Origin of the sequence: Anaerobacillus sp., assembly GCF_046314235.1 — a bacterium.
GTDB lineage: Bacteria > Bacillota > Bacilli > Bacillales > Anaerobacillaceae > Anaerobacillus.
The window spans coordinates 230,687-346,029 of the sequence record NZ_JBKBWN010000004.1 but is presented as its reverse complement, the minus strand read 5'-3'; the positions used below and the strand labels follow the sequence as shown (position 1 = coordinate 346,029).

Here is a 115,343-nt window from a genome sequence, read left to right as displayed (position 1 = left end):
TGAACTGGACTAGCTTCTAACATGTCTAATGCTTTCCCTTTTGTAGGGTTATCCATTTGCGGAATGTCAACTAAAACTACATCTCCTAACTCCTTTTGAGCAACCATCAATGCAGTTGTCGCTCCAGTGAACCCCCCACCAATAACTGAAATTTTTCTCCTCTTAATTGCCATTTGTATCGCCCCAATCCTTTTATTTTCGCAACCAAACTAGAAAAACATCTCAAAATATAAAAGAGAAGGATGACTCAAAAGGAGGAGTTTCTCCACATATAACAAATGTTCTTTGCCATGGAAGTAAGCCTTATTTCTTTTGAGTCAACCTATCTAATTTCTTGTTATTAGTCCATGTTATTAATTAATGCATTAGCAAACTCAGAGCATTTTACTTCTGTTGCACCTTCCATTAGACGAGCGAAATCATAAGTTACAACCTTTTCGCTAATTGTCTTATCCATTGATGCCATAATTAAATCTGCCGCTTCGTTCCAACCTAAATGACGAAGCATTAATTCCCCTGATAATAAAACAGAAGATGGATTTACTTTATCTAAACCTGCATATTTAGGAGCAGTACCATGTGTCGCTTCGAAAATTGCATGGCCAGTTTCATAATTAATGTTTGCTCCAGGAGCAATACCGATCCCTCCAACTTGAGCAGCAAGTGCGTCAGAAATATAATCTCCGTTTAAGTTCATTGTAGCAACTACATCAAACTCTTTTGGACGAGTAAGAATTTGTTGTAAGAAAATATCTGCAATCGTATCTTTAATAATAATCTTCCCTGCAGCTTCTGCATCTGCTTGAGCTTTGTTTGCAGCTTGTTGACCTTCCTTTTCAACGATTTCATCGTACTGAGCCCATGTAAATACTTTATCACCAAACTCTTTTTCTGCTAATTCATAACCCCAGTTTTTGAAAGCACCTTCAGTGAACTTCATAATGTTCCCTTTATGAACAAGAGTTACACTCTTACGGCCTTCTTTCAATGCATATTCAATCGCACCACGTACTAAGCGGAATGTTCCTTCCTCAGAAACTGGCTTAACGCCAATACCAGAAGTTTCAGGGAAACGGATGTTTTTTACACCCATTTCGTTTCTTAAGAAGTCAATAACCTTTTGTGCTTCTGGAGAACCCTTTTGCCACTCAATACCAGCATAAATATCTTCAGTATTTTCACGGAAGATAACCATATCTGTATCTTCTGGTCGTTTAACAGGAGATGGAACACCATTGAAATAACGAACAGGTCGTAAGCACGTATATAAATCTAATTCCTGACGAAGTGCTACGTTAAGTGAACGGAAGCCTCCACCAATTGGAGTTGTTAACGGACCTTTAATTGCAATAATGTATTCACGAACAGCTTCTAACGTTTCGTTTGGTAGCCAATTCCCAGTTTGATCAAACGCCTTTTCCCCAGCTAAGATTTCTTTCCAGACAATTTTCTTTTCGCCATTATATGCTTTCTCAACAGCAGCGTCTAAAACACGAGAAGCCGCAGCCCAAATATCAGGACCGATCCCATCCCCTTCAATATAAGGAATTACCGGATTATTAGGTACGTTTAAAACTCCATCTTTTACAGTAATTTTTTCGCCATTTACCATTACTATTACCTCCTATTTGATATCATGTTCTAGAAATTATGTAATGGGAGATATGAGTACGTCATCATTGATGGTAGAAACATGAACATTTACGTGCCAAAACTACCTTCAATGTGTAGCTCATATTTTGTAATCTTTCATTTCCTTTGAAAGATTACCGTGTCTCCCGAACACATCAGATTAACGTTGTTCCATTGGAATGTAGACTTGCTTGTCTGGACCAATGTACTCCGCGCGTGGTCGGATTAAACGATTATTACTAAACTGCTCTAATATGTGAGCAATCCAGCCCGACATTCTACTAATAGCGAAGATAGGTGTAAACAAGTCATGTTTTATACCTAGGCTATGATAAACACTAGCAGAATAAAAATCTACGTTAGGTAAAAGCCCCTTTTCGCGAGTAACAATTTCATTGATTTTAGAAGACATTTCATACCATTTTGTTTCACCAGTGATAGTTGTTAATTTTTTCGACATTTCTTTTAAGTGTCTTGCGCGAGGGTCTCCATCTTTGTATACTCGATGCCCAAAGCCCATAATCTTCACTTTATTATTTAAAGCATTCATTATATATGGTTCTACATTGTCAACATCGTCTATTTCCATGAGCATAGCCATTACTCTTTCATTTGCTCCACCATGTAACGGTCCTTTTAAGGCACCAATGGCTGCTGTAATTCCTGAGTACATGTCAGAGAGTGTAGCAACACATACACGTGCTGTAAAAGTTGAGGCATTTAATTCATGATCAGCATGAAGAACTAGTGCTTTATTGAAGACATCAATTGATAATTCATCTGGCTCTTCTCCGTTAAGCATGTATAAAAAGTTGGCTGCAAATCCTAAATCTTTTCGAGGGGCAACAGGCTCTTTTCCTTCACGAATACGTGAAAACGCTGTCACGATTGTTTGTACTTGAGCTTGTAATTTAAGTGCTTTTCGTCTATTTGCTTCGTCGGATTGGTCATCAGCTTCTGTGTCGTACAATCCTAAAATTGAAATGGCTGTTCTTAATGCGGCCATTGGATGAACTTGATCAACAGGATACATTTTCATTTGATCAATAACACCTTGTGGAAGTTCTGCATACCCTGCTAAATCCTCTGTAAGTTGTCTCAATTCCTCTTCGTTAGGTAGACGTCCGTTCCAAAGTAGAAAGATAACTTCCTCAAAGCTTGCATTATCTGCTAAATCGTCAATACCAAAACCATGATACGTTAATACACCATCAATAATTGAACTTACGCTCGACGTTGTTGCAACAACACCTTCAAGACCACGAGTTGTACTCATTTTCTCAACCTCTCCTTTACAAATAGAATGTTTCTTTAACTTTAACAAAGACGGCCTTTCAAAAATCCCTAAATGCAGTTGTTGCCGACAGTTTTAAATGTCTATTAATCTTTTATCCAAAAGCGTAAGATTTCTATTGTAAAATATTATCTTGTTCCTTTTTGAACATATTGTTCCAAAACGTCAGCATTGATAAAGTGGTGTTGTTAGGTCTTTTTGAAATTACTCTTCTTTTTTAGAATAGCACTATGTACAAAAAGAGTTTTTCTAACCAATTTCAATTATAAACATATTTCACAGTTTTGTGAACTTTAATTTGAAAATAAATTCCGACTATTTTAATTCTTGTGAAAACTTTCACGGACGTTTGCTCTACGAACCTAACGAGGAAATAAAGGCAACTATCCTCATTGCCATATAAGCAATTCCAGCACCTATTAATGGCCCGACCGCAACTCCATTAAAGAGAGCAACCGCAAGAATGGTACCTAAAACTAAAGCGGCAGTAATATGTGGATCTGTTTGCAACAGTTCAACACCACTAGCTGCAATGACAGCAACAAAGATGCCCGCACCTAAGGCAATCCAGGCATAAGATGATTTCGTTGAGTCAATGAGTTCCTTAAAGCCAATTTGACCAGTCATAATTGGGACAAGGACCGCAATCGTAATAATAGTGACGCCGACCTGTATTCCCTTCTGTTGAATGAACGGAAAGGCTTTGTCACCTAATCCTACCCATTTTAAAAGAAGGAGAACAACTACTGCAATAATTAAAGATTGATTTTTTGCAATAATTCCAATTACTAATAAAATCAGCATAAAAAACGTTGCTTGTGATATCAAGAGTGATGCATCCTTCCTTGGTAGGCCTAACTAATTTTATCTTAACATATAATTCTAACTTTCGCCAAGATTCAAGTCTTTATTGTGTCAAATTTTCGAATTTAATGAATTTCATAATTCTATATTATCGCCATTTAGATACTATATGCAGTTGCGTAAAACCACTCGCAACTACATATAGTTTGATATGGCTCGTTTTTGTTAAATTATGAAATTCACTCAAATAAGAAACTATCAAAACCTCTCTTCTAAATAAATAAAACAAGCCATACATATATACTATAGTTATTTTTTTATAAGGAGGTTGGAAATTGACTTCTGATTACTTCCGTACTATATTTAGACTCCTTTTCGTCTTACTAATCATTTGTTGTATGATCCTAGTTCTATTTTTCGCTTTTAAAACGGCATACCCTTTTATTTTTGGACTTGCAATTGCTTTCTTTATAAATCCGCTTGTGAACTTTTTCCAGGAAAAAGCGCGCTTATCAAGATGGCTATCAGTTGCAATCGTGCTCATTTGCCTACTTGCAATTGCAATTGCGATAATTACAATATTAATTTCTGAAATCATCATGGGGACTAATTACTTGTCACAATCGGTTCCAATTCACTTTCAAACACTAATTTTTAAGTTTCAGGATTTATTCACTGGGAAAATAATGCCTCTTTATGATCAAATATCAACTATATTTTATTCTTTAGATAGTGATCATCAAGCAACTATTTTAGCTTATATTGAAACTATCACTATTCAAATTACTTCTAACGTAAGTTCATTAATTCAATCTGTTCTGACTGGGGTCTCAGAATTTTTACTAAGCTTACCTAATCTTGCTTCTGTTATTATTTTTTCTTTATTAGCAACATTCTTTATTAGTAAAGATTGGTACAAATTAGTATTCATCTTTCGAAGACGGCTTCCTACTGTTATTGTTGATAGAACAAAAGATGTTATGATTAATTTAAAAAAGGCCTTTGTTGGGTATTTATTTGCCCAACTAACTCTTATCTCCATTACATGTTTTATCGTTTTATTTGGTTTAATAATCTTAAAAGTAGATTATCCAATTACCGTGGCTATGATCATTGCCATAGTCGACTTACTTCCATACTTAGGGACTGGCTTAATCTTTATTCCATGGATTTTTTATACTTTTTTTTCTGGTCAATTACCACTAACAATAGGTTTATCAATATTGTATGCGATCATCGTTGTACAAAGGCAGATTATGGAACCGAAAATTTTGTCTTCAAGTATAGGTGTTGATCCATTAGCTACGTTAGTTTCACTTTTTGTTGGATATAAGATTTTTGGGTTTTTAGGATTAATAATAGGACCGATTACTCTCATCTTCGTTCAAACGTTACACAAAGCCAATGTTTTTCGCGATTTACGAAACTATATATTAAAAAACGGTTGAGAGACGTTGTTTGTCTTTCAACCGTTTTTTCTATTACTTACGATTAATGAAAATAATTGAACCATTTTGCAACATTCGATCAAATAATCTTTGGAAAAACCCCTTAGCAATTGCTCTAGTATTAGGAATAAGAAGAAAAAAACCAAGAGCATCTGTAAGAAATCCAGGTGTCAGTAAAACAACGCCACCAACTAAAATACATAATCCGTCTAGAATAACTCCACTAGGAATTTGTCCTTGCTGCAATTGAAGTTGCGCCAGGCGAATTGTATTTATTCCCTCTTTCTTAGCTAACCATGCTCCTAGAATTCCTGTAAAAATGATTAAGATAATTGTCAAAGGAATTCCTATTGTATTACTCGAAAGTACTAAAATTCCAATTTCTAATGCTGGGACAACAATTAATAATAAAATAAATAATTTTAGCATAAGAGTACTCCTTTACAAGAAAAGCTCTTTATATTATATGCTAGTCCATAACAATATGCTAATTATTTTAGAAAAGGAGACTATCCCAAATGAAATATCAGTCACCTCTCCTACTATAAATAGATTTTGTATAAACATACTCTTCTATCTATAGTATGACTTCGCGGTGCTCTGACACTAATGGGACAGCCTCCACTTTCTTTAAAGTTCTTATAAAATACTTGTTTGTCCTTTGTAAATATTACCTCTAGTAGCGTCTACAGTAATTTGATCTCCGTCTTCAAACTGATCAGTAGCGCGGTTAACCCCTACAACAACTGGGATACCTAAATTAATACCAACAACAGCTGCGTGACTAGTTAAGCCACCTTCTTCAGTAATGACTGCTGCCGCTTTCTCAAAAGCTTCCATCATGTCTTTGTCAGTCCCCATCGTAACAAGGATAGCCCCTTCTTCCATTTTGGCTATAGCGTCACTAGCAGTTTTAGCAACAACAACTTTTCCTGTTGCAGTTTTACGACCAATTCCTTGTCCTTTAGCAACCACTTCTCCAATAACGTGAACTTTCATTAAGTTCGTAGTACCAGTTTCACCAACTGGTACTCCAGCAGTAATAACAATTAAGTCACCGTGTTTGATAAACTCTGTTTTTACTGCCTCTTGAACAGCGATTTCAAGCATTTCATCAGTTGAACTAGCTTTTGTACCTAAGTGTGGATGAACTCCCCAAGCAAGTGCTAGCTTACGGCATACAGCTTCGGAATGTGTTACTGCAACAATTGGTGATTTCGGACGGTACTTAGAGATCATTCTTGCCGTATGACCACTCTCAGTAGCTGTAACAACAGCTGCAGCTTCTAAATTTAAAGCTGTGTGGGCTACAGATTGGCTGATAGAATCTGTAATTGTTTTTTGGCTTTCTCTACCTTTTCTTTTCAATAGCTCTTCATACTTTAATGCTGACTCAGCTCGAAGCGCAATTTTGTTCATTGTTTGTACAGATTCAACAGGATAAACACCCGCCGCCGTTTCCCCTGAAAGCATAATTGCATCAGTGCCATCAAAGATTGCATTCGCAACATCACTTGCTTCTGCACGCGTTGGGCGTGGGTTACGTTGCATTGAATCTAACATTTGTGTAGCTGTGATAACAGGCTTTCCAAGTGAGTTACATTTTTTGATTAAATTCTTTTGAACTAATGGTACTTCTTCTGCTGGAATTTCCACACCTAGATCACCACGAGCTACCATTAACCCATCAGATACTTCTAATATTTCATCAATATTATCGACACCCTCTTGGTTCTCTATTTTCGGGATGATGTGAAGATGGCTTGCATTATTAGTTTCAAGAAGCTCACGAATTTCTAAAACGTCTGATGCGCGACGAACGAATGATGCTGCGATAAAGTCTACACCTTGCTCAATTCCAAAACGGATATCATTAGCATCTTTTTCAGTAATTCCAGGAAGCTTAACACTAACATTAGGAACATTAACACCTTTTTTATTTTTGATTGTTCCACTATTTAAAATCTTTGTTCTTAATTCATTTGATCCAATTTCAATGACTTCAAGCTCGATCAAGCCATCGTCTAATAAAATTTTTGAACCAACCTCTACGTCGTCAACTAAACCTGAATACGTAATTGAAAATTTCTCTGCAGTACCTAGTACTTCTTCCATTGAGACGGTAACTTCATTTCCTGCTACTAGTTCCGCTACACCATCAACAAAGTTGTTTGTACGAATTTCTGGTCCTTTCGTATCAAGTAAAATAGCCACATATTTACCTGCTTGGGCAGCAGCCTCTCGAATTGTCTTAATTCTTGCACCATGCTCTTCGTAATCACCATGAGAGAAGTTTAAACGAGCAACGTTCATACCAGCATCGATGAGTTGTGTTAATTTTTCTAAACTTTCACTTGCGGGACCAATTGTACATACTATTTTTGTCTTTCTCATTATGAAAAACCTCCTGCTTTCGTAAATAACTTAAATAAAAGTTTTATTTTAATCTATTTCGTTATACTATAAGGTTGCTAATTGATATAAAGTATGTCATAATTTAAGCATAATTAATTTAAATGGATAATTCCTTTGATAATTGGTACATTTCTTGATCAACTGCATGTTTCTTTGCTAGTGCTTCTTCAATATCATGTGAAACAAGTACGTTTTTCTCGATCCCAACCATTTTTCCTGCTTGACCTTCTAGTAATAATTCGACAGCCTTCGCACCTAGTCGACTTGCTAACACACGATCTGCTGCGGTAGGAGAGCCACCACGTTGAATGTGACCTAATACAGTTACTCTTGTTTCTAGGTTTGTTTGTTCTTGGATCATTTTACCAATATCCATTCCACTGCCAACACCTTCAGCGACTACAATAATACTATGTTTTTTTCCACGAGCATGTCCACGCTTTAAACGCGTAACCACTTCATTCATATCATAGTCTTCTTCTGGTATTAAGATCGTTTCAGCTCCATCCGCAAGACCTGACCAAAGAGCAAGATCACCTGCATCACGACCCATTACCTCAATAACATATGTACGTTCATGCGACGTTGCTGTATCACGAATTTTATCAATTGCCTCAATGACTGTATTTAAAGCCGTATCAAATCCAATTGTAAAGTCTGTTCCAGGTATATCATTGTCAATAGTTCCAGGAACACCAATACATGGGAAGCCATGTTCTGTTAATTTTTTTGCACCTTGGAAAGAGCCATCGCCCCCGATAACAACCAACGCTTCAATACCAAATTTCTTTAATTGCTCAATGCCCTTCATTTGACCTTCTAGTGTTTTAAACTCTTCACAACGAGCCGTGTAAAGCATTGTACCACCACGTTGAATAATATCTCCTACCGATCCAATTTCTAATTTCTCAATTTGACCAGAAATAAGACCTGCATAGCCGTAATAAACTCCATAAACCTCTAAATCGTGGAAAATCGCTTTCCGAACAACTGCTCGAATTGCTGCATTCATTCCTGGAGAATCTCCACCGCTTGTTAAAACTCCAATTCGCTTCATGCATATTCACCTCTCTACATTTTAAAAATAATTCTAGTATTAGTTAATGTACTAAAAGTACGTAAACCATTCATTGATTATAAAATAGTTTTTAACACTAGTTATTTTCTTTACGAATTTAAAATAACACTTCTAAACCATTATGACAATAGACTATAAACGCAAACAAAAAGCCTTCTCTATACTTAGAGAAAGCCCAATCCTTATTTGATGCTAATGATATCGTTTACATTGCCATATTCGCCGATTTTGTTAAATTTTTCGTAACGATGCTCAATTAGCTCTTTTTCTGTCAAATCTGCTAACTCAGTTAGGGATTTTTCAATCATTTTCTCGATCTGACTAGCCTGTTCTTTTATATTACGATGGGCACCGCCTCTTACTTCAGGTATGATCTCATCAATAACATTAAGAGCTTTTAGATCAGGGGCTGTAATCTTCATCGTTTCGGCAGCTCTTTGAGCTAGGCTAGCATCCTTCCAAAGAAGAGCTGCTGCCCCTTCTGGCGAGATAACAGAGTATGTAGAGTTTTCTAGCATATGAACATGGTTTCCTACACCTAATGCTAAAGCGCCACCACTACCACCTTCTCCAATAACGATACAAATGATTGGAACTGCAAGTCCTGCCATTTCTAACAAGTTTCTAGCAATTGCTTCACTTTGACCTCGTTCCTCAGCTGCTATTCCAGGATAAGCACCTTTTGTATCAATAAAACATATAATTGGCCGCTTAAATTTTTCTGCTTGTTTCATTAGTCTTAGTGCTTTGCGATACCCCTCTGGATGCGGCATACCAAAGTTACGGCGTAAATTTTCTTTCGTGTCTTTCCCACGCTGATGTCCAATAACAGTGACAGCTTTCCCATGAAATTTGGCAATTCCAGCAACTATTGCTTCGTCATCGCCATATAGACGGTCTCCATGTAGCTCAATAAAGTCTGTAAACATATAAGATATATAGTCCAATGTAGTTGGTCTTTCACTATGACGAGCAATTTGTACTCGATCCCAAGGCTTCATATTTCCATAAATATCGTTTTCTAGCTGTTCTAGTCTTTCCTCAAGCTTCAAAATTTCTCCGGATAAGTCAATCCCTTTATCAACGGTGAATTTTTTTAATTCTTCGATTTTCGTTTTAAGTTCTGTTACTGGTTTTTCAAAAGGTAATTCATTAGCCATGTTCTACACCTCCTTTTTTATGATTTTTTAACTATGAATATCTATGATTGTTGTTAGCATTTGCTTCATTTCTAAACGGGAAACAACTCTATCTAACTGACCATGTTTCAGTAAAAATTCTGCCGTTTGAAAGTCATCCGGTAATTCTTGTCTTATGGTTTGCTCAATAATTCTTCGACCAGCAAAACCTATTAAAGCACCTGGTTCCGCAAAGTTATAGTCTCCAAGAGAAGCAAAGCTAGCCGATACACCACCAGTTGTAGGATGTGTCATAATTGAAATAAAAAGGCCACCTTCATTATCAAGCTTTTTTAAAGCCGCACTCGTTTTCGCCATTTGCATAAGGCTTAGAACACCCTCTTGCATTCTAGCACCTCCCGATGCTGAGAAAAGTATAAATGGTGCTTTTATTTCAATGGCTTTTTCAATCGCTCTAGTAATTTTCTCACCAACAACTGACCCCATACTCCCCATTCGAAAACGAGCATCCATGACTGCGATGACAACATTCATGTTTGCTATTGATCCTTGACCAGAAACGATCGCTTCGTTTAAACCAGTTTTTTCACGATCAGCATTTGTTTTTTCAGGATAGGTAGGAAATGATAACGGATCTTTTGAGACCATATCCCGATCCAATTCAACAAAAGTTCCCTCATCCACTAGGCTATCAATTCTATCATAGGCTGTCATACGATGGTGATAGCCACAAGAATCACATACATATAGATTTTTTTTCAATTCCTTCGTATACATAATTGTTTTACACTTTGGACATTTCGTCATAATCCCCTCTGGAATATCCATTTTTACTTGGTCCGAAGGAATGGTAGCATACTTCTTTTTCTTAGAAAATAAGTCTCTTAACACAGTTACACCTCTCTTATGGACAATCCTTTGAAATTTTCATAAATCATATCATATAAAATTCACGGGTTTCAAGGTAAACAATCCTACGAATATCCGCAAATTGTGCTTAGAAACGACTGTTTTCGAGATGAGTTTTTAATGCAATGATGGCCTGCTTTTCATCTCTATTCTTTATTGCAGCATAAATTTGTTCATGCTCGAGGATTGATTGTTCAGGTCTGCCTTCCCTAGACAATGATTCCCGTAAAGCGACCTTGCTATACTCTACAAGTGAAATCCAAATGTTAAGAAGTAAACGATTGTGACATGCTTCTACAATTGTTTTATGAAATAGATAGTCTTCCTCAACTGGAAATTCCCCATTTTCCCAGCTTATTTTGGACTGGACGATTAGAAATGCTAATTTGTCCAATTTCGTTTGATCGATTCTTTCACAAGCAAGGCGCAGTCCTTCTATTTCAACAATCTTCCTCGTTTCAGCAAGATCATTTCTAGCTTTCTTCTCTCGTAAAAAAAAACTCGCTAGCACTTCGACTAGACGATGCCCACCTATACTTTTAATAAAAGTCCCTTCGCCACGACGAGTTTCTATTAAGTCCAATAGTTCTAGCGATCTTAGAGCCTCTCGCACCGAAGATCTACCAACATTTAACCGTTCTGAAAGCTCTCTTTCAGATGGTAGTTTATCCCCATTTGTCAATTCATCCTCTTGGATAATATGGTTTAACTCTCGAATAATCTCGATATAAACCTTATCTTGCTGTGATGACATTTTGTATCACCACCTTTTTCTGTGTGATTTTTTGTCAGTCAATTTATTGAACAAGCCTGCTATACACGGACTAGATACCACGCTACAAAAAATCGACTGACATGTTCATAGTCAAATATAAACCTTATTTAATACTTGCAAGTTTTTTTGTTTTCGCTTCTACGTCCTCTGGATTTACCTTCCGTCTCGCTACCCCTGTCTCCATTGCAGCAATTGCAACAGCTTTTGCAACTGCTGGAGCAACACGCGGATCAAAAGGAGCTGGAATGACATAATCAGCATGAAGTTCGGCATCAGATACTAGACTAGCAATCGCGTGAACTGCCGCAATTTTCATTTCTTCGTTAATGTTAGTCGCATGAACGTCTAATGCACCACGGAATATACCAGGGAAGGCAAGAACATTGTTTATTTGATTTGGGAAATCAGATCGTCCTGTGCCAATTACACTTGCACCAGCAGCTTTTGCATCTTCAGGCATAATTTCAGGTACTGGATTTGCCATTGGAAAAATAATTGGATCAGGATTCATGCTTTGCACCATTTCTTTGGTCAAGGCACCTTCGACAGATACACCAACAAATACATCCGTCCCTTTAATTACTTCCTCTAAGGAACCTTGGACCCTTTCACGATTTGTTACTTTTGCAATCTCATCCTTCACTGGATTCATCCCAACAGAACGTCCTTCATAAATGGCACCTTTCGTGTCACAAAGAATGACATCTTTAACACCCATGCGTTGCATTAATTTCACACATGCGATCCCAGCGGCCCCCGCTCCATTAGCAACTACTTTCACTTCAGATATAGATTTCCCTGTCAGTTTAAGTGCATTTATTAATCCAGCAGCCGTAACAATTGCCGTACCGTGCTGATCATCATGAAAAATTGGAATGTTACATTCTTTTTTTAATCTTTCCTCAATTACAAAACAGTTAGGTGCAGCAATATCTTCAAGGTTAACTCCCCCGAATGTAGGTTCAAGGAGCTTAACCGTTTCAATTATCTTCTCAACATCTGTTGTCGCTAAACAAATTGGAAAAGCATCTACACCTGCAAACGACTTAAATAGTAAGGCCTTTCCTTCCATCACTGGAAGTGCTGCTTCTGGACCAATGTTTCCTAAACCTAACACTGCCGTACCATCAGAAACAACTGCTACCATATTACCTTTCATTGTGTATTCATATACATTGCTTACATCATTATGAATTTCCTTACAAGGCTCTGCTACTCCTGGTGAGTATGCCAAACTTAAGTCTTTTGCATTTTGAACTGGGATTTTGGAAACCGTCTCTAATTTCCCTTTATTTACCCGATGCATATGTAATGCTTCTTCCCTTAATGTTGCCATAAACCTTCACTCTCCCCTAAATAGTGGTTTAGAACCAGGTATAAAAGTGGTCTGACCACCTATCCCTTTTCCATTATAACAGATGATTTTCTTCTGTACATACCCCTTAGTGCCTAACAGCGACATTCGCTTTCCCTAACATTTGAAAAAGTGCTTCTATACATTGGGTTGATGCAGATATTTTGAAGTCATCAGATAACTGGACAGACTGTTTTTTTTGCTCATAATAAAGAATTACTTGCACATCTCCAGGGTACTTTTTTAGCGTTTCTTTTAATTTTATAAGCTGTGTTTGGTTAGCATGATTATGATCAATTTTTAAATACAATATACTAGTTTCGATATTGTTCTTCTTAAGTGTTTTGACAGCCATTGCCTTTGAAACAATCATTTGAATTCTTTCTGTTGCAACTTCTAATCTCCCTTCAAAAAGTAGGAGTTGGCCCACCTGAAATAAATGAAAAAATTCACGATATTGTTTTGGAAAAACTGTAACTTCAAGCTCACCAGTCTCATCACTAAATTTAAGAAATGCCATTTGCTCTCCTTTTTTTGTTTTAATTACCCGAACAGCCTCAATGAGACCAGCTACTTTTGTTACATTAGTTTCGGTTTTTAATAACGCAGAAGCAATTGAAGTACGGTTATAACTGTTTACAACTTCGAGAAATTCTTCAATCGGATGACTAGATAAATAAAAACCTAATACTTCTTTTTCGAAATATAGCTTTTCTGCGTCTTTAAACGGAGGTACTTGAACGAAATCAGGCTTTTTTACTTCTTCCGGAAAAAGTGCCGTTTGGCTATTTTCTAGCTGCCTTTTTATTTGCTCAGCATATTCAATCGCATAATCTAGCGTAGCTAGCAGACTTGCTCGGTGGTGGCCAAACTCGTCAAAACACCCTGCAGCAGTTAATGCTTCTAATGCTCTTCGATTAATATATTTCGTACTGAGCCTGGCACAAAAGTCAAAAATATCTTTAAACGGTCCCCGATCTCGACGTTCAATCTCCATTTCTTCAATCGCTCTAACTCCTACATTTTTTATAGCAGCAAGTCCAAAGTGAATTTGTTTAGTACTGGCGATCGTAAAACCTGCACTGCTTTTGTTAATAGAAGGAGCGATTACCGAAATACCTTTCTTCTTCGCATCGAGAATATACTGATTTATTTTCTCCTGCTGACCTATGGCACTAGTCAGTAATGCTGCAAAAAATGCCGAAGGATAATTGGCTTTTAAGAACGCCAATTGATAAGAAATGACACTGTAAGCAACTGAGTGACTACGATTAAAGCCGTAGTTAGCAAACCTAACGATTAAATCATAAACATCATTGGCGACTAATCTGTCGTACCCAAGTGACAAGCAACCTTCAACAAATCGTTGCCGCTGTTCCTCAAGAGTTTCTAACTTCTTTTTACTAACTGCTCTTCTCAAGATATCCGCTTCTCCAAGGCTGAAGCCGGCTAATTTAGAAGCAATTTGCATAATTTGCTCTTGATATACGATGACACCGTAGGTTTTTTCTAGTATTGGTTTTAAATCTGGGTGAGGATAACTCACTTCCCGCCTTTGATGTTTCCCTGCGATATATACTGGTATATTTTCCATCGGTCCAGGTCGATATAAGGCATTGACTGCAACAATATCCTCAAATTCCGTTGGCTTTAAATTTGATAAGACTCGTCTCATCCCTGGTGACTCTAACTGAAAAATCCCTGTCGTGTCACCTTTACCTAATAATTCAAACGTCTTTTCGTCTGTAAAAGGAATTTGAGCTAATTTGATTTTTTTTCCTTCCATCTGATAAATGTGAATTAGTATCTCTTCAATAAATGAAAGATTTCTTAAGCCGAGAAAGTCCATTTTTAATAAACCAATCTCTTCTAAAATCGTCATCGGGTATTGTGTTAACAACACATCATAGTGACCTTTTTGCACTGGGACTTTATCAGTTAAAGGGTCTCTACTAATAACAATACCAGCAGCATGCGTTGAAGCATGACGCGGAATCCCTTCAACACGTTTTGCTAGTTCAAACCATTCTTTTAATTCTACGCTTTCATCAAGCTGACGTTGTAAAAAAGGAGTTTCATTTATTGCATCATCAATCGTAAAGTTAGGTCTTGAAGAAATTTGTTTTGCAATACTATCAATTTGTTTTATCGGAATACCAATAACCTTTCCAATATCTCTAAGAGCCGCCTTTGCTGCGAGTGTTCCAAATGTAATAATTTGCGCTACATGATTTTCACCGTATTTTTGATAGACATAGTTAATAACCTCTTCACGTCTTGTATCAGGAAAATCAATATCAATATCGGGCATTGAGATTCGTTCTGGGTTAAGAAAACGTTCAAACAATAACTCAAATTTTATTGGATCAACGTTTGTAATTTTTAATACATAAGCTACTAACGAACCAGCTGCAGAGCCTCTACCTGGTCCAGTTATCATCCCTTTTTCATGGGCAAACTTCATAAAGTCCCAAACAATTAAAAAATAGTCATTAAACTGCATTTGATCAATAATTTTAAGTTCGTAGGACAAGCGTGCTTCAAGTTCTTCATTTAAATCACTATATCGATTTTTTAGACCTTCATAACATAGCTTTGCCAAGTAGTCTTTCGGATTTTGCCCTGCCGCTAATGGGTACTTCGGTAATGCCGGTTCTCCAAAGCTTAATTCAACGTCACACTTGTCAGCAATTAATTTTGTCTCGGCTAATGCTTCAGGAATTTGTAAAAATAATTGTTCCATCTCTTGAAGCGATTTCAAATAATAGTCATCCGATTTAAAATCGCTAGTAAGTTCCTGTAAAGTTGTTCCTTGCTCAATCGCAAGTAGGCATTTATGCGCCAGAGAATCTTCTTTTTCAATATACAACACCTGATTAGTAGCAACTAACCTAAACAATCCCTTTTTTGAGAGTTGGATCAATTGTAAATTTAGTTGTTTTTCAGAAGCTAAGTAATGATCATGGATACCTATGTAAAAATCGTCACCGAAATAATGCTTATACTCATTAATTTTACGAAGAGCAAGTTCACTTGCCCCTTCACTCAACAAAAGTTGAATTTCTCCTTTATATGGGGAGCTTAGCGCAATCAAATCAGCACTATATGCAAATAAATGCTTTTTTTCAACTTGTTTAAGATTACTAGTTCCGATGACCTGGGCAATGCTAGAAAGCTTCATTAGGTTTTGATAGCCTTTTAGCGTTTTAGCCAAAAGAATTAATCTGAATTCACTATTTTTTTCGCCAGCTACTGATAGTTCAAGGCCAATAATCGGCTTAATGTTTGCCTGTTTACAAGCTTTATAAAAAGGAATTACACCGTACATTACATTTTGATCAGTGATCGCCAGTGCTGAAAACCTTAATTCCTTGGCTTTGTTAACGAGAGACTCAATCTTAGCGGCACTCTTTAAAAGACTATATTCAGTATTTACATGTAAATGAACAAATTCCACAGGTCCCCCCCCTTTTTTTCAACATGATAGATTTATCATTAAATCCACTATAAATAGAACATACGATCTTTTTTATTTTATTATATTACTACATTCATCTAACTACAAATCATATCCTGTTAGTAAGTATTTGTTTGGTAAAAGCAAAATAGTACAATTTCAAATTCAGTACGCCTAAATCGTTAACAATTAGTATATATATTAGCTTTGTCCCATAAGTATTAGTAATCGAATGATTTGTATAATAAATCATTAAAACTCTTTGTAGTTCTTCACTCTACATTTTACATGAAAAAGGGAGAGGCTAGCTTATGGACAAGGAATTTATCTCAACTTTAATTATGGACTTTTTTGTCGCCTTTGGAGTAGTGATTGGCGGTGCAATTGTAGGAGGCATTGGCGCCTTCCTTATCGGAAAACCACCTTTGTCTACAATCAATGATCTTGCAACAGGACTGAAAATTTGGGCTATGGTCGCTGCTATTGGTGGTACATTTGATGCGATATACAGCATAGAAAGAGGGATTTACGATGGTTCTCACATTGACATTGCGAAAACTTTGTTTATGATTTTTGCTGCACTATCAGGTGCACACTCTGGCGGCGTTATTATTCAATGGATTACCCAGGAGGCGTAATTTCTAATGATGCGTATTCCTCCATACTATAGACAAGCCGGGTGGCAACGATTTTTCTCAGGGATCATTATCGGCATGATCATCGGTTGGTTTTTTTTCATCTATCAATTTGGTTCTATCCAGGAAAAACTTGTAACTGAAATTAAAATGCAACAGGCAATCATTAAAGACCAAAAAAGGGACATTGAAGTTTTAAGAAGTGATAAGGATGAATTGAATAAAGAAAATCAAAAGAAATTAACGGTCCAAGAAGTAAAAGTCTATTTTAAAAATGATAAAGAGTTAAAATTAAGTGAGTTATCACTATACGAACTGCGTAGTCAAATCGAAAACGAACTCACACCTGTTAAAAATAAAAATATCGAAGCAGTCGCCAATGCTAGAGAACTACTCTATCAAACAATTCAAAATAAAACCTATACAGTAAATGAAAAAAGATACCATGTCATTGTAAAAGAGCTTCATTTGTATACAACTTTAGAAATATTCGTCGAAATTCGCCTAGCTGATTAAGGATTTTGCGGCTCCCTCCTACTTTCAAAAATTTTCTGAATTTTTAAAAAGACAAACACTTTTTTTAAAAAAATCATGTATAATGAACATGTAATTAATTGTTTGGGGAGGGTTTCCATTGATAATTAGTCGCAAAAGAATTGCACGGTCAAAAGTTGAACAAATTAAAGCTGGATACTCTGCTTTCACTGAATCCAAAGAGATTGCCCTCTACATGAAGAAAGAATTAGAGAAGCTTGGGATTCCAGTGTATGAAGATTCCACTGATATTGGTTTTTGGTTTATACCACAAAAAAAAGTAATGTAGCCTAGGTCTACATTACTCTTTTTCTTTTTGTCCTGTCTTTTTTAAGCATTGCGACATATTTCTTGTAACTTCGCTAACACATCTTCAGTCTCTTTCCAAGAATGAACCGAAGCTCCTGCAGCCAATGGGTGACCACCACCATTGAATTGTTGGGCTAGCCCATTTATCGTTGGCCCTTTTGATCGTAGGCGAACTCTAATAAGTTGATCTGGTTCTTCTACAAAGAAAACCCAAGCTTTTAAACCTTCTACATTCGCAAATGTGTTCACAAGCCTAGAAGCATCACTTGGACTTACTTCATATTCCTGAAGTAGTGCGTGTGTTAAATTAATGGCTCCTACACCATGTTCTAAAAATTGGAAATTATTTAAAATATAGCCTTGAAGTCTTGCGTCTTGTAAGCTTTTTCGTTCCATCGGTTCATAAAGCTCAATTGGCGAGAACGGTTGTTTAATCAGTTCACTGACATAGCGAAATGTACGCTCAGTTGTGTTGGGATAACGAAATCTACCTGTGTCACCAACAATACCAGCAAATAAGCACCTCGCAGCATCAACTGTCATTTCCATGCCTTTGAGGTCATGCCATTCTTCATAGAGCTCATAGATCATTTCACTAACAGAGCTGGCACGAGTGTCAACCCAGAGGATATCACCGTAAGGATCTTCGTTGGGATGATGATCAATTTTAATAATTTTGTGCCCAGTTATATACCTATCATCACTAATCCGTTCTACATTTGCTGTATCACAGATAATTATTAAGGCATCTTTAAATATATCGTCAGTCACCTCATCCATCTTAACGATAAACTGAAGTGATGGTTCTTCATCACCAACCACATAAATATCCTTATCAGGATAATGTTCTTTTATTAAATAAGCCAAACCAGCTTGTGATCCTAGAGCATCCGGGTCAGGTCGAACATGGCGATGGATAATAATTTTTTGGTAGTTCTCAACGGTTTCTATTATTTTCGTCTTCATTAATTTTCTCTCCTTACCGTCACCATCTATTAAGTAATTGGTTACCGCGCTTCTTTCTCTTCGCTGTGAGCTTTTATCAAATCTCAGAGGCTCGTTCAAGAACCACGGTCACCAAATTTATCTTCTATACAAAGAATATGCGTTTTTAGTACTTGATGTCTAGCTTCAGGCGCCTTGTGCTTTTCTTATCTATCTATAATTTGCGCCATTAGTAAAGCTTTTCCAGCAATTGTTCCTTCATGGAAAATCTCAACATCCACCTTACCAAACTTTCTTCCGATCTCCAAAACTCGTGGGAAAATCTCAATCGTACTATCAATTTGCACTGGTTTAATAAAATACAATGTGATATTTTCAACAACTAAATCACCTTTTTTATGGAAACGTAAAGCTCTGCTTCCAGCTTCAGTAACGATTGTTGTAAATACTCCATACGATATCGTCCCTAAATGGTTGGTCATTTGTGGTGTTACTTCGCAACGATAACATACTTCGTTACCAATCGAAGCATCTTCAAAACGACTAGTTACTAAGTCTTCGATCGTTTCACCGACATGGGGCTGACGTTGATTCATTTGCAATGCTTTCAAAACATCTTGACGACTAATGACACCTACTAATTTTTTATAATTATCAACGACTGGAAGCTGTTCTATACCTTCCCAAACCATTAAGTGTGCTGCAGAAGCAACTGACGTCTGCCCGTTAACCGAAAGAGGACTTTTTGTCATTACTTTTTCAATTTCTAAATGTTTATCGACCCCCATTACATCTTTAGATGTAACCATTCCTTGGATCTTCATGTTGTCATCGACAACTGGGTAACGACTATGACCTGTGTCATTATTAAAAGCAAACCAACGCTCTACCTTGTCAGTCGTTCTTAAAAAGTATGTATCCTCTAGCTTAATATATATATCATCTACAAGAATGATCTCTTTTTTTATTAATTGGTCATAAATGGCTCTGTTAATCATTGTTGCAACTGTAAATGTATCGTAAGAAGTCGAAATGATTGGTAAATTAAGCTCATCAGCCAACCGCTTCACTTCTTCTGATGTATCAAAGCCTCCAGTAAGAAGAACTGCCGCGCCAGCTTGCAACGCCATTTTATGGACTTGATTTCTGTTACCGACGATGAGTAAATTTCCTGCCTCAACATAACGCATCATTGCCTCTGCTTTCATCGCACCAATGACAAATTTACTTAACGTTTTATGTAACCCATCTCTCCCACCTAATACTTGTCCATCAACAATATTAACAACTTCAGCAAAAGTAATTTTTTCGAAATTTTCCTTTTGCTTCTTTTCAATGCGGATTGTTCCAACACGTTCAATTGTACTTACTAACCCTTGATTTTCAGCATCCTTAATTGCTCGATAGGCCGTACCTTCACTAACAGATAGTGCTTTAGCAATTTGCCTTACTGATATTTTATAGCCAACTTCAAGAGATTGAATATGTTGTAATATTTGTTCATGCTTAGTCACCAAGCTCCCCACTTTCATTCTGTATTTATACTTTATCTTTACTGTACTAATACAAGTATATAGATGAGAGAGCTTGATTTCAAGGCAATTAACTATATTGTCGTACTTTTTGTTTTCTTTGTGACACCAGTTTTTTGTTCATTGTTGCACTTCGGTTAACTCTTTTTCCATACATCAACGCAACCATATTTCCACTAATAGCCAGTAGTGCAAAAAAGATCCACGCCCCTGAAAAAAGCATTGCTTTCAGATCACTTTGGAAGTTCAAATAAGGAACTCCATAAAAAACAATAGCTATCCCTAATAAAAAACAAAGCAATAGTCGGTTTCTACGCATCATACTACCTCCAAAATAGGTTGTCTTATTGCAGTATATGCGACAATTTAAGAATGATGAATTTTGATAGCATTTAAGTTAAAATTTCGTACTCCCCCTAAAGTCATCTTCCTATACTTAAACAAAGAAAAAGGACAATTCAAAGTATGACATTATCACTTTGAACAGTCCTCAAATTAAAAATTATAGTTCTAGCACTTCACCAGAACCAAGTACCTTCCCTTCGGTTTCCTTTGATAACATTGAAACGAAGGCATGTGGGTCTTGCTCAATTACAGGGAAAGTATTGTAATGAATTGGAATTACAACCTTAGCCTTTAACCAGGATGCAGCGACTACTGCATCATTAGGGCCCATAGTAAAATTATCACCGATTGGCAAAAACGCTACATCAATCTTCTCCCTCTCCCCGAATAGCTTCATATCAGAGAACAAGCCCGTATCACCAGCGTGATAGATCGTTTTTCCTTCAGCTGTAAAAAGAATGCCTGCTGGCATACCAGTATAGACAATTTTCTTTGCATCCTCATCTACATAGGCAGAACCATGAATAGCTTGTGTTAGTTTTACTCTCCCAATGTCAAATTGAAAAGCCCCACCAATATGCATGGCGTGAGTATTAACACCTTGCCAACTTAAATAGGTAGCAAGCTCAAAAGGTGCTATAACAGTTGCATTATTTTGTTTTGCTAAGTGGACAGTATCACCTACATGATCGTTATGGCCATGTGTTAAAAGGATATAGTCAACATTTAACTCATCCGCCTTTATCTTCGTTTGTCCGTTTCCAGTCAGAAAGGGGTCAATAATAAGGCTTTTTCCGTTTGACTCAATTAAAACTACAGAATGACCATGATAAGTTACCTTCATAAAAAATCACCTCTAAATGATATTTTTATAACATATATTCACCATTCTATTACGACTTAAAACATTAAATCCCCTGTATTTCTAAGTATTTGACTGAAACAAAGAAGCTTTCTTCACTCCAGCAGTTTCAGATACATAGGAAGCTTCAAGTACTGCACTTGGATCAATTGTTAAAACAACATCTTTTAATTTAGGATACATAAAACGGTTTGTTATACAGTAAATAAGTTTTCTTTCCTCTTTCGTAAACCCACCTTGCCCATATAAAAATGTAATTTGCGCATCTAAATCACTCATTAGACTAGCTGCTACTTCCTCTGGTTTGTCAGATATGATCATTACTGATTTCCCTTGGTTTATTCCATCTAGGATAAAGTCAATAAGCTTTGAAACGATGTAAAAAATGGCGATTGAAAACATTGCTTTTTCTAAAGTAAACACAAAAGCTGCTCCGGCTAAAATAACAGCATTAATTGCCAACAGAAAAGTACTAATCGGAATGTTGTAACGCTTATTCACAAAAATCGCCAGCATTTCTGTTCCGTCGACTGCTCCACCAGCTTTTACAACAAGTCCGACACCTGTTCCAAGTAAAAGACCACCATAAAGGACAATTAATACTTCAGATGATGTAATGGCAGGCATAGGGGCTAGCAAAATTAATGCTATTGATGTGACAATATTTGCGTAGATTGTGCGAATGACGAACTTTTTCCCCATATACTTTGCCGAAAAAATAAGGGTAGGGAAATTTAGTAGCATGAATATTGCCCATATAGGAACCTCCCACAGCCGATTTGCCATAATAGACAGAGCCGTGACACCACCATCAACAAGGCCATTAGGCGCCAAAATTAATTCTAAGCCAACTGCAACGATAATAGAGCCCATTGTTAGCATAATATAATCAAAGAATTGTTTCATGTCCCACTCCCACAATTATTAGTTTATGAAATAATTTTATCATACCTACTTGTTTTTATATGAACAAAAGGCTTGAACATAACTATCATTTAACAAATGAAATGGAAAATGGTAAAGTGAACACATACTATTTTTAAAATTAGGAAGTGATGTAATGAATAAGAGGTTAACAGGATTAATGAACTGGCTAGATGAAAAGAACTATGATTTTGCCTTTATCCAAACAAAAGCCAATGTCTTTTATTTATCACAATTCTATACAGAACCGCACGAGCGTTTAGTAGGGATTATTGTGTTTCCAACATCTGAACCCATTATGATATGCCCCAATATGGAACGAGCTCAAGCGAAACAAGCTGGCTGGGAGTATGAAATCATTAGCTACAATGATTCTGAAAATCCTTGGATATTGCTAGAAGAACGCCTAAAAAAGCAGTTATCAGTTGCCAACTCGATAGCAATTGAGAAAGAGCATATCTCCTATACGAGGGCAAATGCCTTGTCAAACATGTACCAAGAAGTAACATTAACATCTGTTGAAGAAAAATTATATTCCTTACGTCTAATAAAAGATGACAATGAATTAGCGATTTTAAAGCAAGCAGCAGAACTAGCAGACTTTGGTGTTGAAGTTGGAGTTCATGCAATTAAAGCTGGTAAAACCGAAATGGATGTTTTAGCTTTAATTGAATATGAGCTAAAACGAAAAGGTATTCGAGAAATGTCATTTTCAACGATGGTACTAACAGGTACAAAAACCGCTGACCCTCACGGAAACCCAGGGCTTAGAGAAATTAGTCGTGGTGACTTTGTATTATTTGACCTTGGTGTTGTTTTAGAAGGATATTGTTCTGATATTACTAGAACTGTCGCTTATCAGGAAGTAAGTGAAAAACAACGAGAAATATACGAGACGGTTTTCAAAGCACAGCTTCAAGCATTAGCAGTCTGTAAAATTGGCACAAGAATTGGTGACATTGATTTAGCGGCGAGGAATTTCATTACGAATGCCGGTTTTGGACAATATTTCCCACACAGAATCGGACACGGTCTTGGAATTGAGGTTCATGAATTTCCATCAATGAGTGAAAACAACAATGATGTACTTCAAGAAGGGGCAGTATTTACTGTAGAACCAGGTATTTATGTACCTAGTATTGGCGGAGTTCGTATTGAGGATGATATTGTTATTACGAAACAAGGTTATAGAAGTTTAACGAATTATCCTAAAGAACTAATGATTGTCTAATCTTAATGCTTACGAATAAAAAACATGTTAATGGTGGAGGCATACTAGATGCCTCCACCATTAACATTGATTTTTCCATTACTTTTCTTTATCCCAAACCCAAGTGTATAGTTTGTTATCCCCAGTCATCCAACGGATATCTAGCCGCTCTAATTGTGGGAAACGTTCTTGCTTTAATCTTTCTACCATTTCTTCAACTTTTGCTTCTTTAGACAACTCTAATTGTTTAACAATGGTAAGCATCTCTTGTTTTGCTTCCTCGGTTTTTATCACTTTTTCCCCTTTTTCATACTCATAGTCACCAGGACTTGAATATTCCCATTGATACTCAATATTATTTTCATGGACTGTAATCTTTAAAAAGAAGCTCTCCATTAAGTTTAGAGCATGACTTTGTGACGGTATTAACAGCAAACTAAAAATCAACACTATCGGCACGAAGCATTTTTTTGTCATAGTTATCACCTCATTAATTACTATTAGTAAATAATGGATGTTTTATACTTTAACCGAACATTTAGAGGGAATAGTGAATGATACTAATTATTTATTTATAATTAACGGAAACGATGCAATACATCGACGCCTCCAGTGACCTCGATGACTGTGCCAGTAATCATATCGGAATCTTCATGGCAAAGGAACCTTACAACACGGCCAATATCTTCCCCTGTACCAGATCTTCCAACAGGGGTGTTCTTATCGTAAAATTGTCTTGCCATCGAAATTGAAGCCTCTTTCATCTCGCCGACAATATTACCGGGACAAACCATATTAGCAGTCACACCATTTTCCGCTTCTTCGATGGCAATCGTTTTTGTAAGAGATACTAGACCAACTTTCGCTGCCGCAAAAGCTGAACGATAAAGCCAACCTGGGCTCCCTTCTGCGCCTTGGAACCCAAAGGTGACGATTCGTCCAAATTTCTCCTCGCGCATCATTGGAATGATTTTCTTTGCTAAGTGAAAGACACTGCTTAAATTACCTTCTAACATTTCATACCATTCATTTTCGCTATAATCTAGTAACTTTTTCCGTTGAAAAACATAGGGACCTGCATTGTTTATTAAGATGTGAATGTTTCCGAACGACTTTACAGCACAATCAACAAGATCATTAAGATCAGCCTTCCTGGTCACATCTGCACGAATAAATTGAAACAACCCATGATACTTTTCCCATTCTAACGCCAATTGTTTAACGGCATCCTCGTCGCTACGGTAACTAATCGAAACCTTGTAACCATCTTCTAATAAGCCTTCGGTAACTTTTTTTCCTAACCCCTTCGTTCCCGCCGTTATTAAAACATGACGCATAGAAAATTTCTCCTTCCCAATAGAAGGCGCAACAACGCCTTAATCCACATCCTTTTACCCACTATTATAGTGTTATGTAAATTCAAAGTAAAAAAGAATGCTTATAAAATAATTCTATTCTATTTTATGAGTTTCATAATTCTTATTTTCGCTACTAAGTTCTAAATGTAATTGCGTAGAAACCATTCGCAACTACATTTATATTGGTATAGCTCGATTAAGGTAATTATGAAATTCACTCTATTGAAAAAGAAAAAATGAAAAAACCTTGGTAAGAAAATACCAAGGAAGGCAGTGGTCTAGTGAGTGTCTTGACGTTCATTTTCATCATTTTTATTCGTATCAGTTGTACCTTCGTAATAAGAATCCAACAATTGTTGTCTAACAATTGCATCGCCATCTTCATCGAAAATTGTATTATGAAAATTTTCTTTTTTCATCGTAACACCTCCATTCATATCATGCAGATATTTTTCATCATTCATTCACTATTTATGAAATCTTCTTTAAACTTTACAATATATTCATGATATACTTAATTTGTAAGGGCTTACTTATTATGATATGAGGAGTGGATCTCATGGAAAAAAACTACTCAAATATTTTAGTAGCAGTTGATGGTTCAAACGAATCAAAAAAGGCATTAGTAAAAGCAATTGATGTTGCCAAAAAAGATCATGCGAGAATTTTTATCACTCATATTGTTGATACAAGAACTTTTGCAACAGTAGAACAATACGACAGAGCTATCGTGACGCGCGCAGAGGAATACGCAAAGGACATGCTTTCTGAATACAAAGCTGAAGTAGAAAAAGCGGGGGTTGAAGCTATTTGTGTCTTAGATTTTGGCTCTCCGAAAGTAAAAGTATCAAAGGATATAGCCAAGAAATATGCTGTAGATTTGATTATTACAGGTGCTACTGGCCTAAACGCTGTAGAACGCCTTCTGATTGGAAGTGTCTCGGAGTATATTGCAAGAAGCGCCAAATGTGATGTACTTATCGTCCGCAATTAATAAGACGCTTCTATAGAAGTAAGAACTACCTTGATCAATCGCTTAACATAAAAATTGAGACTGCCCCAAACATAAGTATCATCACCTCGCCAACTATAAATAGATTTTGTACAAACATACACTTCTATCTATAGTATGACTCAAGGTACACTGACACTTAGGGACAGCCTCAATTTTTTCTTTATTCTTTTGTAATGATACTCTCTGCTTTCTTAATTGCTGCTTTTACTTGCATAAAGCCAGTTCCACCTGAACTATTACGTCTGTCAACAACCGTTTTTGGCTTAAGTACATCATAAATGTCATCCCCAAATAAGGTGCTTGCAGCTATAAATTCCTCCATTGTTACGTCTAACAAAAACTTACCATTTTCTATGCAATGAAGAACTAACTTTCCAACTACTTCATGAGCAGCACGGAATGGCATCCCTTTTGTTGCAAGGTAATCTGCAAGTTCAGTAGCATTTGAGAAATCTTCATTAGTGGCTTTTTCCATATTCCCACCTAAAACTTTCATTGTTTCAATCATTCCAGCAAAAATCTGCAAACTTCCTTTTACTGTATGAACTGTATCAAACATACCTTCTTTATCTTCTTGCATGTCTTTGTTATAAGCTAACGGTAATCCTTTTAGTACTGTTAGTAACGAGAAAAGGTTACCATATACACGACCCGTTTTCCCACGAATTAATTCAGCCATATCTGGATTTTTCTTTTGTGGCATAATGCTACTTCCTGTAGCAAAAGCATCATCAATTTCTACAAATTGAAATTCTTGGCTAGACCATAAAATAAGTTCTTCACAAAAACGCGATAAGTGCATCATCACCATCGCAGAATTGCTTAGAAATTCTACAATAAAGTCACGATCACTAACGGCATCCATACTGTTTTCATAAATACCGTCGAAGCCTAGTAATTCTGCTGTATAATCACGATCAATTGGGAATGTAGTCCCTGCCAATGCACCTGCACCTAGTGGGGAAATATTAATCCGCTTTAAACTATCAGAATAACGCTCATAGTCTCGTTCTAGCATCCAGAAATAGGTCATTAAATGATGAGCAAAAGAAACTGGTTGAGCCCTTTGTAAATGAGTATAACCCGGAAGAATGGTCTCTACATGTTGCTTCCCTTGTTCAAGAATTGCCTCTTGTAAGTGTTTAATTGATTCCATAATTTCTTTTACTTGAGTTCGGAGGTAAAGATGCATATCTGTTGCAACTTGGTCGTTACGACTTCTACCAGTGTGTAACTTTCCACCGACTTCACCAATTTCATCAATTAAAAATTTTTCAATATTTAAATGAATATCCTCATTTTGAACGTTATATTCTAATTGACCTTTTTCAGCTTTTTCTTGGATGATCGCAAGTCCTGCGATTATTTTTTCTACATCCGCTTCTGGAACAATGCCACATTTTCCTAGCATCTTGATGTGAGCGAGACTCCCTTGAATATCTTCTTTTACTAGTTGATGATCAAAGCCAATGGATGCCCCAAAGGCATCTACCCAACTTTCCGCTCTCTTTGTAAATCTTCCACCCCAAAGTTTAGCTGTCACAGTTGATTTACTCCTTTCTTCGATACCATGCTATGAACCTTTGTTGGCAATCCCCAAAGCTTTATAAATCCAACTGCTGCACTGTGGTCAAATTCATCATCAGAAGAGTATGTTGCAAGTTTTTCATCATATAAAGAAAACTCAGACTTACGCCCTTCCACTATGGCATGCCCTTTAAAAAGCTTCACACGAACAGTTCCTGTCACTGTTTTTTGGGTATCCTTTAAAAATGCTTGAAGAGCTGGCATTAACGGTGAAAACCATAAACCATCATAGATCATTTCTGTAATCTTCTTTTCAATGACTGGCTTAAAATGGGCTACTTCTTTTGTAAGTGTTAAATCTTCTAGTTCTTTGTGTGCCTTCAATAATGTAGTAGCTCCTGGACACTCGTAAACTTCACGCGATTTAATCCCTACCAATCTGTTTTCAACGTGATCAATTCGGCCAACACCGTGTTTTCCAGCAATACTATTAAGTTCTAAAATTAGGTTATCTAGTTCGTACAATTCTCCATTTAACGTCTTTGGTACACCTTCACAAAAGCCAATTTCTACATATTCTGGTACATCAGGTGTATTCTCTAAAGCAACTGTTAATTCATAAGCTCCTTCTGGTGGGGTTGCCCAAGGATCTTCCAGCACACCACATTCACAGCTCCTACCCCAGAGGTTTTGATCTACAGAATACGGATTATCTAAATTAACAGGTATTGGAATATTATGTTCTACCGCATATGCGATTTCTTCATCACGGCTCCAGCCCCACTCTCGAACTGGCGCCAATACTTCTAGGTTCGGATTTAGAGCTTGTATCGAAACTTCAAACCGGACTTGATCATTCCCTTTTCCAGTGCAACCATGCGCAACCGCATCTGCCCCAACTTGATTAGCGATTTCTACTAACTTTTTTGAAATTAAAGGGCGAGATAGCGCTGATACTAATGGGTATTTGCCTTCATACATTGCGTGAGCCTGTAAGGCAGTTAATACAAACTCTTCTGCATATTCCTTAGTAGCATCGACAGTGTAAGATTCAATTGCTCCAACCGTTAAAGCTTTTTGTTTAATGAAATCGAGATCCTTGCCTTCACCGACATCTAAACAAACTGCAATTACATCATAACCTTGATCTCCTAACCATTTGATCGCTACAGATGTGTCTAATCCACCAGAATATGCTAATACAACTTTCTTTTTTTCCATTACTCATTCCTCCATTTGTGAATAATAATTCCTTGTTTATTATATTTATACACAAGTTTTCAAAAGAAAATGGCTTTTTAAAAGCCAATCAAGTCCTAATGTGTATTTTTCAAGTAATTGTTATTCAATACTTTAACAACAATGAAGGGATTTTTCAATACATATTTATAAAAAAAAATAAATAATTATTAGTTTATTTTGGAACATTACTAAAATTGGGCTCAAAAAAAGCATATAGATGATGCAGAACTGTCGTTGGATATTCTTCCATCGGTAGATGACCGCAATGTTCAATAACTGCTAGGGTTGAGTTTTTTAAATGTGTATGTAAAAATTCCCCTTCGGTTAATCTAACAACTTGGTCTTCTCTTCCCCAAAGTAAGTAAGTTTGGTGACTAATATTGTTCAACTCCCTAATACTCATATCGTCTTCCCGTTCTCTACCTAGCTTCAAAACTGCTTTCACGACTTCACGCCTCTTACACATATTTATATATGGTTTTAATACATCCTCTTCTAGACCAACACCTCCAGCTAACACCTTCGATATAGCGATATTGACTAGGTCGTCTTGAAAATAAAAGCGATAAGCAGCTTCATCTAAATATGGAAAGGAACAGAATAGCCGCGCTAACCAAGGTGGGCGTTTTCTTTCGGCAGATGCTGCAATCAAAAATAGCTTCTGGTATAAATCTGGTTTACTATGCACTGCTTGTAAAGCAATTTGCGCACCAAGTGAATGACCAACTAAATGAGCTTTAAAAATGCCAAGTTTTTCGAGAAAAGCATTCAATGTTAACCCGTAGTTTGTTAGGGTATACTTGAAACAATTGCTTGCGACAGTTTTCCCGAAGCCTGGCAAATCAAAAACGATGATCCTAAACCTCTGCGACAAATCGTTAATTAAGGGCCGCCAACAAATAGATGAACTAATAAACCCATGAATAAAAACGAGTACTTCCTCACCAGCCAGACTGTCTTCGTAATAAATTTTTGTTCCTTCAATATTTAAAAAACTCATAAAAAAACCCCTTCTTTGCTATTCTTATTATAGAATAAACAAATGAATGGGCTTTAATGTAAAATCATTTTCAAAAGCTTACGAATTTTTAATGATGACTTTTCCCTGAAATTTCTCCTTGAGATCTGAACCAAAGCCAAAGGTCGTTAATCGTTGAAGCTAGTTCTGAAATTTCCGTATTAATGTCGCAAGATTTGTTAAAATCATCTTCATTAAATAATTCTGCTTGTTTTATGTTAATTTGTTCCTCTAGCTTTTTAACACGGTCAGGAATATCTCCTCTGATCTCTTCCCATTGAGATAATATTTCTTCTTGTGTAGCTTTATCAAACAGTTGCCAATCCCGATCTAAATCTGGAATAGAAATTCCTAAACGCTGGTCATACTCAAATCGATACAACGATTACACCCCCAATATATACCTTCATTTTACAACAACTCTTCTTTGTATAGAAGAAATATGCAAGGTGTTTTCGGAAAAGTTAATTCTTCTCTAACAAAAATCGTTTCTGATAAAAGTGATGGGCAATTTCCGACACTTGTTTTGCTAAAAAGTAATTGGCTGTCGCGCCCACAGTAATCCCTATTAGTGGTAGCCCTTGAATTAATTTTTTGCGGCAAAGATATAAAATTAATCCTTTACCAATTTGTTTTAGAGGCTGCATAAGCCATACAGTTGATTTTTCAATGTTTGGTTCTTCAAAAAGTAACCATTCATCTTCATATTCGTGAAGCTCTAACAATAGTTGCTTCCAGCCTTCCTTTTGCAATGTTTTTGGTAATGTCGCTACGTGGAACACTTTTAAAGCTAACATTAGTTCATAAGGTTTATTTAAATCAAACCCATAGGTCATGGCTGTTAATTGAATAGAACGTAAATTAATTGTCAACATCAGCGGTAAATCTAATGCTACAGTAAATAAGCCACCTATACCTGCAAATCCACCTTGAGTTAAAGAAATTAGTCTCTGTTTTGCAAGATGTTGATTTGCAATATAGCGGAGTTGATCAATCTTCAACAGCTTCATATCTGGAATTTCATTTATGTTTTCATTGAATAGACGACCAAAATCTAACACTTTCGCCGTTGTTTCTTGATCAAACCTACTATTTTGAGCAATGGCATGGGAATGGAAAATAATACTATCGACGGTTTTCAATAATTTCTTTTGTAGATCAGGACGCCACTTTTCAATTACTTCATTGAAGCTAGTTTCTAGAGAATAATAACCGCTTTTATTTCCTTCAATAAAATATGTCTCTTCCCAATTCTCAATCGTTTCATAAACTACTTTATCACGACTAGTCCACTCCATTATCGTCACTCCTTATTCAAATTGCGTATTTTTCTCCGTAACATCGGAGAATACACCCACTCTTCTGAGTTTCCTTTAAACGAAAGCTTCATCGCATTCAGTTTAGCATCTAGTTGATCTAAGTAATGAAAAAAGATCGCTTCAGGCAATTTTCCGGAAATCGCACTGCCATATCCTAAATCAACATCACCATGATGACTCAAAATACAGTGCTTTAAAGCAAGAAGTTCTTCATCACGACTAGATATTCCTGCTTCTTTCGCGGCATCGTTTATGAGTTCTATTCCTAGGACAATATGTCCTATTAGCTCGCCCTCGGTTGTATACTCGGGTGCAATTGGATCTGAAAGCTCTATTGTTTTACCAATGTCGTGCAATAAACACGTGGCAATAATTAAATCCTTATTTAACTGCGGATAAATAGGAAATAGTTGCAACGCACTCTGCATAAGTGTGACAACATGTTCTAATAAACCTGCATAATAAGAGTGATGCATTTTCATACCTGCAGGAATTGTCGTAAGTGCCTCTCGCGTTTCTTTTACCATTAATACCGTTTTTACAAGTTTTTGTAACGTTGGCGATTGTATTTCCTCAATGATCATCCTGAGTTCCTGCCAAAGCTCTTCCCTGGAAACATCCGCTTTTTGAATTAAGGTTTGAATTTCGATGTCATCCTCCGGAAGTGATAAACGTATTCGCTGAATTTGAAGTTGTTTTTGCTGACGATATAAGCTAACAATACCATCCACTTTAACAATTTTTTTTATTGAAAACGTTGCTTTTTGTTCTTCAGATATATCCCATAGCTTGGCAGAAATAATTCCAGATGCATCGGCCAAAACGATATCAAAATACTCACTACCATTTGTTGCGACTTTTCTGTGTAGTTCTTTTATTAGTAAAAATCCAAAGAACCGATCACCTTCACATGTCTCTTTAATCAATTTCATTTTTAAATCACTCCACGTCTTCTTTCCTAGTTTATATTTTACTAAACTTATGTGCGGAACTGAAATAATAATTCATTAAAAGAAAAAAAGAAAAAACACCTACATGGTAGGTGTTAACTGCAAGCAAATATTACTTTTATTCTTATTGTGCTAAACGAACTGTATCTCTAGCAATCATTACTTCTTCGTTTGTAGGAATAATGATGACTTTGACTGGTGAATGAGGGTAATTTAAAAATGCCTCTTTTCCACGAACTTGATTTAAAGAAGGATCCCAATAAATCCCCATAAACTCAAGACCTTTCAAAACGCGCGCACGAATGACATCACTATTTTCACCGATTCCAGCAGTAAAGATAACAGCATCAACACCATGCATACGAGCAGCGTATGAACCGATGTATTTATGGATTCGTGATGTAAATACTTCTAATGCTAGTTCAGCTCTTTCATGACCTTCTTGAGCTTGTAACTCGATATCACGAAGATCGCTTGAGAAGCCTGATAAAGCAAGCATTCCACTCTTTTTGTTCAAAACATCAAGAACCTCTGTTGCAGATTGGTCTGTTTTTTCCATAATAAAAGGAATTAAAGCTGGGTCAATGTTTCCTGAACGGGTACCCATTGTTACCCCTGCAAGTGGTGTGAAGCCCATTGAAGTATCAATTGATTTCCCACCTTCAATTGCTGCAATTGACGCCCCGTTACCTAAGTGACAAGAGATTAATCGCAATTGCTCAACTGGTCTACCTAATAACTCAGCAGCACGCTCAGTTACATATTTATGAGAAGTACCATGGAAACCATATTTACGAATCCCAAACTTTTCATAGTACTCGTAAGGAAGGCTATATAAAAATGATTGTTCTGGCATTGTTTGGTGGAAAGCAGTATCAAATACCGCGACAGCCGGAACGTTTGGCAATACTGCCAAAAACGACTTAATCCCAACGATATTAGCCGGATTATGAAGCGGAGCAAGTTCCGAAACATCCTCAATCCCTTTTAGTACTTCATCCGTAATAAGGACCGAATCGTTAAACTTTTCTCCTCCGTGTACTACCCTGTGCCCAATCCCCTCGATTTCATCTAGAGATTGAATAATTCCTAATCCAGTTAGTTTTTCTAACAATATTTTAACAGCCTCTGAGTGATCAAAAATATTACGTGTTTCTTTTTGTTTTTCACCATTTACTTCTATTTGAAAAATAGAATCTTCTAAGCCAATTCTTTCTACTATCCCTTTTGTTACAACCGTTTCATTTGGCATTTCTAGAAGCTGAAACTTAAGTGACGAGCTACCAGCGTTTATCGCCATGATTTTTGCCATTTTTTACATCCCCTTATTTTTTAAATGAATAATAATATCGAATATTGTCGGATTATCATTTCCCCATATTTTATTTAAACACTGTTAACCACAGAATTCAATACTTTCGGAGCAAATTTCTTTAAAAATGAACATTTTTTTTGTAGTACAGTTTTTTTGTCTTATGACTATATTATTGATATACATATAAAAAGTTATTGTTGCAGAATGAACTGTAATACAACATGCAAAGTAACTGTATTACTACTATTTTTACAGTGCAAAACAAAAATTGATAAAAGGATCATTCCGAGGTTATCAACCACCTTGCTTGTATTAGCTTACCATCAAGGGAAGTTTTTATTATTCTAAATTATGGTGATCAAAAAAAATTTAGCTAAAACGTCAGCCTAAAAATAGATAATGATGTTTCATCCGCAATAGCATCGTTGCAAGCTAATAAATAAAGAGCTTTCACCTTACACTGGCTACTTGCTCTTTTAGACTATTTTAAGTAAGTTTCAAACCACTTGTTCATGCTTGTTACCATTTGGCTCAATGCCTGTTTATTTGAGAAAGAAGGTAATTCAGCTAACAACGCTTGACTCGGCCCCTTAATTCCAATTGCTTTTTTCCTGATAATAAAGATGCTTTTCGCATGCTTGTCTTCTTTAAACATTGACTTCGGTAACTGAAGTAATGAGTAAATATGAGCATGCTCCTTAATAAAGCTATGAAGCGATTTCGCTTGATCACTTTCAAACAAAAAGTTTGGGACAAGGAACAATAAAAAGCCGCCATCCTTTGTATAATTTAGCGATTGTTCAATCATTAAATGGTGGGTATATGACATGCCTTTATCCGATTTCAACTGATACCTACTAGCTACTTCTTCATTAGGGTAATGACCGACTGGTAAATCAGCGACGACAATATCAACTGGATCAATCAATATATCCATTAAGCTATCTTGATGGAATAATTCAATATTATGCTGCTGTAAATTGGCACTAACGTAAGCAAGCTGTAATAATGTTTCATCAGGTTCAACACCATAGCAATCAACGTGTTTGTTCGTTTGATTTAAAATAGCTGTTACTAAATTTCCTGATCCTATTGCTGGATCAAAAATCCGGTACGCTTCATATTTTTCTGTCAGTTTATTGACTAAGTACCCCATAAATATAGCGACCGCATCAGGAGTCATTGCATGATTTGGTTGTGTAGCTTCCTTCATTGCTTTTAAAATTGCCAACTGAATGGCTTTTCTGATCTGTTCTTTCGTTAATTCTTCTAAATTAACATCACTCATAGTTTTTTTTACTTTTTTAAGTGCTAACTCACTTAATGGGTGGGTCACTTCCCCTTGAAAAAACATTTCCCCCGCATAGATAAGGGCCTCCATATATGTAAGTTCACAATCATTTTGGATAATTTCTGTACTTTCATCTAATTTCATAAAAAAAGTTTCTAGGTCTAATTTTTTATCCAATATCTTCACTCCCATCTCAATTCTTAATTCTACCTCTTTTATTCCAACATGAGAAGGAACATATACTTTTTTATATTTTTTTATTGAAATAGACTTTGTTAACTTCTAGTTATCATTATTTACACACAATAAAAAGCAGACGCTAAAACGCGTCTGCCAAAACTATCATGTTTTTATACTAAAGCTTTTGCAGCAAGGATTGGTGCTTCATAGTCAGGGTGATCCGTTGCTTCTGATACATATTGGGCATAGACAACTTCTCCAACAGCATTTAAAACAAATACAGACCTTGTAAGTAATCTTAATTCTTCGATCGCTACGCCAAATGCCTTTCCAAATGATAGTTCGCGGTGGTCAGATAATGTTTGTACTTTGTCAATTCCAGCTGCTCCACACCAACGTTTTTGAGCAAATGGTAAATCGACACTAATTGTTAAAATCTGAACTCCTTCTAATTGTGCAGCCTCTTCATTGAAACGGCGAGTTTGAGCGTCACAAACACCTGTGTCAATGGATGGAACGACACTAATAACTGTAACCTTACCCTTTAAATTATCTAAAGTTACTGGTGTTAGGTCATTGGCTAGTACTGTGAAATCAGGAGCTACCTCTCCTACCTTTACTTCATTTCCTAATAACGTAATCGGGTTACCTTTAAATGTTACATTTGCCATACGAATTTTCCTCCTCGTTAAATTAACATCACTACAGTGTTAAATATAGTTCTAATATGATTTATATTCAAGAAATATGCTTTTCAGGTGGAAATTAGAATTTTTACCAATAATAAAGTAATTGCTAGACCTAAGATTATTTATTATGTAGTTTAATCATTTAACAAAAACAAAGTGTCAGTTGCCGCTGTTCCTCGATTTAGAGTGTAAAGTACAGCTCTATAGCGATCACATTTGGTAACTGACACTTTTACGTGACTTCCGTTGTCAATTTTTTTACAAATCTAGTTTATCTGCAGAAATATTGACTTCAGTTGTTGGTGGTTGATTTTGCGCTTGATTTTTATTCATCATTTGTTGAATTTTTTCTACTACTTGCGGCGCAAAATCCATTAACTTTTCATAAAGATGAGTATTTTCATCTAAATGAACCATCTTAACGCCAGACGAACTAACAATGAGAAATGCTATCGGAGTAATTGATACACCACCACCACTACCACCACCGAAAGGCAGCTCCTTTTCAGCGGTCTTATCAATGACGAACTGGCTCCCACCAGCTGCAAAGCCAAATCCTACTTTAGAAATTGGGATAATTACACTACCATCTGGAGTCTCTACTGGATCCCCCACGATTGTATTAACATCAACCATTTCTTTGATGTTTTCCATCGCTGTTTTCATTAAACCTTGAATTGGATGTTCTGACATTATCTTATCCTCCTAACATTAAATACCGGTATTCTTATACAAACCATCAGTAAACTTTGGACGCTTCTTCCAATGTCTAATGATTTGTAAACCTGCGATTATAGCATGCCCTAGCCTAAAAGAAAAAATACATGCCAATTCAGTGTGTGATGTCAATCTTTGGAAGTTCGGGTGTACCTCTATCTCAGGAGCGACTTTAAGTCTCATATAATTAGTTATTATTCCAAGTGTACTTCCTTTAATTCCCCAAACTGCACCTACTAAAGTTCCTGTTAACGCTGCATCACCAATTCCAACGATGCTTCTCCATGAAAATTTTGTTATCGATATTTTGTTTAATAATTTCCTTACTATTTTGTGGAAACCCACGACATGTGTTAAGAAATCTTTCAGTTTACGAAGATCATTAAGAATTCTTTCCGGTGTAAATTTTTCTGTCTTTTCTGTATCGCCAATTGCTGAATGCTGTTCTTCTTTCACGATTATTGCTGCAGAGTCTTCGTCAATTTTTAATACTGGAACATTAATTCTATAGGAGGCTAGGCCAAATAAGGTGGAAATTTTTATTTTTAATTCATCATTATCTTGTTCATGAAAATAAGTTAAATTGACTGTAATTTTAGCAAAAGGAAGCAATACGAGAAAAGAGACTATCGAAATTACAACCCACCAAATCCAATGCATGGCAAATTCCTCCTTCTCTCAACCATTATCACCTTCTCTTAATAAAATTAAACAAAAAAATGTAGAATTAATCATATACAAGTTAAATTGCTGTCAAAGGCTCACCGCCTTTTATAGACAAATTTCACTTTTATATAAAAAATTCTACATTTCTTCAAAATTATTCAACTAAACCTTTTGATTAAATCTCATCATGAACAACATACGTGTCACCAATCATATCGTGTAAACCCTGTTTTTTGCGTTGAAAAGCAACGATTACATAAAGTGTATAGGAAAGAGTAAAGGCCTGCAAAATATATCTTCCTACAACTTCGCGAAAAATGAGCGCTGACCAAGTAAGTTGTTGAGAGTTTTTACTTACCACCTTTATACCAAACACTCTTTTCCCAATTGTCTGCCCCCACTTTTTTGTTAGTAAGACAAAATATAGCAAAGTTACAATCGCTATAAGAATAATTTCAATTGAGAAAAAGGCTAACTGCACTCCCCGCAAACCGCTAATATTCAGTATCGGCGTAACGATAATACTGGTTAAACTACTTACAACTAGTAGATCCAATAAATATGCCCAAAATCTCATCCAAAAACCTGCAAAACGATAAGTGGGGCGAATAATTTCTTCTTGAATATTTAGCTCATCCATTTACATTCACCATCCTATTCCCTATTGTACAAGTACATTAAGCTTGGTGAATTTGAATAGTTAATTAACTGCTTCAAGCCGAGAGGGTCTTGCTGCTTTAGCAGTAAATTCTGAGTTGTCATTGTTAAAAATCCAGGAAAGCTAAACGGTTCTTCATATTTAATGACATCAATATCGCCTCTCCCAATGTCTGTTCTTAAAACATCGATAACATGATCTAAATTTCCTAGACCATCAATTAAACCTAACTCAAATGCTTGTTTTCCTGAATAAATTCTTCCGTCAGCAATTTTTTTTACTTGACTTCGATCCATTTTTCGACCGTTTGCAATAACATCAACAAAAGCCTCGTAGGAGTCATCAATCATTGATTGTAAAATATTTCTTTCTGCATCTGTCATTTCTCGAAATTCAGACATAATATCTTTATAGGGTCCACTTTTTATCGTCTCTGATCGAACTCCAAAATTTTCAGCTAATTCACTTATATTGATTGTTTGCATAATAACACCTAATGATCCTGTGATCGTGGCCTCATTTGCAAAAATTTTATCGGCTGGTGCCGCAATATAATAACCCCCAGATGCCGCCAAACTACCCATAGATATATAAATTGGTTTTTGATAGTCTTCTTGTATTTCAACAATTAAATCATGTATTTCTGCGCTTTCAACAACACCTCCACCTGGTGAATTAACACGAATAATAATACCATCAACTAGTGGGTCTTCACTCGCTTGTCTTAACATTTTTAAAAATTGACGATGATTATACGTAACAGATTCAAAAAGTGACGGTGTATCATAAGCTTCTTGGATAACACCATTCACATCCAATACAACTATCTTTCCTTTTCCATTTCCTTGTTCAATTGTTTTTTCAAGCCAGATCTCGTCATCACCTTCCGAAAACCACCCTGTCCATTGGCCAGTAATCCCAGAAGTAAATGAACTTACTGCAAGAGAAAGAAAGAAAAGGGCAAAAGCTAAACCTAAAGCCATCCAACGTTTACTACTCATTTTAACAACTCCTTATTGTAATTAAATAAATTAAGCAGGATTTTCCTCAAATAATAAAGAAATAATACTAGTAAGATCTACAGCTGTACAACTTAAGAAGAAGGAGAGAACAAAAATGCCAACACGCAGAAATGTTTTTTTATTTTACAAACCAACAAAAGAAATAGAAGAAAAAATAGCTCCATTAAAGGAGATTGCCAAAGAATATAACTTTCACCTTGTTACAGATTACAGGCAAGCAAATATCATCGTCAGTATCGGTGGGGACGGAGCGTTTTTACAAGCGTTAAGAAAAACTGATTTTCAAGCAGATTGTCTTTACCTAGGTATAAACACAGGTGACCATTTAGGATTTTATACCGATTTCTCATTAAACGACATAAAATCAATCTTAGACGCCATGGAAAATGAAGAAGTTGAGGTACGTAAAAACCCAACAATAGAAGTTAGTGTTAATGGTGAAAAGCCATTTTATTGTTTTAATGAATGCTCAATTCGCTCAAATGTTATTCGCACCTTTGTTATCGATGTATTTATTGATGATGTTTATTTCGAAACATTTCGTGGCGATGGTTTAATTGCTTCTACTCCTACTGGAAGTACAGCCTATAATAAGTCATTAGGTGGGGCAATTGTTGACCCAAGAATTAAGGCAATCCAATTAACAGAAATTGCTTCATTAAACAATAATGAGTTTAGAACGTTAGGCGCACCGTTAATTTTAAGTGGTGATAGTACTTTAACCTTAAAAGTAGTCCAAGATGGTAATGATTACCCAATCGTCGGTGCAGACAACGAAGCACTTAGTATTAGACATTGCCACGACATTAATATTAAACTTGCTGAGAAGCAGATTAAAATGCTAAAGCTTAAAAATAATTCTTTCTTCCAAAGAGTCCAAAAAACATTTTTATAAGAACGCGCATGCTCTCGGTTATTAATAACCTCTAGAAAATATTGTACTTTACGAGTAATCGCATGATCGCCGACAATAAATGTTCTATGAAAAATGGTGTGCACTTTCATATTTTTTCGAAGACATTTGACTTTGAGCAACTAGTTACTTCTCCTTTACTAATAGTTACAAAAAATAGAAATTATTGCAACAAATTTTTTACAATTTATAAAATGTCAAAAAGCAGATAGCTCAGCTATCTGCTTTATTTGATTAGTTATTTGGTTACTTTTTTAGTGCCTGTTCCTGTTTTCTTAATTCTACACGACGTATTTTTCCTGATATCGTTTTAGGAAGATCATTAAGGAATTCTATCTTCCGTGGGTATTTATATGGTGCTGTTAAAGTTTTCACATGGTCTTGAAGCTCCTTAACTAACAATTCGCTAGCTAGTTCAGGGTTTCTTAGAACAACAAATGCTTTTACTATATTTCCACGTACTTCGTCAGGACTAGCTACTACGGCACATTCTTTAACAGCTGGATGCTTAGTCAAGGCATCTTCAACTTCAAACGGTCCGATTGTATAGCCTGAGCTAATAATAATATCATCATTACGTCCTTCAAACCAAAAGTAACCATCCTCATCCATTTTCGCTTGATCCCCTGTGACATAATAATCACCACGATATGCCATTGCGGTTCTTTCTGGATCTTTATAATATTTCTTAAATAGTGCAGGCGCATCTTTATGAACTGCAATATCACCTACTTCACCTACTGCAACTTGCACTCCATCTTCATTGATGATTACTACTTGATTTCCAGGTGTTGGTTTCCCCATCGAGCCAGCTTTAATTTCCATTCCCAATAACGTACCAACTAAAAGCGTATTTTCTGTTTGACCATAACCATCTCGCACATCGACATTGAACTCACGCTTAAATGTATCGATAACTTCTCTGTTTAATGGCTCACCTGCTGAAACTGAGCTTCTTAAGTTACTAAGTTTATATTCACTAATATTATCAACTTTAGCCATTAGCCGGTACTCTGTAGGAGTGCAACACATGACGTTAACATCGTTATCTTGGAGAATTTGTAAATATTTATTTGGATCAAATTTACCTTGATAAACAAGTGCGGTTGCACCTAAGCCAAGAGTTGAAAGAAATGGACTCCAAATCCACTTTTGCCAACCTGGTCCTGCAGTTGCCCAAACGACATCTCCTTCTTTAACATCTAGCCACATTTTAGAGGCAACTTCAATATGTGCAAATCCCCAACCATGTGTATGTACAACCCCTTTAGGATTGCCCGTTGTTCCAGATGTATATGATAAGAACGCCATGTCGTCTCGACTAGTCTTTGCGCATTCAAATTCCTTCTCCTCTGAACTTGCTAACTGATCTAACCTTAACCAACCTTCTGTATCATTTCCAATCACAAATTTATAAGCTAAACTTGGAATTGCCTCATCAATTTTATCAATCTCACCCACATAAAGATGATGGGAAATCACGGCTTTTGCTTCACCATGATTAATCCGGTACGTTAAATCTTTTGCTCTAAGCATTTCGGAACATGGGATTACTACTAAACCAGCTTTTAAACAAGCAAAATAGGTAATATAAGCCTCAATACTTCTCTGTAGCAGAACGAGCACTCGCTCACCTTTCTCCATACCTTGATTAATTAAAGCGTTTGCAAATTGATTCGCCTTATCCGTTAAGTCTTCGTAAGTGATTTCAATTACCTCTCCTTGTTCAGTTAAACATTTTACAGCTAGTCGTTCGCTTTTAAATTTCTCGAATTCTTGTGATATATTGTATGTCTCTGGAGCAATCAATTTTTTCTGATCCATAATTTCTCCCCCTTTAAGATTAACATTTATTTTTATTATACAGAATATAGTGATTTTTTTGAATATTTATTTTCGAATTTTTATATAATTTTACAGATTAAGATAAATATGGTCCTATTTACCTATTTATATATGAATCAAAAGAGAGGTGGCATAAGCCACCTCTCACAGCCATTTTATTTAATTATTGTTGGTATCCGCCTAGTTGTTGTTCAGCCATTTGGACTAAACGCTTTGTAATCTCACCACCAACAGAACCGTTAGCGCGAGCTGTAGCATCTGGACCTAATTGTACTCCAAATTCAGAAGCGATTTCATACTTCATTTGATCAAGAGCTTGTTGAACTCCTGGTACTAAAAGTTGGTTTGAACTATTGTTGTTAGTTGCCATCTGTGTCTCACCTCCCTTGTAAACATATCATGTGTACATGGAGGCTAATCAATACTTTTTTTTTGTTGGTAATTGTTTCATCTAAAGTTTTCTATAATAAACCTTGAAAATCATCATTCTTTTCTTTATCTGTTGTAATGTTAATGCTTTCTAGGTTCGCTACAGCTTCTTCAATAAGATCTTCAATGTCTAGGTTTACTTCGTATTTGTTTGCCTTTTCTCGTAACGGCTTAGTACTAGTTTCTGGTGGGAGAAATATCGTACAACAATCTTCGTAAGGAAGAATTGATAAATCAAAGGTACCAATTCGTTGAGCGATATCAATGACTTCTAACTTGTCCATCGTTACCAATGGACGGAGAACAGGCATATTCGTTACTTCATTTATCGTATGCATACTATGCAAGGTTTGGCTGGCAACCTGCCCAAGACTTTCTCCTGTCGTAATCGCAAATGCCTTGTGATCATTTGCTATTCTTTCACTTATACGAAGCATCATTCTTCGCATAATTGTCATTGTATAGTTCGCTGGCACTACTTTATGGATTTCCATTTGTATTTTAGTAAATGGTACGACGTGGAGTCGAATTTTGCCTCCATATTCTGTTAATACCTTTGTTAAATCAATAACCTTTTGTTTTGCACGTTCATTCGTATATGGTGGACTATGAAAGTGAATCGCTTCGATCTTAACGCCGCGCTTCATCGCTAAATACCCCGCCACTGGGCTATCAATCCCCCCAGAAAGCATAAGTACAACCTTACCACCAGTCCCAACAGGAAGTCCACCAGAACCTTTGTATACTCCACATGAAATATATGTTGCTACCTCTCGAACTTCAACCTTTACCTCGATATCTGGATTATGAACATCTACAGTAAGCCCTTCGGTATTTTCTAATAGATACCCACCGACTTCATAATTCAATTTTTGAGAGTCAATTGGGAACCCCTTATTTGCTCGTTTAGCCGAAACTTTGAAGGTTTTTTTTCCGTCTAACACTTCATTAATGGCCCGTAGAGCGCCATCTTGGATTTTTTCAAGTGAATTTTCAACTTTAACTGCCACACTAAATGAATGAATCCCAAAAATTTTAGAAAGCTTTTCAGCAATTAGTTCATGGTCTTCCCCATTTAATTTAACAAATAGTCTTCCAAAAGTTCGTTCAATTTTTGCATTGGGAAATGGCTTTAACGCCATCTTAATATTTTCTTGAAGTCTTCTCTCAAATTGGGAACGATTTTTTCCTTTTAGAGCTAGTTCTGCATAACGAATAACAATATGATCATAGTTCATGTTCATTACCTCATAACCTCTTTTAGTTGTGAGTAAATGATTTGTAACGTGGCTACAAACTCATCTACTTCTTCTATAGTATTTTCAAACGAAAAGCTTGATCTAATCGCACTTTCTGCACGTTCAACACCTAAACCAGTTACCATTAATATTCTACTTGGCTCAGCTAATTTCGAAGAACAGGCAGATTTTGTTGAGACATAGATTTGGTGCTCCCCTAAGGCTTGGATGACAACCTCAGGTTTAATCCCAGGTAAAGAAAAATTAACAATGTGCGGAGCTCCATTTTTGGGACTATTGATAACAACTCCATCCATTTCTGCTAGTGCGTTAATTAAACGTTCTCTCAGGTCGTTTAAATGACTTTTATTTTCAACATATTTTTCCATAGATAATCTAAGTGCTTTTGCCATCGCAACGCATCCAGGTATATTTTCCGTTCCTGCCCGTAAGTTATTCTCTTGGACACCACCTGTAAACAACGAAAATAATTTTACGCCTTGGCGTACGTAAAGGGCGCCTGTTCCTTTTGGCCCATGAAATTTATGGCCAGAAATAGTGCATAAATCAATATGACAATCTTTAAATGAAAGTGGTACTTTCGTCATACCTTGAACATGGTCTACATGAAAATAAACTTTTGGATAAGCGCTTAACAATTTTCCAACATCTTTAATCGGTTGAATTGAGCCTAATTCATTGTTCACGTGGATCATAGAGACTAGTATGGTGTCGTCACGAAGAGCATTTTTTAATTCGTCAAATGAAATTTCACCATCTTCATTAACATTAAGATAAGTCACTTCATAACCAAACTGTTCTAACTGGCCAAACGCCTCAAAATTTGAAGCATGTTCGACGTTAGTCGTAATTAAATGCTTACCGCGATTTCTATGCTCAAGTGCTGTTCCTTTAATAGCTAAATTGTTTCCTTCTGTTCCACCAGAAGTAAAAATAATTTCTTTTTTGTTAACTTTAAGGAGTTTTGCGATTTGATCTCTCCCTTGATCTAATAACATTTCGGCTTCTTTCCCTAATGTATGAAGAGAAGAAGGATTCCCAAAATAAACTTCCGACACCTTGCTATAAGTCTCAAGTACCTCTTTATAAGGTTTTGTTGTTGCACTGTTGTCAAAGTAAATCATTTAGTAAACTCCTTTACACTTCATTTGCATTTAAATATAATATCATAACTAAATCTTTAATAAAATACTGCAAGCTTTTTCAACCGTCAAAATAAAAAGGACTGTCCCATTAGTATCCGCTCACCTCGAAGTGACTATAAATAGAAGTCAATCATTTATACGTTCTATTTATAAAGCGACTGATACTTTATTGGGAACAGCCCTATTTTTGTACTAGTGATAACAACTCATCTATGGAAATTTCTCCATTTGGTGCTATTTGCATCGCTACCTCTTTGCTAATGCCACTCTGCTTAAAGTCGACTATTAACTTCTCGCTCTTACTAGCAGATGTTATAGTTTCAATTGTTGCGTCTTCTAGTACTACGCTTTTCGTTTCCATCTCTAAATTTCCAACATAATTTTTTTCGGAGAATACTGACCAAAATACAAAGCTCCAAACTGTTACACACAGAAGTGTAGCTGTTGAAAGCAAAATCCACTTACTCACCACTATCACCCCCTCATGTTTTCTTATCGATACTTCTTTGTGAAAAAAGGCCTAGCATGGAGCTAAACCTTTTCCAACGTATAAGAATTTATTTTTTCTAGCACATAAGGATCTCTTTCTTCAATAGCTTTAAGAGCGTATTCTAAAGCTTCTTCATATTGAAATAAACGAAAAGCTTCTTCTGCCCTTAGAAGTTCGATATGAATATAAGTATCATTACTTCTAAATCGGTTTCCATATTGGATGACTCTTTCTGCAGTCAAGGCCTGTTCAATCGTCTTGGATATTAGATCATAAACATCATTTACAGTTTCTAGAGCTTCTTCCATTGATCCGTTTACATCATTCATAACTAACGGTATTTTTTCTAACTTTTCAGTAGCTGAAAGAAGGCTTTTCTGCGCTTCATCTAGATGAATTAAAATGGATTGAGGAAGGCCAGGTATATTACTTTTCTTAATAATGCGCTGCCCTTGGCGGATTTTCCCTTTTAATTCTTTCAATGTTTCCTGAGCTTTAATTTCATCACTTCGTAATGAATTTAGAGTTTCAAGACAGTCTTCAAGGATGTTTTGGCACTCAAGTAATTCCGTTTGGTATTGTTCTATTGTTTCCTTAATTGTTAAATAGGGTTGTTTATTATTTGCTTCTGTATCTTCAATTACACTCAACTTATTCATTAAATCCTTTATTTGCTTTTCAAGCTTCAAATGAGTTTTTAACTCTTCTTCAGGAATACGATAGCTGAGCTTTATTGTTTCAACATCGGCTTTCATCTCTAAGAAATTTTCTCGTAAGCTCTCAGTCAGTTCTCTCATTCCATTAAGTTCATAACTGACAAATTGTTTTGCTAGAACTTCCTGCTCAAGGATATCGTAAATTTGATCTACTTCTTTATAGATATCTCGAATGACCAATTCAGCAGCTTCAATATCGCCTTCTTCTAATAAAGATAATAGATTAAGTAAATTACTTCTCATTTCCTCAATATCAGCTTTAAAAGAAAAATGATCAAGGAAATATCCATCTTTTTCCATCTCTTTAATACCTTTAGAAATTTCATCTAGCTGAGAGGGTACTTCAGTTTCAAGTTGAACAAGAATTTTCGGAACTTCGTCCATTTTCCACTTCTCAGTCGATAATTTTTCTTTCATCATCATTATAATTTCACGTGCTTCGAAATAATTTCCTGCTTTCGTGGCAACTTCAAAGGAAACAATATCTGTGTCGATTTCTGCGAGTCTTTGTTCAAAAGCATAAGCAGTTGTCCCTAGAATATTTCTAGATTGAGTAAAATGTTTTTTAGTATCCTTATATAACTTACGAATTTCATCAATTTGCTGACGGTTGTCTTCTTCACTATTAATTAATAAGTTAACATCATTAAGCATTTCTTGGAGACCTCTTTCAATCTCATTCAATTCCCCCGCAAGATTAGTTAACATATTTTTTGCTTTTACAAATCGATATTTATTGGCCGCTTCTTCGACATCAAAAAGTCTCTCTTCTAGATCTGGAAGTTTTAAGGTTATAATTTCGTCCCACTCATTGCGCCAAATCTCAAATTTCTTTTCTGTTTCACCAGACATGTTAAGACCTTTTATCTTAGCAATTTCATCTGTTACGGGCTTATTCATAATTTGAATTTTCCACGCTTCAAGCCTATCAACTTCGCGATACACTCGTTTTCTTGAAATTGCACCATATATAAAAATAGCCAGAATTACTATTAACGTCCCATAAATAAAATATTGCAGCATTTTTAAGCCTCCATTTAGCTAAGTTGTTTATGTATGTATCAATCTATTAAAACAACGGTTTTGTCTTAACAGTTTTTTCGATAGTATAGTAAAATAAGAATCACTTTTTTAACGTTCTCTCATAAAGCGAAAAACAAAAAAATGGAATATTTCGGTTGATTGTAAAAATCGATATTTTTCGATATTTACATGATACCATGAATAAACAATTTTTGACTTATTTTTTTTATTCTTTTTCATTTTTTATTAACGAAAAAGCTACGGTTATGGGCTATGTTACGAAATTTCATTTGACGATTGAAAGCAAAAAAAAATCAAAGGGAGATTATTTACTGTTCTACCCAATCTAGGTATCAAGCAGTAAGGTAAAATCCTTTGATTTTTATTTTGTCGATACAATATCCAAGTTATTGTACCGAGACTCTTTATATAGAAATTCGCTTAGCCATTTTTCAAAATGGTCTAAATACTTTTTTACAAAGAAATTTTCATTAGGTGTAAGGTGAAATACCTCTCTGATGTATTGGGGTTGTGAAAACGGCATAGTTACTAGCGCTCTAATTTGAATTGCGGCAATGTCACTTGAAACAGGACGAAATTCTTTTTGTTTAACCCCAGCTTCAATGATTGCTTTTAGAAAATGCTTTTCTTTCATAAAATAAGTCATCATAAGTTCACGGACTAAAGTAGAGTCTAATGTTACCTCTCGATGAACAAATCTGGCATGGTGATGGTTTTGTTGCTGATACTTTAAAGTATTCTCTACAACATTGTACAGACATTGTTTGGCTGAAGCATTTCTTAGCTGCAAAAATCCATTTTCAGCAATGCTCGTATAACCTTCAAGAAATTCAATCATCAATTTTTCCAATAGTCCTTGTTTATTGCCAAAATAATACGAGATTAACGCTACATTAACTCCGGCCTTATCAGCAATAGCCCTTATCGATGTACCACTAAATCCCTTTACATTAAATAAGTAAACGGCTGCTTCCATCACTTTACGTTTTGTATTTTCTCCTTTTTCCATAAACTAATCACCTCTTTTTTTTGAAAATGTTTAGTATTTTCCCTAACTATAATCTTCAAAAATAAAAGGTAAATTCCTGCTTAATTCTATCGACAGATATTAAAAACATTTCTACATATACCGATAGAAATACCTATAATCTGCAATACACTGAAAAAAGTACTAACTAAATACATCTATACTTTATTAATCTAAACGTTTATACAATAAGAAGTCTCAACCAAAGCCAAGTTCGGACAGGATTAGGCTCAGAAAAAGGAAAGTAGTCTGAACCGGAGCTGAGTTCGGACAGGATTAGGCTTAGAAGAAGGAAAGTTGTCTCAACCAAAGCCAAGTTCGGACAGGATTAGGCTCAGAATAAGGAAAGCTGTCTCAACCCGAGCTGAGTTCGGACAGGATTAGGCTTAGATGAAGGAAAGTTGTCTCAACCCGAGCTGAGTTCGGACAGGATTAGGCTCAGAAGAAGGAAAGTTGTCTCAACCCGAGCTGAGTTCGGACAGGATTAGGCTTAGAAGAAGGAAAGTTGTCTCAACCAAAGCTAAAAATCCAGCGTTGAAAAGGAAACCTCTACAACGCCGGATCAATTTATAGGAGAACCTTCATACCGCTCATTTAACAATTTTTCTCATTATAAACTACAACAACATTTTTACCTGTTCGTTTTGCAGTATATAAAGCTTGATCTGCTTGATTCAACAAAGTTTTTATCGATTTACTCTCATCAACTTGCTTCCAAACAGACACCCCGCAAGATATTGTCACTCTTGGATTCGTTTTCTCAGCTACTTTTCGACGAATACGCTCGGCGACAATGTAACCTACCTCGTGATCTACTTTCGAAAGGTAAACGGCTAACTCTTCACCGCCCCATCTAGCAGCAATGTCTTCACTTTTAATATTATTCTTAAGAAGATTTCCCACTTGAATAATAATGTCATCGCCAACTTGGTGACCATATTCGTCATTAATTTTTTTGAAATTATCAATATCGATGAGAATAAAACATCCATAAGCGTCTTTTTTCATTGACTCTTCTATTTTCTCATCTAAATACTTCCGAGCATAAAGCCTTGTTAAATGATCCGTTATCACTAGCTTTTCCAACTCCTCATGAAGCATAGAATTTGTGAATGCTAAAGTAGAGTGATGGATAAGAGACTGAAGCAATTTAAACTTATTGAAAGAAAAATGATACGCTAGATCATGAACAATAAATACAGCTCCTATTAATTCTCCGCTTTGTACCATTGGAACAGCAATAAACGAGCGAAAAGGCTTTAATCTATAGGGCTGTTGTGCAGCGAGATCACCAATAAATATCGAATCCTTGTCTTTTTGTATTTGATCACAAAAAGTTTGGATTTCAGTTAGAGTCGTATCTCTTAAAAAATAGCTTGTACTCCCCTCAATAACTTCAACATCGCCATTTGAGCGAAACATAAAAAAACCAATTTCTATTGCATTGAATGACGTTTTAATTTGGTTCGTCATATAACTTATTGTTTCTGAGAGACGTAAATTTAAATTTAATTGGTGAGATGTTTTATTTATTAGTTGCAGATCTTCCACCAATTGTCTAGATTGTTGATACAGTTCAGCGTTTTCGATGGCGTTTCCACCAGTATCTGCAAGAACTTCAATAAAGTCTATTTCATGCTTAGGAAAAACAAAAGAATAACTTGCCATTATTTTTAAAACCCCATATACCCCTTGCTTTCCACGTAATGGAGCATGAACGATAGATTTCCTATCCTTAATATTATCTTCAATTTGAATTTTGCCTGTTAAGTAGGCATTAGTGGCAACTTCATCCTTATCCAAGTCATAATTTAATTGCATAACAGGTAAGTCATCTGTCACTTTCCACTCATGTGAAAGTAACAAATGAATATCAAATGAAGGGAATACTTGCTTTAAGGCTTCGATTATTTCTCTTAAAATTGCACTAACATCCATAGAAGAGTAGAATTTTTTAGTGACTTGAAGCAAAAGTTCCTTTCGCTTTTGTTCTTCAAAGACATTCTCGTAAGTCAATAATCTGTATAGAACATTAGTTGACTCAGTCACTAAGTCGAAGAAGTCCTCTTTAATCTGTGCGTGAATTTTCTCTTCTTGTACTCCAAAAACTAAAACAGAAAATAACTTGTCGTCTTTTTCAAGTGGGAAGATCACAAAGTCTTCATACCAATCATTTAAAAATCCGAGTCTATTTGAAGTGGTTTTAGTGATTAATCTAATTTGATGATCTTGCAACATTGCGTCACATATTTCATTATATGAAAGAATAAGATCCTGATTTTTAACTTCTAGCTCTTTATCGGTAGTAAACCTTGGTGTCAAATAATCCATATTACGATTAAGGAGAAAAAGTGTTAATTCAGCTTTCGGAACCATATCCTTTAAGGTTTTTAACAATGCGTGAGAGAAAACTTCAAAGTTATCGGTGTAGTCAGTTTCATGTAATAGACGCGCGATAATTTGAAATGCCTTCTGTTTATATTGATGTTCCACATTCATATGAGAACTCACCACCAGTCATTACTCAAATATCTTTTTAAGATGCATACTATCATTATATTTTAAATAGTTAATTTTTACTATGAATATCTAATAATTTATTAAGAAAAACGAAAAAAAGTTTGAAATCTAGTCTTTTAGTACTATCGAATTTATTATGTGGATTTTTTATGAATTTTTTCTAAGAAACCCTTTTATAATTTCGATAAATTCCGACGTATTTATTATTTTACCATTAAACTTTATGAACTATTTATCATTTTCAATTATAGTTTCATTTCGATTCTTGACTTTCGTTTATATTAATCATATACTATACTTTGTGTAAAATAAGACAGCCAAGGTAAACTTCAACTGGCGACTCTTCTCATTTTATACCTCATTAACTGCGGCTGAAACATTTTTAATGAGGTGCATTGTGTAACTTCCAGCTGTCGAAGCGAAAGTGCATGAATATAAAATGAGCTTTTGAAGGGATTACTAAAAACTGTTGTTATTTTATCAATACTAAAATAACAGAGGAGGAGTCATTCATGGCTCGTTATACAGGTCCATCTTGGAAATTATCTCGTCGCTTAGGGATTTCATTAAGCGGAACAGGAAAAGAATTACAAAAACGTCCTTACGTACCAGGACAACACGGTCCTACTCAAAGAAAGAAATTATCGGAGTATGGTATCCAACTTCAAGAAAAGCAAAAACTTCGTCACATGTACGGTGTAAATGAGCGTCAATTCCGTCGCATTTTTGATGATGCTGGCAAAATGTCTGGTATCCATGGTGAGAACTTTATGATTTTACTTGAGTCTCGCTTAGATAACTTAGTTTACAGAATGGGATTATCTCGTACTCGTCGTGGAGCTCGTCAATTAGTGAACCACGGTCATGTAATGGTCGATGGTAAGCGCGTTGATATTCCTTCATACCGCGTAAGACCTGGTCAAACGATCAGTGTTCGTGAAAAATCATTGAACCTTACTGTAGTTAAAGATGCTTTAGAAGTTAATAACTTCGTTCCAGCATACCTTGATTTCAATGAAGACAAGTTAGAAGCAACTTATACACGCTTACCTGAGCGTACTGAGTTACCTGCTGAAGTTACTGAAGCACTTATCGTTGAGTTCTACTCACGTTAAACAAAAAAGGTCACGCATTGCGTGACCTTTTTTGTTTAAGAAATTTCTTTGAAATAAAACTTTACAATCTACATTATCGCTTTTATTTTTGTTGAAATTAAATCTAACGTTACGAAACAAGGGTGGAGTATATGAAAAAAACAGTTATCTTATTAGTTTTTACTTTTGCCTTAGTAGCTTGTCAAAGTGAAGCTACCATTTTGCAAGAAAACGAAACAATTACATTTTACAACAAAAATTGCGCTGGCTGTCATGGTCTAGAATTGAACGGGACAGGCCTAGCAGGAGGAATACGGAACCTTAATAAAAAAGACATCCTAGATAGCATTAATAACGGTGAAGAAAACATGCCTGCAAATATACTAACAGGAGAAAGTGCAAAAAGAGTTGCGCTTTGGGTTTCTAAACAAAAATAGTGTAGAGCTAATTTTGTTTTGCTTCACAGCATTGCACTATTAACTCTACACCATCATCTAAAGACTGTACTTAATTAAAAAATACTTTTTCTTTCCACGGCGAATAATCGTAAATTGGCCTTCAATTCGATCTTCTTTAGTAATCACAGTTTCTAATTCTGTCTTTCGCTCTCCATTTACATAGATTGCGCCATTTTGAATATCTTCTCTTCCTTGGCGTTTTGAAGGAGAAATTTTCGCTGTAACTAATAAATCTAATAAACTGATCTCTTCCTCCTGACATTCGTATGAAGGAACATCTTTAAAGCCTTGCTTAATTTCAGAAGCATTTAGTGAGGCAATATCCCCATTAAATAAAGCTTCAGAAATTCGAATTGCTTGGGCTAGTGCTCCTTCGCCATGAACAAGCCTTGTAACTTCTTCTGCTAATTTCCGCTGTGCGCTTCGCTTCTCTGGAACTGTAGCAACTTCTTCAGCTAATCGATCTATCGCTTCATGTGTTAAGAATGTAAAAAACTTTAAGAATTTAATAACATCACGATCATCGGTATTAATAAAGAATTGGTAAAGTTCATACGGAGATGTCTTTTCTTGATCGAGCCAGATTGCTCCGCCCTCCGTTTTTCCAAACTTAGTCCCATCGCTTTTCGTTACAAGTGGAATTGTAAAACCATAGGCTTTCCCTTCTTCATCTGTTGATTTACGGATCAATTCTAAACCTGCAGTGATATTCCCCCACTGGTCACTACCACCAATTTGTAAGCGACAGTTCTCTTGCTCATATAGCTTTAAGAAGTCATATGATTGTAAAATCATGTAGCTAAACTCAGTAAATGAAATACCTGATTGAATTCGTGATTCTACTGAGTCCTTAGCTAACATATAATTAATTCCAAAATTCTTTCCAACATCTCTTAAGAACGAGATTACATCTAGGTTACCAATCCAGTCGTAATTATTAACAATTTTCGCAGAATTTTCACCATCAAAATTTAAGAAACGCAAGAGTTGATCCTTTATCCGATTACTGAATTGAACAACAATCTCTTTCTCGTTTAACGTTCTTTCCGCTTTTTTACCACTGGGATCACCGATTAAACCAGTAGCTCCCCCTACGAGCGCTAGTGGCTTATGACCGGCCAATTGGAAGCGACGCAAAGTTAGCACGGTTAACAAGTGCCCAATATGGAGGCTATCACCTGTTGGATCAAATCCACAATACAAAGTTATTTGCCCTTCTTCTAACTGCTTTGTTAAGCCTTCTAAATCTGTAACTTGATTAATCAAACCACGGTATTCCAAATCTTTTAATAAGTTCATTTTACTATCTCCTTCTTTACTGTCTTTGGTTTACTTCGATATAGACCTCTAAAAAAAATAGAAAAAGCCCATCCCAAAAAAGGGACGAGCTTATAGTCGCGGTACCACCCTTGTTGAAGGTATCATCTACCTTCCACCTCGGAAATATAACGGTTTGTTCCGTCCTTCGCTACTTATGTGTAAAAACTGTTCACAAAGGAAGCTCATGGGAGTAATTCATAGGCGAATTTGTACTGGTTTGCAGCTACCACCAGCTCTCTAAAACAGGGATTGTCCTACTACTTTGTCCATTCATAGCTTTTAATTATTTAAAATGTTTTATTGGTTCATTTTTATCAAAAATATCCTTGAATGTCAACTCTCTCATAAAAATATACCCTAATACCCAAATAGTGACTTTTTATGCTATAATATATCTGATTATTTAGGGGGTATCATAAAATGGATAATAAGCGCTCAGACAGACGTTTCTCAATGCGTTCATTTATTAATTTTTTTAATTTTAAGAGGTTATTCAAGAGCTTTAGAATTTCATATCAAGTCGTATGGAACTTATTGCTAATCTTTGTTATTATCTTTACTTCGATGGTTTTATTTATTGGCGCAGCAGGAGCAGGGTACTTTGCTTCTCTAGTGAAAGATGAACCAATTAGAAGCAAAACTGAAATGGCAAAAGATATCTACGATTATGAAGAGGTATCCGAATACTACTTTGGCAGTGGTGAGTTACTCGGAGAAGTTCGCTCTGATCTTGAACGAAGAGAAATAAAGTTAAAAGATATTTCTCAACATCTCATTAATGCTGTCATTGCCACGGAGGATGAATATTTCTTTGAACATGATGGCATTGTTCCAAAAGCAATCCTAAGGGCGACATTTCAAGAATTTACTAATTCATCTGTTCAAACTGGTGGAAGTACCCTTACCCAGCAATTAATTAAAAATCAGATCTTGACAAACGAAGTATCTTTTGAGCGTAAAGCAAAGGAAATTTTATTAGCAATGCGTCTTGAAAATATCTTTGAAAAAGAAGAAATTTTAGAAGCCTACTTAAACATTGTGCCCTTTGGTCGAAATGCCAATGGATGGCAAATTGCTGGTGTTCAATCGGCTGCACAAGGAATATTTGGCGTTGATGCGAAGGACTTAAATATTCCTCAAGCTGCTTACATTGCCGGACTTCCGCAAAGTCCTTTTGGCTATACGCCATTTATTAGAATTGATGGCGAACCAGTCGTTAAAAAGGATTTAACTCCAAGTTTAAATCGGATGAAGACCGTGTTAACTAGAATGAGAGATAAAGGATATATCACAGAAGCTGAATACAATAAGGCACTAGAATATGATATTCTTGCCAACCTAGCGAAAGCTACGCCAGATACGCGAGATGAATACCCTTATTTAACAGCTGAAATAGATCGCCAAGCAAGTACAATTATGACTAATTTGTTATTAGAAAAAGATGAGATTGTTTTAAGTGACATTGAAGATGTTGAAGAAAGAAATGCTATTTATGCACGTTATAAAGCTTTAGCAGAACGTGATATCAAACGTAATGGCTATCGAATTTTCACTACGATAGATAAAGCGATCTATGACGCACAACAAGAGGTTGCCAAAAACGATGCATTGTTTCCAAATACAAGAAATAAAGAAGGCGAACCTGTTCAAGTTGGTGCCATTTTAATTGAAAACAAGACAGGTGCGATCATAAGCTTTGTCGGTGGAAGATATAAAGAAGAACGTGAAGATTTTAATCGAGCTACACAAGGTGCTGCGCAAAATGGTTCAACAATGAAGCCGATCCTAGCTTATGGACCGGCAATGGAACTAGGGCATGTGCAACCAGGCCATATTGTTCCTGACACACCTTACAATTACAAAGCAGCTCCTGGTGGTCCTGTTAACAATTTCGATCGCAAACATGCCGGATTGTTAACAGTTAGAGAATCGATGCAGCGTTCTCGTAACGTTCCAGCTGTTAAGAGTTATAATATGGTTCCTTACGAATATTCACGAGAGAAGCTTCATCTTATGGGCATTTATGAGGATCCTACAGAAGGTGCTTCAATTGGTGGTAACAAAGGTATGACTGTTATGCAAAACACTGCTGCTTATACGACATTTGCAAACGGCGGGAAATATACTCAGGCATACATGATTGAAAAAGTAGAAACAAAAGATGGTGAGGTTATATATCAGCATGAAAGTGAGCCTGTCGAAGTCTTTTCAGAACAAACAGCCTACTTGATTACTGATATGCTACGAGATGTCCTAAGAGGTGGGGGGACCGCCAGTGCAATCCCAGGATTGTTAAAATTTAGGTCCGACTTCGCTGGAAAAACTGGGACAACAAATGAAACGAAAGACTCTTGGTTTGTTGGCTATAATCCAACCTATACGCTAGGCGTAAGAATTGGCTACGATACACCAGCTTCACTTCCCACAAGAGTTGAAGGACGAGGGATCGGCTTTGTATCGCAACGAATTTGGGCACAGTTATTAAATGTTGCTTATGATGTAAATCCTGAATTTATCGCTCCAAGCGAGCAATTTAAAATGCCAAGTGGCATTGTTCGTCAATCCTTCTGCGGCATATCAGGCTTGTTAGCGTCAGACTTATGTAGAGAAGCAGGTCTTGTACGGACTGACTTATTTAATTCAAAATTTGTACCAAGAAAAGTCGATGATAGTTTACAAAGGGTGGACATTGTGACAGTTAAAGGTGAGCCGTTTGTAGCTTTAGAGAATACACCAGCTGAATTTACGAAAAAGGGTGTAGCAATTAAAGAGGAATATTTAGAAGATGCTGGTGTGACTGACTATTTAGAGGATACCTTTAAATATTTTATTCCTAGTCGAACGGTTGAAAGCAATGGAAGAACCCCTGGGGCACTTACCAATATTTCAGCTACTAGTAATAAACTTGTCTGGGGAGAACATCCTGACAATGATGTCGTAGGTTATCGAGTTTACCGTGCGCCTAATGGCAGTGAACAATTTTCGATTGTTAAAAGTGTTCGAGCAGACGAAGATTTTGCCTTTGGTGTAGATTCAAAGCCTTTTGCCTATTATGTTACAGCTGTTGATTCTATAGGGCGCGAATCAAAGCCATCAAATATTGTTACAACTGGAGATTGGCAGAAAAAACTTCCGAAAGAGGAAGAAAAACCTAAGCCTAAAGATCCAGAGAAACCTGTGCAACCACCTAAACCACCTAAAGACGATAAGCCTGTTAAGCCACCTAAGCCACCTAAACCAACTGAACCAGATGGTGATGGTGAAGATGATGGTGATAATACGTAAATAAGAAGAGGATGACCAGATTGTATGGTCATCCTCTTTCTTATTTATCATTAACTTCAAGTCTAATCTTCCATCGTTGATAAATCACCTGTCGGTAAATCTAATTCCCAAGCTTTTAAGACTCTTCTCATTATTTTTCCACTTCTCGTTTTTGGTAGTTTATCACGGAATTCAATTTGTCTTGGGGTCGCATGTGCTGATAGCTCTCTTTTAACAAAGAGGCGAATTTCTTCTTTCAGTTCATCACTTTGCTGATACCCTTCTCGTAACGAAATAAATGCTTTAATAATCGTTCCTCGAACAGGATCAGGAATTCCAATTACCCCTGCTTCTGCAATTGCCGGATGCTCAACTAACTTGCTTTCAACTTCAAATGGTCCTACGCGTTCTCCAGAAGTATTAATGACATCGTCTATTCTACCTTGGAACCAGAAATAGCCATCCTCATCCATATACGCAGAATCCCCTGAAATATACCAACCATTATCCGTATAATATTCTTTGTACTTCTCTGGATTATTCCAGATCGCACGCATCATCGATGGCCAACCCTTTTTGAGAGCCAAATTCCCCATTCTATTTGGTGGGAGAACATTACCATGATCATCAATTATAGCCGCTTCTATACCTGGGATTGGTTTCCCCATAGAACCTGGCTTTATTTCTAATGATGGATAGTTACAAATCATCATCGATCCAGTTTCTGTCATCCACCATGTATCATGAATTCGCAAATGGAATACTTTTACGCCCCACTTAACAACTTCAGGATTAAGCGGCTCACCAACGCTCAATATATGTCGTAGCGACGAGAGGTCAAAGCGTTGGATCAACTCCTCTCCTATCCCCATTAACATTCTAAATGCCGTTGGTGCACTGTACCAAACCGTTACACCATAATCCTCAATTGTTTTATACCAATCTTCTGGATTAAAACGACCCCCACGAACTACGTTAGAGGCACCATGAAGCCAAGGTCCAAAAACTCCGTAAACGGTTCCTGTGACCCAGCCAGGATCTGCAGTACACCAGTACACATCATCTTCTTTTAAGTCTAGTACCCATTTTGCTGTTTGATATTGTTGGATCATTGCATTATGAACATGCAATACCCCTTTAGGTTTTCCTGTTGAACCTGATGTATAATGAAGTAACATTCCGTCTTCACGGTCAACCCATTCAATTTCTAGCTTTTTACTTGCCTTATCAAATGCCTTATTAAAATCTACAATTGTATCATTTTCTTCAACTTGATTTCCTATTAATACGATTTTTTCTAAGTTTGGTAAATTCTCTTTAGCTACGCGCCCTACTAATTCGGGAGTTGTGACTAGTAATTTTGCTTGGCTGTCATTTAAACGATCAAATACGGCAGCTTCCATAAACGCTTCAAAAAGTGGGCCGACAATAGCTCCAAGTTTTATTGCCCCTAATAAACAAAAATAAAGTTCAGGAGACCTAGGCATAAAAATAAATACTCGGTCGCCTTTCTCCAAACCTTGTTGTTTAAGTATGTTTCCAGCCTTATTAGAGTTTTCCATCATTTCTTTAAACGTGTACTTTTCACGGCGAACGTCATCTTTGTAGTAAAGTGCAACTTGATTTTTTTTGGCACTATGAGCATGGCGATCAATCGCTTCATAAGCAATATTCATCCTGCCACTCTTATACCATGAAAACTGTTCTTCTACTTGACTCCAATCAAAACTCTCTAAAGCGCTTTCATAATTTTCTAGATGAAAATCTCCCTTTACTGCTGGAATTGTTTGCACCTTCATATTCTTCCTCCTCTACACTTCTTTCACTAATTAATAAGCTAATTGTATTATAACTTTTAAATTTTCTCAATTATTAAAATCTTTAAATATATTTATGTGATAAATTCGCTAATTAGATTAAAAAAACCTTTTTTTCATGTATAATAAATATTATTTCTATTATTCTCTACTTAGAAGGTGGTGTAACTATGATTCATAAAAAGACATACAATGCACTTGAATTGAAGGCAGGTCAACATACATTAATAATTGAAGGACCAATTTCAGCGAAAGACCTTGCTTCTTATAAGTTCCACGAAGGATTAGTAGCTTTCAGGCCGCCTGAAAAACAATTTAAAGCCTTGTTGAGTATCGCCGACATTTCTGAAGGAAGAATTATCATTGCCAGAGATCACGATACAATCGTTGGCTATGTCACATTTATTTATCCTGATGAACTAGAGAGATGGTCAGAAGCTGATATGGATAATTTAATTGAGTTAGGAGCAATTGAGGTTGCTGCTCCTTACCGGGGTTGTAAAGTAGGCAAGAACATGTTAAAGGTGTCAATGATGGATGATGCGATGGAGGACTACATTATTATCACAACTGAATACTATTGGCATTGGGACCTGAAAGGGACAGGTTTATCGGTATGGGATTATCGTAAAGCTATGGAAAAAATGATGAATGCCGGTGGATTAGTTTGGTTTGCAACAGATGATCCGGAAATTTGCTCACATCCTGCAAATTGCCTTATGGTTCGAATTGGAAAACGAATTGACCAGGAGTCTATTCAGAAGTTCGACCGTATTCGTTTTCAAAATCGATTTATGTATTAAAAACTATCAAATTGAATTTAGAATTGAATAGTCATCGCTAGCTTCACTTCCCAGAAAAAATTCTAAGTTCTTTGTGAATACTCTAAAAAGGGGAGTGGTATTGTGATTGTTGAACAAATCATGAAGAAAAATGTAATAAAAATTTTAAATACAGCAACAATTAAAGAAGCAGTCGAACTAATGGACAAAAATCGCTTCCGGCACCTTCCTGTCGTTAACGAAATTGATGAACTAGTTGGAATTATTTCAGATCGCGATATTCGTGATGCTAGACCATCAGTCTTCGACACAGAAGAGCCTCTCGATTATTTAACCAATCCAGTCTCAAAAATAATGGTAGCAGACGTAATAACAGCTCATCCCCTTGACTTTGTAGAGGATGTTTCCTCAATTTTTTATGAACATAACATTGGTTGTTTACCAATTGAAGTAGATTACAAATTAGTCGGTATTATTACCGAGACTGATATTTTGCACACCCTTGTTCAGTTAATGGGGGCACATCAACCAAGCTCACAAATTGAAGTCAGAGTTGAAAATGTTGCTGGGATGCTTGCTGAAATTGCTACCATTATTAAAAAGCGTAATATTAATATTACGAGTGTCTTAGTTTATCCATGTGAAGATTTACAACACAAAGTATTGGTTTTCAGATTACAAACGATGGATCCACGGGGGGTTATTGCTGATATTGAGAATAGTGGCTATAAAGTACTATGGCCAAATTTACCGGGGATGACAACATGAAAAATGCTGCTTTTATCTATTCACAAGAGCAGCAGTCTTATCGCTTTAGTAGCGATCACCCCTTTAATCAAAAACGGCTTGATTTAACTTACGATTTGTTGAATAAGTGCAATGCGATCCAAAATGAAGATCTATTCACACCGCGGATGGCGACCGAAGAAGAATTATTATTAATTCATGACAAAGATTATGTAAACGCTGTCAAACTTGCAAGCATAGGTGAACTAAAAACTTCTATTGCAACAAACTATGGTATTGGCACTGACGATACACCAATGTTTCCTAATATGCACGAGGCAGCATCGCTTCTTGTAGGCGGTACATTAACAGCTGTCGACTTAGTTATGCAAGGAAAATACTTACACGCTTGTAATTTAAGCGGTGGATTACATCACGGTTTTAAAGGTCGTGCTTCTGGCTTTTGCATATACAATGATAGCTCTATAGCGATAGAGTATATGCGCAAAAATTACAACGCTAGAGTTTTATATGTCGATACTGATGCACACCACGGAGACGGCGTCCAATGGGCTTTTTACGATGACCATGATGTCTGCACATTATCAATTCACGAAACAGGCCGATTTTTGTTCCCTGGTACCGGCAATATTAATGAACGAGGTAGTGGAAAAGGTTATGGCTATTCCGTCAACATTCCTGTTGATGCCTTTACGGAAGATGAATCTTGGCTTCATGCCTACAGGACATCGCTAAGAGAGGTTGCTGAATTTTTTAAACCTGATGTAATCATAACTCAAAACGGGGCTGACTCCCATTACTATGACCCACTTACCCACCTTTGCTCGACAATTGAAATTTACCGTGAAATACCAAAGCTAGCCCATGAAATTGCTCACGATTTCTGTGAAGGCAAATGGATAGCTGTAGGTGGTGGAGGCTATGACATCTGGAGGGTTGTACCAAGGGCCTGGTCAATGCTTTGGTTAGAAATGAGTGAAAATCGTATAGCTAATGGACCACTTCCAGAAGAATGGTTACAAAAATGGCAGCCTGTAGCTCCTATAGAGTTACCGACAACGTGGGAAGATAGTTTACCAATTTATCCAGAGATACCACGCAAAAAGGAAATTTCAGAAAAAAACGCACTTACCGTCGAAAAAGCACTTTCACATCTTCGGAATGAAATGAGAAAGCAAAAGGGGAGTTTTTGATCAAATTTATTTTTGGTAATAAAACTAGGTTATAATGTCATTAATAGTTTTTTTACGAGGCGCAATAGCCTAGTTTTTTTACTGAAAAATGACTACTAAATTCAGAGTTCGGTAAGACTGATTGAAAGTAAGTACTAAGAAAAGGATTAGGGACACTAAATCCTAATTTATGGTAAACCTAGTCCACAAAACTTCCAATTAAGGACACTAGATCCTAATTTATGGAAAATGAAGTCCACAAAACTACTAATTAAGGACACTAAACCCTAATTTATGGAAAACTCAGTCCACAAAACTTCCAATTAAGGACATTAAATCCTAATTTATGGAAAATACAGTCCGCAAAACTACCAATTAAGGACACCAGGTCCTAATTATTGGAAAACCCAGTTCGCAAAACTACTAATTAAGGACACTAAATCCTAATTTATGGAAAACTCAGTCCGCAAAACTTCCAATTAAGCATTAAATCCTAATTTATGGAAATCACTGTCCTCTAAACTATGATTGAAGGACAGTAATTCCTATTTTATGTATAAAGAAATCAATACAATTTCTTCAGGTCCCCTTTACATCTTAGCAACCATTGAATGAACAATCGAAAACGATCGTTCTGAGGCGAGTTTTGTAAATTCAGTGAAATTAACGTTTGCTTCGCCATTTGCTTTGTCTGACATAGAGCGAATAACTACAAACGGAATATTATTCAACATAGCAACATGAGCAACCGATGCTCCTTCCATCTCAACACACTTCCCTGCAAATAATTGACCAAGTTCTTCTACCTTTCTGTGATCAGCAATAAATTGGTCCCCACTCAGAATTCTTCCTTTTGAAACATTCACTCCCTCAAGATTTTCAGCAGCTTCTTCGGCTAGAGTGATTAACTGGTCATCAGCAGGGAAATCTGAAGAGTAGGCAAACATTGGTACTTCTCCCTTTTTAAAACCTAATGCTGATGCATCTAGATCATGTTGAACAGCGCTAGTAGATATAACAATATCTCCAATGTTTAATTGTGGGTCAACTGCGCCTGCAACGCCGGTGAAAATAATCTTTGACACCGAGAAATGATCCACCAGAAGCTGTGTCGTAATTGCGGCATTAACTTTACCAACACCCGATTTGCAAACAACTACTTCTTTCCCTTGAAAAGTTCCAACATAAAACGTGATTGTAGCTTTAACTACCTCTTCTTTAATCTTTATATTTTCTTTCAGTAACTTAATTTCTTCATCCATTGCACCAATAATACCGATGATCATTAATAACATCCTTTCAAGATTAGTTAATGAATTTACAATTGTTGTCCTCTTGATCAGCAAAAACATGATATTCAAAAGGTCTTTTATTCCTGACAGCCGTCCAGTATTATCCGATTTAAGTTTTACAAATACCATTCTACATTATTCTTTGGTATTGTAGCTATAAATAAACAAACGAATGTTTATTGCTGATTAACTCTTATTTTCTTATAAAAAAAGTATTAAGCATAGACTATATTTTTTATATCAACAATTCTAAATAAAAATAATACAACTTTTTATTTTTGTCGCTAGATTTCCTTGAACAAGCCTCTAAAATTCTTTGGAATTTTACAGCGAAGAGAAAGGAAATCCGTGACTGTAAAAATGGAGATGTTGTCGGCTACAATAAATAATTTGGATTTTAATCGACATAATAGAATTAAATAAAACCCAGGAATCGCTTCCTAGGTTTTACTTATTTTCTAGCTTGTCCTACAAGTTCTTTTCTAGTTACTACTAGCAAAAATGCGCTTCATTTAGAATAATTCATTTTGATTGTAACTAGGATCTGAGATAACAATTACAACTCGTCTATTTTTTTGAAGATTTGTATCATTTGTATTAGGTACAACTGGTCTCGTGTCTCCATAACCTACAGCGAGAAACCGGTACGGATCAAGATCATTAATTTCTGTAAAGTAACGGATAACACTACTAGCTCTAGCACCTGAAAGTTCCCAGTTTGATGGATAGCGAAACGTACTAATAGGACGACTATCAGTATGTCCTTCTACCTTTACTAAGTTAGGAATTGTTTCTAGTAACGTGCCAACCTTTGTTAAAAATGGTTTCGCACCATCTAGTATTTGGGCTTCACCTGATTCAAAAAGAGTTCGTTCTTGAAGAATTAGGACGACACCACGGTCATCCCTAGTAGCAGAAATTACATCATTCAATTCGTTTTCTTGTAAGAACTCCTGTACTTCTTGAAAAAGTTGATCTAAATCATAATCATTGTCTTTTTCCTTTTTCCTAACGTCATTAAAAGGATCATTCACATCGTCAGAAGGATCTCTCTTCACGCTGATATCTTCAGCAGGATTTTCAAAGGGTATTAAAGAAGGATAAAAATCAAAGATTGCACGTTGTTGAAATGATTCAGCTACGGCACGAAACTTTGTTGCATCTACTACTGACATAGAGAATAATAGAATAAAGAATACTAGAATGAGAGTCATTAAATCTGAAAAAGTTACCATCCATTTCGGGGCGCCCTTATCTTGATTTTTCTGTTGCCTTCTACGCTCCATCTAATACTACTCCTTCCCCTTCTTCTTCTAAAATCTTCTTACTATTTTCAGGGAGGAATGCACTTAATTTTTCTTCAAGTATTTTAGGATTTTGTCCCGATTGAACACCTATAACACCTTCAACAATGATTTGTTTAACGAATACTTCTTCTTCAGTTTTATTTGCTAGTTTACTAGCCATTGGAATAAAAACTAGATTAGCAAGTAATGATCCATATAAAGTCGTTAACAAGGCAATAGCCATATTAGGACCTAATGTTGCTGGATCATTTAGATTTTGAAGCATTAACACTAAACCAACAAGGGTACCAATCATTCCCCAAGCAGGAGCATATTCACCACATTTTTCTATAATAGCTCGACCTTTACGATGGCGTTCTTCCATCGCTACAACTTCTGCCATCATAATATCCTTGATAATATCAGGTTCAATACCATCTACAGCCAGTAATACGCCTTTCTTTATAAACTGGTCGTCGACCTCTTCCAGTGTAGACTCAAGTGCTAATAAGCCCTCTCTTCTGGCCTTTGTCGAAAGCTCGACAAACGTATTTATTAAGGTCGGCAAGTCTTGACGGTCCTCACGGAATGCCTCCTTAAATACTTTAGGAACCAGTTTAATTTCTGGTATTGTAAAATTGATTAACAAGGCTGCAATTAACCCACCAAAAACGACGAATATAGACGCTGCCTGAATAAAGTAAAAAACACCACTTAAGCTATTGCTACTACTATATATAGCAAACATAACCATCGTTAAACCTAAAAATATTCCTATTGGTGTCAATAAGTCAGTTCTTTTCATATCCCTCTCCCTAACTGCATTACATAGCTTATCTTTTTAATTACTTAGTCGAATCTCGAAACTCAATTCGATGCGGAAGGAGTACAACTTCATCAGATACTTCTTCTTTATTCATATATTTAGTTAACAATCGCATCGAAACTGCCCCAATATCATACATTGGTTGAACAACAGAAGTTAAAGTTGGTCTAACCATTGCTGCCAATCTTGTGTTATCAAAACCAACTACTTCTAGATCCTCAGGTACATTTAAACCTCTATCCTGTGCTCCGTGAATAATACCTAAAGCCATTTCATCTGTTCCAGCAAAAATAGCCGTTGGACGCTCACTTAATTCTAAGAATTTTTCCATTGCTTCAATCCCGGAATCATACGTATAGTCACCGACAACAACATAATCCTCACTAAAGCTAATTCCAGCTTCGTCAAGAGCCTTTCTAAATCCAGCATACTTTTGGTAGCCATTAACAGGATCCTCTAATGAGCCTGTAAGCATCCCAATCTTGCTGTGACCATTATTAATTAGAAACTGAACAGCATCAAAAGCCGCTTCCTCATAGTTGATGTTAACCGAAGGGAATTCTCTTTTTTGATCTACTGTTGCTGATAATACAATTGGAACTGGTGAACGCTTAAATTCTTCTACATGGTCTTCTGTAATTTGTCCACCCATAAAGACAATTCCATCCACTTGTTTTTCTAACAATGTATTAATGAGGTGAATTTCCTTATCTTTGTTTTGATCAGAGTTACATAGGATGATGTTATATTTATACATTGTTGCGATATCTTCAATTCCCCTTGCCAATTCGGCAAAAAAGATACTTGAAATATCTGGAATGATAACTCCGACAGTAGTTGTTCGTTTGCTAGCCAAACCACGTGCTACTGCGTTTGGACGATAACCTAACTTAGCAATTGCTTCTAAAACTTTCTTTCTTGTTGTCGGTTTAACATTAGGGTTCCCGTTTACGACACGGGAAACTGTTGCCATTGAAACTCCTGCTTCTCTTGCTACATCATAAATTGTTGTATTCACGTTACCAACGCCTCCTAAATAACCATTAGAATGATTATTATATTTTCTGTTTTTAATTTTATCATACGACACATTTAGGAGGTCTTCAATGACTTTACTCTACTTATATCGACAAGAAATCCAAAAATTTTAGCTATTATTTGTTTTGCCGTTTTTTTTTTCTCCTAAATAGTTATATTGACATTGTACACTAAATTACGACAAGAAATGATAGTGAATTTATACCTGATTTTAATTACTTTTTTATCCCAATTTTTGTGACTTAAGTAATTCTTAGATTATATAAAAGTATTTTAATTATAAAGAACCGTTTTTTGAACTATTTTTGGATTTTCCCCTAACCGGTTTTTCATAATCGTGTACTGGATCCGAGTGTTCGTATCTGACTTTAGCTCCATTTCTACAACACTTTGAACTGTTGTATGCTGAACTACTTTAATAGTGTCTGGGTCAGCATCATGGATACTAAACCAGTTAATATCATCATTTGAAACTGCTAAAAATTCATAATCTACACTTTTACTTAAATCACTAAGTTTTCTAGACATCGTCTCTGCAAGTTCGTCTGATAAGTACATTTGATAATAAAGAAATAAATCGTTTTTTGTAATAATAGGATCAGAAAATACTTTGATCCCAACGTCATTGATGGTCGCTTCCTGTAAAGGCCTTCTCATCATCATTTCTGCTTCATATAAAAATGCTATAAGCTTCTCATATTCATAATCCGTTACCACTGGTTGTGTATATTGAGAGTATTCAAGAGGGGTATCCATCTGACCTCGAAAATACCCACAACCACTAATAACTAGAACTAAAAGAATACTAACAAATAAAATTGCCTTCATAATCCCAACTCCTAACCCATTTTTTGTTAGGATATCTCTTGGACTCGGGAACTATACTGATTTGAAACTAGAAAATACAAATTAGATTGGTACTTTTAATCCCTATTAATTCTCACTTTTTGTTATAAAAGAAAGAGACCGTCCCATAAGTGTCAGAGCACCTCGAAGTCATACTATAGATAGATGTGTATGTTTGTACAACCTCTATTTATATAGTAGGCGAAGTGACAGATACTTTGATTTAAGACAGCCTCTGAATTTATTATAGTTTGTAAAGTCCTGATTCGCGTAGGTCACCCATGAATTTTGCAAATTGCTCAAAATCCATTTGCTGTGCTGAATCCGAAAGGGCTACAGCCGGATCTGGATGAACTTCTGTCATGACCGCATCCGCTCCGATTGCTAAAGCTGCTTTGGCAGTAGGTAGTAGTAAATCTCTTCTACCCGTTGAGTGCGTTACATCAACAACTACGGGTAAGTGGGTCTCCTGCTTTAAGATTGGAACAGCTGATATATCTAATGTATTTCTTGTTGCTTTTTCATAGGTTCGTATCCCACGCTCACAGAGAATGATGTTTCCGTTACCTTTAGAAATAATATATTCCGCTGCATTAATGAACTCCTCGATTGTAGCTGACAATCCACGTTTTAGTAATACTGGTTTATTTACAGATCCAGCAGCTTTTAGTAATTCGAAGTTTTGCATGTTTCTTGCACCTATTTGAATAACATCAATATATTCTACAGCTGCTTCAATATCCCTAGGGTCAACTATTTCACTAATTACAGCCATATCGAATTCGTCTGCAACACGTTTTAAAATTTGTAGACCTTCGAGACCTAGACCCTGGAAATCATAAGGAGAAGTTCTTGGCTTGAACGCACCACCACGTAATAATTTTAACCCTTGTTCTTTTAATACTTTTGCAACACTTGCAACCTGTTCATAGCTTTCTACTGAACATGGGCCAGCTATTAAACGTTGTTGTCCGTCTCCGATTGTTTCACCTTTAACATTTACAATTGTGTCTTCAGGGTGCTTCTTTCTAGAAACTAAAAGTACTTTACGATTATCATCTTCCTGCAACTCTAGACCTGCCTTAAATATTTGCTTAAATAGATGCTGTAATGTAGAAGTCTCAAATGGTCCTTCATTGTTTACAGCAATTAAGTCTAACATTTTTCGTTCGCGGACTGGATCAAAGCGGTTTACACCTTGGGCACTTTTTAATTTACCTATATCTTGCACTAACTTAGCTCTTTCATTGATTGTATCTAATAACTTAAGGTTTACCTCATCTAACCTATTTCTCAACTCTTCTAACTGCTCATTACCCATTCTTAGTCCACTCCTCGTTTAGTTATTTAAAAGTTTCTAAAAATATGATACATTTCATATAAGTTAGGAATTATTATAAACGATTACAGATTACTTGTCACGAATTTCCTCTTTATTAATTAAACGCTTTTAAGCGTTAAAGTGTACAATCGTTGTACATTTATATTTAACTCATCAAAAAATTCATACTAAATTATGCACATAACCCTATAAAGAAGGTGTATTAATGGAACAATCACCAATTTTCGGTCTTGATATTGGGACACGCTCAGTAGTTGGACTACTCTTAAAAAAGAATGAGACAAGCTATGAGATCCTCGATATGGAAATTGAAGAACACGAAGAACGTTCAATGGTCGACGGCCAAATCCATAACGTAATCGCCGTTACAAAAGTAATTACATCTATTAAGCAAAAATTAGAAGAAAAACACGGTCCGCTTCATAAAGTTTGTGTAGCCGCTGCTGGCCGATCGTTAAAAACAAAACGCTCGAAAATTGAAGTAGATATTACGAAAAAGCCAATGTTTGAACACCAAGATATCCTTCATTTAGAACTAAGTGCCGTGCAAAAAGCACAGTATGAAATTGCTCTAGAACACGAAGGACAAAAAAGTGTGAATTATTTTTGCGTAGGTTATTCTGTTTTATCGTATCAGCTTGATGGTGAAGAAATAGGTAGTCTTGTAGATCAAATCGGCTACGTCGCTTCTGTTGAAGTAATTGCAACTTTTTTACCAAAAGTTGTTGTCGAGTCATTAATCGCCGCTTTAAACAGGGCTGGTTTAGAACTTGAAGCACTAACACTAGAACCAATTGCAGCTATTAATGTTTTAATTCCACCAACAATGAGGCGATTAAATGTTGCTCTAGTAGATATCGGTGCAGGAACTTCGGATATCGCTATCACTGATTTAGGGACAGTTACGGCCTATGGAATGGTCCCTGTCGCTGGCGATGAAATTACTGAAGCAATCAGCGATCACTTTTTACTTGATTTTCCTGAAGCAGAAATTGTAAAAAGGAAATTATTCTCGCAAGAAGAGGTAATTATTAAAGATATTTTAGGTTTTGAAACGACTCATTCCCGTGAAGAAGTTATTGAACCGATTTCAAAAGCAATCGAAAACCTAGCAAATAGTATAACGACTGAAATTCTAACACTAAACAAAAAACCACCTAAGGCAGTCATGTTGGTAGGTGGTGGTTCGATGACACCAAATTTAGCTAAAGTGATCGCAAACTATTTGCAGTTGCCTGAAAATCGAGTAGCGATACGAGGAATTGATGCGATTAGAGATTTAATCATACCTGAAAATATTAAGGCTGGCCCAGAACTTGTTACACCAATTGGTATTGCGATTGCCGCAAAAGAAAGCCCTGTAGAATATGTAAGTGTTAAAGTAAATGATCAAACAATACGACTGTTTGATATTAAACAACTGACAGTTGGTGATGGACTACTTGCTGCTGGTATTGAACTTTCCAAACTATATGGTAAGCCAGGCCTTGCAATTATGGTAAAAGTTAATGATCGTCTTATTTCTATCCCTGGTGAACATGGCAAAGCTCCAATCTTAGAAAAAAATGGACAAAGTTCTTCACTAGATGCGCCTTTAAGTAATGGTGATACTATTTTTGTTCAAGGTGGTGCTGATGGAAAAAGCGCTAAAGCTACAGTAGGAAATGTTATCGAGGTTTTGCCGACTAAGGCTGTCACGATTAACGAAAAGGAATACCATATAGAGGCTACAGTTATTAAAAACGGGAAAGCCGTGTCGCTATCAGAGGAGATTTTCGATCGTGATGAATTAATCATCGAAAACTCTAGTACACTTAGCTCGATTTTAAAGACCCTTAAGCTCTACGACCTTATTCAAAGTTTAAAGCCTTTTGAAGTATCATTAAATGGTAGGAAAATATCCATAATAAATGAAGATAAAATTAACAAAAATGGGTTAAATGCTACAGCTAACTCCATTGTTCAACATGGAGATTGCATTTCAATTAAAGGAGTTTTAGAACAGCAATACACTATCGAGAGGCTTCTGATCCAAGAAGCAGTTGCTATCTCTCATGATATTAGTGTTTATTTTAATGGCAAGCCTGTTCATATTTCCAAACCATTAGTAGAAGTGAAACGTGGCTCAGAACTTCTTCATGTAAAAAGTATTATCCATCATGGCGACGAATTGACTGCTAGTTTTAAGCAAAAGGAGCCTTTTATTTTTCAAGATGTTTTTCGCTTTGTTGAGTTTAATTTTACAGCTCAAGCAAATAAGACGCTAACTATTTTGCGAAATGATACAAATGCTACGTTTTCAACCTCTATCCACACTGGTGACCGTTTAGAAATTAAATGGATCGAAAAAGAGGCTGTCCCAAGAGCATAGTAACCGTCACCCAAGGCACGATACGTAGAGTTCTACTTAAGAACAATACTAGTATCGTGCCTAAACAGGGTGAGCTATCACTTATGGAACAACCTCTTTTTTCAGTATGAAATGGTAGGTGGCCTACCTTTAGTTAAAACTTTTCTTTTAAATTTTTATAAGTAATATTCCAATGCGATGTATGCCAAGCTACATTGTCATTATTAAAGAGTAATACTTGGGGACTTTCGTGCTTAATTGCAAACCTTTCTGCAATTTCATTAGAGAAAGGTCTTGATTCCTGAACGTTCAAATAATAAATAGACTCTTCTAGTTCATCTGCAAATTTTTCATATTGGCGAAAAGCCTCATGACTGACAGGGCAAGTCGTACTATTTTTTAGAAATAGTACCTTATCCTTATCTTTTAGTAGTTGTTCGAGTTCCTGAAAACTTGTTAATTTCTCCAGTGACATAACATTAACCCCTTTTTATATATTTAATTTTTTTTTTACTTACCACTAGTGCTATTACCCTTAACTATTCTTTTTAAAAGGACAAAATAAAGGCTCCCCCCATAATCATTTAGGGAAGCCCTTATGCTGTAATTTTTTTATTCTCTTAGGCTTTTGAGGAAGCTGTTTCCTCATCACTAGCCTGTTCTTCTAATACTGCCTCATGAAGCTCTGCTACTTCTTTTTTAACTGTATTGGCAATCTCAATCCCAGCTTCTTCAAAATCTGCAGTAAGATCATCAGCAGATTGACTAAGCTCCTCTACATCTTTCCTTACACTTTCTGTTAATTCTTTCACGCGTCCTACTAAATGGGAAGATTGTTCTGATACAGTTTTAGCTATTGTCGAAGATTTTTCCTTTGCTAAACTCGCATATTGCGAACCTTTTTCAAGTGCAGTTTGAGTTAGACCAGATGTTTTTTCCTTCGCAGTTAACGCTTGGTTGTTTAGTTCTTCTCTTAATTCTTTTCCTGTTTTAGGGGCTAGTAATAAAGCTGAAGCAGCTCCTACCAATCCGCCTACTAAAGCACCAATTAAAAAATCTTTTGTATTCATATTGTTATCATTACTCATTTCTTCTTCCTCCCTTATATAATAATATTTATTCAAACATAGGCAAATGGTGTATGTACAAATGCCTAACAAGCACAGATGGACATCTAGACCTGATTTTTTTGCTCAAATTCCTTTTTCGCTTTCCACTTTGAATATAGATCAATAATGACATTGCCCCATTGGACGGTTTGAGCTATGTTATCACTTTGTTGCTCTGTTGTTTTTGCGACAGTATCACTAACTTTGCGAATCGAACGATTTAATCCACTTAATGAACCGCCAAGTTCTTTCACAGAGTCAAAGACAGTATTTAGTGATTTTGATTTTTCTTGGATATCATCAGCTAATTGATTAGTTTTATGTAGTAATTCTGTCGTTTCTCTTGTGAGCCCGTCCATTTGTTTATTTAACCCTTCCATTGTATTAGCAACATTAAGCAGCGTTTTTTGGACCGCTGTTAATGTTTTCGCAATGTAAATGACTAAAACCGCAAATGCAATTGCCACTAGGGCTACACTTAAATATAAAATGATTTCCATTTTTACACCCCCTTGGTGAAATTCAAATTGTTCTATTTCATATACCCCTTTTTTATATGGATGAAACTATTTAGGTATAGTTTAGATGCTTAATATTCCCATTCAGAAATCCCTACTTAATTTTAGCATTACTTTACCTATTCTACAAAGCATCCACATTCCCTTTAAATAAAACCGAAAAAATAATTGATTAAATTAGACGAAATATATAAAGAAAGGTTAAACTATTTTTAGACTCGAATTAATTATTTTAGGAGGAACTATATGCGTGACCCAAGAATTCAAATATTAGCAAAAAATTTAATTAATTACTCTGTAAGACTACAAAAAGGTGAAAATGTTTTAATTGAAAACTTCGGTCTTCAGAAGGAACTTGTAAAAGCCCTAGTTGCCGAAGCTTATAAAGCAGGTGGAAACCCTTTTGTCTCTCTTAAAGATCATGAAGTCGACCGTGCATTATTACTTGATGCAAATGAAGAACAACTAAATCTTATCGCAGAATTCGAAGCAAATGTGATGAAAAAAATGGATGCCTACATTGGCTTACGAGCTGGAGATAACATTAATGAACTTTCAGATGTTCCATCTGAAAAGATGGCGCTTCATGGAAAAACAGTTGGAACAAAAGTACATAGAGAAATCCGTGTTCCAAAAACAAAATGGGTTGTGCTCCGGTATCCAAGCGCATCAATGGCTCAGTTAGCTGGTATGAGCACAGAGGCGTTTGAAGACTTCTATTTTAACGTCTGTAATTTAGATTATGGCAAGATGGATAAAGCAATGGATGCATTAGTAGAGTTGATGGATAAAACAGATAAAGTCCGTATCACTGGTAATGGTACTGATTTATCTTTTTCAATAAAAGATATCCCTTCTATTAAATGTGCTGGGGAAATGAATATTCCTGATGGTGAGGTTTACACAGCTCCAGTTAAAAACTCAGTGAATGGAACGATTACTTATAACACCCCATCACCTTATCAAGGTTTCACTTTTGAAAATATTAAGTTGACGTTTAAAGATGGTAAAATCATTGAGGCAACCGCTAACGATACGGATCGATTAAATAAAATATTTGATACTGATGAGGGCGCTCGTTATATCGGCGAGTTTGCTATTGGTGTTAATCCTTACATTCAACATCCGATGCAGGACATTTTATTTGATGAAAAAATAGATGGAAGCTTCCACTTCACTCCTGGTCAGTGTTATGATGAAGCTTCAAACGATAACCAATCATCGATCCATTGGGATATTGTTTATATTCAACGCCCGGAATACGGTGGCGGTGAAATGTACTTTGATGATGTTCTAATTCGAAAAGATGGTCGATTTGTTATTGATGAGTTACAAGGTTTAAATCCTGAAAACTTAAAGTAAGATTTATCATTCGTACTCTAGAACAATAACGATTTTGATTTTCTTAACGAGAAAGGTGGATGACTGTTGTCATCCACCTTTTGTTTTTATAGTGTATTTTCATATGCTTGTTGAAATTTTTGAATGTCACCTGCACCCATAAATAGTAAAACACCTGAATGATGTTGTTTCAATTTTTCAATATCTTCCTCATGAATCAGTTTGGCATTTGGAATTAAATTTTGTAAGTCTTGGATCGTTAATACTCCACTATTTTCTCTTGCCGATGCAAAAATGTCACATAAATAAACTTGATTTGCCTTAGTCAAGCTAGCTGCAAATTCGTCTAAAAAGGCTTTTGTTCTTGTAAATGTGTGAGGTTGGAAAATAGCTACAACTTCTTTTTGTGGATATTTTTGCTTTGTCGCTTCAATCGTTGCAGATATTTCAGTTGGGTGGTGGGCGTAATCATCGATTAATACTTGCTCACCAATAAATTTTTCACTGAAACGACGCTTAACACCAGGGAATGACTTAAGCTGATCTGAAATAATTTGGAGCGGAACATCTTCATAATGGCATAAAGCAATCACTGCTAAAGCATTTTTAACATTATGGTTACCGTAACCTGGGATCGTGATTGACCCGTAAAACGTATTTCGAACAAATACATCAAACGTAGTTCCTTCAGTTGTTGCTTTAATATTTTTTCCTTGAAAATCGTTATGGTCTTCTAAACCATAAAATACTACAGGAACTTGAGCTTGAATACTTTGGAGATGCTCATCATCGCCACAAGCGATAATCGCTTTTTTTACTTGCATCGCCATTTCCTGAAAAGCTGAAAAAACGTCTTTTACATCTGTAAAGTAGTCAGGATGATCAAAATCAATATTTGTCATGATCGCATAGTCTGGCTTATAGTTCAGAAAATGCCTTCGATACTCACAAGCCTCAAACACAAAATATTCGCTATCTTCTTCACCTTTTCCAGTCCCGTCACCAATAAGGAACGATGTCGGCTTTGCCGCACTTAAGACGTGCGATAAAAGGCCAGTTGTTGAGGTTTTACCATGAGAACCTGTGACAGCTACACTCGTAAAATTTTGAATAAACTGCCCTAAAAATAACGGATACTTATGAACATCCATCGATTTTTCAAGAGCTTCGGAAATTTCTTCATGATCTTCACCATAAGCAGGAGAAGCAATAAGCGTCTGCCCTTCTTGAATATTCCCTCTATCAAACGAGAAAATTTCAATTCCTTTTTCTTCTAAAGGCTTCTGTGTAAAGAAAGTTTTATCAATATCTGAACCTTGTACTTTAAACTTCATGTCATGTAACACTTGAGCAAGTGCACTCATTCCAGACCCTTTAATTCCAATAAAATGGTAGATTGTCATACGTTGGACCTCCACACTTCTGTAATAACCTATTCAATATTGCTATGCATCCAAACATTTTAGGAACGTAATTACTATATGACTGTTTGATAAGTCACTTACTACCTCAATTAAGTATATGCCTAATATGTATAAATGTTATTTTTTTGAACACATCCTGAATTATTATAACAGAAATTATTTTGCATCACCATGGGGAAAGTAAATTCTAGGTCAATACTGCCCTAAAACTTTTCAGTGAGATTACTACGAACGGCTATTATACTTTTTTATATTCTATCCAAGAAAGGTAAAATAATGAGCAATTATTCAGTTTTTAGTTTTGTAATTCAACAGTAGTATCTTCTTTCGACTTCGGTTTTGATTCGATATATATACTCCTTGAAGGAAAAGCAATCGAAATCCCTTCTGTTTGGGTAATACCGAGGATCTTAAGATTAATATCCTCCTTTACTTTTAAATATTCGCCCCAAACTGTCGTCTTCGTAAAAAAATATAAGAAAATATCAAGACTACTTTTATTAAACCCATCGAAGTGAACGAAAATTGTTTCTTGATCGATTTCAGGGTGATTTCTTAATAACTCTTCGATTTTTTTTATGAATGTATGTAACTTGTTTTTTGGGGTATTTAAAGTTACACCTAAATGAAAGCTTATTTGCCGTTTACCCATCTTTGACCAATTTAAGATCGCTGTATTTGCTAAAGTAGAATTAGGTACTGTTACTAATGCTTGGCGGAATGCTCGAATTCTCGTACTACGGAAATTGATTTCTTCTACGATTCCCTCTACATCTTTTGTTTTAATCCAATCACCTTTTGTGAAAGGTTTTTCAGTCATAATAATAAAGCCCCCAAAAAAGTCTTCAATCATTTCTTGAGCTGCAAAGGCTAAAGCAAGTCCACCTAAACCTAAACCAGCAACAAATCCATTAATATCAAACTCCCACTCTCTGGCAATCACACTTAAACTAAGTGCAACAACAATAAACCGCAATACTTTTGATAGAAAAGGTATTAATATTTTATCAACTTCAACATGTATTCTGTTCCCGATGTTTTCAAACAAAAAGGACGAAGCAGCAGTTAAATTATATAAGCCCGTTGTAATTAAGATAATGATTAACGTCCTATAGATTTGAATGATTAACTCTTCATATCCATGTTCATAAGGCAAAGTAACGATAGCTAAATATAAACCTAGAAATACAAAAAACCACCTTAACGGTTTTTCAAAAGCAATAAAGATATTTGTAAAAAATGATGTAGGTGACTTCTTTGCGATTTTTAAAATGATTTTAAATACATATTTTGTAAACAGCTTTCTAAGTACTAGAAAAAAGATAAATATAAACAAAGAAACGCCGATATCTACCCAAATCGGTAATGATAATAAAATCTCAATTAGTTCCATTTATGTACCTCGTCACGATATGTTTTCTTATATTATCTGCTATTTTTGCAAAATTGAAAAGGAGAAAGGCCACCCTCGGGCAGCCTATACGCTATGAAAAAGCTTTTATTCCTAGAACAAAATGAACGAATAGAAATACAAAAACCATTAAGAGTAAGCCCATAAATAAGCCATTTAAAGATTCTTTCACAAAAAACTGTGCTTGTGAATCCTTCTTTTTCTCAACGTTGTTCATTGTTAACCCACCTTTCTTCTAAAATAACTAGAAGAAGTGGGCATAAAAAGACGTATTAAATTTAATAACCATTAATAATTCAAACCTTTTAATTAAATAGATTGGAGAATAAAGAAAGTCTCCTTTCAAAGAATTTTCTAAAGCTAGAAGTTGAAAACTCTTTATGAGGTGAATTACATGATCATTACATTCATTTGAAGAAAGAAAAGCATAATCGTCATTTTTATCTTCAGCATACTGAATACTTAAGAGGTGATCATTATTTCCTTCTCCATAAACAGAAAAGGGAAAAATTAAGAGAAAAATTAATAATAATTTTATAGAGTTCATTAAAAAAACCTCTTTAAATAATCAATATTATTAGCTTGGAACTACTATATAAGATTCTTTTCTATTATACAAGTTTTTCTTACTCAGTTTCTTCTTACGCTTGTTCTTTCAGTAATCCATAAACATATGTATCATGGGCAATATCATTTTGATACATGTATTGTTTTAATACACCTTCTTTTACAAACCCTAAGCTTAAAAGCAATTGGTTCGATGCAACATTTTCAACAAACACTACTGCACCAATACGAGTTAATCCGAGATCATTGAAACCATAATCAAGTATTTTTGTTATTACCTCTGTAGCATAGCCCTTTCGCCAATGGTTCGGATGGAGTTCATAGCCAATTTCTGCACGTTTATGCTTTAGTGACAAGGCATTAAACCCAACTGTACCAATAAACTCTTTTGAATCTTTGAGCTCGATGCCCCATCTAATCCCTCTTTTATCGCGATAGCTCTGTGCAAAAAAAGTAACAAATCCTTTTGCATCTTCTTCATTCTTTAACGTTTCCTGGCCATAATATTTAGTTACTTCTTCATTAGCAAAACAAGCAAAAATTCCTGACGTGTCGGCTTCAGTTATTTCCCTTAATACAAGCCTTTCTGTTTCTAGCATCGGAAACATAAACTTCTCTCCTCTAATTTATAATCTTCTTAAATTTATTCTTCACAACTATGAAATTTCCTTTATTAGGATTAATATCGACGTCAAATAGAAAAACACACAAGCTAATAAAAAACTTGTGTGTTGGTATTTAATCTATTTTCTCTAGGCGAGGATTAGGTCTATATTTACGACCTGTTTTGGCCTGATGCTTTCCGTTTAATAGAACGTTATCACCTGTAAAACCGATATTGATCTTTAATAAACTTCCACCAACACCGTAAATATCAACAGGTACTCCCTTTTTTTCATATTCAGCAATACGCTTTGCGTCAAAGCCACCTGATCCGATGATCTTCACATGATGAAAGCCTTCTTCATCAAGTGCTTTACGAAGAGCAAAAATCAGTTCTGGATTTGCTCCACGAGGATCAAAAGATCCTAAAACGTCTGGATTTCTAAAAAAGTATTGGTCAACCATCGTTCTTGATGTATCAATACGAACACCTTTCAACTCGCTGCCAAATTCTCTAGCTACTTTAAGGGCATCGGTAATAACATCGTTATTATAATCGACAAGAGCCATAAGGTCATCCTCTGGAAAGGTTTCCTTATATGCTTTCGTTGCTGCCACGACATCGCCTTCGAACAACTGTATTAAGGCGTGCGGCATCGTCCCCATACCTTTCTTCCCCCACCATTCATTCATCGCATGTGTGGCTTGAGCAATCGAACCTCCTATGTAAGCTGCATATCCGTCACCAGCTTGCTGAGTAAAATGATCATCACGATCTCCCATAAAGATGACAGGCTTTTTAACCCCAGATAAACTAGCTGCCTTAACAACATTGTATACATTCGTCGCAACAGAAGTACGTCTAGCTAAGATACCATCAATGATTCCTTCTAAATATCCGAAATTTTGATACGGACCGGTAATTGTTAAGACCGTTTCAAACGGCTGAATTTTATCACCATCTTTTAAAGAATGAATTTCAAGCTCGTCCGTATTTTTCGCAAACGTCTTAACTAATGCGATAACTTCATCAGTCCCGCACAGAACAGCGTCAGTTTTCTGAAAAAATTGCATTGTAACAACATTATCCTTCTTAAAACGATCTACGATTTCGCTCGTTTTCAGAAAGTATACTGCTGAAAACCACCCTTCACGAACACGTTCGTCAAACTTAAACGTATTATTTGTTAATCTTTTTATTTTTCCTTCTACCTTAAGTTTTATCTCTTTCATACCAATACCCCTTGTAATTTGAAAATATTTTTTCTATAATAAACACTATTTTCTAGAACGAGTTCTGAGTTTCTATAAGAATGTTAGAATGCCTGTGACAGACAAACATCCTGGCACAGGCACTGTGAAAATTTTAGTGAAGAACACCTTTATGTTGCTCTAGTATTGCGGCTTCAATGATTTCTTTCACGTCACATTCGTTTAAATTGGTAAATCCATGCTTTAATACGATGAGCATGTTCAGTTCATCTTCCGTCAATAAGGAAAGCCATTGAGGAGAAATAGATTTTACTAAGCTTGATAATTGAATCTCTTGCATCGTGACCACTCCTTATAAAAAGTATGGTATAGCTGGACTCAAATACTGTGTAACTTAAAGTAAAAATTGGTTCTCTCTTACCAGTACATCCCTTATTAAATTATTACCAAAAAAACACTAACATATAAATCATATTAAACCTTTTTAAAGAAAACAAGGTATAGTTTTTTAGTAGACATACCTTATTTTATTCTATTGTAAACGAAGAGGAAGAATGTTACTAGTTTTTTTGTCTGGAGATTAGCTAAAGTAACTCTCCCCTTCACTTTTACCTGTCACTCTTTTACATTCGATCAGACAGCTCCTCTTCTGAAACGAGGACATTTCTCGGCTTAGAACCCATCGCTTCAGAGATAATCCCCCTTGCTTCCATCATATCGATAAGTCTTGCCGCTCGGTTAAAACCGATTCGAAACCTCCGTTGTAAACTAGATGACGATGCGCCTCCTTGCTCTAATACATAATAGCAAGCTTCTTCAAACAGGTCGTCTTCTTGATCACTACCCGCTTCAAATGTTTTAATTAGGTGTTCTTTATCAAATAAATAATTCGGCTTTCGTTGCTCTTTTACTAGAGCGATTACTCTATCTATTTCTTCATCTGAGACATAGTTTCCTTGGACACGAACTGGCTTAGATGCTCCGTTTTCAAACAAGAGCATATCACCTTTTCCAAGTAATCTTTCGGCACCACCCGAATCAATAATTGTTCTAGAATCTGCTTGTGATGACACGGAAAAAGCAATTCTCGTTGGAATATTAGCTTTTATTAATCCTGTAATCACATCTACTGATGGTCTCTGTGTGGCTAACAGCAAATGAATTCCGCAAGCTCTTGCTTTCTGAGCAATACGACAAATCGCTTCTTCAACATCATGTGGTGAAACCATCATCAAATCTGCAAGTTCATCAATAATGATAACAATAAATGGCATCGCCGGATTTGGATCATTATCTGTTTTCATTACCTCGTTATATCGTTTAATGTCTCTAACTCCATTTTGTACGAATAACTCATAGCGGCGATCCATTTCCTCAACTGCCCATTTCAACGCAATTGTTGCTTGTTTTGCATCGGTGATTACTGGAGTAACTAGATGCGGAATATCATTATATGGAGCAAGTTCAACCATTTTTGGATCAACAAGTAGCAGCTTTACTTCATCAGGTGTCGCCTTAAACATAATACTAATTAAAATAGAATTTATGCATACACTTTTTCCAGAACCTGTTGCACCAGCAATTAATCCATGAGGCATCTTTTGTAAATCAGTAACAATTGGCTTCCCTTCAATATCTAACCCAAGAGCAACTGTAAGTGGAGAAGGATCTTTTAGAAACTCATTACTTCGTAAAATCTCTCTAATAACTACAGGAACACTTACGTCATTTGGCACCTCAATGCCAATAGCATTCTTACCTGGGATAGGTGCCTCCATCCGAATATCTTTCGCTGCCAAACTCAATTTAATATCGTCCGTTAAGCCAGTTACTTTACTAACCTTTACTCCTGGGTCCGGCTGTATTTCAAAACGAGTAACTGAAGGACCTTTCGTCACACCAACAACCTTTGCTAAAACATTAAAATTTGCTAATGTTTGCTCCAATATTTCTTGCTTTTCCTCTAACCATTGATGACTATTATCTGGTTGCCTTGGGGGAATATTTAATAATTGTAATGTTGGAAATTGATAACTTTTGACCTGTGGTGTCTTTACCTCATTTTTCTTTTGGGCCACACGATCCTTATGAAACATTAAAACGTTAAACGGAACGACTGTTTTCCTAGGTTCATTGCCATCAACTTTTGGAGTTTCATAGTTAATTGTATTCAGTGGAGCTGATAATTGTTCAAGCTCTTCTCGTTTTTCCGCCATCTCTTCTTCTCTACTAAAGTCGACAAGCTTGTCTTGTTCAGTAGTTGCAACTACTTCATCTTGGTCATTCGTTATTTCCTCAACTACCTCTTCATACTCTTCATACTCTTCTAGCTCAACAAAGTCCTCGTGAGTATTATTGGTTAACTCTTCTTCTAACAGTACTTCAGTGGAAGCCTCTAATTGTGCCATCTCTATCTCGGAATGATCTTCAGCCTCGAACTGACTTTCGAATTCTTCTTCTTGCGATTGGCTATCTACCTTTGCGACAAATAGTTCCCTATCAACCACTTCTCCATTAACTTTTTCACTATTTACTTCGGTTGTATCGTAACTAAAATCAATCTCTTCTCTCTCGTCATCTACCGCTTCATATAGAACTAGTTCTAGGTCATCGTTCTCTTCATTAGTCACCTTACAGTTTGGGCTAACAAACTCTTCTTCAAATTGAAAGTAATCATTTTGCACATTATTACTTTCAATTACTTCCTCTATCTCGGCTAGTTCGCTCCTAATAGTTTCAGGGGGTTTATCGAAAGCGTAAATCGGTGAAGGAATCGTACGGGCTTTGAAGTTCACCCCCTGAAATTTTTTCCGTTCTTGAATTTTCGTAGTAGCAACCTTAGGCGTAGACTGCTCTTCTTTTGTTTCTAGTTTTAATTTATTGATCGGTTGTTTGGCTGTAGTTTGTCTCTGTGGTACTATTTTGTTAACTTTCCGATTTGTGGAACGTTCTCTTTTAGGCTCAACAACATCAGTTTCGTCGACAGCAAGAGGAAAACGAAATTTCCCATGCTTTGGATATTGATGGATCATTCGCGCCTCTGCCTCAGTTTCCTGCTTTACGCGACCATAATACTGCTTTCTTTCATCTCGCGTATGTATATGCTCTTCTTCTTGCCCAAATAAAAAAGAGTGAACTTTTTTATATGTAGTTTTTAATCGGTTAAACATGAAAATCACCTTTTCCATAATATTGAATGTAGAAAGTCGAATCTTGAATTATAGTTTTGCATGATGTATTTCTTCCATCTAATTCAAAAGTTCAAAAATTCACTTGTGCTAACTTAATAATAACGCAAAAAAGGAAAAAACCACTAGTTTTTTCTGTACAAGTTTTGAGATTGTGAGAATCTACCTAGCTAATAAAATTCAGGTATTGGATTCAAAAAAGGCGAGTCTCGATACTCACCTTTTTGCTTTTATTCTTTTGGTTTTCTTTGAGCAAGAATAAACACTGGTTCAAAATTTCCATTTTCGAAGATAAATGGTAATGCTGTAATCGGCGTTCGTCCACTAGAGAAAAATGAAAACACCATTTGGCCGAGAACATCATAGCCAGTTTCATTTTTAATGTCTGCAATTATTAAAACGTCTTGGTGAGGAACTGCTACAGCTAGTTCACCTTCGGCTATTTTTGCGTACTGCTTTAATAATTGATCATTCAAAATTTTACTAGCATCATAGCCGTCATTATGATTGATAAAGTAAAAAGTGTTTCCAGCTACTACATCTTTTTTGGCATCTGTTTTTAAAGATCGAACGTTAAATAACGCCATTTCTTTTATTTTTGAATGCTCTAGCTGGGCATCCTCAACCATTTCCTTCGTAAGGAGCGTAAATGTTACACCTCTATCAATCGCATAATATATCCTTGTTTCAGCTGTATGTTCTTCAAATAAAAGTTCTTTATCTTCTCCTGAATGAGTAGAAAATGATGTTGAGCGAATGACAGGGAAAATATTTTTTTCATTTCCCTTTAATGTGACTGGTGTTGCCATTGCTTCTAATGCTGACTCAACGTAATGAACAGCTTCCTCAATTGCTTCTTCTTTTTTGGCTGACCATTTTGCAGCAAGCTTCGATATTGAGAGGGTAACTCCCTTTTTTACAGTTGTATCTTCAATTCTTAGCTGTTGCTCGTCTCTATTATATGAAATCCTTCGATTGGGAGCTTGTAACCTTGTTTCTAACTCACGTTTAATTTCTAATGGCTTCATGTTTTATAAGCCCCCTGTTTTTTCTAACGATCTTTGCAAAAACAACTCAATTTCTTCCTTTGATTTACGGTCTTTGCTAACAAAACGATCAATTTCGTTCCCGTCTTGATATGTTATAAAGCTCGGGATTCCAAAAATACCTAATTCACTACAAAGATCAATTAATGTATCTCGGTCTGCATAGTAAAATGTAAAATTAGAGAAGTTCGCTTCGATTTCTGGTAAGACTGGTTCAATTACAACGCAATCAGGACACCAATTAGCTGAAAACATAACGACCGAAAGTCCATCTTTAATTTTAGAAAAATACAGTTCTTTTGATTCGAGAGTTTGCATATATATTCCCCCTAACATTTCTCCATTTTTTTGACTTTACCTTATCGTACATTAGAGCCCTATACTTGAACAATGGACTCGCATAGTTCACTGTTCGATTTTCATATCACCAAATTTTATAAGGCCAGCTTTTCTTAATACTTCTGATAAAAATAAGCTTATCACAGCTGGACCAATAAAATGAAGTAATAACACCGGAAAGAACACTTCCCACGAGAAACCCATTTCCGTAAAAGTCATAATTTGTCCAACAAAACCACTCGTCCCCATACCTGCTCCAGCTGGATTATTAACCATTTTAAAAACGATTGTAGCAAATGGTGCTAATATCATTCCTGCTACAGTTGGTGGTATGAGGATCGCTGGGTTCCTTACAATGTTTCCGACTTGTAACATAGACGTACCGATACCAAGAGCTACGAACCCTGAAATCCCATTTTCCCGGTAACTGCTAGTAGCAAACCCAATCATTTGTGCAGCACAACCGACCGTTGCTGCACCAGCAGCAATCCCTTCTAAACCAAGCATAAAAGCAATGGCAGCACTAGAAATTGGTGCTGTTAAAGCTAGCCCCATCAGCATCGCAACTAAAATCCCCATTACAAATGGCTGCCTATCTACTGCCCACATAATTAACACTCCAAAGTAATCTATCCCACTTGCTATGACCGGACCGATCGTTGTTGCTACAGCATAGCCCGCTGCAATCGTCACAAACGGGGTAATAATAATATCTAATCGTGTTTCTTTTGAAACAAGTTTTCCAATTTCAGTTGAAAAAAGTGTTGCTATGAACGCTCCGGCTGGGCCTCCGAGAGCTGCACCTGCTGCACCAATCACAACTGCTGGAAAGAGTACAAGGCGAGGTGCCTTTAGACCATAAGCAACTGCCACACCAATTGCTGGCCCCATGAAATCCATAGCCAATTGTCCCATTGGAACTAAAAATTCTAAGTATGGTATTTGTTGACCTGCTGTTCGGATAATTAAACCAATGATTAATGATGAAAATAGCCCTAGGGCCATAAAACTGAGGGCTGTAACGAAATAAACTTTTAATGACAACTCAACACCCTTTTTATGTAAGAACTTTCTCAATTGCTCCACCTGCCTATAATAGAATTACCTTAATTATTTACCGATCTAGTTTATTTCATTTATCAATAATTGACAACGTACGTTGTTTAAGGAAATCCAGCGACAGGCTCTAAAAACTTTTTTATCAAAAAAACTCTGCCCGTTCCAAGTATTTTGGGACAAGCAGAGTTTTTTTTGTTTAGGAATTAATAGTTTTTTAATAGAAAATTAAAACAAGGATGAAACCAATCGCTACTGAACAGAAACTCGTAATAAGTCCAGGAGTCATGAAGCTATGATTAAATATATATTTGCCAATTTTCGTTGAGCCTGTTTGGTCCATATTTATGGCTGCAAGTAGCGGTCCGTAGTTTGGCATAAAGAAATATCCATTTACGGCTGGGAACATCGCAATTAAGAAGAATGGTGATATTCCTAGCGTCACTCCTAGCGGCATTAAAGCACGAACAGTAGCTGCTTGAGAATTTAAAAGGACTGATAATATAAACAGTGCAAAAGCAAATAGCCAAGGCGCTGTTAATACTGCATTTTGAATTTGGTCTTGGATGACTGCGATATTCGCCTGGAAGAATGTATCTCCCATCCACGCAATCCCAAAGATAGCAACAACAGCAACGACACCCGCTCTAAAAACATTTCCAGTTACAATTTTTTCGACATCAGCTTTGCATAATAGAATCATAATTGCTGCAACAGATAACATAATAATTTGAATGGCATAAGGCATCGATAATTGCGTCACTTCTCCATTAACATCAAATGACGGTCGTAATTCTGGGAAGCTACCTAAAAGAACAACTAGAATAGCACCAAATAAAAACAGGTAAACGGATAGTTTTGAATGTTTTGTAACTGTTCCTTTCGCTCGAGCTTCTTTCATTGGCATTAAACCATTTTTTAGACGACGTTGATACTCAGGGTCATCTTCAAGCTCTTTCCCCTTTTTACTAATGAAAAAGGCAGAAATCATTATCCCAAGAAAAGTTGCTGGAATAGTGATTCCAAGGATTTGTAGAAGTGTAATATTAAATGGTGCAAGGATTGCTAATAAAGCAACCGTCGCTGCAGATATAGGACTAGCTGTAATCGCCTGCTGTGATGCAATAACTGCAATCGAAAGTGGGCGTTCAGGTCTTACCTTTGATTCCTGGGCAACCTCTGAAATTACGGGTAAAAGACTGTAGGCAACATGCCCAGTTCCTGCAAAAAAAGTAAATAAGTACGTTGTTACAGGTGCCATAAATGTAATGCGATCTGGATTTTTGCGAAGCATTTTCTCTGCTAACAATACGAGATAATTCAACCCACCGGATGCTTGTAATGCACCAGCAGCTGTAATTACTGCTAATATCATTAACATAACGTCAATTGGAGGCGCTGTCGGTGACAATTGAAAACCAAATGTTAAAATTGCCAAACCAACTCCACCCATTACTCCTAAACCAACTCCGCCGATCCTAGCACCTACTAAAATACAAGCTAAAACAATTAAAAACTGTACCCAAACCATTTCTCCACCACCAATTCATTAGATGTAATCATTTCACCTTATTATACAATTATTAAATTAATATGATAGTAGTTTGTGAATAATTTCACAAAAAATTCAAATCAACTGGAATTTCTAACCAATTTAAAAAAGAGGCCGTCTAAATTAGTCAAAATGATGACCAAAAGACAGCCTAAATAATTAATAGTTTATTGAGTTAATAATTTCTAGCAGTGTGTCAACACTATCCTTTAAATTTGCTAGATTTGTTACTGTTGTACCTTTTTCTCCCCCAATTCCTACAATGACTTTGTAATCGTCATCTTCAAAAGGGGAGACTATAATATATGCAAACTTTCCATCAACTTCTGTTGTTTCTACTAATAAAGCAGTATTCTCAACTACACGATCTTGCTCATAATTGACTTGGCTTAATTTAGTTTCAGCAGGATTAGAAAAAATTAAAAACACCTGATTGTCCTTGCCTAAAATAAGGTTGTTTTCTGCCTTTTCTTCAACAATTAATTCTGAGGGAAGATAATAACTAAAAAGATCTGTTGCTTCATTTGGCTCTTGCGGTTCCTCTAAAACACCAACTTCAAAAGATTCTTTTGCATAGTCTAACGCTTGTTCTTTTGTCAAACCACAACCGGTGAGGATCAAAAATGCTATTAAAATACTAAAGTTAACTAATACTATCTTTGGCACCATTCGTTTCAATTTTGCACCTCCTCCTATTTTTTGGACTTTCGGAAATGCCCCCATATTTTTATCTACTAATTTCCTAATATATGATTATTTTACATCTTTCTAATCATACCTTACATAGTACACTGTGACAACCCTTGACAGAGTTCGACTTTTGTTAAATTTGTGATTTTTTTACAAAGTTAATTTTCATTTCCAAGTATTATGATTGGCTTTAAAGCACTTCTTATGGTATCTTAATAATAATTTGTTATTTAGCAAATTACTATTACTTATCGAGGTGGAGACAGAGATGAAAAAAGGATTATTTATGCTGCTCTTTTCTTTAATTCTATTAATTACTGCATGTGGCGGTAAAGCAGAAGAAACTAATGAAGCAGAAGTTAACGAAGGTGCTCCAAAAAGCACTGAAGCAAGTGAAGAAAAAGGCGAATTAGTTATTGGCTTAATTCCATCGCAATCTGAAGGTGAAATGGAAACTGCGATAGAAAAGCTTAAAGTTGAATTAGAAGAGAAACTTGGTAGACCGGTAAAAATTGATCATTACCCTGCATATAACGGTGTCGTTGAAGCGCTTAATTATGAGCATATTGATATGGCTTATTTTGGTCCTTTGACCTATGTCATCGCTCACGAAAGAAGTGGCGCAAAAGCAATCATTACACAATTAGTAAATGGGGAACCCTATTACCACTCTTATTTCATTACAAAAGCTGATGCACCTTGGGAAACTCTTGATGAGTTATTAGCAGATAAGTCAACGATTGATTTGGCATTTGGAAGTCCTTCTTCTACATCCGGTTCTTTAATTCCTGGTGTTGAGTTAAAGGAGCGTGGCGTTTTCCGTGATGCGGATGATTATGATTTTGCAGCTGTTACTTATACTGGTAGCCATGATATAACTGCCCAGTCTGTTTTAAATGGTAGTGTCGACGTTGGTGCAATTGATAGTGCTATTTTTGAAGCAAGAATTCGCTCAGGTGCTATCAACGAGGCAGATTACAAAATCATCTGGAAATCAGAAAGAATTTTCCAATATCCATGGGCTGTTCGTCCGAACATGGACGAAGCGACAATTCAAGCACTTCAAGAGGCATTCATGAGTATTACTGACGAAGACATTCTAAATGCTTTTGGAGCTACTGCATTTACAACTGCATCTAACGAAGACTACGAAGCGATCCGTAATGCCGCGATTATCGATGGGCGTATGGATGACGACTTAGGTGATAAATAATTTTTAAGAGAGCGATGAAATGCTATACTAAAGAGGAATGCTGCGGCGTTCCTCTTTCACATAATTAATCAATAGGGAGAACAAATTATGGTTTGGTTTAAACCGAAGTTTATTTTTATCGGACTAATCTTATTAATAACTGTTTTGTATAGTATGGAAATCACACAATTTCAATTTGAAAAATTAAAAAACATACCAAATACGTTTTATTTTATTCGTGATCAGTTTTTCCCGCCAAATTGGTCCATTCTACGACGTCTAGTTGATGCATCTATTGTGACTCTGGCAATGGCATTTTTAGGAACATTTATTGCTTTACTAATTGCCCTTCCCCTCAGTTTTATGGCTGCCAAAAATACTAGTCGTCACTTCTTGTTATATGGCTTTAATCGCTCGATGCTCAGTGGTCTTCGTTCAATTCCAGAAATCGTCTTTGGATTAATATTTGTCGTTTCTCTTGGGCTCGGTCCTTTCCCAGCAGTACTTGCCATCATGCTACATAACATCGGTGTTTTAGGGAAATTAATTTCTGAACTGATCGAATCTGCAGATCCTGGACCTCAGGATGCGATGAAATCCGTTGGGGCAACAAGGTGGGTTGCCGTCTTATTTGCAATCCTTCCACAAATCTGGCCAAATGTGTTAAGTCATTTTTTCTATCGATTTGAAGTTGCGATACGAACTTCGTTAATTTTAGGATTTATCGGTGCGGGCGGAATTGGACAACTACTCTTTAACCATTTTCAATCGTTTCTATATAAGTCGGTGGCTATGGATATTTTAGTTATTATCGTCCTAGTCGTTATGGTCGACTTTATCGGTGGAAAAATTCGTGAAAGGGTTATTTAAGGTGAAAACGATGCTACAAATTGAAGAACTATATGTAAAATATCCAAAGGCAAATGACCATGCCCTTACTAATTTAAAGCTATCACTGCAAAATGGCGAATTTGTTTGTATTCTTGGAAAGAGTGGTGCGGGAAAATCGACGTTTATCCGTTGTTTAAATGGGCTACAGCGTCCCACATCTGGTGCTGTTATTTGGAATGAACAAAACATCTTCCAATTAAAGCAAGAGCAATTAAGAAAAACTCGTGTTGAAATGGGAATGATCTTTCAACATTTTAACTTGATCCCAAGGCTAACTGTCTACCAAAATGTGCTAACGGGAATGTTTGGAAAACGTTCACCTTGGAAAAATATACTGGGCCTTTTTTCTAAAGAAGAAAAACAATTAGCACTAAAGATGATTGAACGTGTTGATTTATATGATCATAAAGATAAACGTGTAGAAGCCTTGAGTGGGGGCCAAAAACAACGGGTCGCTATTGCTAGAGCATTGTTACAAAATCCTAAAGTATTTTTAGGCGACGAACCTGTAGCAAGCTTAGACCCTGGGACTGCTACTCGAATTTTTTCATTATTACAATCGATCCATAAGAAATACGATTTATTAACAATTATTAATGTTCACGATGTTGTATTGGCCAAACAGTTTGCAACAAGAATTATTGCTTTAAAAAATGGCGAAGTTGTTTTTGATGATGTTCCTGACAAGTTTACAGATGAAGTTTATGACTTAGTTTACAATTAACGAGCATACAAAAAACCTTCAAAAAGAGTTACTACTCTCCTTGAAGGTTTTTGTTAAATTCATATTGTCCAACTAACGCTTTCACAACATGAGCAAACATTTCATCACGGTTGATGCGCCCGTTTGTAATTATACCCATTGCCCCTTCTTTCTTACTTACCCCTTCTCTGTTTGTGAATATATCCATCGCTTCACCTAACGTTTTTCCATTTTGAATTTCCTGATGTACCTCAGCTGGAAGGAGCGTTCGAGCACCACTTGCTATATATTCTTTTCCACTATTGTCTACTAGTGCACCCCAGTTAATCACCATTAATCCGTACTCAGTTTCAGCAACTCCGCCTTCTAGACCAATTGCAAATTGAACTTCGGCAGCCGCTAAGGAAGCTCTTGCTCGATTAAGAGCGCCTTTTACCGTTTCTTCATCACCGAATGGTTGCTCTGATACATAAGAAGGTGCCTCTATTGGTAATAATTCAATATTGTTCCCCAATACACGTTTGACTGCCGCGATTTTTGTAGGATTTGTTGAACCAACTGCAACTCTCATCTTTACCCTCCATAAGCTTCTTTTCATTTTATACCGACATGGTGGCCAAAAAAGTGCCTTTTCCATCTTTAATTTAATATCGCTAGATTTCCTCTCTCTTCGCTAAAACTCTACCGAATTTTTAGAGGTTTTTTTAGGAAATCCAGCGACATTTTCTAAAAAGTTGTTTTAATGGGCGATAAAATATTTTAGTGTATTCTCAAAAACTTATAAAATCACCTATAATACTGTTTCTATATACAAAACAGACTCGGCTGGCTCCCGAGTCTGTTTTTCCGCATTTTACAATTATAAATTGTGCAAGATGAGAACCTCACCTATAGGATTATTTTAACTGTTATTTCTGATTGTTTCAACAGCAGTTTTGTCTGTTGTCTGGACGAGTTTTACTAATAATGCTTTTGCAGCCGCATAATCATCAATATGAATAATTGAAGCAGATGTGTGAATGTAACGTGAGCATAATCCGATAACTGCAGATGGAACACCACTACCTGAAGTGTGAACTCGACCCGCGTCTGTTCCACCTTGAGAGATAAAGTATTGGTACGGAATGTTATTTGTTTCTGCAGTATCTAAAATAAAGTCACGAATCCCACGGTGAGTAATCATTGATCGATCATAAATGCGTAGGAGCGCTCCTTTGCCAAGATGACCAAATGCATCTTTATCACCTGTAGCATCATTTGCAGGACTTGCATCTAACGCATAAAAAATATCTGGTTCAATCATATTTGCTGCTGTTTGTGCCCCTCTTAAACCAACTTCCTCTTGAACCGTTGCACCTGAGAATAGAATGTTAGGTAGCTTTTCGTCTTTTAGCTCTTTTAAAAGTTCAATTGCAAGTCCACACCCATAACGATTATCCCAAGCTTTTGCTAAAATCTTCTTCTCATTTGCCATTGGAGTAAACGGACAAATCGGAACAATTTGCTGCCCTGGCTTAATGCCAATTTTCTCAGCATCGGCCTTATCATCCGCACCGATATCAATAAACATGTTTTTTATTTCCATTGGTTTGTTGCGTTTTGCCTCGTCAAGTAAATGTGGCGGGATTGAACCGATCACGCCGATTACAGGACCGTTGTCAGTCATAATCTGCATTCTTTGCGCAAGTAACACTTGGCTCCACCAACCACCAAGTGTTTGGAATCGGATTAGTCCTTTATCAGAAATCGAAGTTACCATGAAACCAACTTCGTCCATATGTCCTGCAACCATTACTTTTGGACCTTTATCGTCACCACGTTTCACACCAAAAATACTACCAATTCGATCTTGAATAATTTCATCTGTATATTTTTCTAGTTCACTTCTTACAAATCTTCTGACTTGGTGCTCAAAACCTGGGGCCCCTTGAAGTTCAGTTAATGTTTTAAACAATTGTAAAGTCTCTTGATTCATTTTCTACTCCTTTCGGATACCGTAATAAGTATGTACAGTTCTATTTTAGCTGAAGTTGTTGAACCTTTCCACTGATTCGGTAAAAAAGCAAATAACTATTTGGTAATTTTGAGGAAATTAGTTATACTAAGCTTAGTAACCATTTATAAATTTTACATTATTTTTATTTATTATTAAGGAAAATTTCACTATAATAAAGAAAACGTTCACATTGTCAGAAAGAGGTGGCTATTCATGAGCTTTAAACGATTTTTACTTGGAGCTGGAATTGGCTTTATTGTTGGGGCCGTCCTTAAAGACCAATTAACGAAAGAACTTATTTCACCTGAGAAGGCTTTAAGAGTAGTAAAGCGAAAATTAGGAAAGCAAGGGGTAGTTGAAGGGTCTTGGATCCATATGATCCCTGAAGACTATGAGAAAAGTCTTTTGGAATATACGGTTTATCGTGGTGGAGTTTCTTGTACGATTGAAGGAGAGTTTTTTCAGTTCGACTTTATTGTCGACGGACATACAGGTGCAATTTTAGAATTAACTTCACAAGATTGATGAAGTAGAGCTTGCAAATGCGAGCTCTTTTCTTTTTTACATAAACAATTTAATAAAGTTTATACTAGAAATATTAGCTTAAAGGAGTGAAATTATGGATTTCAACTTTATTTGGGAATCAATTGTCTTAGTACTAACTGGATTTCTTCTCCTTAGAATATCTGGGAGAAAGTCGATTGCACAAATGTCAATTACAACCACTGTTGTCATGATTTCGATCGGTTCAATTATCGTCCATCCAATCATTGAAGACAGTTTAATTAGAACCGTACTTACGATCGCAATGATTATTGCCATTCTAATTGCTGTAGAGTATTTACAACTCAAGTTTAATCTTATTGAAAAACTTTTTACTGGAAAAGCAAAAAGTGTCATAGAAAATGGACAAGTAAACATCGAAAATTTAAAAAGCATGCGTCTCACCTTTGATAAGCTAGAAATGCAACTTCGGCAAAATGGGATTTCTAATCTCTCAGATGTGAAAAATGCAACAATTGAAGCAAATGGGCAATTAGGTTACGAATTAAAACCTGACGCAAGACCATTGACCGTTGGTGAGTTCAAAAAATTAATGGGTGGTATGGCGCAAATCCAAAATCAAAGTCCTGATGTTGATGGTAATTTATTCTATGAAATCATCTATAAAAAACATAAGTTTCCTAACAAACAACAATATAAGTAAACATTCCTTCCTCTTAATTTGACGCCTCTTGTATATTATTTATAGGAGGCGTTATTTGAATCTGTTGTTCTACATTTATAAGAGAAAATTGTCCTAATAATTAGAACTACAAATATAGACTTGCATTTTGTTGAAGATATAAAAGTAAATAATTCTAGCTTTTTGAAACCAATGACTGATCGGCATCGTCATACTTATGAACTTAATAAAGAGAGGCGGGGATACCGTTGCAATTACAAACCTACGATGACATTTCTAACCTTGATTTTGTCACAATGGATAAAGAAGAAGCGATCGAAGTACTTATGACCGAATATGGCGAAGAGATTAAACGGCTTATTTTTACATATACAAAAAATTGGGCCCAAGCAGATGATTTAACTCAGGAAGTGTTTTTGACCATTTATTTAAAACTTAATCAGTATACGGGCAAGTCAACGATCCGAACATGGATCTATTCAATTGCTATTAACAAATGTAAGGATTTCAAGAAAAGCTGGTATTTTCGTAATATCCAAATTGTCGATAAACTAGTTTCCTTTGCAAAGACGGACACAAAAACTCCGGAAATGGAAACAGTACAAAAAGACGACAAGTCCTTTTTAATGGAGCAAGTAATGTCACTTCCTATTAATTACCGTGAAGTCATTCTATTATTCTACTATAAAGAATTTACCATTGATGAAATAGCAACCATTACTGGTTTAAACAAGGCTACGATTAAAACTCGTTTAAAGCGAGCGAGAGAAAAATTACACACTATTTATGTGGGAAAAAGAGGTGAGTCTGTTGAATAATGAGTTAAACCGATTAAAAAATGAATTTGACGAATATATTTCACCTAATCCTGTATTTACGAATGAAGATAAAATCCGCATTCGCAAAAAGATTGATCAGACAAAAATTAACCGCGTATCACCTAGTTTTATTCCAAATTTATTAACAGTAGCGTTAGTATTGATTGGGGTATTTTTTGTTGGGAACTTTTTCATCAATGAAGTTAATTTCTCTCAAAATGATGCTGCTATGCCAGAGCAATCTAGTGCACCAGATGAACTGCCAATGTCAGATCATGTTGAGAATGAGGCTAGTGAAGAAGCAAAAGAAGCAATTGGTGAATCAGAAGGAGCTTTGGAAGTAAATGAAGGCGTTGGCACTACTTTTGATTACAATACTTATGAAGTGATTGATGGAGAAGTTGCAAATTATTTTTCATATAATTTTCAGGATAGAACAATGTATATTGCTGGTTTAAAGGGTTTTGAAGAATTTGACAATGCCAATGAGGGGACTGTTTCAATCAGCTCTGATGGAAATGTTTTGACTTTCTCTATGACCAAAGCTACTGGTTCTATTACAGGTGCTGTTGACGGACCTAATGTGTATTTTCAAATAAACCTTAACACAAATGAAATAACTATGAAGAGATTCACCCCAGCACCAAACTATGAGGAATTAGGGAAAGAAGAGTTTGCTGAATATAGTAATGAAGTGATTGATTTAAGTGATGAACGATTGGTTGAAATTGGATTATATTTTATAGACTTAATTAATGAGATAGAAGCACTTTAATAACTTCACAAAATCTAACGAAAACAAACGGGAATTGTTAAAGAAGAAATAATAAAAGCAGAGTGATATAAACTGCCCCCAATTGTTAGCCCCCCCTAACGATTGGGGGCAGTTTTTTGCACTGAATTTACAAGTGATACCAAATTAATGATCATTCAAGGTTATAACTCGAAAGTACTTCATAAGTTCTGCTTTTACCTTTTTCATTTTACTGAACTACTGAGATATTCATTTAAGTAAAAAAGAAGCTTTGCCATAAGTGTCAGAGCACCGGAGCTACTAACTCGACTTTCATCCGATCAGGATCTTCAAAATAGACAGCGTAATAATTTTCTCCACCTGCATAAGGGTGTTTATCATTATAAAGAATTGTAACTCCCTTCTCTTTAAGTTGTGATGTGACATCGTCTACATGTTGTTTAGATCTCGCATGAAAAGCTAAATGATTTAAGCCAACCCGACAGCGGTGATACGGGACATCGAGAAACCGCTTTTCTGTCTGCACAAAAACAATGTAAGAATCACCTAGTATCCAACTTTGCCCCATATCCCATTTTTGATAAACACTATAACCTAGGTCTTCTAATAACCAACCCCAAAACTCAGTCGATTTCTCTAGATTTGAAACGTAAATTTCAATATGATGAATCATCTGCATCCTCCAATGTCCTTTTTCTTTATTTCAAATTTAGGTGTTTCTGCAAGATTTAGACAGTGTTAAACCAATATTTTTTGGAATGATATAAATAGAATTGATTACTCTTCAAGGGAGGATATAAAAATGAGAAAAGAACTTGAACAAGCAGTTCAACATGCCAATGAAACGAACCCTACTTCACGTAATGGCGGCAAACCGAGTACATCGAAAAAAACAAAGATGAAGAAAACGAACAAGCACTCTTAACGATATTTTTGTGTGAAAAAGCAGACCTTCAATTTCGAGGTCTGCTGATTGTTATTCACCTAAATCGACGTTATGGTAAACTTGTTGGACATCTTCAATATCTTCTAGTGTATCTATGATCTTTTCAAACTTTGTTTGGGCATCTTGGGGAAGGGTTACGTCATTTTGCGCGAGCATTGACAGCTCTGCTACTGTAAACTCCGTAATTCCAACGTTTTTAAATGCTTCTTGTACTGCATGGAACTGGTCTGGCTCGGCATAGACGATAACTGCCTCATCTTCTTCAAGAATGTCTCTAACATCTACGTCAGATTCCATTAAGATTTCTAGCACTTCTTCAGATGTTTTTCCTTCAATTCCAAATACAGCAGTTGCGTCAAACATATAAGAAACAGAACCGTTTACGCCCATATTTCCACCATTTTTACTAAAAGCTGCACGTACTTCGGCGGCTGTTCGATTTACGTTATTTGTTAGAGTATCCACTATGATCATAGATCCATTTGGTCCAAAACCTTCATAACGAAGCTCCGTGTACGTCTCGTCTGAACTCCCTTTGGCCTTCTCTATCGCACGATCGATAATATTTCTAGGTACACTGTAAGTTTTTGCTCGCTCTAGGACAACCTTTAAGGCTTGATTAGATTCTGGGTTAGGTTCTCCTTGCTTTGCAGCTACATAAATTAAGCGTCCAAATTTGGCATAAATACGAGAAGTATTTGCATCTTTTGACGCTTTTTTTTCTTTAATATTGTTCCATTTACGTCCCATTATTGCTCCACTCTCTTTCAACTTTTATGTATTTAATAGTGCGCCACTTCAACACAAAAACATTCATGTTTTCCACTCTCAACCTTTTATGAACATTGGCAAAAACCATGCAAATAACATCTCCATTCTAAATGTCGCTGGCTTCCCTTTCTCTTCGCTGTAAAATTCTAATGAATTTTAGAGGCTCGTTCAAGGAAATCCAGCGTACACAAAACATTCATGAAAATATCGGTCGATTTCAGAGAAAAAGGCGCATATCTATATTCACTAAATTATTATACAACAATTATATGGCTTGTTACGAGACTAATAACAAAAAATAAACGGATAAGAAACTTGTTGATTAGTTTCCTCAATCATTTATTTTTCTAGCGTTGCAGCTACTTCTTCGGAAACTTCAAGAGGTAAGTAAATTTCAAATTTAGTTCCTTGATTTAATTTACTTTTAACATGTAATCGACCGTTCATTAACTCTATGATTTTCATGACTGCCATCATTCCAAGCCCAGTTCCTTCTCTTCCCTTAGTCGTATAATATGGTTCTCCAAGCCTAGATAATTGCTCTTGGGTCATTCCTTTTCCGGTGTCGATAATTTCAATAAGAAGTTCCCCATTTTTTTCTATCGTCTTCACAAACAATTTACCGCTATCAGGCATTGCTTCAATACAATTTTTCGTAATATTTAATAAGCATTGTTGCAATAGCTGCGATTCTCCGATAACAAAGAGTTGGGTTATGTTTGTTTGAATCTCAACACAATTCATGTTTGCGAGTGGTGTAATGATCTCAATTGCCCTTTGCATTTCTTCTTTAATATTAAGTACTTCAATATTTTCTGGAGAAGGTTTAGCAAATGTTAGGTAGTTACGAATAATATCATTGGCACGGTCAATCTCTGATAGAGAGATGTTTAAAAAATCTTTTCGTTTTTCAATAGGTAAATCAGTTTGCTGCATCATTTGTAAAAAACCTCTAACTACCGCAAGTGGATTACGTACTTCATGTGAAATAGACGATGCTAAATGACTGACAACCTCCATTTTTTCTGCTTTAATAATTCTTTTGTTTATAAAAGAAGTTTCACGAATAATTTCTAAAATATAAATAATAACGACACTCGAACATAACTGTAAGATAAAATGAACTACATCAGCAAAATTAATGACGACAAGATCAAACATGATGATCGTAACAACGATTAATGAAACACTTGTAATAATAGAGAACAACGCACCAATCATTAATTTCTTCTTAATTGATACTTGATGAAACTTAAAGGGACAAAAGATTGTCAGTATTAAAATAAGCGTGGAAATGATAAACGTAGAATAAGCACCTAAACCACCAAAAAAACTGCGATATGCGACAGTGACGACCCATAACACTATACTTGCAGGAACTCCGCCGTACAAACCACCAATAATTTGCGCAACAAAGCGTAAATCATAATAAAAACCTTCACTATAATTAATCGGAAATGATATACAGGTAATAATTGCAAGACTAGTTGAAACAATAAAAATCCATTTTGTTTGATTTTTAGAAGATGATTTGATATTACGCTTTAATAGTAAGGGGACAAATAAGAGAAAAAAAGCTAAAATGAGTACGTTTAAAAGTAGTCCCTCAATATCGTACATGCTACTGCTTCCACCTCCTACTTTAATATACTATATTCTATTAGAATAGTTTAAATAGTCAAAAAAAGAAAGGGTTTTTCCAAAGATAGTAAGTATTTCACGAATTTTTTTCACCTCGATGGTTACTAACACTAAATTACTTTTATATATCATTTTTAACATTATAAATTATCAATTTAGTTGTATCAGATTATGTCATAATTCTCCGACAACATGAAAAGCTCAAATCACTAAAATAGTCTGTTATTTGTGACAATGAGACTTAAAAATAGTACTAAAATAGATGTTGACAATTAACAATTTCAGGAGTAAATTTACATATCATAACCTAATTATTCGCTGAGTCAATTTTGAGCGGGGGAACCAACCTTTCAGTTTTCACACTGATTTTGGGGTGAATCTTACCTTGTAAGAAGGGATACTCTTTAGTCCCTAATCCGACAGCTAACCTCGTAAGCGTTTTGAAGAGGAGGGTCAAATAGGAAACTATTGATCATTCTTTGTAATGGTCTTTTTTTAATGAAAAAATCGAATGAAATTTAAAGGAGTCTTTTTTAATGAAAAAGCAATTTGCTGTAATCGGATTAGGTCGATTCGGTGGGAGCGTTTGTAAAGAACTTTACCAAATGGGGCATGAGGTGCTAGCCATTGATACAAATGAAGACAGAGTTAATGATTTTTCTAGATTTTCTACACATGCTGTTGTCGCAAATGCCACAGATGAAAATACACTACAATCATTAGGTATTAGAAACTTTGAACATGTCGTGGTAGCTATTGGCGATAACATCCAAGCTAGTATTTTATGTACACTACTATTAAAAGAGATGAAGGTTAAACAGGTATGGGTAAAAGCTCAAAACCAATATCACCATAAAGTAGTAGAGAGAATTGGTGCTGACCGAATTATTCATCCAGAACATGATATGGGCATCAGAATTGCTCATTATTTAGTCTCCGAAAAAATAATTGACTATATTGAATTGTCACCAGAATATAGTATTGTTGAACTTATTGCTAGTCGTAAAGTTTCTGAGAATACCATTGCCAAATTAGATATTCGTGCCAAATACGGTTGTACTATTTTAGGCATTAAAAGAGGTGAAAAGGTTACAATATCACCTACCCCTGATCAAGAAATTCACTTAAATGATATTTTAATTGTTATTGGCCATAATAACGACTTAAAGCGATTTGAAGATGAAGGTCTATAATGTTTAGCCAAAGTAAATGGTTTAACATCCGTCTAACTTCAGTGCAGATGGTCGTCTTGTTTTATCTCGGTGCAGTCATGATTGCGACAATCTTATTCAGTTTACCGATCGCCCATCAACCTGGAATTGAGCTAAGTTTTCTAGATGCTATTTTTACAGCTGTTAGTGCTGTTAGTGTTACAGGTTTAACAGTTGTTTCTACAGCTGAAACATTTAGTATCACTGGGATTTTAATGTTAGCTTTTGTCCTCCAATTTGGAGGGATCGGAATTATGACGCTTGGGACATTTATTTGGCTTATCTTAGGAAAAAAAATTGGTTTAAGAGAACGTCAACTAATTATGACAGATCAAAATAGGGGGACCTTTTCTGGTCTTGTCCAATTAATGAAAGAAATATTAAAGCTTATTTTAATAATTGAGTTCATAGGGGGATTAATTCTAAGTCTATACTTTCTACATTATTTTCCTACTTGGCAAGAAGCATTTTTCCAAGGTTTTTTCGCTTCAGTAAGCGCTACAACAAACGCGGGCTTCGATATTACGGGAAATTCGTTAGTTCCATTTGCCAATGATTACTTTGTCCAAACGATTACAATTATTTTGTTGATCCTTGGTGCAATTGGCTTTCCTGTTTTGCTGGAAATAAAAGAATTCTTTAAATATCGTAAACTTAAGAAAAAATTTAATTTTTCACTATTTGCCAAACTTACAACGATTACATTCTTCGGTCTAACCATAATCGGTATGGTTTTCATTCTGATTTTTGATTGGTCGCATTTTTTACTCGATAAAGCTTGGCATGAGAAGATGTTTTATGCGTTGTTTCAATCGGTAACCACGAGAAATGGTGGATTGGCGACAATGGATGTTAGTGAATTTTCAGTGGCAACTCAGCTAATTCTAAGCACACTAATGTTTATTGGGGCTTCCCCAAGTAGTGTTGGTGGAGGGATCCGCACAACAACGTTTGCTATTGTTATTTTAACGATTATCGCTTTTTCCCGCGGTAAAAAATCAGTAAAAATTTTCCGACGCGAGCTTGATCCTGAAGATATTATTAAATCATTTGTTGTTATCAGTGTCGCTATCTTTATTTGTGGATCTGCCGTTATCCTAATAGCTGCTTATGAGCCGTTCCCATTATTGGCTATTGTTTTTGAAGTTGCTTCAGCCTTTGGTACTACTGGTTTATCGATGGGGATTACGCCTAATCTAAGTCCATTAGGCAAGGAAATAATCATCGTCTTGATGTTTATCGGAAGAATTGGTATTTTCTCGTTTCTATTTATTATTAGAGGCAAAGATACCCATGAATCATATCATTTTCCTAAGGAGAAAGTTATTATTGGATAAGAAGAGGCTGTCCGAAAAGTGTTTGACACTTTGGCTGGACAGCTTTTTTCTATTAAGCTATAGTTCATCGTTCCTTAACGTTACTATGACGATCTCTGGCCGATTAAACAATCTTTGGGGAATGATGCTGTTACCTAATCCTCTATTTATGATCATTGTCGATTGCGCTTCTTGATGTTTACCTGCCGTATACTTCGGGAAGAAGCCTTGATTAGGTGCCACTAGCCCGTCAATAAATGGTAGCCTTATTTGTCCACCGTGAGCATGACCAGAAAATATTAAGTCGATATTAAAGGATGTATATAAGGAGAACATTTCAGGGCGATGTGACAATAAGATTTTGTATTGATCGGCTACCCCATGTAAAGCATCTTCTAAAGATGTTTCAACTGCTGAAAATTCACTGTGAGCCCCGCTAATCATGGCCGGATCGTCAATTCCAATTAGAATAATTTCGTCTTCTTTGACTCGAATACTCTCATGACTATTTCTCAATACATGCACTCCACTTGCTACTAACTTTTCTTCTAAGGAATTAAATTTTCCTGACCACGCTTCATGGTTGCCAGTAACAAAGTAGACTGGTGCGATCATCACTAGTTCTTCCATTAATTTTAAACTCACTAATTCATCATAGTTTTTTTGATCTACTAAATCACCTGTAAACACAATTATATTTGGTCCCGCTTCTCTTACTTTATTCGGTAAGCTCTTACCAAACTCTTTACTATGTAAGTCTGATAGCTGAACGATTTTAAAGCCATCAAATTCTTCTGGGAGCTTGCTTGAACTTACTTCATGTTCAGTTATAGTAATTGCATTGTTTTGAAAGTAAAGAAACAAAAGAAATACAAGTGAAATCGTTAAAAGAGATATGAATTTTTTTATTCTTTTCATGTTTTCACCTTAATTCAACTTCGCAAAGGCAACTAACTGACCTTTGTCACAAGAAAGAAACTGATGTTTTTCATAAAAAGCCCTCACATCAGGTGCATCTTCTGTTAACAACACTTTTTGACGTACATCTTGAAACTTAGTAATGATACGGTTCATTAATTCCGAGCCGATTCCTTTATTTTGATAGTCACCAAGTACTAAAATATCTTGAATGTAGATGATTGTTAATCCATCTCCTACTACTCTAATTAAACCTACAAGAATATCTCGATCCCAAGCAGTAATGACCATTAATGATCTTTTAACAGCTTCTTCTAATCTTGGCATATCATTTGTATACGTTGTCCAATTTACATTTTCATAAAGTTCCTTTAAATCTTTACTATTAATTTGTACGTTTTCTTTAAAAACGATTGTCATTGGTAAACACCTCCAAGTAAACTACTACTTATATTATCAAAAAAGCAGGCGTTGTGGGTAAAGTTGTCCAAGATACAATAAAAGCTAGCCGGTTTTCGCTGATGTTTTTCTAAATAATGTATAAAATTTACAATTACTTTCCAAACTAATATAGTCAATCACAATTTCATAAGCAACTTTTTTGCCATACTGAATGGACAAGTATATGATTTATTTACAATATTTTTTTTACATAATGAAAGGGTTGATACTAATGGAATGGAATACAGACGCAAAGGAACTACTAGACGCTCTACTAAAGCCAATCCCTATTTTTGCACGTCCAATGGCACGAAAAGGAATCGAAAAGAAGATTATTGAAGTAACCGAAGGGGAAGCCGTTACTCAAGAAGATGTTGTGAAAGGTTATATTATTGCATCTCCAGGTGCAATGCAAGATCGAGCAGTGAAATTATTAAAAGCCAAAAACATTGATTTAACTCCTTACGAAGAGTTACTTTCAAATTCGAAATAAGAGGCTGTCCCTAAAGGCAAAAATCTGTCACCTCGGTTACATCAAATAGGTTTTTAACCATGCCTATTTCTAGCGTTACCTTGAGGTGAACTGAAACTTTTGGGACAGCCTCTGTTTATTTTTTCCTTAACTCATGTATCAATCAGTCTTAACATGCCATTTTTCAAACTTATTGACATCCATTCCAAATTTTCTCGTTTCCAACCACTCAACAGCTTTTAATACTAATGGTGAGGCATTATCAATGGTTAGTTCAGCAATTGGAACCCAAAGAGCACCGTTCGAATCTTGGTTTTCAAATTGTTCAGGGTCATTAAAGCCACCTCCTGTCAACGTAACTAAATAAAACACAGCAATATGGTGAACATGAGTAACCTTCCGCCAATCCCAAGGGATAATAAAGTCAACAACACCCAAGTTTTTTTTCACTTCAATATAAAAACCTGTTTCCTCAAAAAACTCACGATGAATTCCTTGAAGTAAGCTTTCTCCATCTTCTAGCCTTCCACCAGGTAGATCATACCGATTGATATAAGGTCCTACATTTTTGTTGATAAGTAACAGCTTTCCTTTTTGCGGACAAATCCCATATACACCAAAAGCCCGATAATAGTTTTCTCGTTTCATTGCCCTTTCCCTCCGGCTCCTATATAGTCGTAAAAGATACTACTACATAATCTATAGCAGGAAAACAAGTACCTTATTCCTTTTCATACCTAAATGATTAGACTTTAATTCTCATTATAAATATCTTATAAACTATTGCATTTAAAAATAGCACGTACACCAATCCAATAACAATATATTGATTAAATGTTAGCAATAAAACATCACCACGGATGAGACTACTAATCGCCTTAGCTGGCCAAAATCCTGGAGCAAATGAAAAGAACAATTCTTTACTATCAAGGAAAAATAGAGAAACTATCGGAAAAATAATGATCATTCCTGCCCCCTTCATGACCGCAAACCCTTCAATCTTATTTTTTGCTAAAGCATTAATAAACAACCCTGTCATTGGTGCTGCTAGTGAAACTAAAAATGCTATTGCTAGAATATTCCCTAGACTCAAATCACCAATATTCGAAAACCAGATCACATACGTTGTTGCGATAAATGAGAGCACAAGGACTACTGCCATCCGAAACGACAAAAATTGGTGAATTCCCAAAGGTGTCACGTGAATTGATGTTAAGATGTGGTCATCACGGTCGTCTAATATAGAAAATCCAACTAATGCTCCATAAACATGAGGTACTAAGAGAACCAAGATTACGATAATCAAATCGGCATAGTATCCGATACTAAATCCCGTATTCTCTGCGATTAACGGCAATACATAACGACCGACAACACCAAATAAAATCGGATAAAATACCATAAATTTTAAGAGTGGATCGCGTAACCATTTTTTCCATTCACTCACCAAAAAGCTTTTATACATACTACACACCACTTTCTTTAAGAGCAAATTCATCGTGTTTTTTCAAAACGATGATAAATACTGCACTAGAAATCATGAACAAATAGACAATTGAAATGATGATCTCCCACGTCTCGGCAATTCCAATCGAGGCATTAAGTAAGATCATTGAAGCCTTTGTTGGAATTGCGTACAATAGTTTCACTAAGAAATCGTTCGTTATTAACCCAATTTGTTCAAGTAACACCGGAATAATAAATACAAACGAATATTTCATCATTGCCATTAACAACTGGGTGAAATCTTTTGAATAATACGTTAGTAAAAAGCCTAAGAGCGAATGAAAAAACGATATGAAAATCACCGCAAAAATTAGCCACAGTAAGTTAAGTTCTAGTTCTTTAAACAAGGTTGCATACGTAAATAATAGTGCCAAAGTGATTAGATTTGAGGTGATGTTCGCCGTTGTTTTTGCCAAAATATATTCTAGCTTGTGAATCGGAGAAACTAACAAGCTCTTCATACTCCCTTCTTGCTTTTCAAAAAACATGGTGACACCAATCATCAAGATTGACATCGACGTTGCATCTAAAAATAATAAGAGCGGAAAGATATTACTGACATTTTGAATTTCAGTTAAGTGAAGGACGCCAATCCATAGTAAGGCAATAACGAAGCTCGCCCCTAATACATGATATTTTTTCATCCGCTGTAACTCACCACTGAATAGAACAAAGAAATTACTCATTGGTTCCCACCCCTGTCACTTTAATGAAAATATCATCAAGGGTTGTTTCTTTACTGTGAATTGTTACAATTTCTCTAGTTTTCACGATTCGCATAAACTCGTCACTACTCTTTAAAGCATCAAGATCAAACGACATTCTTTCGACTTCGCTATCTCGCTTGTACTCTACCTCAACACTTCGTTCACCATGTTTTAACTTTAGATTTTTTGGAGTATCAATTTCTGCTATTCTGCCATCTGCCATAAATGCTACACGGTCACAGAGCTCATCGACATCATTCATTAAATGAGTTGTCAGTAATACAGTCCCACCCTCTTGTTGAAACTGCTTAATCATTGCCTTAATATTCCTTGCATTTTTCGGATCTAGACCGTTTGTTGGCTCATCAAGAAAAAGGATTTTCGGTTTATTTAATAACGATCTAACAAAATTTAATCTTGCTTTCATTCCTTTTGAAAATTCGTTGACTTGTTTATTACGATCCTCATATAAACCTACCTGCTGTAAAAGTTCATCTGTATTTGCATGCGTTTTATATAATTTTTTAAAGAAAGATAGATTTTCATTTGCTGTTAATTTTGAAAAATGAACTGGCATTTCAAAACCGACACCAATTTCTTGATAGAACTCCTTACCAAAAGACTTTAGATTTTTATTTTTGTATAAAACCTCACCGTTGTAGTTCGTTAATAGCTTTATTAATATTTTTTGCGTAGTACTTTTCCCAACACCACTAGGTCCTAACAGACCAAACACTTCGCCTTGTTTGATTTCAAAGCTAATATCGTCGATTGTATTTTCTTTATTTTTTGGGTATTTAAAACTCAAATTGTTTACATGAAACATTGTATATCCCCCCGAGGTTTTTTTTAGTTTTCTTTCTTTTTCAGTCCATGCTCTAAAATGTAAAGCATCTTATCAACATCTTGTAAAAACCCGTCAATGTCATCTAAAAAATGTTCATTTTCTGTACTGGCTAAAAAATTATCAACGACTGCTAAATTCATGGTGTAAAACAACTTAGCAGCGATACTGACATCAACCTTAGGGTCCACATCCCCTTTCGCAATTCCCTTCTTTAATAACTCCTCATAAAACAGATACGACTTTTCAACTAAACCTTGAACAACTTCATTTCTAACACTCTCTTCTTCCTTATAAAATCTATTGCCCATTTGTGCTAGCTTTGGATGATCGTTTGCGAAACGTATTCCAGCTTTATAAAGCTCTTTCATAATGACAAATGTATTTAACTCATTCATTTGGGAAACTACGGCATAGATGTAAACCAGCTTTTCCTGACCGGCTTTTTCAAGGATATACTTATAGATATCTTTAATGTCAGTAAAATACTGATAAAAACTCCCTCGTGATATCCCCGCCTGTTCAATCATTCTTGCGATGCTCGCTTGATTAAACGTGTTAGTTGCAAATTCTTCAATAGCGGCATTCGTAATTCGTTCCCGCTTATCAATTGGTAAGTTAAAAAATGTTTGCGTTGGCATTACATACGTCCTTTCTTAGAAAAGCATAATTTTGGGAAGGTTACCAATACGATCATTCGCTCCCTATGAGTTGTGCGCTTGTTTCAAAAGTTATATATGACAGCATTGTCATATATAACTAAAAAAATAAATAACATCTTTGTCATGTGAACTTTAAAAGTAAATTGCATATATGACAGGTGTGTCATATATATTATACGACACACCTGTCATATTATCCATTAATTATTAAATATTTTAATACAATCATTAAATTCTGAGTTACTCTACTAATTTAAAAAATGAAGGAAAAATTGCAACGCCGAGTGTGTGGCAATACGAACACTACGTTGACCACATTGTATACGGGGTGTTGAGGGATGAGTGACAAAGCGAAACGGGTTAGAAGTGAAGTTATCCAATTAGTTAAGTAACAGTCCCCTCAAGCACGATTTTCAGCGTTTCAATTAAAAACAATGCTACATTCGTGCCTAAACGAGGTGACTGTCACTTATTGACAACGGCAATTAAACCTATAATTTATCTTACAGTAACTGTTTCAAACTGTGTACGAAGTTCCTTTGATCGATGAGCAGCACCTTTTACAGCTGCTTCGATTGCTGTACAACCGCCTGCTGCTTCTAACGCTTTTAATCCAGCTTCAGTCGTGCCATTTGGAGAAGTAATATTTTTTCGTAATGTCGCTGGTTCGGTTTTCGTTTCTGCCAACATTTTTGCCGCACCAACAATCGTCTGAACGGCTATTTCTTTTGCTAAAGCCGGATTTAACCCGCCATCACAGCCTGCTTTTTGTAAGTGTTCAATCAGTTTATAAAAGTAGGCAGGACCGCTACCAGCTACACCTGTAAAAACATCCATTTCATCTTCAGCAATAACAAATACATGACCAATGGCTGCTAATAATTTTTTTGCTAGGATAATATGTGGCATTGCTACATACTTTCCGCCTGCGATGGCTGTTGCCGATTCTCCAATCATACTTGAAGTATTTGGCCTGACTCGAATAACTGGAACTTCACTTTGAAGCTCTTCTTCTAAAAAGCGAGTACTAATTCCAGCCATCACAGACAGAACCACTTGCTCTTCGCTGAGATTACCACGCAATTTCGGCGTTACAGAAGTAACATCTTTTGGCTTTATCGCTAATATTAGAATGCTCGCTTGGGCGACAACAGAACTTAATTCATCCGTTACTATAACTCCGTACTTTTCTTCTAGTTCATTTCGTCGTTTTGTATTACTTTTATTTGTGACAATTATTTGTTTTGGAGCAACAATTTCATTTTTCAATAAACCAGCTATCATTGCCTCAGCCATTGAACCTGCTCCTATAAAAGCGATCGTTTCATTTGTAAACATCAAATTGTTTACCTCCTATCTTTTTCCATGCTTTATAATGCTAACATGATGTTTATTCTTTAAACAACCGCTTATTGGAAAGTCGTGTGTATGATGGCGAGATAGTAAATGAAAGCGTAACCATTGTCTGCTAAACGAAAAAAGAGCGCATATATGCAGAGATATCGGCGCTCACAACGTTATTTAGCAATTTTTTCTCGTAATACTTCTTCAATAATTTCTATATCATTATTCCATTTTAATGCTCGATATTTAAAATCATGGTAAAAAATAAACCAGGCTGATTTATCAAGCCCTTCTTTTAACCACTTCTCTTTAGCAAATATTGAACCCATCGGATAATCGTCATAGGCTAATACCCATAAAGAATTTTGGTGCGCATGTGTCGGCATAAGATCGGCCATATGGATGAGTAATTCTCCATCACGTTCAATTTTCACAATACTATGCCCGTCACTATGTCCTCCTGTATGAAACATATGAATTCCTGGAACAACTTCAATACTTTCTTTAAACGTTTTAACTTGATGCTCGATTGGCTGCCAATTTTGCTGCCAATACGTATTTCGTGAACGAATGTTAGGATTTTTACACTCATTCCATTCAATTTCACTTGTAAGGATTGTCGCATTCTCAAAGGTGGGAACAAGCGTATCATTTTGCCATTTCGCTAGACCACTTGCATGATCAAAATGCATATGCGTCATTAGCACAAAATCAATATCCATTGTTGTTAAACCAAGCTGTTTTAACTGATCTTCAAGCTTTGATTCTTCAGTAATTCCATAATTACGCTTTTGTTTATCGGTAAATTTCCCATTTCCAATTCCTGTTTCAATTAAGAGATTTTTCCCATCTACCTGAATGAGTATTGGGTCAGTTCTTAGTTCGATTTGATTTAAATCATTATGTGGATATTTTCGTGACCATAACGGTTTTGGGACAACGCCAAACATTGCACCACCATCCATATGGGTAACACCGCCATTTAACCACGTTAACATTATACTACCTAGCTTTAATTGTTCCACAATCATTCCCCCTAATTAGTAAAGCATAGAGCACCAAATTCAGACCGATAAACTACCACTTCCGGTTATCGAATAAGATTGTCAGATTGATGCTCTTGCCAAGCAGTTAAGAGATTTATTAAATACTATAATAAAAATTAACGGAACTGGGCTTCACATCGATAAATACGCATTCCTTTACGTGAAAATTTCTCTTCATATTCTGTCATGACATTTCCTTCAATACCACTGTTATGCAGGTCTAAACTTACATTATGCAGAATCATTCCGTACTTTGAAAAACTATGCAGAGAATATTCAAACAATGCTTGGTTATCTGTTTTGAAATGAATTTCTCCTTGTTTCTTCAGCACTTGCTCGTACATTTTTAAAAAACCTTCGTAAGTCAAGCGACGCTTTTCGTGACGATTTTTTGGCCAAGGATCAGTGAAATTAATATAAACTCTGTCCAACTCACCTTGCTCAAAATAGTTCATTAAATTAATAACATCTTCATTTAACAGCTTAAAGTTGGACATTCCAGCATCTTGAATACGTTCTAAAGCAGTTATAATAACACTGTCGTATTTTTCAACCCCTATACAGTTGATATCTGGATGTAATTGCGACATTCCAGTTAGAAACTGGCCTTTCCCAGTTCCCACTTCAATGTGTATAGGATTGTCGTTACCAAAAACCTCATGCCATTTACCTTTTTTAGTCTCTGCATGTTGAATTACAATTGAAGGGTGCTGTAAAAGTTCTTCTGTTGCACCTGCTTTGTTTCTTAGTCTCATCTTTGTCAACCTCACTCAAAATTAAATTCAATTTATTTATCTGATATCCCTGCTAAATAACAAGAGTTTTTCTACTTTTTCATTTAAATTATCTTACCCGTTAAAGACAACAACGTCCCATTTAACTGCTATATTAGGGTCATGGTCGACAGCAGCTGTAACATAGAGTAAATTAGCTACTTTCCAGACGATCACCTCTTTATAATCCTCCTCGGGATCATCGCCAACATAAGAAGTTTGGATATTATGAAATAACGGACTTGATTGGTCCCGTTCCGCTAGATCCAAAGCCCGCCCTTGCCACGGGTGTTGTTTAACTTGTGTCATCGTATATTCAAACATTTTAATTTCTTCAATAAGATCAGCTTCTGTGATAATAACATCTCCTAACAAAGCTGATGTATCGTGATAGATCGTCTCAATTAATTTAGTAGAAAAAATCATCGTCTACGCCTCACTTTCTAACTTCCAAAAGTTATTTTAACATAAATAAACGTATTCTTTCACTATTCGTTAAGAATCTGTAAAATAGGTAATGATGGAAATAGAAAGGTGTGAGGAGAATGATTAATCAACCTGAACCAGTTTATAGTTACACAATTCCTTATTACATATCTCATGAAGGCGAGACGGACGAGCTTTTTGTCTCAGAAAAGACATATGAAAAATTTTTAAAATCTTTAGAAGTGGAAAAGGTTGTACTTATTAGCGGAAAGTTACATCCAATTTCTAGTGAGTACGGTGAAGTAACAACTACATTATTTGATCAAGAAAAAGCGTCGATAGTCATAGGAACAAAAGATTATCAAGAATATACAAATGAGCTTTTAGATATAGCGATTGCCCAAGAATTAGAGAAAGTAATCCTTACTGATAAAGAGAATTTTTCTCGTTTCTTATATGGTGAAGAAACTCCCGATATGATTAAAATGTTCATAGATGACATTCAACAAACATTAGAGGAAATCCATATAGCGAAACGCCTTAAAAAAGATGGATATAGGATTACCGCCAGAGAGCAACTATTAGCAACAGACATTCTAGCAAACCCAGTACAATGGAGTGCCATTCGCGATCTATCACCTTATGAGAATGAACATGGATTATTTTTACTAACGAAGCTATTTTTCTTGGTTCATGTGGAGGAAAGCTTGTTTCAACAATATAAAAAACAGTTACAGCCTCACTACCCTCTTCTCTTTGTAGAATTAGAAAAGCTTCTTAAGGAAACGAAGAAACTAAATCTATCCACATTAAAAGGGCGTGAAAAGGCATTAGTTAAGACTCTCACTAAACTACGTTACATAAACTATGTAAAAAAAGTTTCAATAAAAGAAATTGAATCATTTCAATTATCTATGGAAACTTAAAAATTAGTACAAATTTTTAAAAAATTTCGAAACCTTCTTTGTATGTAAATCGTAAATTTACTGTATATATTTGGGAGGTGTAGTTAGTGTCGTTAAATGAACAATGGATTCAAAAATTAACAGCAGTTCATTACCGAGCAAGTTTTTGGAGTAGGATATTAGGTTTTATTTTTGATTTAGTAACTATGTTTTTCTTGTGGCTAATTGTTGGCGTCTTTACAACCTTGTGGATGTTAGTGACGTCTAATGCACCAAGTGATGATTTCATTTTCATTAGAACTTACATCTTAGAAAATGAACCACATTTATTTTACACAGCTATTGGCATACAAATCGTTGTCCTTTTGCTTTATTTATTTATTTTACCGATAACATTTAAATATCCGCGTACAGTTGGCATGATGATTGCTGGAACTAAGTTTTTAGGTACAGATGCTAAAGAAATTACCAAACTAACCTATTTAAAAAGAGAATTATTAAAATGGATACTATTTCCTGGGGCCCTGCTGCTTTTTCGGAAAAACAAACAATCTGCAGCAGATCTCCTTACAAAAACGTATGTCACATATTATTAGAGCGTGGATAAAAAGCACCCATGATACACAACCTAACATGTAAATTTAGTTACATTAAAGGATGTGTAAGAATGGATTACCAAGATAAACTAACATTAATGGCAGATATACTTAAAAACCAACAACAATTAGGTTATGGAACGACAGATGAATATAGTCAAATACATCGTCTTGCCGAATCATTAAAAGAGCAAGGACATTTTGATGAAAACATGCAACAGACTTTAGCAAGTATTTCTGCTTATTGTGCTAGTGGAAATTGTGCAGAAAAAGCTCCTCAAATTAATCAATGGCTTTCATCGATTAATGAAATGACGTTACCATATTCACATGAGTAAAAGTGCCGTTCTAACTCTATTCTATTCCTTGTGACAGTTTTGTACTCAAGTGTGTTTGGACACTCAATAACTTAACTTTAGTAGCAGTATTGCCCTGGAAATATGTCAAAAAATGAAGAAAATTAGCAAGAGGCTGTCCCATAAGTGTCAGAATACCTAGAAGTCATACTTGAAATAGAAGTGTATGTTTGTACAAACTCTATTTATAGTAGCTGAGGTGACTGATACTTTGCTATTGGACAGCCTCTTTTAAATTTGTTGTTTGTTCTTACCTAGATTTCGGCAACAGTCGTTACTTCTAAAAGTTCACATAAATAGGAAATCCAATACTTCATCTCAGAGTACTCTTCTCTTTGTTTATGCCAAAGGATCCCGTATATTGTTTGAGAAATAACATACCAGTGCATTTTTTTACACAAATCATGAGTTAAGATCAAGCCATATTTCTTGAGCCAATCTTCCCAATCTTGCCTTGGAATGTACCAATATAATAGTAGGCCTAAATCTAAGGCAGGATCAGCAACCATAGCTCCATCCCAGTCTATTAAGAATAAGTCTCCTTCTTCACTAAGAACCCAATTATTATGGTTAATGTCACAATGACATACAACATATTGTTGTGGCTCGACTTCAGTAATTTCTTTCTTTAAAAAAGAAATAGCATCATTAATAATTGCCTCATTCAATGACACAGTACGCAATCTTTCTGTAAGTTCGTTTACAATTGAGTGTGGTGTTAGTGGTTTATTGCCGATCCGCTTAAACATTTCAAGTAGTTCCTTAGAACGATGAATTTTACTTAGTAGCTGTGCTACAAGGTCTTCATCCATTTCAAAGGACTTTAGTTCCCTTCCGTTTACCCAACGCTGCGCCGTAATAACATCACCATTTTCCAAGCGTCTTGTCCAGAGCAGTTTAGGAACAATGCCTTCAGCTGATAAAACAGCTAAAAAAGGGGAAGAATTCCGTTTCAAAAACAGTTTCTCTTCACCGTGCTGGGCATAATATGCTTCTCCTGTTGCACCACCAGCAGGGATAACCTGCCACCCTTCACCTAATAAATGTTCCAACAACTTCACCCTCATTTTTTGATAATGTTATTACGTACGTTCTTCTATATGATAGATCATCTCGTGACCTTATACTTTTAAAAAACTCCGCTAAATTCTAATAATACTAGTATAACGCATTTTTTGTAAAGAACATATGAAAAAAAACGAAATTTGCTAAAAGATGTCATGTCGCTTAGCGTAAAAGAAAAAGGAAAATATAAAAAAAAGAGTGACTCATAATGTCTGCTCTCAAGTTTAACGATATATAGTAGCTGGAGGATATCCTCATTCCATATATTGCACTTGAACGCCTGACTTTTGTTTTGAGTCACCCTATCGGTATTTCAACATTTAAATAGATCATTACGATCATTTCGAACGAAACAGAACGGTTGTACTAATTGGTGGGAGTTCTATCTTCCCTCCTGAAAAAGTTCGCAGTGGCGATAGAGAAGCTTGAGCATTTTCTACTAAGACTATCCAATCACCGTTGGCTGGCAAAATGAGTGGTTTGCTTTCATTTGCTCCGTTATAAGCGACTACAAACATTCCATCTTGTTTTTTTAAAATATACGCTAAACAATGATCAGGAGTGTCGAGAATATGCATCCTTTTTTTCACTTCTTCTCGTGTCATAAAGCGAAATACATCATGTTTTTTTCTTAATGCAATAAGCCCTTTTACATACTCTACATTATCAATATGGAGCGCCTTTCGTTCCCAGTCTAGTTTGTTTATTTCATCTGGAGAACAGTAACTATTTTCGTGGCCACTTTTCGTTCTGAAAAATTCTTGCCCCGCATGCAAAAAAGGGATCCCTTGACTTAAAATTGTCATTGCTGTTGCTAGACGATGCATCGCTGCTCGGCTTGGTTCTGATTGATGCGCATTAGCAATCGCTAACTTATCCCATAACGTATGATTATCATGACATTCTACATAATTGACTGATTTATATGGATCACTAAAAATACCGGGAACTAAATAAAAATCTTTGACACTACCACTTACGAGCATTTTACAATCTGCTTTTAAATCGGCATTGCCGTTACTAAACCCTTTTAAATCTTGATTAAATATATTTCCTTTTACTTTATCACGAAATTGATCGTTGAATTGACTTATATCTGATAATTGATCGGAATTATGAATGGTCGCTTTTCGCTCTCTTGCTAATGGCGTTCCTAAATCCCACCCTTCACCAAGTACGATTATAGATGGATCTATTTCAGACAACTTTTGACGAACTCCTTGCATTGTATTAATGTCAAGAATACCCATTAAATCGAATCTGAACCCATCAACTTGATACTCTTCGGCTAAGTAGGTAACTGAATCGACGATTAACTTCCTAACCATCTTTCGTTCAGATGCAATATCATTACCTACTCCTGTTCCATTCGCTAAACTACCATCCAAATTGTAGCGGAAGTAATATCCAGGAACTAATTTCTCTAGACTTGACTCTTGATGAACATACATATGGTTATAAACAACATCAAAAATGACTCGCAATCCATTTTCGTGATATGTTTGAATGAATTCTTTGAGTTCTTTAATTCTTTCTTTTGGGTTACTTGGATCTAGTGAATAGCTGCCCTCAATTGCATTAAAATGAATGGTGTCATATCCCCAATTATATTTCTCAAATTGGCTTGTTTCGTCAACACTTCCAAAGTCTTGAATTGGTAATAATTGAATATGTGTAACTCCAAGGTCAACTAAATAATCTAAGCCCGTAAGTGTACCACTAGGCCCTTCCGTACCTTTCTCGATCATGCCCATATATTTACCTTTATTGGTTATTCCACTGTGACCGCAACTAGAAAAATCTCGAATATGAACTTCGTAAATAATCGCATCCGTCACTTGCTTAAAAACTGGCCGTTTCGTTTCACGAAAATGATCTGGCTCTGTATCATCAAGATTGACAACAACACCTTTTTTACCATTTACTGTTACCGCCTTTGCGTAAGGGTCAACAGCTTCTCTCCAAGTACAATCGACTCGTACTCTGTACATATATACAGTTCCGTCTAAATCTCCCTCTACCGTTTGTTGCCAAACTCCACTATCCATTCTTTTTAGAGAAATTTTTTGTTCACCATTTTCGCCATAAAAAATGAGCTCGGCTTCAGTTGCAGTAGGTGCCCACAGTTTAAATGTCGATGCCTCTTTCTGATAAGAAACACCTAGCTCTCCTTCATAATAAAAACGATCATCAAAGGAAGGATTCCGCATAACCTGACCTATGTTCACATTGTAAGACAGATTATGATTTGCGAGAAGCTCGTATTCTAGACCAAATTCAATTGGTTCTGTTAAATTAATCTCATAGCGCAACCTGTCATGTTGTTTATGCCAGGCTCCTAAAGCGATTTCCTCTTGTGTTAGTAAGTTTATAAGCTTGAATTCGGAGAGTTCTTCATCTACTTCTGAAAATGGAATCGTAATTAATGTAAAATCATCAATGTATGCATATTTAGTCATAAAAATCTCTCCCCCTCTATGTTTGTTTTTTATTAATTAGTCATATGCCTCATCTATTATATGAAAAAAGGCTGAACTTGTTGTTTAATCATATACGACAAACAGATTATCCTATTCAGTTCTTTCCTTATTTCTGGTAAAATATAATTAAAGTAGATTAATAATTTACGTAAAACAATCACACTAAAATTGAGGAGACATTCAGATGGAAATAGGTTTTGGATTTGGGCTGATTTTTATCTTCATGCTATTCGGACTTGGCCTCTTTATTTTAAACATTGTAACAAGTATTTGGGCGTATCGAGATGCACTTCGAAATGGAAATAGTAAAGAATACGCTATAGTTATTCTAATCGCGACTCTGTTCTTCCCTGTGCTAGGATTAATAGTTTATTTAATCATAAGAAATGATCGGTAAAAAAGAGGATCCTTAAAGTATTTTAAGTGATCCTCTTTTTTATAGATAAATTGTTAAAGTATCCTCTTACCAACAATTGTATGTTTTTGCTCGGGGTCAAAAAACCTTTAACTACTCTTTCTCAAGTATGTCTAGTTCTTCTTCGCCTTCAAAGTCAGGCCTGATCTCAGTCAACGTTTGACATACATCTAGTAAGTTCTGCGAGAACTTGAGTTGCACCGATTTAATGGGTGATGAAGTATTCTTCATTTTCTCATTCCACTCATCTATATTACGCTGGTCAAGGAAAACAGCGCCACTCCACTGTGGATCAACGTCAATATAACCTTTTTTAGTCATCACTGCTTTACGTACAGTCATGTCCAAATCTGTGTCAGCTAAAATACGTTTCATCATCGTACTCATCCTATTTAAAGATAACAGTGGATTAACAATCTTTTTTTCTTTTCCTAATACTTCTTCGACCCAGTACCTTTCTGAAAAGCTTTGAAAAATAGCATTATCCTCAGCATTTAAATTGACGATGCACCAAATATCTGTAGGGCCAATTAATAGAATATCAAATTGAACTGTCGCCTTAGGATAGGTTACTATAGGGTAATATAGGACAAAAAAGTTGTCCGGAAATGATTGTAATAGCCATTTTAACGTTTCATCATAAAAAAATTGTTTTTTCAGTTTTGATGTTTCTCGTAAAGTGGAACTTGCCCAGTTAAGTTGGAATTCGAAAAGATCCCGCAAAAAAATTGCCTTCACCTCTGGCAATGTCATGTACTTAAATTGAAAAGTAGGCTCCTCACGATTTTCAAGTGAAGATTGATTTTGCTCACCTTTGTACCATTTTTTTAATTTACCGAGGGCTCCTTTTATAGACTTCTGCTGTTCCTCAGTAAATTCGTCAACAATAGGAGTTTTAATTGAATAAGAAGCTTCCCACTCCCGCTTTAGGCTATCCCAACGGTCCCGCTTCAATCGCGAAAACTGGCCAGGGTAACGGTACATATCATATTGGTATCGAGATACACAGTCTTCTAATTTTATTAAATGAGCCACAAATACTCCTCCAGGTAGTGTAGAGTGTAGAGTTTTATGATTAGAAGTTTCCTAAAAGCTCTTTTACACCTAAACAAAAAAATTATACTGAAATTTTATCATAATTGCGCTCAAATTGGCAGTACCTATAGTAGTAGATAAAATGACTGCAGAAGTTTAAATCTAGCTAAAAAAGCACATAAAAAATCATAGGTCCTAATAAAGAAACAATTAAGGCACTCAAAGTCATTGATACCGTGCTTATTGCACCTTCCAATTCTCCATATTCTATCGCCTTAGAC

Annotated in this window: 115 protein-coding genes, 1 riboswitch and 1 other annotated feature (2 of these 117 running past the window's edge); of the genes, 30 read left to right on the top strand and 85 right to left on the bottom strand. The window is 35.9% G+C overall.

Annotated elements, in window-relative coordinates:
• The 4 genes from mdh to ACK4M9_RS07730 all read right to left on the bottom strand — a co-directional run.
• On the bottom strand, nt 1–173 hold the start of the coding sequence (mdh, locus tag ACK4M9_RS07745; protein WP_409849091.1) for a malate dehydrogenase. 766 nt of this gene lie to the left of the window's left edge; the window shows 173 of its 939 coding nt (coding positions 1–173); the start codon lies at nt 171–173; its stop codon lies off the left edge, out of view.
• Between the two features lie 167 nt (nt 174–340).
• Nucleotides 341–1,612: an NADP-dependent isocitrate dehydrogenase gene (gene icd / locus ACK4M9_RS07740; protein WP_409849089.1), complete on the bottom strand. Its 1,272-nt coding sequence runs from the start codon at nt 1,610–1,612 to the stop codon at nt 341–343.
• 180 nt (nt 1,613–1,792) lie between these two features.
• On the bottom strand, nt 1,793–2,908 hold the full coding sequence (gene citZ / locus ACK4M9_RS07735; RefSeq protein ID WP_409849087.1) for a citrate synthase: 1,116 nt from the start codon (nt 2,906–2,908) through the stop codon (nt 1,793–1,795).
• A 372-nt stretch (nt 2,909–3,280) separates the two neighbouring features.
• Nucleotides 3,281–3,754, bottom strand: coding sequence for a DUF441 domain-containing protein (locus tag ACK4M9_RS07730; protein WP_409849085.1), 474 nt, complete (start codon nt 3,752–3,754; stop codon nt 3,281–3,283).
• 311 nt (nt 3,755–4,065) lie between these two features.
• Here ACK4M9_RS07730 and ytvI point away from each other — a divergent pair, with 311 nt between their 5' ends.
• Nucleotides 4,066–5,178 carry a sporulation integral membrane protein YtvI gene (gene ytvI / locus ACK4M9_RS07725; protein ID WP_409849083.1) on the top strand — a complete coding sequence of 371 codons (1,113 nt, stop codon included), beginning with the start codon at nt 4,066–4,068 and terminating at the stop codon, nt 5,176–5,178.
• A 33-nt stretch (nt 5,179–5,211) separates the two neighbouring features.
• On the opposite strand, the gene ACK4M9_RS07720 is transcribed toward ytvI, so the two are convergent.
• The 8 genes from ACK4M9_RS07720 to dnaE all read right to left on the bottom strand — a co-directional run bounded on the left by ACK4M9_RS07720 (nt 5,212) and on the right by dnaE (nt 16,305).
• Entirely contained in the window at nt 5,212–5,607 is a 396-nt protein-coding gene (locus ACK4M9_RS07720; RefSeq protein ID WP_409849081.1) for an FxsA family protein, read from the bottom strand.
• 210 nt (nt 5,608–5,817) lie between these two features.
• Nucleotides 5,818–7,572: a pyruvate kinase gene (pyk, locus tag ACK4M9_RS07715; RefSeq protein ID WP_409849079.1), complete on the bottom strand. Its 1,755-nt coding sequence runs from the start codon at nt 7,570–7,572 to the stop codon at nt 5,818–5,820.
• Between the two features lie 118 nt (nt 7,573–7,690).
• Nucleotides 7,691–8,650, bottom strand: coding sequence for a 6-phosphofructokinase (gene pfkA / locus ACK4M9_RS07710; protein ID WP_409849077.1), 960 nt, complete (start codon nt 8,648–8,650; stop codon nt 7,691–7,693).
• A 203-nt stretch (nt 8,651–8,853) separates the two neighbouring features.
• A complete protein-coding gene (accA, locus tag ACK4M9_RS07705; protein ID WP_409849075.1) occupies nt 8,854–9,831 on the bottom strand; it encodes an acetyl-CoA carboxylase carboxyl transferase subunit alpha in 978 nt (325 codons plus the stop codon).
• A gap of 27 nt (nt 9,832–9,858) precedes the next feature.
• Nucleotides 9,859–10,701 (bottom strand): acetyl-CoA carboxylase, carboxyltransferase subunit beta, encoded by an 843-nt coding sequence (gene accD / locus ACK4M9_RS07700; RefSeq protein ID WP_409849073.1) that lies wholly within the window; start codon nt 10,699–10,701, stop codon nt 9,859–9,861.
• A 106-nt stretch (nt 10,702–10,807) separates the two neighbouring features.
• Complete coding sequence (locus ACK4M9_RS07695) at nt 10,808–11,473, bottom strand: FadR/GntR family transcriptional regulator (protein ID WP_409849071.1); 666 nt, start codon at nt 11,471–11,473, stop codon at nt 10,808–10,810.
• A 124-nt stretch (nt 11,474–11,597) separates the two neighbouring features.
• The gene (gene ystJ / locus ACK4M9_RS07690; RefSeq protein WP_409849069.1) at nt 11,598–12,830 is read right to left on the bottom strand and encodes an NADP-dependent malic enzyme; all 1,233 of its coding nucleotides are present in this window, start codon (nt 12,828–12,830) and stop codon (nt 11,598–11,600) included.
• A gap of 106 nt (nt 12,831–12,936) precedes the next feature.
• Nucleotides 12,937–16,305: a DNA polymerase III subunit alpha gene (gene dnaE / locus ACK4M9_RS07685; protein WP_409849067.1), complete on the bottom strand. Its 3,369-nt coding sequence runs from the start codon at nt 16,303–16,305 to the stop codon at nt 12,937–12,939.
• Between the two features lie 311 nt (nt 16,306–16,616).
• Between dnaE and ytrH the strand changes: the two genes are divergently transcribed.
• The 3 genes from ytrH (at nt 16,617) to ACK4M9_RS07670 (ending at nt 17,763) form a co-directional block, all read left to right on the top strand.
• Nucleotides 16,617–16,943, top strand: coding sequence for a sporulation membrane protein YtrH (ytrH, locus tag ACK4M9_RS07680; protein WP_409849065.1), 327 nt, complete (start codon nt 16,617–16,619; stop codon nt 16,941–16,943).
• Nucleotides 16,944–16,949: 6 nt separating this feature from the next.
• Complete coding sequence (gene ytrI, locus ACK4M9_RS07675) at nt 16,950–17,456, top strand: sporulation membrane protein YtrI (protein ID WP_409849063.1); 507 nt, start codon at nt 16,950–16,952, stop codon at nt 17,454–17,456.
• Nucleotides 17,457–17,574: 118 nt separating this feature from the next.
• Nucleotides 17,575–17,763 (top strand): YtzJ family protein, encoded by a 189-nt coding sequence (locus ACK4M9_RS07670; protein ID WP_409849061.1) that lies wholly within the window; start codon nt 17,575–17,577, stop codon nt 17,761–17,763.
• 41 nt (nt 17,764–17,804) lie between these two features.
• Here the strand turns inward: ACK4M9_RS07670 and ACK4M9_RS07665 are convergent, their stop codons facing one another.
• The 5 genes from ACK4M9_RS07665 to ACK4M9_RS07645 all read right to left on the bottom strand — a co-directional run bounded on the left by ACK4M9_RS07665 (nt 17,805) and on the right by ACK4M9_RS07645 (nt 22,373).
• The gene (locus ACK4M9_RS07665; protein WP_409849059.1) at nt 17,805–18,749 is read right to left on the bottom strand and encodes a DHH family phosphoesterase; all 945 of its coding nucleotides are present in this window, start codon (nt 18,747–18,749) and stop codon (nt 17,805–17,807) included.
• A gap of 185 nt (nt 18,750–18,934) precedes the next feature.
• Complete coding sequence (locus ACK4M9_RS07660) at nt 18,935–20,260, bottom strand: DRTGG domain-containing protein (RefSeq protein WP_409849057.1); 1,326 nt, start codon at nt 20,258–20,260, stop codon at nt 18,935–18,937.
• Nucleotides 20,261–20,330: 70 nt separating this feature from the next.
• Nucleotides 20,331–20,582 carry a hypothetical protein gene (locus tag ACK4M9_RS07655; RefSeq protein WP_409849055.1) on the bottom strand — a complete coding sequence of 84 codons (252 nt, stop codon included), beginning with the start codon at nt 20,580–20,582 and terminating at the stop codon, nt 20,331–20,333.
• A 180-nt stretch (nt 20,583–20,762) separates the two neighbouring features.
• Entirely contained in the window at nt 20,763–21,449 is a 687-nt protein-coding gene (locus ACK4M9_RS07650; RefSeq protein ID WP_409849053.1) for a metal-dependent hydrolase, read from the bottom strand.
• Between the two features lie 81 nt (nt 21,450–21,530).
• Nucleotides 21,531–22,373 carry a YitT family protein gene (locus ACK4M9_RS07645; protein WP_409849051.1) on the bottom strand — a complete coding sequence of 281 codons (843 nt, stop codon included), beginning with the start codon at nt 22,371–22,373 and terminating at the stop codon, nt 21,531–21,533.
• Nucleotides 22,374–22,527: 154 nt separating this feature from the next.
• On the opposite strand from ACK4M9_RS07645, the gene ACK4M9_RS07640 reads away from it, so the two are divergent.
• Complete coding sequence (locus ACK4M9_RS07640) at nt 22,528–23,622, top strand: M24 family metallopeptidase (protein ID WP_409849049.1); 1,095 nt, start codon at nt 22,528–22,530, stop codon at nt 23,620–23,622.
• 78 nt (nt 23,623–23,700) lie between these two features.
• On the opposite strand, the gene ACK4M9_RS07635 is transcribed toward ACK4M9_RS07640, so the two are convergent.
• The 3 genes from ACK4M9_RS07635 to ACK4M9_RS07625 all read right to left on the bottom strand — a co-directional run bounded on the left by ACK4M9_RS07635 (nt 23,701) and on the right by ACK4M9_RS07625 (nt 25,378).
• Nucleotides 23,701–24,078, bottom strand: a complete 378-nt coding sequence (locus ACK4M9_RS07635; RefSeq protein ID WP_409849047.1) for a hypothetical protein — start codon at nt 24,076–24,078, stop codon at nt 23,701–23,703.
• A gap of 101 nt (nt 24,079–24,179) precedes the next feature.
• Nucleotides 24,180–24,938, bottom strand: a complete 759-nt coding sequence (locus tag ACK4M9_RS07630; RefSeq protein ID WP_409849045.1) for an SDR family oxidoreductase — start codon at nt 24,936–24,938, stop codon at nt 24,180–24,182.
• 299 nt (nt 24,939–25,237) lie between these two features.
• On the bottom strand, nt 25,238–25,378 hold the full coding sequence (locus ACK4M9_RS07625) for a hypothetical protein (protein WP_409849043.1): 141 nt from the start codon (nt 25,376–25,378) through the stop codon (nt 25,238–25,240).
• A gap of 140 nt (nt 25,379–25,518) precedes the next feature.
• On the opposite strand from ACK4M9_RS07625, the gene ACK4M9_RS07620 reads away from it, so the two are divergent.
• On the top strand, nt 25,519–25,953 hold the full coding sequence (locus ACK4M9_RS07620; protein ID WP_409849041.1) for a universal stress protein: 435 nt from the start codon (nt 25,519–25,521) through the stop codon (nt 25,951–25,953).
• 181 nt (nt 25,954–26,134) lie between these two features.
• On the opposite strand, the gene argH is transcribed toward ACK4M9_RS07620, so the two are convergent.
• The 13 genes from argH to sppA all read right to left on the bottom strand — a co-directional run bounded on the left by argH (nt 26,135) and on the right by sppA (nt 38,547).
• A complete protein-coding gene (gene argH / locus ACK4M9_RS07615) occupies nt 26,135–27,517 on the bottom strand; it encodes an argininosuccinate lyase (RefSeq protein WP_409849039.1) in 1,383 nt (460 codons plus the stop codon).
• Nucleotides 27,514–28,722: an argininosuccinate synthase gene (locus ACK4M9_RS07610; RefSeq protein ID WP_409849037.1), complete on the bottom strand. Its 1,209-nt coding sequence runs from the start codon at nt 28,720–28,722 to the stop codon at nt 27,514–27,516. Before ACK4M9_RS07610 ends, argH begins: the two co-directional genes overlap by 4 nt.
• A 193-nt stretch (nt 28,723–28,915) precedes the next feature.
• On the bottom strand, nt 28,916–29,743 hold the full coding sequence (locus ACK4M9_RS07605) for an alpha/beta fold hydrolase (protein WP_409849035.1): 828 nt from the start codon (nt 29,741–29,743) through the stop codon (nt 28,916–28,918).
• 88 nt (nt 29,744–29,831) lie between these two features.
• Nucleotides 29,832–30,143 (bottom strand): hypothetical protein, encoded by a 312-nt coding sequence (locus tag ACK4M9_RS07600; RefSeq protein ID WP_409849033.1) that lies wholly within the window; start codon nt 30,141–30,143, stop codon nt 29,832–29,834.
• Nucleotides 30,144–30,225: 82 nt separating this feature from the next.
• On the bottom strand, nt 30,226–31,059 hold the full coding sequence (locus tag ACK4M9_RS07595; RefSeq protein WP_409849031.1) for an EcsC family protein: 834 nt from the start codon (nt 31,057–31,059) through the stop codon (nt 30,226–30,228).
• Nucleotides 31,060–31,064: 5 nt separating this feature from the next.
• On the bottom strand, nt 31,065–32,012 hold the full coding sequence (locus tag ACK4M9_RS07590) for a 3'-5' exoribonuclease YhaM family protein (RefSeq protein WP_409849029.1): 948 nt from the start codon (nt 32,010–32,012) through the stop codon (nt 31,065–31,067).
• A gap of 142 nt (nt 32,013–32,154) precedes the next feature.
• Nucleotides 32,155–33,342 carry an acetate kinase gene (locus tag ACK4M9_RS07585; RefSeq protein WP_409849028.1) on the bottom strand — a complete coding sequence of 396 codons (1,188 nt, stop codon included), beginning with the start codon at nt 33,340–33,342 and terminating at the stop codon, nt 32,155–32,157.
• Nucleotides 33,343–33,826: 484 nt separating this feature from the next.
• Nucleotides 33,827–34,780, bottom strand: coding sequence for a class I SAM-dependent methyltransferase (locus ACK4M9_RS07580; RefSeq protein ID WP_409849199.1), 954 nt, complete (start codon nt 34,778–34,780; stop codon nt 33,827–33,829).
• 206 nt (nt 34,781–34,986) lie between these two features.
• Entirely contained in the window at nt 34,987–35,487 is a 501-nt protein-coding gene (gene tpx, locus ACK4M9_RS07575) for a thiol peroxidase (RefSeq protein ID WP_409849026.1), read from the bottom strand.
• 276 nt (nt 35,488–35,763) lie between these two features.
• Nucleotides 35,764–36,198: a GerW family sporulation protein gene (gene ytfJ / locus ACK4M9_RS07570; RefSeq protein WP_409849024.1), complete on the bottom strand. Its 435-nt coding sequence runs from the start codon at nt 36,196–36,198 to the stop codon at nt 35,764–35,766.
• An 18-nt stretch (nt 36,199–36,216) separates the two neighbouring features.
• Nucleotides 36,217–36,882: a DUF2953 domain-containing protein gene (locus ACK4M9_RS07565; protein WP_409849022.1), complete on the bottom strand. Its 666-nt coding sequence runs from the start codon at nt 36,880–36,882 to the stop codon at nt 36,217–36,219.
• A 181-nt stretch (nt 36,883–37,063) separates the two neighbouring features.
• A complete protein-coding gene (locus ACK4M9_RS07560; RefSeq protein WP_409849020.1) occupies nt 37,064–37,528 on the bottom strand; it encodes an RDD family protein in 465 nt (154 codons plus the stop codon).
• A 14-nt stretch (nt 37,529–37,542) separates the two neighbouring features.
• Complete coding sequence (gene sppA / locus ACK4M9_RS07555) at nt 37,543–38,547, bottom strand: signal peptide peptidase SppA (protein ID WP_486303942.1); 1,005 nt, start codon at nt 38,545–38,547, stop codon at nt 37,543–37,545.
• Nucleotides 38,548–38,662: 115 nt separating this feature from the next.
• Between sppA and ACK4M9_RS07545 the strand changes: the two genes are divergently transcribed.
• Complete coding sequence (locus ACK4M9_RS07545) at nt 38,663–39,463, top strand: NAD kinase (RefSeq protein WP_409849018.1); 801 nt, start codon at nt 38,663–38,665, stop codon at nt 39,461–39,463.
• A gap of 264 nt (nt 39,464–39,727) precedes the next feature.
• Here the strand turns inward: ACK4M9_RS07545 and mbcS are convergent, their stop codons facing one another.
• From mbcS to ACK4M9_RS07505, 8 genes are all read right to left on the bottom strand, one after another.
• Entirely contained in the window at nt 39,728–41,305 is a 1,578-nt protein-coding gene (mbcS, locus tag ACK4M9_RS07540) for an acyl-CoA synthetase MbcS (RefSeq protein ID WP_409849016.1), read from the bottom strand.
• A 184-nt stretch (nt 41,306–41,489) separates the two neighbouring features.
• Nucleotides 41,490–41,696 (bottom strand): alpha/beta-type small acid-soluble spore protein, encoded by a 207-nt coding sequence (locus tag ACK4M9_RS07535; RefSeq protein ID WP_409849014.1) that lies wholly within the window; start codon nt 41,694–41,696, stop codon nt 41,490–41,492.
• Between the two features lie 91 nt (nt 41,697–41,787).
• Nucleotides 41,788–42,993 (bottom strand): tRNA uracil 4-sulfurtransferase ThiI, encoded by a 1,206-nt coding sequence (gene thiI, locus ACK4M9_RS07530; protein WP_409849012.1) that lies wholly within the window; start codon nt 42,991–42,993, stop codon nt 41,788–41,790.
• Between the two features lie 5 nt (nt 42,994–42,998).
• A complete protein-coding gene (locus ACK4M9_RS07525; protein ID WP_409849010.1) occupies nt 42,999–44,138 on the bottom strand; it encodes a cysteine desulfurase family protein in 1,140 nt (379 codons plus the stop codon).
• Between the two features lie 202 nt (nt 44,139–44,340).
• Nucleotides 44,341–44,628: a hypothetical protein gene (locus tag ACK4M9_RS07520; RefSeq protein WP_409849008.1), complete on the bottom strand. Its 288-nt coding sequence runs from the start codon at nt 44,626–44,628 to the stop codon at nt 44,341–44,343.
• 62 nt (nt 44,629–44,690) lie between these two features.
• Nucleotides 44,691–46,388 (bottom strand): septation ring formation regulator EzrA, encoded by a 1,698-nt coding sequence (ezrA, locus tag ACK4M9_RS07515; protein ID WP_409849006.1) that lies wholly within the window; start codon nt 46,386–46,388, stop codon nt 44,691–44,693.
• 382 nt (nt 46,389–46,770) lie between these two features.
• Nucleotides 46,771–47,418 (bottom strand): forespore capture DNA-binding protein RefZ, encoded by a 648-nt coding sequence (gene refZ / locus ACK4M9_RS07510; RefSeq protein WP_409849004.1) that lies wholly within the window; start codon nt 47,416–47,418, stop codon nt 46,771–46,773.
• A 612-nt stretch (nt 47,419–48,030) separates the two neighbouring features.
• Nucleotides 48,031–49,935: a sensor domain-containing diguanylate cyclase gene (locus ACK4M9_RS07505; RefSeq protein ID WP_409849001.1), complete on the bottom strand. Its 1,905-nt coding sequence runs from the start codon at nt 49,933–49,935 to the stop codon at nt 48,031–48,033.
• Nucleotides 49,936–50,468: 533 nt separating this feature from the next.
• On the opposite strand from ACK4M9_RS07505, the gene rpsD reads away from it, so the two are divergent.
• Both rpsD and ACK4M9_RS07495 read left to right on the top strand, forming a co-directional pair.
• Nucleotides 50,469–51,071, top strand: a complete 603-nt coding sequence (rpsD, locus tag ACK4M9_RS07500; protein ID WP_409848999.1) for a 30S ribosomal protein S4 — start codon at nt 50,469–50,471, stop codon at nt 51,069–51,071.
• A 131-nt stretch (nt 51,072–51,202) separates the two neighbouring features.
• Entirely contained in the window at nt 51,203–51,487 is a 285-nt protein-coding gene (locus tag ACK4M9_RS07495) for a c-type cytochrome (protein ID WP_409848997.1), read from the top strand.
• Between the two features lie 57 nt (nt 51,488–51,544).
• Here ACK4M9_RS07495 and tyrS read toward each other — a convergent pair whose 3' ends face one another.
• The gene (tyrS, locus tag ACK4M9_RS07490; protein WP_409848995.1) at nt 51,545–52,807 is read right to left on the bottom strand and encodes a tyrosine--tRNA ligase; all 1,263 of its coding nucleotides are present in this window, start codon (nt 52,805–52,807) and stop codon (nt 51,545–51,547) included.
• Nucleotides 52,808–52,884: 77 nt separating this feature from the next.
• Nucleotides 52,885–53,111 (bottom strand) — a binding site (T-box leader).
• A gap of 137 nt (nt 53,112–53,248) precedes the next feature.
• Here tyrS and ACK4M9_RS07485 point away from each other — a divergent pair.
• Nucleotides 53,249–56,113, top strand: coding sequence for a transglycosylase domain-containing protein (locus ACK4M9_RS07485; protein WP_409848993.1), 2,865 nt, complete (start codon nt 53,249–53,251; stop codon nt 56,111–56,113).
• 62 nt (nt 56,114–56,175) lie between these two features.
• Here ACK4M9_RS07485 and acsA read toward each other — a convergent pair whose 3' ends face one another.
• Nucleotides 56,176–57,891 (bottom strand): acetate--CoA ligase, encoded by a 1,716-nt coding sequence (acsA, locus tag ACK4M9_RS07480; protein ID WP_409848991.1) that lies wholly within the window; start codon nt 57,889–57,891, stop codon nt 56,176–56,178.
• 188 nt (nt 57,892–58,079) lie between these two features.
• Here acsA and ACK4M9_RS07475 point away from each other — a divergent pair, with 188 nt between their 5' ends.
• From ACK4M9_RS07475 to ACK4M9_RS07465, 3 genes are all read left to right on the top strand, one after another.
• Nucleotides 58,080–58,712, top strand: coding sequence for a GNAT family N-acetyltransferase (locus tag ACK4M9_RS07475; RefSeq protein ID WP_409848989.1), 633 nt, complete (start codon nt 58,080–58,082; stop codon nt 58,710–58,712).
• A 102-nt stretch (nt 58,713–58,814) separates the two neighbouring features.
• Nucleotides 58,815–59,459, top strand: a complete 645-nt coding sequence (locus ACK4M9_RS07470) for an acetoin utilization AcuB family protein (RefSeq protein ID WP_409848987.1) — start codon at nt 58,815–58,817, stop codon at nt 59,457–59,459.
• Nucleotides 59,456–60,631 (top strand): acetoin utilization protein AcuC, encoded by a 1,176-nt coding sequence (locus ACK4M9_RS07465; protein ID WP_409848985.1) that lies wholly within the window; start codon nt 59,456–59,458, stop codon nt 60,629–60,631. Before ACK4M9_RS07470 ends, ACK4M9_RS07465 begins: the two co-directional genes overlap by 4 nt.
• A 569-nt stretch (nt 60,632–61,200) precedes the next feature.
• Here the strand turns inward: ACK4M9_RS07465 and ACK4M9_RS07460 are convergent.
• From ACK4M9_RS07460 to ACK4M9_RS07435, 6 genes are all read right to left on the bottom strand, one after another.
• Nucleotides 61,201–61,896: a 5'-methylthioadenosine/adenosylhomocysteine nucleosidase gene (locus ACK4M9_RS07460; protein WP_409848983.1), complete on the bottom strand. Its 696-nt coding sequence runs from the start codon at nt 61,894–61,896 to the stop codon at nt 61,201–61,203.
• Nucleotides 61,897–62,414: 518 nt separating this feature from the next.
• Nucleotides 62,415–63,188, bottom strand: coding sequence for a flagellar motor protein MotS (gene motS / locus ACK4M9_RS07455; protein WP_409848981.1), 774 nt, complete (start codon nt 63,186–63,188; stop codon nt 62,415–62,417).
• A complete protein-coding gene (motP, locus tag ACK4M9_RS07450; RefSeq protein ID WP_409848979.1) occupies nt 63,178–63,993 on the bottom strand; it encodes a flagellar motor protein MotP in 816 nt (271 codons plus the stop codon). Before motP ends, motS begins: the two co-directional genes overlap by 11 nt.
• Nucleotides 63,994–64,033: 40 nt before the next feature.
• A complete protein-coding gene (gene ccpA, locus ACK4M9_RS07445; protein WP_409848976.1) occupies nt 64,034–65,032 on the bottom strand; it encodes a catabolite control protein A in 999 nt (332 codons plus the stop codon).
• A gap of 293 nt (nt 65,033–65,325) precedes the next feature.
• Nucleotides 65,326–65,880: a hypothetical protein gene (locus tag ACK4M9_RS07440; protein WP_409848974.1), complete on the bottom strand. Its 555-nt coding sequence runs from the start codon at nt 65,878–65,880 to the stop codon at nt 65,326–65,328.
• A 262-nt stretch (nt 65,881–66,142) separates the two neighbouring features.
• The gene (locus ACK4M9_RS07435) at nt 66,143–67,219 is read right to left on the bottom strand and encodes a bifunctional 3-deoxy-7-phosphoheptulonate synthase/chorismate mutase (protein WP_409848973.1); all 1,077 of its coding nucleotides are present in this window, start codon (nt 67,217–67,219) and stop codon (nt 66,143–66,145) included.
• A gap of 226 nt (nt 67,220–67,445) precedes the next feature.
• Between ACK4M9_RS07435 and ACK4M9_RS07430 the strand changes: the two genes are divergently transcribed.
• Entirely contained in the window at nt 67,446–69,611 is a 2,166-nt protein-coding gene (locus ACK4M9_RS07430; RefSeq protein WP_409848972.1) for a cell division protein FtsA, read from the top strand.
• A gap of 133 nt (nt 69,612–69,744) precedes the next feature.
• Here ACK4M9_RS07430 and ytxJ read toward each other — a convergent pair whose 3' ends face one another.
• The 3 genes from ytxJ to ACK4M9_RS07415 form a co-directional block, all read right to left on the bottom strand.
• Complete coding sequence (gene ytxJ / locus ACK4M9_RS07425) at nt 69,745–70,065, bottom strand: bacillithiol system redox-active protein YtxJ (protein ID WP_409848971.1); 321 nt, start codon at nt 70,063–70,065, stop codon at nt 69,745–69,747.
• Nucleotides 70,066–70,210: 145 nt separating this feature from the next.
• On the bottom strand, nt 70,211–70,678 hold the full coding sequence (locus ACK4M9_RS07420; protein ID WP_409848970.1) for a YtxH domain-containing protein: 468 nt from the start codon (nt 70,676–70,678) through the stop codon (nt 70,211–70,213).
• Nucleotides 70,679–70,764: 86 nt separating this feature from the next.
• Nucleotides 70,765–71,199 (bottom strand): DUF948 domain-containing protein, encoded by a 435-nt coding sequence (locus tag ACK4M9_RS07415; protein ID WP_409848969.1) that lies wholly within the window; start codon nt 71,197–71,199, stop codon nt 70,765–70,767.
• Between the two features lie 264 nt (nt 71,200–71,463).
• On the opposite strand from ACK4M9_RS07415, the gene ACK4M9_RS07410 reads away from it, so the two are divergent.
• A complete protein-coding gene (locus ACK4M9_RS07410; protein ID WP_409848968.1) occupies nt 71,464–72,579 on the top strand; it encodes an aminopeptidase in 1,116 nt (371 codons plus the stop codon).
• Between the two features lie 86 nt (nt 72,580–72,665).
• Here ACK4M9_RS07410 and murC read toward each other — a convergent pair whose 3' ends face one another.
• The 13 genes from murC to ACK4M9_RS07345 all read right to left on the bottom strand — a co-directional run bounded on the left by murC (nt 72,666) and on the right by ACK4M9_RS07345 (nt 85,634).
• Nucleotides 72,666–73,961 (bottom strand): UDP-N-acetylmuramate--L-alanine ligase, encoded by a 1,296-nt coding sequence (gene murC, locus ACK4M9_RS07405; RefSeq protein WP_409848967.1) that lies wholly within the window; start codon nt 73,959–73,961, stop codon nt 72,666–72,668.
• A gap of 316 nt (nt 73,962–74,277) precedes the next feature.
• The gene (locus tag ACK4M9_RS07400; protein ID WP_409848966.1) at nt 74,278–75,375 is read right to left on the bottom strand and encodes a mechanosensitive ion channel family protein; all 1,098 of its coding nucleotides are present in this window, start codon (nt 75,373–75,375) and stop codon (nt 74,278–74,280) included.
• Nucleotides 75,376–75,466: 91 nt separating this feature from the next.
• A complete protein-coding gene (locus tag ACK4M9_RS07395) occupies nt 75,467–75,610 on the bottom strand; it encodes a hypothetical protein (RefSeq protein WP_409848965.1) in 144 nt (47 codons plus the stop codon).
• Between the two features lie 27 nt (nt 75,611–75,637).
• A complete protein-coding gene (locus tag ACK4M9_RS07390; protein ID WP_409848964.1) occupies nt 75,638–75,940 on the bottom strand; it encodes a hypothetical protein in 303 nt (100 codons plus the stop codon).
• 94 nt (nt 75,941–76,034) lie between these two features.
• A complete protein-coding gene (locus tag ACK4M9_RS07385) occupies nt 76,035–76,568 on the bottom strand; it encodes a GNAT family N-acetyltransferase (protein WP_409848963.1) in 534 nt (177 codons plus the stop codon).
• 130 nt (nt 76,569–76,698) lie between these two features.
• Nucleotides 76,699–77,796 (bottom strand): nicotinate phosphoribosyltransferase, encoded by a 1,098-nt coding sequence (locus ACK4M9_RS07380; RefSeq protein WP_409848962.1) that lies wholly within the window; start codon nt 77,794–77,796, stop codon nt 76,699–76,701.
• Nucleotides 77,797–77,929: 133 nt separating this feature from the next.
• Nucleotides 77,930–78,115, bottom strand: coding sequence for a hypothetical protein (locus ACK4M9_RS07375; protein ID WP_409848961.1), 186 nt, complete (start codon nt 78,113–78,115; stop codon nt 77,930–77,932).
• Nucleotides 78,116–78,398: 283 nt separating this feature from the next.
• Nucleotides 78,399–80,945 carry a DNA translocase FtsK gene (locus ACK4M9_RS07370; protein WP_409848960.1) on the bottom strand — a complete coding sequence of 849 codons (2,547 nt, stop codon included), beginning with the start codon at nt 80,943–80,945 and terminating at the stop codon, nt 78,399–78,401.
• A 248-nt stretch (nt 80,946–81,193) separates the two neighbouring features.
• The gene (locus ACK4M9_RS07365) at nt 81,194–81,991 is read right to left on the bottom strand and encodes a DUF1444 domain-containing protein (RefSeq protein ID WP_409848959.1); all 798 of its coding nucleotides are present in this window, start codon (nt 81,989–81,991) and stop codon (nt 81,194–81,196) included.
• A 3-nt stretch (nt 81,992–81,994) separates the two neighbouring features.
• Nucleotides 81,995–82,327 carry a thioredoxin family protein gene (locus tag ACK4M9_RS07360; RefSeq protein ID WP_409848958.1) on the bottom strand — a complete coding sequence of 111 codons (333 nt, stop codon included), beginning with the start codon at nt 82,325–82,327 and terminating at the stop codon, nt 81,995–81,997.
• Between the two features lie 87 nt (nt 82,328–82,414).
• Nucleotides 82,415–83,425 (bottom strand): PTS sugar transporter subunit IIC, encoded by a 1,011-nt coding sequence (locus ACK4M9_RS07355; RefSeq protein WP_409848957.1) that lies wholly within the window; start codon nt 83,423–83,425, stop codon nt 82,415–82,417.
• Between the two features lie 196 nt (nt 83,426–83,621).
• Entirely contained in the window at nt 83,622–84,935 is a 1,314-nt protein-coding gene (locus tag ACK4M9_RS07350) for an anaerobic C4-dicarboxylate transporter family protein (RefSeq protein ID WP_409848956.1), read from the bottom strand.
• Between the two features lie 180 nt (nt 84,936–85,115).
• A complete protein-coding gene (locus tag ACK4M9_RS07345) occupies nt 85,116–85,634 on the bottom strand; it encodes a hypothetical protein (protein ID WP_409848955.1) in 519 nt (172 codons plus the stop codon).
• A gap of 280 nt (nt 85,635–85,914) precedes the next feature.
• Here ACK4M9_RS07345 and phnD point away from each other — a divergent pair, with 280 nt between their 5' ends.
• The 3 genes from phnD (at nt 85,915) to phnC (ending at nt 88,453) form a co-directional block, all read left to right on the top strand.
• The gene (phnD, locus tag ACK4M9_RS07340) at nt 85,915–86,859 is read left to right on the top strand and encodes a phosphate/phosphite/phosphonate ABC transporter substrate-binding protein (RefSeq protein ID WP_409848954.1); all 945 of its coding nucleotides are present in this window, start codon (nt 85,915–85,917) and stop codon (nt 86,857–86,859) included.
• Between the two features lie 87 nt (nt 86,860–86,946).
• Nucleotides 86,947–87,708, top strand: coding sequence for a phosphonate ABC transporter, permease protein PhnE (gene phnE / locus ACK4M9_RS07335; RefSeq protein WP_409848953.1), 762 nt, complete (start codon nt 86,947–86,949; stop codon nt 87,706–87,708).
• Between the two features lie 10 nt (nt 87,709–87,718).
• Nucleotides 87,719–88,453, top strand: a complete 735-nt coding sequence (gene phnC / locus ACK4M9_RS07330; RefSeq protein ID WP_409849193.1) for a phosphonate ABC transporter ATP-binding protein — start codon at nt 87,719–87,721, stop codon at nt 88,451–88,453.
• A gap of 31 nt (nt 88,454–88,484) precedes the next feature.
• Here phnC and ACK4M9_RS07325 read toward each other — a convergent pair whose 3' ends face one another.
• Together ACK4M9_RS07325 and ACK4M9_RS07320 are read right to left on the bottom strand one after the other, a co-directional pair.
• The gene (locus ACK4M9_RS07325; protein ID WP_409848952.1) at nt 88,485–89,003 is read right to left on the bottom strand and encodes a DUF84 family protein; all 519 of its coding nucleotides are present in this window, start codon (nt 89,001–89,003) and stop codon (nt 88,485–88,487) included.
• A 330-nt stretch (nt 89,004–89,333) separates the two neighbouring features.
• Nucleotides 89,334–90,407 carry a M42 family metallopeptidase gene (locus ACK4M9_RS07320; RefSeq protein WP_409848951.1) on the bottom strand — a complete coding sequence of 358 codons (1,074 nt, stop codon included), beginning with the start codon at nt 90,405–90,407 and terminating at the stop codon, nt 89,334–89,336.
• A 234-nt stretch (nt 90,408–90,641) separates the two neighbouring features.
• Between ACK4M9_RS07320 and ACK4M9_RS07315 the strand changes: the two genes are divergently transcribed.
• The 4 genes from ACK4M9_RS07315 (at nt 90,642) to ACK4M9_RS07300 (ending at nt 93,207) form a co-directional block, all read left to right on the top strand.
• Nucleotides 90,642–90,953 carry a PepSY domain-containing protein gene (locus ACK4M9_RS07315; protein WP_409848950.1) on the top strand — a complete coding sequence of 104 codons (312 nt, stop codon included), beginning with the start codon at nt 90,642–90,644 and terminating at the stop codon, nt 90,951–90,953.
• A gap of 94 nt (nt 90,954–91,047) precedes the next feature.
• On the top strand, nt 91,048–91,635 hold the full coding sequence (locus tag ACK4M9_RS07310; RefSeq protein WP_409848949.1) for a DUF421 domain-containing protein: 588 nt from the start codon (nt 91,048–91,050) through the stop codon (nt 91,633–91,635).
• Between the two features lie 227 nt (nt 91,636–91,862).
• Complete coding sequence (locus ACK4M9_RS07305) at nt 91,863–92,432, top strand: sigma-70 family RNA polymerase sigma factor (RefSeq protein WP_409848948.1); 570 nt, start codon at nt 91,863–91,865, stop codon at nt 92,430–92,432.
• Nucleotides 92,425–93,207 (top strand): hypothetical protein, encoded by a 783-nt coding sequence (locus ACK4M9_RS07300; RefSeq protein WP_409848947.1) that lies wholly within the window; start codon nt 92,425–92,427, stop codon nt 93,205–93,207. The genes ACK4M9_RS07305 and ACK4M9_RS07300 overlap by 8 nt, the downstream gene beginning before the upstream one ends.
• A gap of 262 nt (nt 93,208–93,469) precedes the next feature.
• Here ACK4M9_RS07300 and ACK4M9_RS07295 read toward each other — a convergent pair whose 3' ends face one another.
• A complete protein-coding gene (locus ACK4M9_RS07295) occupies nt 93,470–93,859 on the bottom strand; it encodes a VOC family protein (protein ID WP_409848946.1) in 390 nt (129 codons plus the stop codon).
• 129 nt (nt 93,860–93,988) lie between these two features.
• Between ACK4M9_RS07295 and ACK4M9_RS07290 the strand changes: the two genes are divergently transcribed.
• Nucleotides 93,989–94,111 carry a hypothetical protein gene (locus ACK4M9_RS07290; protein WP_409848945.1) on the top strand — a complete coding sequence of 41 codons (123 nt, stop codon included), beginning with the start codon at nt 93,989–93,991 and terminating at the stop codon, nt 94,109–94,111.
• 51 nt (nt 94,112–94,162) lie between these two features.
• Here ACK4M9_RS07290 and ACK4M9_RS07285 read toward each other — a convergent pair whose 3' ends face one another.
• Both ACK4M9_RS07285 and ACK4M9_RS07280 read right to left on the bottom strand, forming a co-directional pair.
• Nucleotides 94,163–94,882 carry a YebC/PmpR family DNA-binding transcriptional regulator gene (locus ACK4M9_RS07285; RefSeq protein ID WP_409848944.1) on the bottom strand — a complete coding sequence of 240 codons (720 nt, stop codon included), beginning with the start codon at nt 94,880–94,882 and terminating at the stop codon, nt 94,163–94,165.
• A gap of 360 nt (nt 94,883–95,242) precedes the next feature.
• The gene (locus tag ACK4M9_RS07280) at nt 95,243–96,523 is read right to left on the bottom strand and encodes an ATP-binding protein (protein ID WP_409848943.1); all 1,281 of its coding nucleotides are present in this window, start codon (nt 96,521–96,523) and stop codon (nt 95,243–95,245) included.
• 327 nt (nt 96,524–96,850) lie between these two features.
• Nucleotides 96,851–96,997, top strand: a riboswitch (cyclic di-AMP (ydaO/yuaA leader).
• An 83-nt stretch (nt 96,998–97,080) separates the two neighbouring features.
• On the opposite strand from ACK4M9_RS07280, the gene ACK4M9_RS07275 reads away from it, so the two are divergent.
• Together ACK4M9_RS07275 and ACK4M9_RS07270 are read left to right on the top strand one after the other, a co-directional pair.
• Nucleotides 97,081–97,737 carry a potassium channel family protein gene (locus tag ACK4M9_RS07275; protein ID WP_409848942.1) on the top strand — a complete coding sequence of 219 codons (657 nt, stop codon included), beginning with the start codon at nt 97,081–97,083 and terminating at the stop codon, nt 97,735–97,737.
• Nucleotides 97,737–99,092: a TrkH family potassium uptake protein gene (locus ACK4M9_RS07270; RefSeq protein ID WP_409848941.1), complete on the top strand. Its 1,356-nt coding sequence runs from the start codon at nt 97,737–97,739 to the stop codon at nt 99,090–99,092. Before ACK4M9_RS07275 ends, ACK4M9_RS07270 begins: the two co-directional genes overlap by 1 nt.
• Nucleotides 99,093–99,149: 57 nt before the next feature.
• Here ACK4M9_RS07270 and ACK4M9_RS07265 read toward each other — a convergent pair whose 3' ends face one another.
• Nucleotides 99,150–99,989 carry a metallophosphoesterase gene (locus ACK4M9_RS07265; RefSeq protein ID WP_409848940.1) on the bottom strand — a complete coding sequence of 280 codons (840 nt, stop codon included), beginning with the start codon at nt 99,987–99,989 and terminating at the stop codon, nt 99,150–99,152.
• 9 nt (nt 99,990–99,998) lie between these two features.
• Nucleotides 99,999–100,409 (bottom strand): GNAT family N-acetyltransferase, encoded by a 411-nt coding sequence (locus tag ACK4M9_RS07260; protein WP_409848939.1) that lies wholly within the window; start codon nt 100,407–100,409, stop codon nt 99,999–100,001.
• Between the two features lie 193 nt (nt 100,410–100,602).
• Between ACK4M9_RS07260 and ACK4M9_RS07255 the strand changes: the two genes are divergently transcribed.
• Complete coding sequence (locus tag ACK4M9_RS07255) at nt 100,603–100,923, top strand: DUF2621 family protein (protein WP_486303941.1); 321 nt, start codon at nt 100,603–100,605, stop codon at nt 100,921–100,923.
• 138 nt (nt 100,924–101,061) lie between these two features.
• Here the strand turns inward: ACK4M9_RS07255 and ACK4M9_RS07250 are convergent, their stop codons facing one another.
• The 9 genes from ACK4M9_RS07250 to ACK4M9_RS07210 form a co-directional block, all read right to left on the bottom strand.
• Entirely contained in the window at nt 101,062–101,550 is a 489-nt protein-coding gene (locus ACK4M9_RS07250) for an NUDIX hydrolase (RefSeq protein WP_409848937.1), read from the bottom strand.
• 97 nt (nt 101,551–101,647) lie between these two features.
• A complete protein-coding gene (locus ACK4M9_RS07245) occupies nt 101,648–102,367 on the bottom strand; it encodes an ABC transporter permease (protein ID WP_409848936.1) in 720 nt (239 codons plus the stop codon).
• A 1-nt stretch (nt 102,368) separates the two neighbouring features.
• Nucleotides 102,369–103,094 (bottom strand): ABC transporter permease, encoded by a 726-nt coding sequence (locus tag ACK4M9_RS07240; protein ID WP_409848935.1) that lies wholly within the window; start codon nt 103,092–103,094, stop codon nt 102,369–102,371.
• Nucleotides 103,087–103,941 carry an ABC transporter ATP-binding protein gene (locus ACK4M9_RS07235; RefSeq protein WP_409848934.1) on the bottom strand — a complete coding sequence of 285 codons (855 nt, stop codon included), beginning with the start codon at nt 103,939–103,941 and terminating at the stop codon, nt 103,087–103,089. Before ACK4M9_RS07235 ends, ACK4M9_RS07240 begins: the two co-directional genes overlap by 8 nt.
• 23 nt (nt 103,942–103,964) lie before the next feature.
• Nucleotides 103,965–104,600: a TetR/AcrR family transcriptional regulator gene (locus tag ACK4M9_RS07230; protein ID WP_409848933.1), complete on the bottom strand. Its 636-nt coding sequence runs from the start codon at nt 104,598–104,600 to the stop codon at nt 103,965–103,967.
• A gap of 519 nt (nt 104,601–105,119) precedes the next feature.
• Nucleotides 105,120–105,959 carry a pyrroline-5-carboxylate reductase gene (gene proC, locus ACK4M9_RS07225; RefSeq protein ID WP_409849191.1) on the bottom strand — a complete coding sequence of 280 codons (840 nt, stop codon included), beginning with the start codon at nt 105,957–105,959 and terminating at the stop codon, nt 105,120–105,122.
• Nucleotides 105,960–106,138: 179 nt separating this feature from the next.
• The gene (locus ACK4M9_RS07220) at nt 106,139–106,990 is read right to left on the bottom strand and encodes a YtnP family quorum-quenching lactonase (RefSeq protein ID WP_409848932.1); all 852 of its coding nucleotides are present in this window, start codon (nt 106,988–106,990) and stop codon (nt 106,139–106,141) included.
• A gap of 137 nt (nt 106,991–107,127) precedes the next feature.
• Complete coding sequence (trmB, locus tag ACK4M9_RS07215) at nt 107,128–107,766, bottom strand: tRNA (guanosine(46)-N7)-methyltransferase TrmB (RefSeq protein WP_409848931.1); 639 nt, start codon at nt 107,764–107,766, stop codon at nt 107,128–107,130.
• A gap of 93 nt (nt 107,767–107,859) precedes the next feature.
• A complete protein-coding gene (locus ACK4M9_RS07210) occupies nt 107,860–108,210 on the bottom strand; it encodes a hypothetical protein (RefSeq protein ID WP_409848930.1) in 351 nt (116 codons plus the stop codon).
• 119 nt (nt 108,211–108,329) lie between these two features.
• Between ACK4M9_RS07210 and ACK4M9_RS07205 the strand changes: the two genes are divergently transcribed.
• The 3 genes from ACK4M9_RS07205 to ACK4M9_RS07195 all read left to right on the top strand — a co-directional run bounded on the left by ACK4M9_RS07205 (nt 108,330) and on the right by ACK4M9_RS07195 (nt 110,049).
• Nucleotides 108,330–109,136, top strand: a complete 807-nt coding sequence (locus tag ACK4M9_RS07205) for a hypothetical protein (RefSeq protein WP_409848929.1) — start codon at nt 108,330–108,332, stop codon at nt 109,134–109,136.
• An 86-nt stretch (nt 109,137–109,222) separates the two neighbouring features.
• On the top strand, nt 109,223–109,711 hold the full coding sequence (locus ACK4M9_RS07200; protein ID WP_409848928.1) for an RDD family protein: 489 nt from the start codon (nt 109,223–109,225) through the stop codon (nt 109,709–109,711).
• A 71-nt stretch (nt 109,712–109,782) separates the two neighbouring features.
• A complete protein-coding gene (locus ACK4M9_RS07195) occupies nt 109,783–110,049 on the top strand; it encodes a YtzH-like family protein (protein ID WP_409848927.1) in 267 nt (88 codons plus the stop codon).
• A 272-nt stretch (nt 110,050–110,321) separates the two neighbouring features.
• On the opposite strand, the gene ACK4M9_RS07190 is transcribed toward ACK4M9_RS07195, so the two are convergent.
• The gene (locus tag ACK4M9_RS07190) at nt 110,322–111,119 is read right to left on the bottom strand and encodes a phosphotransferase family protein (protein ID WP_409848926.1); all 798 of its coding nucleotides are present in this window, start codon (nt 111,117–111,119) and stop codon (nt 110,322–110,324) included.
• A gap of 351 nt (nt 111,120–111,470) precedes the next feature.
• Complete coding sequence (gene pulA, locus ACK4M9_RS07185) at nt 111,471–113,591, bottom strand: type I pullulanase (protein WP_409848925.1); 2,121 nt, start codon at nt 113,589–113,591, stop codon at nt 111,471–111,473.
• 205 nt (nt 113,592–113,796) lie between these two features.
• Between pulA and ACK4M9_RS07180 the strand changes: the two genes are divergently transcribed.
• Nucleotides 113,797–114,009 carry a PLDc N-terminal domain-containing protein gene (locus tag ACK4M9_RS07180; RefSeq protein ID WP_409848924.1) on the top strand — a complete coding sequence of 71 codons (213 nt, stop codon included), beginning with the start codon at nt 113,797–113,799 and terminating at the stop codon, nt 114,007–114,009.
• 111 nt (nt 114,010–114,120) lie between these two features.
• Here ACK4M9_RS07180 and ACK4M9_RS07175 read toward each other — a convergent pair whose 3' ends face one another.
• Nucleotides 114,121–115,062, bottom strand: a complete 942-nt coding sequence (locus tag ACK4M9_RS07175; protein WP_409848923.1) for a nuclease-related domain-containing protein — start codon at nt 115,060–115,062, stop codon at nt 114,121–114,123.
• Between the two features lie 166 nt (nt 115,063–115,228).
• Nucleotides 115,229–115,343, bottom strand: partial view of an LrgB family protein gene (locus ACK4M9_RS07170; RefSeq protein ID WP_409848922.1) — the end only. The gene runs 575 nt beyond the window's last position; only the last 115 of its 690 coding nucleotides appear in the window; its start codon lies off the right edge, out of view; the stop codon is at nt 115,229–115,231.

Excerpts from the sequence above, each read along its gene's own strand:
- icd (WP_409849089.1), bottom strand. The coding sequence starts at position 1,612 with ATGGTAAATGGCGAAAAAATTACTGTAAAAGATGGAGTTTTAAACGTA.
- citZ (WP_409849087.1), bottom strand. The coding sequence starts at position 2,908 with ATGAGTACAACTCGTGGTCTTGAAGGTGTTGTTGCAACAACGTCGAGC.
- ACK4M9_RS07720 (WP_409849081.1), bottom strand. The coding sequence starts at position 5,607 with ATGCTAAAATTATTTATTTTATTATTAATTGTTGTCCCAGCATTAGAA.
- pyk (WP_409849079.1), bottom strand. The coding sequence starts at position 7,572 with ATGAGAAAGACAAAAATAGTATGTACAATTGGTCCCGCAAGTGAAAGT.
- pfkA (WP_409849077.1), bottom strand. The coding sequence starts at position 8,650 with ATGAAGCGAATTGGAGTTTTAACAAGCGGTGGAGATTCTCCAGGAATG.
- accA (WP_409849075.1), bottom strand. The coding sequence starts at position 9,831 with ATGGCTAATGAATTACCTTTTGAAAAACCAGTAACAGAACTTAAAACG.
- ACK4M9_RS07695 (WP_409849071.1), bottom strand. The coding sequence starts at position 11,473 with ATGTCATCACAGCAAGATAAGGTTTATATCGAGATTATTCGAGAGTTA.
- ystJ (WP_409849069.1), bottom strand. The coding sequence starts at position 12,830 with ATGGCAACATTAAGGGAAGAAGCATTACATATGCATCGGGTAAATAAA.
- ytrH (WP_409849065.1), top strand. The coding sequence starts at position 16,617 with ATGGACAAGGAATTTATCTCAACTTTAATTATGGACTTTTTTGTCGCC.
- ytrI (WP_409849063.1), top strand. The coding sequence starts at position 16,950 with ATGATGCGTATTCCTCCATACTATAGACAAGCCGGGTGGCAACGATTT.
- ACK4M9_RS07665 (WP_409849059.1), bottom strand. The coding sequence starts at position 18,749 with ATGAAGACGAAAATAATAGAAACCGTTGAGAACTACCAAAAAATTATT.
- ACK4M9_RS07660 (WP_409849057.1), bottom strand. The coding sequence starts at position 20,260 with ATGAAAGTGGGGAGCTTGGTGACTAAGCATGAACAAATATTACAACAT.
- ACK4M9_RS07655 (WP_409849055.1), bottom strand. The coding sequence starts at position 20,582 with ATGATGCGTAGAAACCGACTATTGCTTTGTTTTTTATTAGGGATAGCT.
- ACK4M9_RS07650 (WP_409849053.1), bottom strand. The coding sequence starts at position 21,449 with ATGAAGGTAACTTATCATGGTCATTCTGTAGTTTTAATTGAGTCAAAC.
- ACK4M9_RS07645 (WP_409849051.1), bottom strand. The coding sequence starts at position 22,373 with ATGAAACAATTCTTTGATTATATTATGCTAACAATGGGCTCTATTATC.
- ACK4M9_RS07640 (WP_409849049.1), top strand. The coding sequence starts at position 22,528 with ATGAATAAGAGGTTAACAGGATTAATGAACTGGCTAGATGAAAAGAAC.
- ACK4M9_RS07635 (WP_409849047.1), bottom strand. The coding sequence starts at position 24,078 with ATGACAAAAAAATGCTTCGTGCCGATAGTGTTGATTTTTAGTTTGCTG.
- ACK4M9_RS07630 (WP_409849045.1), bottom strand. The coding sequence starts at position 24,938 with ATGCGTCATGTTTTAATAACGGCGGGAACGAAGGGGTTAGGAAAAAAA.
- ACK4M9_RS07625 (WP_409849043.1), bottom strand. The coding sequence starts at position 25,378 with ATGAAAAAAGAAAATTTTCATAATACAATTTTCGATGAAGATGGCGAT.
- ACK4M9_RS07620 (WP_409849041.1), top strand. The coding sequence starts at position 25,519 with ATGGAAAAAAACTACTCAAATATTTTAGTAGCAGTTGATGGTTCAAAC.
- ACK4M9_RS07610 (WP_409849037.1), bottom strand. The coding sequence starts at position 28,722 with ATGGAAAAAAAGAAAGTTGTATTAGCATATTCTGGTGGATTAGACACA.
- ACK4M9_RS07605 (WP_409849035.1), bottom strand. The coding sequence starts at position 29,743 with ATGAGTTTTTTAAATATTGAAGGAACAAAAATTTATTACGAAGACAGT.
- ACK4M9_RS07595 (WP_409849031.1), bottom strand. The coding sequence starts at position 31,059 with ATGGAGTGGACTAGTCGTGATAAAGTAGTTTATGAAACGATTGAGAAT.
- ACK4M9_RS07590 (WP_409849029.1), bottom strand. The coding sequence starts at position 32,012 with ATGAAATTGATTAAAGAGACATGTGAAGGTGATCGGTTCTTTGGATTT.
- ACK4M9_RS07585 (WP_409849028.1), bottom strand. The coding sequence starts at position 33,342 with ATGGCAAAAATCATGGCGATAAACGCTGGTAGCTCGTCACTTAAGTTT.
- ACK4M9_RS07580 (WP_409849199.1), bottom strand. The coding sequence starts at position 34,780 with ATGAAATTAGATGAAAGTACAGAAATTATCCAAAATGATTGTGAACTT.
- tpx (WP_409849026.1), bottom strand. The coding sequence starts at position 35,487 with ATGGCAAATGTAACATTTAAAGGTAACCCGATTACGTTATTAGGAAAT.
- ytfJ (WP_409849024.1), bottom strand. The coding sequence starts at position 36,198 with ATGTCAGAACATCCAATTCAAGGTTTAATGAAAACAGCGATGGAAAAC.
- ACK4M9_RS07565 (WP_409849022.1), bottom strand. The coding sequence starts at position 36,882 with ATGCATTGGATTTGGTGGGTTGTAATTTCGATAGTCTCTTTTCTCGTA.
- ACK4M9_RS07560 (WP_409849020.1), bottom strand. The coding sequence starts at position 37,528 with ATGGATGAGCTAAATATTCAAGAAGAAATTATTCGCCCCACTTATCGT.
- sppA (WP_486303942.1), bottom strand. The coding sequence starts at position 38,547 with ATGAGTAGTAAACGTTGGATGGCTTTAGGTTTAGCTTTTGCCCTTTTC.
- ACK4M9_RS07545 (WP_409849018.1), top strand. The coding sequence starts at position 38,663 with ATGCCAACACGCAGAAATGTTTTTTTATTTTACAAACCAACAAAAGAA.
- mbcS (WP_409849016.1), bottom strand. The coding sequence starts at position 41,305 with ATGGATCAGAAAAAATTGATTGCTCCAGAGACATACAATATATCACAA.
- ACK4M9_RS07535 (WP_409849014.1), bottom strand. The coding sequence starts at position 41,696 with ATGGCAACTAACAACAATAGTTCAAACCAACTTTTAGTACCAGGAGTT.
- thiI (WP_409849012.1), bottom strand. The coding sequence starts at position 42,993 with ATGAACTATGATCATATTGTTATTCGTTATGCAGAACTAGCTCTAAAA.
- ACK4M9_RS07525 (WP_409849010.1), bottom strand. The coding sequence starts at position 44,138 with ATGATTTACTTTGACAACAGTGCAACAACAAAACCTTATAAAGAGGTA.
- ezrA (WP_409849006.1), bottom strand. The coding sequence starts at position 46,388 with ATGCTGCAATATTTTATTTATGGGACGTTAATAGTAATTCTGGCTATT.
- refZ (WP_409849004.1), bottom strand. The coding sequence starts at position 47,418 with ATGGAAAAAGGAGAAAATACAAAACGTAAAGTGATGGAAGCAGCCGTT.
- ACK4M9_RS07505 (WP_409849001.1), bottom strand. The coding sequence starts at position 49,935 with ATGAATGTGGAACATCAATATAAACAGAAGGCATTTCAAATTATCGCG.
- rpsD (WP_409848999.1), top strand. The coding sequence starts at position 50,469 with ATGGCTCGTTATACAGGTCCATCTTGGAAATTATCTCGTCGCTTAGGG.
- ACK4M9_RS07495 (WP_409848997.1), top strand. The coding sequence starts at position 51,203 with ATGAAAAAAACAGTTATCTTATTAGTTTTTACTTTTGCCTTAGTAGCT.
- tyrS (WP_409848995.1), bottom strand. The coding sequence starts at position 52,807 with ATGAACTTATTAAAAGATTTGGAATACCGTGGTTTGATTAATCAAGTT.
- ACK4M9_RS07485 (WP_409848993.1), top strand. The coding sequence starts at position 53,249 with ATGGATAATAAGCGCTCAGACAGACGTTTCTCAATGCGTTCATTTATT.
- acsA (WP_409848991.1), bottom strand. The coding sequence starts at position 57,891 with ATGAAGGTGCAAACAATTCCAGCAGTAAAGGGAGATTTTCATCTAGAA.
- ACK4M9_RS07475 (WP_409848989.1), top strand. The coding sequence starts at position 58,080 with ATGATTCATAAAAAGACATACAATGCACTTGAATTGAAGGCAGGTCAA.
- ACK4M9_RS07465 (WP_409848985.1), top strand. The coding sequence starts at position 59,456 with ATGAAAAATGCTGCTTTTATCTATTCACAAGAGCAGCAGTCTTATCGC.
- ACK4M9_RS07460 (WP_409848983.1), bottom strand. The coding sequence starts at position 61,896 with ATGATCATCGGTATTATTGGTGCAATGGATGAAGAAATTAAGTTACTG.
- motS (WP_409848981.1), bottom strand. The coding sequence starts at position 63,188 with ATGGAGCGTAGAAGGCAACAGAAAAATCAAGATAAGGGCGCCCCGAAA.
- motP (WP_409848979.1), bottom strand. The coding sequence starts at position 63,993 with ATGAAAAGAACTGACTTATTGACACCAATAGGAATATTTTTAGGTTTA.
- ACK4M9_RS07440 (WP_409848974.1), bottom strand. The coding sequence starts at position 65,880 with ATGAAGGCAATTTTATTTGTTAGTATTCTTTTAGTTCTAGTTATTAGT.
- ACK4M9_RS07435 (WP_409848973.1), bottom strand. The coding sequence starts at position 67,219 with ATGGGTAATGAGCAGTTAGAAGAGTTGAGAAATAGGTTAGATGAGGTA.
- ACK4M9_RS07430 (WP_409848972.1), top strand. The coding sequence starts at position 67,446 with ATGGAACAATCACCAATTTTCGGTCTTGATATTGGGACACGCTCAGTA.
- ytxJ (WP_409848971.1), bottom strand. The coding sequence starts at position 70,065 with ATGTCACTGGAGAAATTAACAAGTTTTCAGGAACTCGAACAACTACTA.
- ACK4M9_RS07420 (WP_409848970.1), bottom strand. The coding sequence starts at position 70,678 with ATGAGTAATGATAACAATATGAATACAAAAGATTTTTTAATTGGTGCT.
- ACK4M9_RS07415 (WP_409848969.1), bottom strand. The coding sequence starts at position 71,199 with ATGGAAATCATTTTATATTTAAGTGTAGCCCTAGTGGCAATTGCATTT.
- ACK4M9_RS07410 (WP_409848968.1), top strand. The coding sequence starts at position 71,464 with ATGCGTGACCCAAGAATTCAAATATTAGCAAAAAATTTAATTAATTAC.
- murC (WP_409848967.1), bottom strand. The coding sequence starts at position 73,961 with ATGACAATCTACCATTTTATTGGAATTAAAGGGTCTGGAATGAGTGCA.
- ACK4M9_RS07400 (WP_409848966.1), bottom strand. The coding sequence starts at position 75,375 with ATGGAACTAATTGAGATTTTATTATCATTACCGATTTGGGTAGATATC.
- ACK4M9_RS07395 (WP_409848965.1), bottom strand. The coding sequence starts at position 75,610 with ATGAACAACGTTGAGAAAAAGAAGGATTCACAAGCACAGTTTTTTGTG.
- ACK4M9_RS07390 (WP_409848964.1), bottom strand. The coding sequence starts at position 75,940 with ATGAACTCTATAAAATTATTATTAATTTTTCTCTTAATTTTTCCCTTT.
- ACK4M9_RS07385 (WP_409848963.1), bottom strand. The coding sequence starts at position 76,568 with ATGTTTCCGATGCTAGAAACAGAAAGGCTTGTATTAAGGGAAATAACT.
- ACK4M9_RS07380 (WP_409848962.1), bottom strand. The coding sequence starts at position 77,796 with ATGAAAGAGATAAAACTTAAGGTAGAAGGAAAAATAAAAAGATTAACA.
- ACK4M9_RS07375 (WP_409848961.1), bottom strand. The coding sequence starts at position 78,115 with ATGCAAGAGATTCAATTATCAAGCTTAGTAAAATCTATTTCTCCTCAA.
- ACK4M9_RS07370 (WP_409848960.1), bottom strand. The coding sequence starts at position 80,945 with ATGTTTAACCGATTAAAAACTACATATAAAAAAGTTCACTCTTTTTTA.
- ACK4M9_RS07365 (WP_409848959.1), bottom strand. The coding sequence starts at position 81,991 with ATGAAGCCATTAGAAATTAAACGTGAGTTAGAAACAAGGTTACAAGCT.
- ACK4M9_RS07360 (WP_409848958.1), bottom strand. The coding sequence starts at position 82,327 with ATGCAAACTCTCGAATCAAAAGAACTGTATTTTTCTAAAATTAAAGAT.
- ACK4M9_RS07350 (WP_409848956.1), bottom strand. The coding sequence starts at position 84,935 with ATGGTTTGGGTACAGTTTTTAATTGTTTTAGCTTGTATTTTAGTAGGT.
- phnD (WP_409848954.1), top strand. The coding sequence starts at position 85,915 with ATGAAAAAAGGATTATTTATGCTGCTCTTTTCTTTAATTCTATTAATT.
- phnE (WP_409848953.1), top strand. The coding sequence starts at position 86,947 with ATGGTTTGGTTTAAACCGAAGTTTATTTTTATCGGACTAATCTTATTA.
- phnC (WP_409849193.1), top strand. The coding sequence starts at position 87,719 with ATGCTACAAATTGAAGAACTATATGTAAAATATCCAAAGGCAAATGAC.
- ACK4M9_RS07325 (WP_409848952.1), bottom strand. The coding sequence starts at position 89,003 with ATGAGAGTTGCAGTTGGTTCAACAAATCCTACAAAAATCGCGGCAGTC.
- ACK4M9_RS07320 (WP_409848951.1), bottom strand. The coding sequence starts at position 90,407 with ATGAATCAAGAGACTTTACAATTGTTTAAAACATTAACTGAACTTCAA.
- ACK4M9_RS07315 (WP_409848950.1), top strand. The coding sequence starts at position 90,642 with ATGAGCTTTAAACGATTTTTACTTGGAGCTGGAATTGGCTTTATTGTT.
- ACK4M9_RS07310 (WP_409848949.1), top strand. The coding sequence starts at position 91,048 with ATGGATTTCAACTTTATTTGGGAATCAATTGTCTTAGTACTAACTGGA.
- ACK4M9_RS07295 (WP_409848946.1), bottom strand. The coding sequence starts at position 93,859 with ATGATTCATCATATTGAAATTTACGTTTCAAATCTAGAGAAATCGACT.
- ACK4M9_RS07290 (WP_409848945.1), top strand. The coding sequence starts at position 93,989 with ATGAGAAAAGAACTTGAACAAGCAGTTCAACATGCCAATGAAACGAAC.
- ACK4M9_RS07285 (WP_409848944.1), bottom strand. The coding sequence starts at position 94,882 with ATGGGACGTAAATGGAACAATATTAAAGAAAAAAAAGCGTCAAAAGAT.
- ACK4M9_RS07280 (WP_409848943.1), bottom strand. The coding sequence starts at position 96,523 with ATGTACGATATTGAGGGACTACTTTTAAACGTACTCATTTTAGCTTTT.
- ACK4M9_RS07275 (WP_409848942.1), top strand. The coding sequence starts at position 97,081 with ATGAAAAAGCAATTTGCTGTAATCGGATTAGGTCGATTCGGTGGGAGC.
- ACK4M9_RS07270 (WP_409848941.1), top strand. The coding sequence starts at position 97,737 with ATGTTTAGCCAAAGTAAATGGTTTAACATCCGTCTAACTTCAGTGCAG.
- ACK4M9_RS07265 (WP_409848940.1), bottom strand. The coding sequence starts at position 99,989 with ATGAAAAGAATAAAAAAATTCATATCTCTTTTAACGATTTCACTTGTA.
- ACK4M9_RS07260 (WP_409848939.1), bottom strand. The coding sequence starts at position 100,409 with ATGACAATCGTTTTTAAAGAAAACGTACAAATTAATAGTAAAGATTTA.
- ACK4M9_RS07255 (WP_486303941.1), top strand. The coding sequence starts at position 100,603 with ATGGACAAGTATATGATTTATTTACAATATTTTTTTTACATAATGAAA.
- ACK4M9_RS07250 (WP_409848937.1), bottom strand. The coding sequence starts at position 101,550 with ATGAAACGAGAAAACTATTATCGGGCTTTTGGTGTATATGGGATTTGT.
- ACK4M9_RS07245 (WP_409848936.1), bottom strand. The coding sequence starts at position 102,367 with ATGTATAAAAGCTTTTTGGTGAGTGAATGGAAAAAATGGTTACGCGAT.
- ACK4M9_RS07240 (WP_409848935.1), bottom strand. The coding sequence starts at position 103,094 with ATGAGTAATTTCTTTGTTCTATTCAGTGGTGAGTTACAGCGGATGAAA.
- ACK4M9_RS07235 (WP_409848934.1), bottom strand. The coding sequence starts at position 103,941 with ATGTTTCATGTAAACAATTTGAGTTTTAAATACCCAAAAAATAAAGAA.
- ACK4M9_RS07230 (WP_409848933.1), bottom strand. The coding sequence starts at position 104,600 with ATGCCAACGCAAACATTTTTTAACTTACCAATTGATAAGCGGGAACGA.
- proC (WP_409849191.1), bottom strand. The coding sequence starts at position 105,959 with ATGTTTACAAATGAAACGATCGCTTTTATAGGAGCAGGTTCAATGGCT.
- trmB (WP_409848931.1), bottom strand. The coding sequence starts at position 107,766 with ATGAGACTAAGAAACAAAGCAGGTGCAACAGAAGAACTTTTACAGCAC.
- ACK4M9_RS07210 (WP_409848930.1), bottom strand. The coding sequence starts at position 108,210 with ATGATTTTTTCTACTAAATTAATTGAGACGATCTATCACGATACATCA.
- ACK4M9_RS07205 (WP_409848929.1), top strand. The coding sequence starts at position 108,330 with ATGATTAATCAACCTGAACCAGTTTATAGTTACACAATTCCTTATTAC.
- ACK4M9_RS07195 (WP_409848927.1), top strand. The coding sequence starts at position 109,783 with ATGGATTACCAAGATAAACTAACATTAATGGCAGATATACTTAAAAAC.
- pulA (WP_409848925.1), bottom strand. The coding sequence starts at position 113,591 with ATGACTAAATATGCATACATTGATGATTTTACATTAATTACGATTCCA.
- ACK4M9_RS07180 (WP_409848924.1), top strand. The coding sequence starts at position 113,797 with ATGGAAATAGGTTTTGGATTTGGGCTGATTTTTATCTTCATGCTATTC.